This is a genomic window from Mycobacterium sp. PSTR-4-N (assembly GCF_022348085.1).
Taxonomy (GTDB): Bacteria; Actinomycetota; Actinomycetes; order Mycobacteriales; family Mycobacteriaceae; genus Mycobacterium.
Map to the genome: position 1 here is coordinate 1 of NZ_JAKRFN010000018.1, position 113,317 is coordinate 113,317.

A 113,317-nucleotide genomic window follows, 5' to 3' on the forward strand; every position below is an offset into this window, starting at 1 on the left:
ATCACGGGCATCGGTCTTCACCCGATCACCGCACGGACGCACCAACTTCGACGGAGCAGCGACCAGACACGACACCTCGTTGTCCAGCAGTGCCCGGGCCAACCCGAAACCTGTCGGGCCTGCTTCACAGGTCACCGCGACCGGGCCGGGTAACCCTTGTACCCAGTCCAGGATCTCGCGGTGATCGGTACCGAGCCGGCGCGTGAACACCTCACCGGTCTCACCGTCTAACCCACACCCGAATACCGAACGTGCATGCACGTCCAAGCCAACACTCGTACGCTGAATCTTCACTGGGGCCTCCCACAGTTGTGGCTCTACCGGCCAGGACCCAATTCCTGACGGCAACCCACGTTCACATGTGGTGAGGCCCCAGCCTCCCCATAGCGTCTATTCCGCGGGAGGTGGGGGCGCGGATGGCGGGGCGGCGGGGGCCGGATCGGGTGCCCGCAGCCGTGCGACCGCGAGCACCACCAACACTCCGGCGATCGTCGCCAGCAGCAGCGACAGCGTCAGCAGCGGCGCGTAGTACACCACCGACGTGGTCGACGGCTGCCCGTCGAGCACCGGAGCGACGACCACGGTCCGGCTCGCCGCGAGCCAGCTGGCCACGCACCCGACGGCCGCCAGCACCCCAAGCGTCAGAACGACGAGGGTCCGCCTGCGGGTCACGAGGCCTTCTCCGGCGGGATGCGCTCCTCGAGCAGGTTGGTCAATGCCGCGCGCAGCTGCTTGTCCTTGCGAGCCCACGCCTGCGCGGTCCGATCGTTCGTCAGCCGCAGCCCGATACCGGTGCGGCCCCGCGGCACGCCCGTCAGCTCGCCCAGCGCGCGGGCGTACTGCCACTTCGGCGCCTCCGCGCCGTCCGCCTCGGGGTACACCCGCACGATGTCGGCGGTCCGCGTGGTTTCGGTCCCCTGGCGCAGCGTGTCGGCGGTGAGCTCGACCGAGGTGTGGATGCGTGCCGCTTTGACCTGGATGCCGAGGAAGAACGTCACGAGGACGAAGAACGCGACGGGGACCAGCCACTGGACGTAGCCCGCCGAGATCTGGATCAACGCCATGGCGATACCGGCCCCTGGTCCGGCCAGCACCCACAGCCAGCTGGCACCCTGCTCGTAGAACAGCACCTCGCTCGCAGGCGGCGGTGCGGGAGATTCGGTCACGGCAGCTCCTTGCCCTCCGGTGCACGGTCGTACCAGGCACGAGCGTGCGGCCGCGTCATCAGGGCCGCGCCCACGAGGATCGGAAGCGCGGCCACCAGGATCAGCGGTTGCCCCACCCCGAAACCCACGGCGAGCAGCAGGACGACGCCGACCAGCGAGAACGCCAGGGCCAAGGTGGCCATCCGGAACCGGCTGTCGCCCGCGCGGGCCTTGCCCGCCAAAAACGCCAGGGCGCCGGCGGCCAGCACCGCCCCGACGCCGATCAGGCGGTACACCGTCAGGTAGTTGCGGACGCGCTCGTCACTCACTTCGGCCGGAATCGCGAGCCTCGCCGCGTCGAACGTCGCGGTCGCCGACAGCAACCCGCCGACGATCATGATGACGGCGCCGCCCATGAAGCACCAGAACGCGGCGTCGACGAGGCGGGGACGGGAAGCGGAGGTCGGCATCGGGGTCAGGGTAGCCAATCAGCGGCTGAAGAAGTCGTGGGCGTCTTTGCGGTGGAGCAGGAACACGCCGCCGCACACCAGCACAGAGCCGACGATCACCACGGCGGCGTAGATCAGGGCGGCCACCTCGGGTCGGTCGACGGTGAACAACTCGCTGACCGAGAACACCACGGCCGCGATCGCCCCGCCGGTCAGACACGTGCGCACCCACCGGTAGCCCTGCCGCAACAGCACGAGGAACGTCGCCACCACCGAGACCAGCACCGCGAGGAACACGATCGTGATGGCCAGCATCAGCCCGCCGGCCCGCTGCGGGCCAGACACCAGATCCACGACGAACCCGGCCGTCAGCAGCGGCAGCGCGACGACCCACAGCCAGAAGCCGGTGTCCACATCCGGCGGGCGGGTGGGAGGAGACCCGGGCGGGCGGGCTGGATTCGGCTCCGTCACGAGAGGCGACGTGCCACGTCGGCGGCCCAGTAGGTCAGCACGAGGTCGGCGCCTGCCCGGACGATGCCGGTCAACGACTCGAGCACCACCGTGTCGAGGTCGATCCAGCCGTTGTCGGCGGCCGCGCAGATCATCGAGTACTCCCCCGACACCTGGTATGCGGCGACGGGAACGGGTGACCGGTCCGCAGCGGCCCGGACGATGTCGAGATAGGACATCGCGGGTTTGACCATGATTATGTCGGCGCCCTCGTCGATGTCGAGGTCCACCTCGTGCAGCGCTTCGCGGGCGTTGCCCGGCTCCTGCTGATAGGTGCGGCGATCGCCCTGCAGGCTGGAGGACACCGCATCGCGGAAGGGGCCGTAGAAGCCGGAGGCGAACTTCGCGGCATAGGCCAGGATCGCGGTGTCGAGGTGGCCTGCGGCGTCGAGTCCCTCGCGGATGGCCGCCACCTGGCCGTCCATCATGCCGCTGGGTCCCACCATGTGTGCACCCGAATCCGCTTGCGCCACAGCGAGTTCGACATAGCGACGGTTGGTGGCGTCATTGTCGACCCGGCCCCGCTCGTCGACCACTCCGCAGTGTCCGTGATCGGTGAACTCGTCGAGGCACGTGTCGGCCATCAGCACCGTGGCGTCACCGAGGTCGGCGGACAGATCCCGCAGGGCGACGTTGAGGATGCCGTCGTGATCGGTACCGGCCGAGCCGCGCGCGTCCTTGTCCTCGTCGCGCGGCACGCCGAACAGCATCAGCCCGCCGACACCGGCGTCGACCGCGTCGGCGGCCGCGCGGCGCAGCGACTCCCGGGTGTGTTGGTAGACCCCGGGCATCGAGGCGATGGGCCGGGGTTCGTCGATACCGTCGGCGACGAACATCGGCAGCACGAGTTGACGTGCCTGCAGCGACGTCTCGGACACCAACCGGCGCAGCGCAGGCGTGGTCCGCAACCGCCGGGGACGATGACTCGGGTAGGGCATGACCGTCCTTGCGGTTAGCGGCGGCGGCTCTTCTTCCGCGGCGGCGGCAGCGCACCCTCGGCCCGCAGCCGGGCGGCGTGCTCGGCCAGTGCCTCGACGAGCGGTCCGACTGCGGCCACCTCCGGCTGGACGTCCACGCGCAGCCCGAATTCTGCTGCCGTCTCGGCGGTTTTCGGTCCGATGCACGCCACGATGGTGCGGGCGTGCGGCTTGCCGGCGATGCCGACCAGGTTGCGCACCGTGGAGCTCGAGGTGAAGCAGACCGCGTCGAAACCACCGGTCTTGATCATCTCGCGGGTGTGTGCCGGCGGCGGCGCGGCACGCACCGTCCGGTAGGCGGTGACGTCCTCGATCTCCCAGCCCCGCTCGCGCAGCCCTTCGGCCAGCGTCTCGGTCGCGATGTCCGCGCGCGGCAACAGGACCCGATTGACCGGGTCGAAAACGTCGTCGTAGGGCGGGAATTCGTCGAGCAACCCGAGCGAGCTCTGCTCGCCGGTGGGCACCAGCTCGGGGTTGATCCCGAAGGCGCGGACCCGGTCCGCGGTGGCCTGACCGACGCAGGCGATCTTCACGCCCGAGAACGCGCGGGCGTCGAGACCGAACTCGTTGAACTTCTCCCACACCGCGCGCACGGCGTTGGTGGAGGTGAACACGACCCACTGGAACCGGCCGTCGACCAGACCCTTGACGGCCCTTTCCATCTGGGCGGGGCTGCGCGGCGGCTCGACCGCGATGGTCGGCACCTCGATCGGCAGCGCGCCGTGCCCGACGAGCCGCTCGCTCATCTCACCGGCCTGGTCCTTGGTACGGGGTACCAGCACGGTCCAGCCGTACAGGGCGCGGCTCTCCCACCAGTTCAGCTTGGCGCGGTTGGCGACGGTGCGGCCGATCGTGACGACGAGCGTGCCGGTGAGCGGACCGGATGGCTCCACGCCGGCGGGCTTGTCCAGCACAGCCTTGTCGAGCAGGCCGGCCAGTGTGGTCTCGACGGAGCGCTGCGCGCAGGTGGTGCCGTTGGCGGTCACCACGGCGGGGGTGCCGTCGGCGAGGCCGTATTCGATCAGCGTGCGGGCGGCCTCGGGCAGGTGCGATGCGGTCGCGTGCAGGATCAGCGGCCCGGGTGCGGCGGCCAGCGCCGCCCAATCCACCTGCGGATCGCGCACGTCGGCGACGGTGTGCGACGAGCCCAGCGGCAGGCCCGCGTAGGTCGGCACGGCCGAGGTGTCGGGCAGACCCGGAACGATCTCGAACGTCAGCTGGGTGCGGGCGAGCGCGTTGACCTCGGTGATGACCGCGTCGATCGACAGCGGGTCACCGGCGACCAGCCGGACCACGTCGACACCGGTGCGCGCCTCGGTGGCCAGCATCTTGGCGACCTCGGACGGATCGCCCAGCGCGGGCCGGATGTCGGGGCCACCGGGGATGGCGGCCTCGGCCGCCTCCGCGGGCGCGTCAGCCGCGGACGCATCTTTGGGCTCTGCCGCCTCGGCCGGCAGCGGCCCTGACGGCGGAGGCAGTTCGGAGCCGACCAGCGCGAGCACCGCTTCGGGTACGTCGGGGTCGACGAACACCAAGGCCGCGTTGGCCAATACAGTGCGGGCGCGCGTCGTCAGCAGGCCCGGGTCACCGGGTCCCGAACCGACGAAGGTGATGCGGCCGGGCTTGCCCTTGCGTCCTCGCAAGGTCATCTGGCGAGTCATGTCCCTCTCCCGCGTTCGTCCAACAGTTCCCGCGCGCCCAGCTCGAACAGCTCCGCGGCCACCGAGAGCCCCAGCTCTCGTGCCCGCTCGGGTGTCCCGATACCGGACGCACGGATCACGTCGGATCCGTCCAGCGTCGCCACGCAGCCGCGCAGCGACAGCTCTTCGAAGACGCGGCCGTCCTCATCGATCGACTCGACCACCTCGGCGATCGCGCCTACCGGTGCGGTGCACCCCGCCTCCAGTTCGGCGAGCAGGGTCCGCTCTGCGATGACCGAGGCCCGGGTGTCGGCGTCGTCGAGCTCCGCCAACACCGAGACCAGGCCGGAATCACCGGCACGGCATTCGAGCGCCAATGCACCTTGGGCCGGCGCCGGCAACATCTGTACCGGCTCCAGCGTCTCGGTGACTGCGTCGAGGCGACCGATGCGGGCCAATCCCGCCCGGGCCACGACGACGGCGTCGAGATCACCGCTGCTTACCCTGTTCAACCTGGTATCTAGGTTGCCTCGTAGGGGGCGGATTTCCAAACCGAGACCCAGTGCTCTAAGCTGCGCGGTCCGCCGCGGGGAGGACGTCCCGATCACCGAGCCGACCGGCAACTCTCCGAGCACCAGCCCGTCGCGGGCCACCAGCGCGTCCCGGGAGTCTTCGCGCACCGGGATCGCAGCGATGACGAACCTGGGGTCGGCCGCGGTGGGCAGATCCTTGTAGGAGTGCACCGCCATGTCGACGGTGCCCTCAGCGATCGCCTCGCGCAGCGCGGCGGTGAACACGCCCACCCCGATATCGGCGATGGGCGCGGAGGAGCGATCCCCCTCGGTGGAGATGATCACGAGCTCGGCGGCGTGCCCGCGAGCGATCAGTGCGTCGCGGACCGCGCCGGCCTGTGTGGTGGCCAGCAGGCTGCCCCGCGTGCCGATACGGATCACTCTGTGATCACTCTGCGCTATCGAGATCGGTTGCAGGGATGCTCAACTCATCGACAGCGACAGTGCCGAGCTCGCTGCGGGCCACCGCGTCGACGGCGTGCTGGTCGAGTTCGAACAGCTCGCGCAGCGCTTCGGCGTAGCTGTCCCCGCCGGGTGCGCCGGCCAGCTGCTTGACGCGCACCGTGGGGGCGTGCAGGAGCTTGTCGACGACCCGGCGCACAGTCTTGGCGACCTCGTCGCGGTGGGCCGAGTCCAGCTCCGGCAACCGGTTGTCCAGGCGCAGGAGTTCCGCCTCGACCACGTCGGCGGCACGCTGACGCAGTGCGGTGACGGTCGGGGTGACCTCGGCCATCCGCTGACCGGTCAGGTACTCGGCCACCTCGGCGGCGACGATCGTGCGGGCCGCTTCGGCGTCGGCGTTCGCGGTGCGCGCGGTCGGTTCCCGCAGGATCCGTTCCATGTCGATGACGTCGACGCCGGGGAGCCCGGCGACTGCGGGATCGATGTCACGGGGCATGCCCAGATCGCACATCACCAGCTGTTTCGTGCCACCCAACCGCTGCGCCAGGCCGCGGTGCACGTCGGCCAGCGTGACGACGGGCCGCACCGCGCCGGTGCAGCTCACGACCACGTCGGCGTCGGTGAGCAGCGGCGGGAGATGATCGAACGGGAAGGCTTCGGCACTCAGCCCGTGGCTGCGGATGTTCTCGGCGAGGTGCTTGGCGCGCGGCAGTGAGCGATTCACCACATGGACGCGCTCGATTCCGGCACGCATCAGCTGCTTGGCCGCCAGGGCTCCCATCGAACCCGCACCCACCACCACGGCTGACCGGCCGGCGAGCGATCCGATGCGGGCTTCGGCCATTGCCAGGGCGACGGAGACCACCGATGCACCGGCCGAATCGATACCTGTCTCGGAGTGCACCCGCTTGCCGACCGACAGTGCCCGCTGGGACAACTCGTGCAGCGTACGGCCCACGGTGTGGTTGGCCTCGGCAGTGGCGTAGGCGCGGCGCACCTGGCCGAGCACCTGCGCTTCACCGACGACGGCGGAGTCGAGCCCACTCGCCACCGAGAAGAGGTGCTCGACCGCGGCTTCGGCGTAGCGCACATAGGCGTATCGGGTCAGATCCTGCAGCGACATCCCCGAGTGCTCGCTGAGCACCTGACCGATCACCGAGAGTCCGCCGTGGAACGCCTCGACCACCGCGTACACCTCGACGCGGTTGCAGGTCGACAACACCATGGCCTCGGTGACCAGCGAAGATTGCAGAATCTGCGCGATGATCTTGGCCTGATCGGCCTCGTCGGTGCTCAGTTGCTCGAGTACCGACACCGGCGCGCTCCGGTGCGAAACCCCGAAAAGCAATACGCTCACGGCTTCCTCACCACCCCACCAAGGTAGTCGCTGACCAAGTGGGCGGCCAAATTCGCTCAGCCGGCCAGATCCGCTCGCAGCCTCGCCTCGTCGAGTTCCCAGTAGCTGTGCTCGACGCCGTCGAGCAGCACGACGGGCAACCGATCCCCGTATTCGGCGCGCAGGGCCTTGTCGCCGGCCGCGGCGGCCTCGTCCACGTCCGTGACGCTGAGCATGAACCCGAGCTCGTCCCGCAACGCATCCAGCCGCTCGGCCGCCTTCTGACACAGCGAGCAACCCTGGCGGGTGAGCAGGTGCACGGCGCGATCCACCCCGCCAGTATCCCGACCCGGTGACCTAGTGTTGTACCCGTGTCCGACGGTACTGAGATCGGCATCGAATCACGGGCGCAGGAGATCGCCGGGGAGAGCAGCGCCGCGGTCGCCGCCGACGGCGTCACCGAACCGGCCATCGAGCTGGGTGACGAGCTACCGGGCCCGCCCCCGCCGCCTCCGGACCTGACCGCCGCGGCGTTCTTCGACGTGGACAACACGCTGGTGCACGGCTCGTCGCTGGTGCATTTCGCTCGTGGCCTGGCGGCCCGCGAGTACTTCACCTACAAAGACCTGGCCCGGTTCGCGATGGCGCAGGCGAAGTTCCAGCTGACCGGACGCGAGAACAGCGACGACGTCGCGGCGGGGCGACGCAAGGCGCTGGCGTTCATCGAGGGCCGCTCGACCGCCGAGCTGGTGGCGCTCGGCGAGGAGATCTACGACGAGATCATCGCCGACAAGATCTGGCCGGGCACCCGCGCGCTGGCGCAGATGCACCTCGATGCCGGTCAGCAGGTGTGGCTGGTCACCGCGACGCCGTACGAGCTGGCCGACACGATCGCGCGCAGACTCGGGCTCACCGGCGCGCTGGGCACCGTCGCCGAGTCGATCGACGGTGTGTTCACCGGGCGCCTGGTCGGCGACATCCTGCACGGCACCGGCAAGGCGCACGCCGTGCGCTCGCTGGCCATCCGCGAGGGCCTCAACCTGCGCCGATGCACCGCCTACTCCGACAGCTTCAACGACGTGCCGATGCTGTCACTGGTCGGGACGGCGGTGGCGATCAACCCCGACGCCGACCTGCGCGAGCTCGCCCGCGAGCGAGGCTGGGAGATTCGCGATTTCCGCACCGCACGCAAAGCGGCCCGCATCGGGGTGCCCTCGGCGCTCGCCCTGGGTGCCGTCGGCGGCGCGCTCGCTGCCGTGGTGTCCCGTCGCGACCCGAAATAGCTCACGGGCGCCGCTGATAGGCTCGCGCCGCAGTGACGACAGCGGAGACGAAAGCGGGTCACGCATGACCATTGCCCAGAACATCATCGGGACCCACTACCGGTACCCCGACTACTTCGAGGTCGACCGCGAGAAGATCCGGGAGTTCGCCCGCGCCGTCAAAGACGACCACCCCGCGCACTACAGCGAGGAGGCGGCCAAGGAGTGCGGCCACGACGCGCTGATCGCGTCACTGACCTTCCTCGCCGTCGCGGGCCGGCGCGTGCAGCTGGAGATCTTCAACCAGTTCGACGTGCCGATCAACATGGAGCGGGTCCTGCACCGCGATCAGAAGATCACCTTCCACCGGCCGATCCTCGCCGGGGACAAGCTGTTCTTCGACTCCTATCTGGACTCGGTGACCGAGTCGCACGGCGCCGTGGTCACCGAGGTGCGTGGCGAAGTCACCGACGAGCGCGGTGAGCCGGTGCTGACCAGCGTCGTCACGGTGATGGGCGAGGCGCAGTCGGACACCGAGGCCGACGAGATCAGCGACCGGATCGCCGCCCGACGCGACGAAGCGCTGCGCGCGATGGTGGCCAAGCAGACCGCCCAGTAACCTGCCCGGATCAGCCGAAGAACGTGTTCCTGCGGTTGGCCAGCAGCTGGTAGAGGGTCTGCTGGATGGTTTCGCGCACCTGATCGGTGATCTCGAAGGTGATCATCGGGTCGTCGGCCGCCGAATCGTCGTAATCGGCCGTGTCGATGGGCTCGCCGAACTGGATGTACCACTTCGACGGCAGCGGCACCACGCCGAGGGGGCCGGCCAGCGGGAACAGCGGGGTGACCGGGAAGTAGGGCAGACCGAGCAGCCGCGCCAGCAGCTTCACATCGGCCACCATCGGGTAGATCTCCTCGGAGCCGACGATCGAACACGGCACGATCGGCGCCTTGGTGCGCAGCGCGGCGGAGACGAAGCCGCCGCGGCCGAATCGCTGCAGCTTGTAGCGGTCTTTGAAGTGTTTGCCCAGGCCTTTGTAACCCTCGGGGAACACCGCGGTCAGCTCACCGGCAGCCAGCAGCCGGTGCGCATCGTCGGTGCATGCCATGGTGTGGCCGGCCTTACGGGCGGCCTGCCCGATGACCGGCATGTCGAAGACCATGTCCGCGGCCAGCAGGCGCAGATCGCGGTGCGCCGGATGGTTGTCGCGGACCGCGACCGATGTCATCAGCCCGTCGAACGGCAGCACGCCCGCATGATTGGCGACCACGAGGCCCGCTCCGGTCTCCGGCAGGTTCTCCACCCCGCTGACCTCGACGCGGAACCACGAGTTGAACAGCACACGCAACACCGGCAGGAAGATCGCGTTGTTGAGGTGCGGATCGAAGCCGAACTCGTCGACGGTGTAGTCCCCCACCATGCGCTTGCGGATGAAGTCGGCCACCGCGGCGATCCGGTTGGCGAGCTCACTGGGTTCGGTGTCCGGCCCCGCGCCGAAGCCACCGGCGTCACGATGGGCGTCGATGTCGCGAACGACGGCGGACAGCTCCTCGGCGGTGGCGCGGCCGTCGCCGTCACCGTAGAGAGACGGATGGCGCCGGGAGCGCTCCCCCCGCTGGGATGCCGCCCGACGGGCCGCTGCACTTCGCCCCGAATTCGAATGCAGGGGAATGACTTTCGCCTTCGACTCGCCCGCCACCGTCTTGCTTCTCACCTTCTTCGCCTCTAGATGGGGTGACCCCGCCCCCCTCGCTGAGCCCTGAGTCTAGCGCCCGAACCGCGCCGCCGCCGTCACAGCGCGGCGCTCCACAGCAGAAACCCAGCCGGGGTCCACGATGGGCTTGAGTCCCCGACCGCGCACATAGTCGTCGAAGGCTTCGGTGGTGGTCCACTTCGGTGTGTAGCCGAGTTCGCTGCGCATCCGGGTGGTGTCCATGACCCTGCCGTAGCTGAGGTAGTCCAGGCGCTCCCGGTCGAGCTCGGTCGGGCGGCCGGGGCGCCACAGCGACAGCGCTGCGCGCGGCATCGGGAGCGCGAGACGTCCGGACCGCCGGATCGCCTGGCTCATCATGATCACTCCGGACGCACCGATGTTGAACGTGCCCGCCTTGCCCGCGATCGTCGCGCGCTCCATCGCGCCCAGCGCATCCTGCTCGTGCAGCAACTGCATGCGCGCGTCGTGTCCGATGATCGTCGGCACCACCGGCCCGGCCAGGTAGCGCGACAGAGCGGTGTCCATCGCGGGACCGATCATGTTGGCCAGCCGCAGGATGGTGACCGCGATGTCGGGCCGTCGCCGGCCCAGTCCGCGGGCGTACCCCTCGATGTCGATGCTGTCTCGCGCGAACCCTTCTCCGGGCGGCCGCCGCCGGCTGCTGCTCTCGGCGAACAGCACGGGGTCACGCGAGCTCGACCCGTAGATCTCCGAGGTCGATTTGAGGATCACCCGACGCACCGACGGCGCCTTCTGACAGGCCGCGAACAACTGGATCGCGCCCATCACGTTCAACTCTTTGAGCGTGGCGCGACCGCCGGACCGCGGCGCATACGACGCCGCGGCCGCATGCACCACGGTGTCGACGTCGCCGTTTCGAATCACCTTGGCGATGAAGGGATTCCGGATGTCGGCCCGGACGAACTCCGCGCGGCCCATGCGCCGCAGCAGATCCTTGCTCGGCGCGATCGCGTCGACCGCGATGACGTGGTTGATCAAGGGATTCTGCGCGAGCCGGGCGATCAGATAACCGCCGAGGAACCGGCACGCGCCGGTGACCAGAACGACCTTGGGATAAGTCAGACCGTCCCGGGCATCGGAGCCACCCGAGTCACCCCCAGCATCCATCTCCGCAGCCTAGCGGCAGGCGCAAGCGGACTACTTGCCGAGTTTTCTGCGCTGCACCCGGGTACGACGAAGAAGCTTGCGATGCTTCTTCTTCGACATGCGCTTGCGCCGCTTCTTGATGACTGAACCCATGAACTCCGCTACCTCGGTTTTTTCGACGATCTCGACCGACGACATTACCTGGCGAGAGTCCCAGCGCCGAAATCAGCCATCTGGAGCCCGAGCTAGCCCGCGTCGAAGTAAGAGCTCTCCAGCATGTCGTGGACGGCCTTGGCGTGGACGCGGAACGAGCGGCCGACCCGAACGGCGGGCAGCTCACCGTTGTGCACCAGCCGATACACGGTCATCTTGCTGACTCGCATCAGGCTGGCCACCTCGGCCACGGTGAGAAATTGAGCTCGAGGCGGCTGACCTTCGGACTGGCCGGCGTCGCGCGCCGCCTTTCCGCTGGAATCCCGCGCCGACGGCCCGTTCATAGACGTCATCGCAACCCAATCCATCAGGCGTGGGCAGTTCCAGCGGCTTCCCCACCGCTGGCACCGACCCACGCTTACCACTGGGAGAATAGCGTGGCGGGTGGGGTTACTGCGACGGGTGTGGGCTAATCAGTGAGAAATTCCTGAACTACTCGGGTGTAATTCCGAGCTGCTCAGAGCGGTTTTTTGCGGCCTCCACGGCGTTGGCGACCGCCGCACGCAAGCCCCCACGTTCCAGTTCCCGCAGCCCAGCGGCGGTGGTGCCGCCGGGCGAGGTGACCGTGGCCCGCAGCTGGGCGGCCGAGGTGTCGGTCGGCGATGCCATCGCCCCGGCGGGACCCGACGCGGAGTCCCCGCCCGCACCTTCGGCGTCCAACCGCTCCAGCAGCATCGCTGCGGAGCCGGCCATCGTCTGCACCACCAGATCGGTGGCCACCGAGCGGGTCAAACCCGCATCGACCCCGGCGTCCACGAGCGCCTCGACCATCAGGAAGAAGTACGCGGGACCGGACCCGGAGACGGCGGTGACGGCGTCGATCTGGCTCTCCGCGACGGTCAGCACGCCGCCGACGGCGTCGAACAGCGACGACACCCCGCGGATGTGCTCGGCGGTGGCAAAACGACCGGGGGCGACCGCGCTGACCCCGCCACCGACCAGCATCGGCGCATTCGGCATCACCCGCACCACGGGAGACCCGGCGGGAAGCTTGTTCTCGAAGTAGGCCGCACTGACCCCGGCCGCCACCGTCACGAAGATCTGCTCGGCCGCGTCGCTCTCGGCGCGCGCCGCCGTGTCGGCGATGTCTCCGATCACGCTGCCCACGTCGGACGGCTTGACCGCGACGATCACGTACGTCGCGGTGTCGACCGCCTCGGCCACCGACGCGATGCGCACGCCGTATTTGTCCGCCAGATACGTGCCGCGGGACGGGTTCTTCTCCGCGACGACGAGGTCCTTGGTCTGACGCCCGGCACGCAACAGTCCCGCCAGCAACGCCTCGCCGATACTGCCGCCGCCGATGATCGCGATTCTGGCCATGCGGGACAGCATGACACGGCGAGCCCTTCGGAATCAGTCGGGAGGGGCGGGCACCATCGCGAGTTGCCGGGTCTGCACGATGATGCGACCGTCCTGGTCGACGACGATGTGGTCCTCGTCGAACCACACCTGCCCGATCTGGGTCGTCGTGCACATCACCCGCAGCCACCCGTCGGCCGGCACGGCCCGCACGAAGGCCGTCAGCTGCACCGTGGGCGCCCAGCCGAACCTGTTGAGCCCCATCGTGACCGGGGCCGACACGTCGCCGCACAGCAGGGCGAACAGGACGTCGGGCGCCGCGCCCTTGGGCCGGACCCAGTACTCGATCAGCGGTGGGCCACCGTCGCCGCGCGGGGCGAACGACGTCAACGACGGACGGATGTCGCAGCCGCGGGAGAGGTGGACGACGTCGGCCATCGGATGCCCGGGACCGATCGGTTCCAGCCCGGGCGGCGGATCGGGGGTCATCAACGGCAGCACCGGGTTGACCGACAACAGCGGCGGCACATGGTGTTCGGGGCGGCCCAGCGTGATGGCTGCCCGCAGCGCGGTCGGCGAACCCTGGTTCAGCTCGACATCGATGAGGCTGACCCGCCGCCCGCGCTTGCGCACCGTCGTGACGACCTGCATCGGGCCGGGGTCGGGAGCCCACAGGAAACTGCCCGACACCGCGATGGGTTCGGTTCCGGGTTCGGCGAGTTCGGTGCGCGCGGCGTGGGCGCACAGCGCGAGCATCGCGCCGCCGTGCACCTTGGGGCCGATGGTCCAGTGCTCGTTGAGCAGCCCGTGATAGATGCCCGCACCGTCGGGGGTCAGTGCCATCGCATCGGTGAACAGGGTCGAACTCGTCATGGATGTCCTTGCAGGGTCAGCGCAACAGGTGTGTGCGGGCGAACTGCAGCGACTCGGTCAGCAACTCTTCCCGCTCGGCCGCCGACCGCGCACCCGAGGTCGTCACCTCGAGGATGACGTGGCCCGCGAAGTCACTGGCGGCCAGCGTCTCGCAGACTTCCACGGCCGGCTGTGTGCCGCGGCCGGGGACGAGGTGCTCGTCGGTCGGGCCGCCGCTGCCGTCGCACAGGTGAAGGTGCACCAACCCCTCCCCCATCCGCCGCGCCATGTCGACGGCGTCGGAGCCGGCCGTCGCGGCGTGCGAGAGGTCCAGCGTGTAATGCGCGTGGCCGCCGTCGAGCGGATCGTAGGAGGGCGCGAAGGCCGAGATGCCCGGGCCGGGGGCACCGCCGCGCTTGCGCATCCGGTCGATCGACGTCTGCCCGGAACCGAAGAATCGGTCGGCGCGGAAGGGAAACATGTTCTCCACCGCGACCATGACGTCACTGCCCGCCTCGAGCTCGGCCACCTGGGCGGCGAACCCCTCGGCGTAGCGCCGCTGCCAGCGGAACGGCGGGTGGACCACGACGGTCTGGGCGCCCAGTTGCTCGGCGGCCCGCACGCTGCGGTCGAGCTTCGCGATCGGGTTCGCACCCCACACGCGCTGCGAGATGAGAAGGCAGGGCGCATGCACCGACAGCACGGGGACGCTGTAGCGCCTCGACAGCTCCTCGACGGCGTCGATGTCCTGGCTCACGGACTCCGCCCACACCATCAGCTCGACGCCGTCATAGCCCAGGGCGGCGGCCATCTCGAACGCGGCCTCGGTCTTCAGTGGGTAGACCGAGGCCGTCGACAGACCGACCTTGATGGCGGGACGCACCCCGATCAGCCTGATTGCAAAAGCGCGAGCGGCCCGAGGGTGACGAGCGCGCCGACCGCCACCGCGATCAGCGTGCTACCGATGTCCTCGGTCTTGCGCACCACCCGGACTCCGACCACGAGGCCGAGGATCACCAACACCGACAGCACCAGCGCGACGATGTTGTTCCACTTCCACAGCTGGTCGAACGCGACGAAGAGACCGGCGCCGAAGATGACGGCGACGACGCTCTGCCCCACCACCCACAGACCGTGGACCAGCGGCGACATCTGCCGCTGTGGCTCGAGTTCGTCGTCGTCCTCATCGTCGGCGAGGTCGTCGGCGGGGTCGGCCGACTGTTGCCGACCGCCGCGGCGCGCGACGTCGTCGGCGACGGTTTCGCCACCGAACAACGGATCCTGCGTCGACCGCAGGTACGACGGCAATTCGTCATCGTCGGTGTCGTCATCGTCGGTGTCGTCATGGTCAGCGTCGTCGAGGGCCGTGTCGTCGAGGGCCGTGTCGTCGAGGGCCGTGTCGTCGTCGTCCGCGTCGTCGAGCGCCGTGTCGTGGGCCTCGCCGGCCTCGTCCTCGAGGTCCTCGGACACCGTGTCGTCGATGTCGGCAGGGCCGACGACGCCGTCGACGGGGCCTTCGGCGTCGACATCCACCGGGTCGGGGCTCATCAGCTCCGCGTCGACGGCCGGCGCGCTCTTGCGGCCGAACCGGCCGAACGGCGAGCGGCGCGGCGCGGCGACGGCGTCCTTCGACTCCTCGGCAACAACCTCATCGTCGGTGACGTCGGTCGAGGTGGCGTCGGAGTCACCGGAATCGTCGGAGTCCTCGACCTCGACGAGCTCGTCGTCGGCCTCGGTCACCTCCGCCGCATCAGCAACATCGTCGCTCTGCTCGACGGGGGCCTCGTGGTCGACGTCGGCCTCGGCGGCTGCGGCCTGCTCCGGTTCCGGCTCGGGTTCCGGTTCCGGCTCGGGCTCGGCGGGTTCGTCGGGCCGGACGATCGGGATCTCACCGGTGAGCTCGGCGACGGTGACGGCATCGGCGTTACCGCGGCGACGGCGACGCCGGCCACCGACCGGGGGTGCGCCGATGGTGCCGTTCTTGGCCAGCAGTTCGGCGACCGAGATCGGTCGGGTGTTGGTGTAGTCGTCTGGTCCAGTCATCGCCTGCTCGCTCTCGCGGTTGCCTGCTTACCGTCCAGCATTACGCACCGACACCCGCCCGGCGGGCGAATGCCCGCCCACGAGCGCCGTACCGTCGGCTTCGCTGTCGAGTTTCCGCAGGATCAAGCCCTCCCGCAACGCCCATGGGCAAATGTCTACGCTTTCGATACCTAGGGCTTTCATGCTCGCCTCGGCCACCAGGGCGCCCGCCACGATCTGCGGCGCACGGTCGGCGCTGACTCCTTCCAGCTCGGCACGGTCGGACGCGGTCATCCTAGAGATGAAAGCTATGAGCTGGCGAAGACCCGCTGCGGTCAGCGTGCGCTTGACCCGGGGACCCGCGCCCGACGGCGCCGCACCGGTGAGCCGGGCCAGCGAACGGAACGTCTTCGACGTCGCGACCGCCAGATCGGGGGTGCCCGCCTCGGTGATCGCGGCCCCGGCCTCGGAGAGCTCATTGGCCAGCCAGTCCCGCAGCATCGCCACGCGCCGGCGGCCGGGCGGATCCTCGGGCAGCCACTCGCGGGTCAGCCGGCCGGCGCCCAGGGGTAGCGACATCGCCACATCGGGCTCTTCGTCCACCCCGCTCGACAGCTCGAGCGACCCGCCGCCGATGTCGATGTTGATGATGCGGCCGGCGCTCCAGCCGTACCAGCGCCGCACCGCCAGGAACGTCAGCCGCGACTCGTCGACACCGCTGAGCACCCGCAGATCCACGCCGGTGTCCGACTTCACCCGCGCCAGCACGTCTTCGGAGTTCTTCGCATCGCGTACCGCCGACGTCGCGAACGCCATGAGCTCCGAGCACCCCGAGCTGGTGGCGATCTTGGCGAACTCGTCGATCGTGCCGATCAGCTTGTCGGCGCCTCTGCGCGTCAACTTCCCCGACGTGTCGATGGCCTCGGCGAGCCGCAGTGAGGCCTTCGTCGAACTCATCGGCGTGGGATGCCCACCGCGGCGCGCGTCCACCACCAACAGGTGAACGGTATTGCTGCCCACGTCGAGCACGCCTAATCGCACCCGTCCAACCTAATGGGTCTACCGTGGAAAACCGTGACTGGTCCGTACCCGGGTGAGGTGGAACTCGATTTCGCCCGTGAGTGGGTGGAGTTCTACGACCCCGAAGACCCCAAACACTTGATAGCGGCGGATCTGACATGGCTGCTGTCGCGCTGGACGTGTGTGTTCGGCACCCCGGCGTGCAAGGGCACCGTCGCGGACCGCCCCGACGACGGATGTTGTTCCCACGGCGCGTTTCTCTCCGACGACGACGACCGCGCCAAGCTCGACGACGCCGTGAAACTGCTCACCGACGAGGACTGGCAGTTCCGGGACAAGGGCCTCGGCAAGAAGGGCTACCTCGAGCTCGACGAATACGACGACGAACCCACGTGGCGGACGCGAAAGTACAAGGGGGCGTGCATCTTTCTCAATCGTCCCGGCTGGCCGGGCGGCATCGGGTGCTCGCTGCACACCAAGGCGCTGCAGTTGGGCGTGGAACCGCTGACTCTGAAACCGGAGGTGTGCTGGCAGCTGCCGATCCGGCGCACGCAGGAGTGGGTCACCCGTCCCGACGGCTCCGAGATCCTCAAGTCGACGATCACTGAGTACGACCGGCGCGGTTGGGGCGAAGGCGGGCTCGACCTGACCTGGTACTGCACCGGCGACCCCAACGCCCATATCGGAGAGAAGCCGGTGTGGCAATCCTATGCACCGGAGCTGACCGAGCTGCTCGGTGAGAAGGCGTACGGCGAATTGGCGGCACTGTGCAAGCGGCGCAGCGGTTTAGGGCTGATCGCCGTTCATCCCGCCACACGGGCCGCGCAGTGAGCGATCCGCTCTACCTGTTCCGGCTCATCCCCCCGCGCGCCGATTTTGCGCAGACGATGACCGACGCCGAACAGGACGCGATGGCCGGGCACACCGAGTACTGGAAGGAACTGCTGGCCGCGGGGCGGGTGGTCGTCTACGGGCCGGTGGCCGATCCGGAAGGGGTGTGGGGACTCGGGGTGTTGCGGGCCGCCGACCGTGCCGAGGCGCTGGCCCTCGGCGAGGCGGACCCCTCGGTGATCGCCGGGGTCAACACCTTCGAGGTGCTCGAGATCATGGACGGCCGTACGGGCTAGCGAGCCGCCGCGGCGCGGCGGTGCGCCGCAGTGCGGGGGCCACCGGCCGCCCCTGCAGCAGGCCCGCCACGTCTCCCGCGTCGATCGCGAAGCGGTAGACCGGCAGGGCATCGCGAACGGCGGCGATCGTGTGGTCGACGGCGTCGTCGTCGTGAGCGGCCGACGTCACGAACGACTGTCCGAGCACGCCGCGGCGCAGCAGTTCCTGCATGAACAACGTCCGATAGGCCTGCGACGGTGCACCCTCGGCGTCGCGGGTCACGAACACCAGGCACGACGGGCGGCCAGTCACCGTGAGGTGGTCGGCCAGTCCCGCCTCGGCGATGGCCGCGTTCGCGCCCGCGGCCAGTCGACGCCCGGCCTGCTCCATCCGCGCCACCGGATCCTCGGTGCGGTACGCCGCGACAACAGCGCGGAACGCCGCCAGCGACGCCGTTTCCGGGCCATGTGTGGTCGACAGCAGGAACACCCGGTCGGCGTCGGTGCGCAGCCCGCCGCGCTCCATGTACTCGCGACGGCCCGCGAGCGCCGACAGCGGGAAGCCGTTGGCCATCGCCTTGCCCCAGCACGACAGATCCGGGGTCACCCCGTAGACCGACTGTGCGCCCCCGGCCGCCCAGCGGAAGCCGGTGATCATCTCGTCGAACACGAGCAGCGTGCCGTGCCGGTCGCACATGTCCCGCACACCCTCCAGGTATCCCGGCGCGGGTTCGGCCGTGGCGGTGGCGGCTTCCATCACGACGCAGGCGACGTCGTCCTCGGCCAGCAGCGCGGCCAGCGCGTCGAGATCGTTGTAGGGGAAGCGCTTCGTCGTGGCCGCATGGCCCGACGGGATTCCCCCGGCCATCGGGGTGGTGCCGATGAACCAGTCGTCGGTGGAGAAGAACGGTTGGTCGCAGATCGCGACCGTGCCGCGGCCGGTGACCGCTCGGGCCAGGCGGACCGCGGCGGTCGTCGCATCCGAGCCGTTCTTGGCGAACTTGACCATGTCGGCGCCGGGCACCAGATTCAGGAACTCCTCGGCGGCAACGAGTTCGGCTGCGGTCGGTCTGCTGAAGTTGACCCCACCGGCGATGGCGCGGGTCACGGCCTCGACGACCGGTGGGTAGCCGTGCCCGAGCGTGACCGAGCGCAGACCCATCCCGTACTCGATGTAATCGTTGCCGTCGACGTCCCATACGCGAGCGCCCGCGCCGTGGGTCAGCACCGGGGGCATGGACTCCGGATACTGATCGGCGCCACGGGCGTAGGTGTGGGCCCCACCGGGGACGAGATCGTGCAGACGGTCCTGCAGAAACCGGGAACGGGCGAAACTTCGTGTTTCCGAGACGAAGTCGTCGACCAGCCACCGGCCGTCGAGCTCAGGCCAGCGCAGCGACACCTCGTCCAGCAGGTCGGGCAAGGTCAGCAGCACCGTGTCGGGTGCGGAGGCTACGAGGTCCTGCGGGGAGATGATCGGGATGTCGGTGCCGGGCATGCGGCGGCCCTGCTTGGCCGGTGACGCGTCGGCGACCGCGGCGACCAGAGACGCATCGGCACCGGCGCGGCTGAACAGCGAAACTGCCCGCGACGCCGCACCGTAGGCATACACGCGGCGCCCCGCCCGACGTTCGGCTTCCAGCCGGCACCGCAACGCGACGGTCTGGGTCTCGGCGGCATCCTGGAGCGTCGCGACGGTCGCCGGGTCGGTCAGGGCGGCCTCGGCGTGCAGCAGCTCGGCCACCGCGGGACCAGGCTCGCCGCTGCCGTGCACGGCGGCCACGAGCACCGTGCCGCCGTACAGATCGAACGTCCACGCGTCGGCGGCCCGCATGCCGACCCGAGCGAGTTGCGCCACCACCGCCGGTGTCGAGTAGTACGCGAAGTGACCGTGGCGCAATGCATTCCACTGCCCACCGGCGACGATCGCGGCCAGCGTGTGGAACTGCAGGAGCAGCACCCCGCCTGGCGCGGTCGTGGCGGCGCGCCGCGCGAAGGCCGCCTGCTGATCGGGTTCGTGCATGATGCCGAAGCAGTCCAGGACGACGTCAGCGGGGCCTTCCGAGCCCTGGTAGCCGCGGTCGGTCAGCAGCGGCAGCCAGCTGCCGCCGTGCGGGCTGCCGAATTCGCGCACAGTCTTGCCCGACAGCCAACCGGCCGCCGCGACCTTCGCAACGGCCTGAGAGGCTTGGTCTTTCAATGCCTGCGGTTCGACCCCGCGCGGCTCGGCGGTCTGGGTGTCGTCCTCGGCGAGTTGCGCCAACCCGCACGCGTCGCAGAGCACCATCGCCAGCGCATGCACGGCCTCGTCCGCCACCGGCGAATCGGCAGACGGGAAGTGGTCGGCGGCGGGTACCGCCCCGAGGTCGAGCACCCGACGCAGCCGAGGGTGCCGACAGCTCCGGCACGTGCCGTCGATCAGTGGGGCGCTCATGTCACGATGGCTTCGTGCGTATCGAACCGAGCAGTCTCGACGGCGTCGTCACCTTCGTTCCTCAGCCGCACCCCGACGAGCGTGGCTGGTTCACCCGCACCTTCGACGCCGAGATCTTCGATCGGTGGCGCGGTGTCACAGGGGCGGCGGCCGGCTTCCTCCAGGATTCCCAGTCCCGCTCGGCGAGGGGAGTTCTGCGCGGCATGCACGGACGCCGCGCACCCGGCGAAGCCAAGTTGGTGCGATGCGCCCGCGGCGCGGTGCACGACGTGCTGGTCGACGCCCGGCCGGAATCGCCGACGTTCGGGCAGCACGAGGCATTCCTGCTCGACGACGTCACGTTCGCGCACCTGTACGTCCCACCCGGAATGCTGCACGGGTTCCAGGCGCTCACCGAGTGGGCGGACGTGTGCTATCGGATCGACCGCGCGCACGATCCCGCGGACGACCTCGCAGTGTCGTGGCAGGACCCCACGCTGGCGATCGAGTGGCCGCTGCACCCGCCGACGATGTCCGCACGCGACGCCTCGGCCGGCAGCTGGGAAGAGTTGCTCACACGAATTCGCTGACACGACGCATCTTCTCGTCGAGGTGACCGGCGCTCTGCAGATGGGCGAGCCGGGCAAGCCGGGTGAAACTCCGCTCGAAGTCGCCCGCGGTCAGACCGTAGCGGACGTACGCGTCGGCCAGCTCTGCCGCCCCGTCGGCGACGGGCACGACCGCTTCGAAACCGAGTTCGATACGCGCGCGGGCGAAGTCGACGCGGTAGGAGCGCGGGTCGGCACCGGTTTCTCCGGTGATGTCGACGCGCGCCCCGGGAACGGACTCGGCGACGCGGCGGGCGATCTGCTCGACGGTCACGTTGTTGGTCTCGCTGCCGATGTTGTAGGCCCGGCACGACACCAGGTCGGCCGGGGCGGTCAGGCAGAGCGCGAACGCGTCGGCGATGTCGCGGGCATGCACCAGCGGACGCCACGGTGTGCCGTCGGACAGCACGCGCACCACCCCGGTCAGCACCGCGGAGCCGACCAGGTTGTTGAGCACGATGTCGGCGCGCAACCGCGGCGAGAATCCGAAGGCCGTGGCGTTGCGCAGGAAGACGGGCGTGAACGTGGAGTCGGCAAGCGCGGTCAGATCATCCTCGACGCGCACCTTGCTCACGGCGTACGGCGTCAGCGGGCGCAGCGGCGCGGTCTCGTCGACCAATCCGTCGCCCGCCGCGCCGTACACCGAACACGTCGATGCGTAGCAGAACCGTTGCACGCCTGCCTCTTTGGCCAACCGCGCCAGCCGCACGGAGGCGTGGTGGTTGATGTCGTGGGTGATGTCGGGGTTGAGAGCCCCGAGCGGATCGTTCGACAGAGCGGCGAGATGCACCACGGCGTCGATGCCCTGCAACTGCTCGACGGTGACGTCACGCAGGTCACCGCGCAGCGCCGGCGGGTCCGCGGGCTGCGGACCCAGCACGCAGTCGGCGAAGAACCCCGTGTCGAGGCCGACCACCTCGTGGCCGGCCGCCTGCAGCACCGGCACCATCACCGTGCCCAGATACCCCTGGTGGCCCGTCACCAACACCTTCATGCTGTCTCCCCGAATCTCACGATCGTCTTCTCCATCAGGAACGCCTCGGCGTGCCCACTGCGACACTGGATCCCACGCAGTCGGGACAGACCGAGGAACGCGTCCTCGTCGAACCAGTCGCGGTCGGTCTGCGACGGATAGTGCTTGTGCAGCAGTCGCGCCTTCTCCCGCGCGATCTCCGTGCCGATCGGATGGAACACGCTGGGCGCGGGCGTATCCGACTCCCACTTGAGGATCTCGTAGCCCAGGATGAGGTGGTCCCGGAACTCGGTGGGGGTCAGCTCGGCCAGCAGCCGGTGATCCTGGTGGGCGTCCGCGCGCTGCGTGCTGAACACGATGTCGGGCTCACAGCTGTGGCGGAACGCGCGTAGCCCGTTCTTGACGTCGTTCCAGTGCGCGGGGGTGGCCCCGTCCGGGATACCCAGCAGCGTCAACTCCACCTCTGCGTCCGGACAGAACGCCGCGAGCGCACCCCGCTCCTCGGCTTCCCGCTCTGTGCCGGCGCCGCACAGCACCAGTGCGTGCACGCGAAGCCCCGGGTTGCCGCGGCTCAGCGTCAGAAGCGTGGCACCCATGCCGATCGCGATGTCGTCACAATGTGCGCCCAGAACGGCGATCTCGCGCACCGCACCCGTTTGCAGGCCGATCATGACGCCACCGTCTCGTGCCTCTTCTCGTGCTCCCACAGCGCCCACGGCCGCTCCCCGCTGCGGTACGCGGCGTCGAGCTCGGCGCGTTCCTTGAACGTGTCGGCAGGCTTCCAGAACCCGAGGTGCTTGTAGCCGTAGAGCTTTCCGCGGGTGGCCAGCCGGCCGCACACGTCCTCGACCAGATCGCAGTTCTCGGTGAGCATCTCGAGCACCGCGCCGGAGAGCACGAAGTAGCCGCCGTTCTCCCAGATCGGCAACCGGGAGACCGGGGTGATGCCGGTGACCGCGCCGGCATGCGGGCCGGATTCGACGATGTCGACGCAGTGGAACGACGACTGCGGCGGCACGATCAGCATCGACGCCATGGCGCCGGATTCCTTGACCTCGGTGATGATGTCGTTCATCGGCGCATCGGTCAGCACGTCGGCATAGTTGGCCAGGAAGTACTCTTCGCCCTCCAGGTGGGGGCGCACCCGTCGCAGTCGTTCCCCGATGGGTGATTCGGCGCCGGTGTCGACGAACGTGATGGTCCAGTCGCTGATGTCGGTCTGCAGCAGTTCGACCTTGCCGCCGCGGATGACGAAGTCGTTGGACACCGACTCCCGGTAGGACAGGAAGTAGTTCTTGATGTGCTCGGCGCCATAGCCCAGGCACAGCACGAAGTCGGTGTGGCCGAAATGCGCGTAGTAGCGCATCACATGCCAGATCAACGGTCGCGGACCGATCATCTGCATCGGCTTGGGGATCTCGTCGTCGCTTCCGTTGCGCATCCGCATGCCGTAACCCCCGCAGAACAGGACGACCTTCATTGTTGTTCTCCTTCCGCCAGATCGACGACGTGCAGGGTGGGCAACGGATACACCAGGCGCGCACCCCACGACCCCGCGTAGCGCAGCTGTTCGGTGATCTCGCGCTCCAAGTTCCACGGCAGCACGACGATCACGTCGGGCTGATCCTTGGCCAGCTGCGCCGGATCGTGGATGGGGATGCGCGTCCCGGGAGTGAAACGCCCGTGCTTGTAGGGGTTCCGGTCGACGGTGTACTCGATGAGGTCGGAACGGATGCCGCAGTAGTTGAGCAGGGTGTTGCCCTTGCCGGGCGCCCCGTAGCCGACCACGCGCTCACCGCGGGCACGGCAATCGAGGAGGTGACGCAGCAGCCCATGCCGGATGCTCTCGGTGCGCGGCCGCAGCGCGAGGTATCCGCCGACGTCGTGCAGCCCGGCGCGCTCCTCCGAGGCCAGTGCATCGGTGACCCGCTGCGACGGCGCCACCCCGAGTTCGGCCGGCCGGGCCCACAGCCGGATCGACCCGCCGTGCGTCGGCAGCATCTCGACGTCGACGACCGAGAGACCCCCGGCCGCCAGCGCCCGCATCGCCGAGAGCACGGTGTAGTACTGGAAGTGCTCGTGGTAGACGGTGTCGAATTGCCCGAGCGACACCAGATTCAACGCGTGGTGCACCTCGATGCTGCACCAGCCGTCGTCGGCGACCAGGGTCCGCAGCGATCTGGTGAACCCGTTCAGATCGGGGATGTGGGCGTAGACGTTGTTGGCGACGACCAGATCGGCGGGGCCGTGTTCGGCGCGCGTCGCGGCCGCCGTCTGCTCGTCGAGGAACGCCGACACCGTGGGCACACCCCGTCGGCGAGCGGCATCGCCGACGTTGACCGACGGCTCGATGCCCAGGCATCGGATGCCGGCGTCGACGACGTGGGTCAGCAGGTATCCGTCGTTGCTGGCGACCTCGACGACGAACGAATCCTGCTGCAGCCCCACCTTTTCGGTGGCCTCGCCGACGAAGCGACGGGCGTGGTCCACCCAGCTGTCGGAATACGACGAGAAGTAGGCGTATTCGGTGAAGGTGTCCTTCGGTGTGATCAACGCCGGGATCTGCAGCAGCAGGCAGTCCTGACAGATCCGCAGATGCAGCGGATAGGTGACCTCCGGTGCATCCAATTCACCTGCGGTGAGGAACTTCTCGCACGGCGGCGTGGCGCCGAGGTCCAGGACGCTGTGCATCCTGGCCGAACCGCACAACCGGCACGTCATCGTGAACATCCCTTCGCCTGGTAGCGGTAGACGGTGGTGGTCTCGTCCTGCAGGCGAACGCACCACTGCGGACTCCCGGCGAACTGAGCCTCGAACCGGTCGACGGCGTCTGGCGTCGCGTAGCCGAAGTAGGTGAACGCCGCCTTGGCGTCGTCGGTGAAGACGACGTACGTCTCCCCCGGGCTCGCGGCGGCCTGCGCGGTGACGTCGTCGAACTGCCGGCCGTCCGGGAAACCGTCGAGGAAGCCGGGCCACTTCTCGACGACCGGGGTGTCGAACGAGTCGTTCTGCGCGGCGAAGTCGACCCACCTGGCCGTCGCGCGGGTGGGCATCCCCGCCGAGTGCAGGCTCCACAGGGTGGCCGGTGGCCGCGCGCTGTCGACGAGGCTGTTCAGCAGCGCCAGTTCGGAGGGCCGGGCCATGTTCAGATACCAGTTGCCGTAGTACCCCTGCAGGCCGGCGGCGGCGATCGCCGCGAGCGCCGCGGCGGCGACGTAGTGCGCGAGCGGCCGGGTGAAGGCGGCGACGGCCAACGGGGCGATCAGCACGGCGGCGCCGGGAACCGCATAGAGGTAGACGCGGAAGATGGCCTCACCGCCGTAGCTGCTGAACATCAACAGCACGAACGGGCTGAACGCGAGGATCACGGGTATTGCGACGGGGCGCTTTCTGCGCCACCACACCACCGCCGCCACCACGGCCAGCAGCATGACCGTCGCCGACAGCCCCCGGCACACCAGCGACGTGGTCACCTTCGCGAGCGAGCCCGCGTACTCCGCATTCCCCGAACCATTGGCCAGGGGGTTGAGGCTCGACAGCCCGCCGTGTTCGAACACGATGTAGCGCCGCGGGTACAGGTAGCCGAAAAGTACTGCGACATAGCCGATCAGCGTCCAACGCGGGCGCAGGTGGCCGGTGACCGCCAACGCCAGCACGACCCCGAAGATCCAGTACGGCGTCAACTGGTGGGTCGGAACCAGCGCCGCGAACAGAGCGAACGCCAGCCACCCGGCGCGGCGGTCGGCCCGCGACGCCAGCAGCGCCACGACGATGCCCAGCCCCAGCACGAATCCGTATGCCTGAGGGGCGAAGTAGTCCTGGGCCACCCAGTTGGCCAGCTCGGCGATCATCACCGCGGCGAGCACCGCCCGCCGGTCCAGACCCAGCATGGCGGCCAGCGAGCCGACCACCAGCGCCAGCACGGCGTGGATGACCGGGGCGAACCAGTGCGCGACGGATGTCGGGTCCAGCGTGGTGATGTCGCTGAACCAGGCGAACGTGGTGAAGAACGCCGGCCATTCCCGGTAGACGTCGACGCCGGTGGGTGGCAGAACCCGGTGGGTCAGCAGGTAATCGACGATGCCGAGATGCTTGTAGGTCCACGCGTACATCGGCAGGTCCGTGATGAGCGTGGCGGTCAGCCGCAGCACCATGATCGTCGCGACGATGGCGGCGGCCGCGGTGAGCAGTGCGTTGCGGCGCAGCGCCGCAACGAACGTCGCGACGAGCACCGCGGCCAGCACCACCAGTGCCGGTCCGGTCCCGGTCGCCAGCAACCCGAACGGCGACGGTGCGGCGTTCGCCATACCCGGCAGCGCCACCGCCCACGCGCACAGCACCGCCACGATGACGAGGTAGGGCGCGCTCACTCGCCATGACTGCGGGAGCAGCGTGACAGGAACGCGCAGCGGCGGGTGCGGGCGACGCAGCGCGCACAGCACCGCCGAGGCGGCGACGGCGGCCACCAGGGCCACGAGCAGCGGCGCCGGTAGCCAGTCACCCAGCCACGTGACCGTGACCGTGCCGGCGGCGGCCGCCGCCATCCCGGTCGTCGGGACGATCGCCACGGCTGCCGCGACGGGTACTCGCAACCACAGCACCGCCGCCATGCCCGGTCCCGTGAGAACGAACACGGTCAGCAGAACCGCCCGCGCCGGGGCGCCGATCGGTGCCAGGGCCAGAAGGCCGGCCACCGCGGAAACCAACGTCAACCACTCCGGCCGCAACGCGTCGACCCGACGCCGCGGGGGCGCCACGGCGCGATGCCGGCCGCGCACCTGCGGGCGCGGTGATGTGGGCCGTTCCAACAGGTCAGTCACCGGTCACCCGCACCCAGTCGACCGTCATCGCGGCAGGAGACGGCGTGGAGGCATCGGCCGGTCCGGGCCAGGACCCGCCCACGGCGACGTTGAGGAGCAGATAGAACGGCTTGTCGAAGACCCATTGCTGGTCCGGCGGCAGATCCGCCTCCCGGAACACCGCGGTGGTGCGGTCGTCGACGCCCATCGTGATCACCCCGGGGTCGCGCTGCACCCAGTAGGTGTGGAAGTCGTCGACGAAGGACGGCTGGATCGGCTCGGTGCTCGCGAGCTTGTATTCGCGCCCGTCGGAGTCGGGGCCGATCGCCCCGTTGTGGATGAAGTCGGCGCCCGCGATGGTCTCCACCACGTCGAGTTCGCCGCTGCGCGGCCAGCCGACCTGGTCGATGTCGTCGCCCAGCAGCCAGAACGCCGGGTGCAGGCCCGTGCCCCGGGGCAGCTGCAGTCGTGCCTCCGCGCGCCCGTGCACGAACGACAGCTTGTCCTTGGTGGTCAGCCTGGCGGAGGTGAACCCGTCGCCGTCGCGGCGAGCCGTGATCACCAGGTGACCGTCGCCGTCGAGCGCCGCGTTCTCCACGGAGTCGGTGTAGGTCTGCGCCTCGCCGTTGCCCCAGCCGCCGCCGCCGAGGTCGTACCCCCAGCGCGCAGGATCGGGACGGCTGCCTGCAGGACCGTTGAAGTCGTCGAACATCACCACGGCTGCCGACGCGGTGGGCCGGTCGATCGTGCACAGCAGCGTCACCGGCACGACGGTGACCACAAGCAGCGTCCCGGCTCTGAGCCAGGCCCGCCCCGTCCGGCGTCGGCGGGGTTCGTCCTCACCGTCACCACTCACCCGGCGCAGCCACGCAACACAGGGTCCGATCAGGATGATCGCCGACAACGTCTCGGCGGCCAGGTACGCCCACCCGACGCCGACGATGCCCATCGAGCGGGTGGCGAACCAGGAGCCGGCGATGATCACCGCGGTCATCAGCGCCTGCACGCTCAGATAGAGGCCCAGTCGGCGGCGCACGCGGGAGAAGCCCTCGTACACCGCGGCTACCCCGGACAACGGCAAGAACGCGGCGGCCAGCCACAGCAGACCGTGCGCCTCGGCGCGGTACTCCGGTCCGGCGATGCTGAGCATCAGCGGGCCCGCCAGGACCAGGCCCGCGGACGCGGCGATCGCCACGGCCGCCAACGTGCGCACCATGCGCCAGGACAGCGCGGCGATCTGGTCCGGGTGCGCGGCCACCTCGGCGACGTAGGGGCTGACGACGAGGTGCAGCATCAGGTAGAGCGCGCTGATCATCGCCCACGCGACCGCGAAGTAGGCGTTGGCGGCCTCCCCGACCTGGGTCACGACGATCAGCGGGACCACCAGGGGTCCGATGGACCACAGCGACGCGATGCCGAACGACGATCCGAAGTAGGACCACATCTGGCGACGCGGCGGCAGATCCGGCTCGCGCTGCCAGCGGGCGTGGGTACGGCTGCGCCGATCCAGCACGACGTAGGTGCACAGCGCCGCCACGGCGGCGGTCAGCGTCCAGCTCAGCACGATGGTCGCGGCGTGGTCCCAGACCGCCAGCGCCGCCACCGCGGCCAGCTTCGCGACCGCGTGCACGAGGTTCTTCACCGCGGCCCAGCGCGCCACCCCGAGACCGGCCGACGCCTTGTCGAGCAGCGCGAAGACGGCGAGCACGAGCACCATCAGCGGGAAACCGATGATCGCCGAGGGAGTCTGGAACAAGGGGTCGCGCGGACCGAACGCCACGAGTGCGGCGCCGGTCAGCACACCCATGGCCGCGACGAGCACGAATCCGCGGCGCAGCAGGTCGGGTGCGCGCCTGCCGGCGACGGGCAGGAACCGCTCGTAGAGAACGTCGATGCCGAGGGTGGACATCGTCGACAGCAGCACCGCCGAGGTGATGAGTGCCGACGCCAGACCCACCTGGGCAGGTGGGAACAACCGCGCTGCCACCGCCCAGAAGGCAAGGCCCAGAACGCCTGTCGACGCCGTCGACAGGATCAGCGCGACGGTGTTGAGCCTCAGGTTCTGCGCGGCCGTCGGGTCATCTCCGGTGCCGTCACGTCGGTGCGTCGCGAGTGCCGGGCTCATCGTGGCACCGCCAAGGGGGCCACGGACCGCCCTTCCCGCCGCGCGGCGCGGTAGGCCCGAAAGCCGGCCAGCACCGATCGCCAGGCCGGCGTGGTGAGTCCCTCGGGCAGCAGATGAGCCAGTTCGTCAGCCGGTCTCGAGGTGGCCGCCGACGCCGCCAGGTAGGTCGCGAACTGAGGTGCTTTGACCACCGCGGTGCCGAAGGCCCGGGGAGCGATCGCGGGATCCAGCGCGATCTTGGCGATCCAGGCGCCGAGCCCCACTCCGTAGGTCCGGCTCTGCGCGGCCAGTCCCTCACTGCTGGCGCGGTGACGATGCCACACGATCGACGCCGGGTCGTACACCAGTTGGCCGCCGTCGCGCAGCAGTCGGAAGAACATGTCGAGGTCTTCGCCGCCGCCGCTCGGGGAGCCGGCTCCGAGCGCCTCGTCGAAACCACCGACCCGTATCACCGCGGCGCGATCGACGGCGAAGTTCGCCCCGGTGCCGTAGTGCCCGACGGCGAACGGGAACAGCGGGATGTCGAGCGGCGGTGCCGCCCAGTCGAAGACGCGCGCGCGCAGGCAGGTCGACCAGCCGACCCGGGCGTCGAAGTACGCCTGAGCAGGGGTCCGCAGTTCCGCGGCAGGGACAAGACCGGAGACACACGAGACGGCGTCACCGCGGGTGAACCCGCGGGCGACCGCGGTGAGCCAGTGCCTGTCGACGACGACGTCGTCGTCGGTGAACGCCACCACGTCCCCCGCGGCAGCCAGCAGACCCGTGTTGCGGGCCCGGGACAATCCCGGGCGCGGTTCGTCGATCACCCGGACCCGGGCGTCGCCGAGCCCGGCGACGTACCGGTGCGTGGCGTCGGTGGCCGCGGCGTTGTCCACGACGATGATCTCGAGGTCCGGGTAGTCCACCGCCCGGACCGAGTCGAGCGCAGTCTGCAGCATCGACACCCGGTCTCGGGTACAGATCACGACCGTGATCGCGGGAGCCGGTTGCGGCAGGGCCGGCGGTGCCGACGGGTGGGGCAGCGCGGCTGCCGCCGCGCGCAGCCGATCGGCGTCGACGGTTCCGTCGGTGACGTCGAGGGACACGAATCCGAGCGGGCCACCGTCGGCGCGTATCAGCAGGCACGCCCGAGCGAAGCCGCTCGCCTCACGCAGTCGATACCTCGGCGCGTCGCTGTCTGCGCCGAGCGCGTCGACCCACACCTCACCGATCCAGGTCGCGCCATCCCAGGTGGGGGCCTCGGCAGCCGGAAGGACCGGGGCGATCGTGGCCTCGGGCAGGGTCAGATCGGTCATGAGCCCGCACCACCCCGACGGGCCACCGCGCCGCGCAGGTAGCCCGCGGTCGTGACGACGAGGCCGGCCACGATCATGGCCGCGCGCCTCCTACCGCCACGCTGCGGCGACGTCACCTCGCGGATCACCGCGCGCGGGAGCACCCGCATGGCGTAACTCTGTTCGCTGTCCAGCGATTTCGGCGCAGCGGCCAGCCGGGTCACCACCGCTTTGGACAACCCTTCGTGATAGCAGCGGCGCAGGAAGTATCGCGGCGTGGCGCGATCGGCGCTGACGTGGTGCGACACCGCCGCCGACGGATCGAGCAGGACGCGGTCCCCCGGGCGCTGCGCGCGCAACCGCAGGAACAACTCGGTCTCCTCGCCGCCGACCGGCACCGACCCCACCCGGCCGACCTCGGAGCGGAATCCGCCGATCTCGCCGAAGACCGATCGACGCAGCGACATGTTGCAGCCCAACGGATTTCGGACGGACGTCACGTGCTGTGGCTGCCCGACGTAGCTGCAGCCCACCACCCAGTCGAATTCGGCGGGCATCCAACTCGGCCGGCCGGACGGCCAGACCGGCGCGGCGTGGCCCCCGACACCGATCACCCCGGGGTCGCCGTAGTGCGTCAGCAACGCAGCACTCCAGCCCGGTTGCGCCGCGGCGTCGTCGTCGAGAAAGGCGACGATCTCGCCATCGCTTGCCGCGACTCCGGTGTTGCGGGCGTCTGAGAGCCCGCGTTGTCCGGTGTTGCGGCACAACATGATCCGAGGATCGGCACCGAAGCACCCGGTTGCCCGGTCGTACAACTCCTCGTTGTGGTCGATGACGATGACCAGCTGATTCACCGTATCTGGTTCAGCGAGAACAGATTCCACCGCTCGGCACAGATCGACCCAGCGCTCGAGAGTGTAGGCGCAGATCACGACCGACAGGCTGGGCGCCGGTCGGCGCACCTGCGGATCATCGACGTTCTGCAAAAGCATCGCCGTGGAGGTCCTTTCCCGCTCGCCTGGCCGCCGCACACCGGCGCCGGTCGCGCAGGTTGGAAAGGGCGTACAGACCGGTGCGACGCAGCTGCATGTCGTAGGACCGCAGCCGGCCGTAGAGCACATCGCCGGTGGTGACGCGCCAGCGTGTGTCACCGGCCAAGCCGTCACTGAAACCCAGCTGCTGCCGGAGTTGCGAACGCGCCGAGGTCATGGCCGTGGTGGACCCGCTGGCGATCCGGAACGCGGCCAACGTCGAGGGGATGCCGAAGAAGTCACCACGATCGAGGAGGCGGACCCACAGGTCCAGTTCGCTGAGAAACGACGTGACGTGCCGGAAGCCGCCGCAGCGGTCGAAGTCCTCACGCCGGAACATGGCCGCGACGGGCGGTCCGATCGGATTGGTGCCGCTACGCACGATCCGCCGCACCACACGGCCGGCCGGCTGCAAGCCCACGATGCCGGGGAGCCCGCGGTCGGGCCGCATCATCGCGCCGCAGTCGTCGACGAAGTCGGTGCGGGCCGAGACCAGGGTCACCGTCGGCATCGTGTCGAGAACCGATGCCTGCACACGCAGGCAGCTCGGCTCGACGATGTCGTCGGCACACACCACCTTCACGTATCTCCCTCGACTTTCCTGCACCGCGATGTTGAAGTTGTCCATCATCGGGACGGTGACGTCGTTGCGCAGCACGCGAACTCGCGGATCGTCGATCCTCTCGAGGATCTGCGCGGTGTCATCGCTGCTGTTGTTGTCGATGACCACGACTTCGAAGTCTTCGCAGTCCTGGTCCAGTGCGCTCGCCAGCGTGGCCGCCAGGTGGCGGCCCGCCTGATAGGCCGGGATACAGATCGAGACGCGCGGGCGCGGCGCCTGCTCACGCATCTCGCGAACCGGCGCCGTCCTCGACGTGATCGCCGTCGTCGTCGTGATACCAGCCATGTCGTCTTCCCCCCGGTCGACTCTTACTTCTCGGCCGCCAGAGCCTGTAGCACCCGGCCCGAGACACCCGTGTTGTGATCGCGAAGAACGGTGCGCAGCACCCGTATGCCGTCGCGGAACGCGCGCAGATTGGACGTGCCGTAGCGGCGCGGCATCTCCATGCTCGGTACCTCGGCGACGCGCAGCCCGGCCTGCATGGCCCGCACCGTCATCTCCGCTTCGATCTCGAAACCGGTGGCCTGCAACGACATCACCTCGAGGTAGCGGCGATGGAAGGCGCAGAAGCCGTAGCAGAGATCGGTGAGTTCGGCGTCGAAGGCGGAGTTGAACACCCGCAGCAGGAACTTGTTGCCCAGCCGGCGCAGCGGGGTGATGTCCGACGACCCCCCACCGGCGATGAAGCGGGAACCCTTGACGAAGTCGTAGCCGCTGGAGAGGAAGTGCAGGAAGTGTCTGATCTCCTGCGGCGCCATGCTCCCGTCGGCGTCCATCATCACGATCACGTCGCCGGTGGCCGCGCGAAAACCGGTCCGTAGCGCGTCACCCTTACCGGAGCCCTGCTGGGACACCACGCGGATGTCGGGCCGGCAGCTCTGCGCGGTGATGACGGTGGCATCGGTCGAATTGCCGTCCACGAGCACGATCTCGTCCACATCGTCGGTGATCTGTTCGAGCACCCAGGCAACGTTGCGCGCTTCGTTGCGGACCGGAATCACGAGACTGACCGTCATCGTCGGTCGGCCGGCGGCTCGCCGGCCGACGCCAGACCCGGCGCTCAGGCCGGTGCCATGGTTGGCACTGAGCAGACTGGCCGCACGCGGCGCAGTCGCGTCATGCCCATTCTGGGCTACCACTTCAGTCACCCTGACTCCCGTTCTGTTCGACGTTGGCGACGCTCCTCGCGGTCCCTGTGCCGTCGCTCACGGAGCGGCCAGTGCAAAGAGCGCAATGTTCGCTGCGCTGACAGCGACTGGATCAGGAAACGTCCGGTTTGCACGCTAGCAGTGCCCGCGCATGCCGTCTAGGCAAAGTTTTCGAGGCCTCAGCTAACCGTTTTCGGCTAGGTGCCTGTTAATCGGCGAGCCCGTCAAACTATAGCTTTCATCTGCAGCGACAGCCCCTGCGTTGCAGCTTCTGTCATAAACCAAGTGTCACAAATCGGAAAGAACTTGCAGTGTTGTGCAGACTTGGCAAACACATCTGCACCATGGTCCGTACCACCTGTGTGACGCAATTCACAGAAGTCCAAATCATAAATTTTGGCGGACGGGGTCGCTTGTTACGTCTAAGCAAAATTTGTTGCGCCCGCTGCGTACGGTTTCACCACGCACACCCGACCAAGCCTCCACAGAGGTGGAGGCTCGGTCATCTCGCTTCGGCGGGGCGGGTCAGCCCTCGAGCTTGTATCCCAGCCCGCGCACGGTGACCAGGTGCACCGGATTGGCCGGATCGGCCTCGATCTTGCTGCGCAGCCGCTTGACGTGCACATCGAGTGTCTTGGTGTCGCCGACATAGTCCGCGCCCCACACGCGATCGATCAACTGCCCGCGGGTCAGCACTCGCCCGCTGTTGCGCATCAGGTACTCCAGCAGGTCGAACTCCTTGAGCGGCAGCGTGATCGGAGTTCCGTTGACGCTGACGACGTGGCGCTCGACATCCATGCGCACCGGTCCCGCCTCGAGCACACCGTCATCTATGCCCGCATCGTCGGTGTCGGCCCCTCGGCGCAGCACTGCCCGGATTCGGGCGATCAACTCCCGCGCCGAGTACGGCTTGGTCACGTAGTCGTCGGCGCCCAGCTCCAGGCCCACGACCTTGTCGATCTCGCTGTCGCGGGCCGTCACCATGATCACCGGCACGCTCGACCGCGACCGCAGCTGTTTGCACACGTCGGTGCCGCTCATGCCGGGCAGCATGAGGTCCAGCAGCACGATGTCGGCGCCGGACCGCTCGAATTCGGCCAACGCGGACGGCCCGTCGGCCACCACGGTGGCCTCGAAGCCCTCCTTGCGCAGGAGGAAGGCCAGGGGATCGGCCAAGGACTCTTCGTCCTCCACGATCAGCACACTGGTCATCGCAGTCCTAGTCCTCTCGGTCGTCATGCTCGTCGGGGTCGTCCTCCCGCAGATACGCGGGGATCGACAGGGTGAACGTGGAGCCCGTTCCCGGCTGACTCCACAGCCGGATCGAGCCGTTGTGATTGGCGGCGACGTGTTTGACGATCGCGAGCCCCAGCCCGGTGCCTCCGGTGGCCCGGGATCGGGCCTTGTCCACCCGGAAGAATCGTTCGAACACACGCTCCTGATCGGCGGGTGCGATGCCGATACCGCGGTCGGTGACGGCGATCTCGATGTCGTCCCCACGCCGGCGGCGACTGACGGACACCGAGGAGCCGTCCGGGGAGTACGCGATCGCGTTGGAGACCAAATTGGCGATCGCGGTCACCAGCAATGTCTCGTCGCCGAGCACCCGGAAGCCGGTGGGCGCATCGGTCGTGACCGCGATGTCGGCGTTGTCGGCGGCGACCTTGTGCCGCGACAACGCCTCGGCGACCACCGTGTCGACGTCGACCGCTTCCAGATCCGGCAGCCGCTCGCCGCCCTGCAATCGGGACAGTTCGATGAGTTCGCCGACCATGCTGGCCAGCCGGTGGGACTCGGTGACCATCTTCTCGGCGAAGTGCCGAACCGTCTCGGGGTCCTCGGCGGAGGCGAGCACGGCCTCGGCGAGCACGCCCATCGCCCCGACCGGAGTCTTCAGCTCGTGACTGACGTTGGCAACGAAATCGCGGCGCGTCGCCTCCATCCGCGCGTGCTCGGACTGATCGTCGACGTAGAGCACCGCGAACCGGCGATCGTCCTCCGTCAGCAGTCGCACGTGGCCGCGGACCGAGAGCCCGGACCGTCCCGACCGCTCGCGTTTGCGGGGCGACAGGTCGAACTCGACGTCATCGCCGCTGGCCAGTGTCCGCTGGGCGGCCCGCCACGCCCTGTCGTCGAGCAACCGGTCACGGACCAGCCCGAGTTCGGTCGCGCGTTCGTTGGTGTAGACGACGTCGCGATAGGTGTCGACGACGACGATGCCGACCGGTGACTGGGCCACGGCGTGGCGCAGCATCTGCGACACCGTGATCCCGGTCTGCTCGACCGCGCGGCGCTCACGCCGCTGACGAAGTCGCGTGGCCGCCCCCAGGCCGAAGACCACACCGATCGACACGCCGAGCAGTGCCACGACCGCTGCGAGCAGCAGCGCCGAGGAGACACTCACGCGAAAATCGTACGCACTCGGTGAACGTCATCCCAGCAGCGTGCGGCGAAAACCGGACAAGTCACACACCCAGAGACCGATGTTCGGCCGGGCGCCGACAACCGTTCACCTTCTGTTCGCCCGACGCGGGCGGGGCGTCCTACTTCGCGCCCTGGGACGCCACGGCGGCGGCGCCCGCGGCCGCCGCGTCGGGGTCCAGATACGTGCCCCCGGCGACGGTCGGCTTCAGGTCGCCGTCCAGGTCGTAGCGCAGCGGGATACCGGTCGGGATGTTGAGTCCCACGACGTCGTCGTCGGACATCCCGTCGAGGTACTTGACCAGCGCCCGCAGCGAGTTGCCGTGTGCGGCGATCATCACGGTCTTACCGCTGCGCAGGTCGGGCACGATGACGTCGGTGAAGTACGGCACGAACCGCTCGACGACGTCTTTGAGGCACTCCGTCAGTGGCGGCCCGCCGGGCACGTCGGCGTAGCGGGGATCGGCGTCCTGGCTGTACGTGCTGCCCGGCTCGATCGGCGGCGGCGGGGTGTCGTAGCTGCGCCGCCACGCCATGAACTGCTCGTCGCCGTACTTCGCTTTGGTCTCGGCTTTGTCCAGCCCCTGCAACGCGCCGTAGTGCCGCTCGTTGAGCCGCCAGTCCCGGTGCACCGGAATCCAGTGCCGATCGGCCTTGTCCAGCGCGATGTTGGCCGTCGTGATGGCCCGGCGCAGCAGTGAGGTGTAGAGCACGTCGGGCAGCCGGTCGAGCTCGGCGATCAGCTCACCCGCCCGGGCGGCCTCGGCGCGACCCTTGTCGGTCAGATCGACGTCGACCCATCCGGTGAACAGGTTCAGCGCATTCCATTCACTCTCGCCGTGGCGAACGAGGATCAGCGTCGCGGTATCTGCCATGGGCCGATCTTCTCACGGGTCAGTTCTTGTCGTGGTCCTCGATGAGATGGGAGAACGCCTCGAGGTTCTTCAGCGACTCACCCCGCGAGACCCGCCACTCCCACTCCTTCTGGATGGAGGTGCGGAAACCCAACTCCAGCAGCGTGTTGAAGTCGTTGTCGACGGCCTCGAGGACCTGGCCGAGCACCCGGTCGATCTCCTCGGGGGTGACTGACGCCAGAGACATCCGGCCGACGAGATAGATGTCGCCGACGTTGTCGAGCGTGTAGGCGACGCCGTAGAGCCGTCGGTTGCGCTTGAGCAGGAACTTGTACACGCCTTCGAAGTTCTCGTCGGGCTTGCGGCACACGAAGGCCTCGATGCGGACCGAGTGTTCGCCGACGGTCAGGATGGTGTTGGTGGTGAGCCGACGCTCACCCGGGAGCGCGACCACCAGACCGGGCAGTCCGCCCGCCGCACCCTTGTGCAGGGTGTAGGGCAGATCGTGTTCGGCCAGCGTGCGCTCGATGACGGCTTGCACGTTGTCTGTGGTCATGCCCGTACTCCTCTGCGCATCGAGAACCGTCGCCCGCCCCGGCGGGCCGCGACGAGTGGTTGGTGGCGTCCCTGGTGCTCGGCGATCGCCCGTCCGTAACTGCCGAGCAGCGCATCGACGGTGTGCCCCCAGGAGAACCGGGCGGCGTGTTCGGTGGCGGCACGCCCCAGCGAATCGGGGTCGGCCGTCAGGATCCGCGACAGTGTGGCGGCCCAGTCGGCCGGGTCGTGGCCGTCGACCAACGCACCGCTGACGCCGTCGCGCACCGCGACCGGCAGGCCCCCGACCGACGCCGCGACGACGGGGGTGCCGCACGCCTGAGCCTCGACGGCGACCAGACCGAACGATTCCGAATAGCTGGGCACGGCGACGACGTCGGCGGCGCGGTAGACCTCCACCAGGCCGGCCCGGGATTGCGGCGGCAGGAACGTCACGCGGTCGGTGACACCCAGCTGGGCGGCAAGCCGTACCAGGCCGTCGGGCTGCGCCAGACCCGATCCCGACGGCCCGCCGGCGATCACCACATGCACACCGGGGAGCAGGGCCGCTGCGCGCAGCAGCACGTCGGGCGCCTTCAACGGCTGGATGCGACCGACGAACGCCACGATCGGCACACCCTGCGGCAGGCCGAGCGCGGTTCGGGCGGACGCCGAGTCGCCGGGGGTGAACGTGGTCAGGTCGACCCCCGGATACACGACGTCGATCTGACCCGGGTCCGCATGATGCAGCGAAACCAGTTGCGCCGCCTCGTGTTCGGTGTTGACGATGAGACGGTCGGCGGCGTCGACCACCTGCTGCTCACCGATGGAGCGCAGGGGAGGTTCGGGGGTGTCACCCTCGGCGAGGGCGGAGTTCTTGACCGCGGCCAGCGTGTGCGCGGTGTGCACCAGCGGCACCGCCCACCGGTCGGCGGCCAACCAGCCCACCTGCCCGGAGAGCCAATAGTGCGAGTGCACGACGTCGTAGTAGCCGGGCTCGTGGGTGGCCTCGGCGCGCAGCACGCCGGCGGTGAACGCACACAGCTGCGTGGGCAGGTCGTTCTTCTCCAGCCCCTCGAACGGGCCGGCGGCCACGTTGCGGACCAGCACGCCCGGCGCGACCGGCACCACCGGTGCGTCCGTCGACGAGGTCGCCCTGGTGAAGATCTCCACGTCGACCCCGCGGCGCGCCATCTCCAGCGCGGTCTGCAGGACGTAGACGTTCATGCCGCCGGCATCACCGGTACCGGGCTGCGCGAGCGGCGAGGTGTGCACGGACAACACCGCCACCCGGCGCGGCACGGGCAAAGGGTCGGTCGTCGGGCGCACAACATCATGTCTACACCGCGCGACCTCACCGCCCTCTCAGGCACTCACCTCGGGGCGACGGGCCTCGGCACGGCGCATGGCTCCGACCGGGTCGGCGAAGATGCCGCCGAGCGACACGATGCCCGCGCCCGCTTCCTGCACCCTGTTGCCGAACGCGGTCATCCGGATGTCGCGGTGGCCGAGCACCGAGCGCCGCGCGAACGCCTGCTCCACGACGCCCATCGCGTCGGTGTACTCCGTGAAAGCCTGTCCCCCGACCACCAGGTCGTCGGGATTGAGCATGTCCCTCAGCAGCGCGACGGCCTCGCCGAGAACCCGGGCGCGCTCGGTGACCAGCGCGACGGCCGCGTCGTCACCCTGCCGGGCGGCGCGCAGCACCGCGGTCACCGTCGACCCGGGCCCGTCCGCCGGCACGATGCGGGCTCTGCGCGCCGCCACGAGCACCGCTTCGTCGCTGACCGTCGACTCCAGTTCTCCGGTGCCGCCGAGCAATTCGGAGTGCGCCGGCAGCGCGGCGATCGTGCCGGGACCGCTGGCCGGGGAGTGCACCTGCCCGGCGATGGCCAGCGCGTAACCGACCGTCTCGCGGGCGTAGACGTACAGGCTGGTCGTCGGCCGGCCGGAGCGCCGGCGCGGCCCCAGCAGCAACTCGGCTCCGGCCATGGCGTCGACGTGGGCGGCCAGCGACACGGGGAGGCCGAGCGCCTCGGCGAAGGCGGGCCCCACCGGCGCATCCGACCAGCCGAGCCGGGGGTGGTCGAGGTAGCCGGTGGCGCTGTCGACCACGCCGCCTGCGGCGACCCCCACCCACAGCGGGCGTCTGCGATGCCACCGGCTCAGGTAGCGCTGGGCGCTTGCCGCGATCGCCGCGATCGCCGCCGACTGCGTGCCGCGCGGTGTGGGCGTCTCCACCACATCGAGCGTGCGGCCGAGCAGGTCGGTCGCCACGATGCTGGTGGTCCGCGCGCCGATGTGTACGCCGAGTGTCAGGAACGGTTCGTGGTTGACCTCGACGGGCACGCGGGGCCTGCCGATGGCACCGGAGGCCGACAGGTCAGCGCGCTCGCGCAGCAGCCCGACGTCGAGCAGGGCGGTGACCTGCCGGTTCACCGTGGCGATCGACAGATCGGTGACACCGGCGATCGCGTCGCGCGCGATGGGACCGCGGTGGCGCGCCGCGGCGAACACCGTCGCCGCGGCCGCCTCGGGCATCCGCAGCGCCGGCGGCACGATCTGGTGCACCAGGGCCTGCGCGGGCCGGGTGCGGTGCGAACGGGCGGGAATCGAGCTGGTCATGGAATCGTCTCCGGATCGGTCTGTCGGTGGGCGGGGCCACACCTGGCGACGCGACGGGACGTGCGGGCGTCGGGTTGCAGTCAGGCGCGGCGAGGTGCGCAACAACAACACGCACGCCGCGCGGCAGCCGTGACTGCCTGACTCATACCGGACACGCGGTCAATCTAGCACGGGGCCTAGGGTTGGGATCATGACGACGCCATCAGATGCCCGCCCCGTCGCCGTGGTCACCGGCGCGAGCGCGGGAATCGGGGAAGCCACCGCCAGAACCCTTGCCGCACAGGGCTTTCACGTTGTCTGCGTGGCTCGCCGCGAGGGCCCGATCACGGCGCTGGCGGCCGAATTGGACGGTACCGCGATTGTGGCCGACGTCACCGACCCCGAGGCGGTGGCGGCGATGGCCGGCCGGCTGGACCGGGTCGATGTGCTGGTCAACAACGCCGGCGGGGCGCGTGGACTGGAGTCGGTGGCCGACGCCGACATCGAGCACTGGCGGTGGATGTGGGAGGCCAACGTGATGGGCACCCTGCACGTCACGCGGGCGCTGCTGCCCAAGCTCATCGCCTCCGGCGACGGGCTGATCGTCACCGTGACGTCGATCGCCGCGGTCGAGATCTACGACAACGGCGCCGGATACACCTCGGCCAAGCATGCCCAGGGCGTGCTGCACCGCACGCTGCGCAGCGAGCTGCTCGGGCAGCCGGTGCGGCTGACCGAGGTCGCGCCGGGCATGGTGAAGACGGAGTTCTCGCTCAACCGCTTCTCCGGTGACGACGAGCGCGCCGCGAAGGTCTACCAGGGGGTCACGCCGCTGGTGGCCGAGGACATCGCCGAGGTGATCGGGTTCGTGGCGAGCCGCCCGTCGCACGTCGACCTCGATCTGATCGTGGTGCGGCCGCGGGATCAGGTCAGCGGCGCCGCGGGTTCACGCTTCAACCGCCGGACGTGACCAGCCGCCGGTCCACTACGCCCAAAACAACGTTCGGGTGCGAAAAGGGGCCGAATCTCACGCCCGAGCGTCGGTTCGGGCGTCTGAGAACTCAGCCGCCGGGGCGGCCGCTGACCGACGTCGGCGCCCCGGGCGGGGTGGCCGGCGCGCTCGCCGGGATGTTCGACGACGGCTTCTCCGTGCTGACCGCCGACATCGCCTTCCACTCGTCCCAGGGGACCACCCAGTCCCAGATGTCGCCGTCGGCGTAGGACAGGTCGATGCGGGTGCCCGTCACCTCGACCGGGTCTCCGTACAGCGCGGTCTGGAAGTACTGCTCGGCGTCCGAGGTGGACAGGTTGATGCACCCGTTGGTGACGTTGCTGTTGCCCTGCGCACCCGAGCTGGCCGGGTTGGCGTGGATGAACTCGCCGTTGTTGGAGATCCGGACCGCGAACCGCTCGTGGGCGTTGGTGTAGCCGCCCGCGGGGTTCGACATGTAGAAGTCCTCGTACTTCTCGGTCACCACGTGGATGCCGCTGCGCGTGACGTTGCGGTCTTCGTCGCCTTCGCCGTAGCTGCATGGGAAGTCCATGATCACCGCCCCCGACTCGTCGAGCACCTGGATGCGGTGGCTGGACGCCTCGGCCTTGACCACCTGACGCCGGCCGATCGTGAAGTCCAGCGTGGAGTCGGTGGCGCCGTAGGCGTCCTGCCCGAACGACACGCCGTAGAGCTTGGCGTCGACGTGCACGGTGGTGCCCGACGGGAAGTACTCCTTGGTCCGCCAGTGCATGCGCGAGCCGCCGACCTCGTCGGGCAGCCACGCCCAACTGCCCTCGACCTGCGGGGTCGTGGTGACCTTCACGGCCTTCTCGACCTCGGCGCGGTCCTCGTCGGCGATGGCGGCATCGAATTGCAGGATGATCGGCGCGGCCACCCCGACGGTCTGACCGTCCGAGAGCTGGAACTGCCCGTTGACCTGCGTGGTCGGGTTCACCGTGGTGAACGACGCCTTCACCGGAACGGACTTGCCGTCCTGCCCGACCACCGTGCCGGCCCAGCGGTACTCGACGCCGTAGCCGAGCGGTTCGGAGGCGGTGAACTCGGTGCGATCGCGGTTGAGCGCGCCCGCCACCAGTTTGCCGTCGGCGTTGGCGAGGCTGATCTTCTGGAACCAGCCGTTCTCCACCCGGGCCGCGATGCGGGCGGTGGGCGCCACATCGTCCGCGGCGTTCTTCGGCTGGTAGCTCAGGACCGGTGCCGCCGGTGCGTCGTCGGCCGCCTGCCCGGAGGCGGCGGTACCGTTCTCGTTCCGGCAGGCCGCCAGAATTCCTGGCGCCGCGACGCCGACCGCCAGAGCGGCAAGCGCTCGCCGCCTGTTGATCGGTTTGGCAGGGCTCACGTGTTGCCAGCGTACCTAGAGAACGCAGCCGAGCAGAATCGGTTCGGGTGTGAGATCAATCCCGAACCGCGCCGCGACGCCGTCGCGAATCGTCCTGGCCAGCGCGATCACGTCCGCGCTCGTCGCGCCGCCACGGTTGGTCAGCGCCAGCGCGTGCTTGGTCGACAGCCGTGCAGGCGCATCCGGCCCGGGGTAGCCCTTGCTGAAACCGGCGTGCTCGACGAGCCAACCCGCGGCCATCTTGACCCCGCCGGGGGCCGGATAGCGGGGCACCCCGCCCCTCACCTGATCGAGAATGCGCCGGTACTGCTCCTCGGTGACGACCGGATTGGTGAAGAACGAGCCGACGCTCCAGGTGTCGTGATCGGCCGCGTCGAGCACCATGCCCTTGCCCGCCCGCAGCGCGAGCACCGTCTCGCGCACCCGCGCAGGGTCGGCGCGCTCCCCCGGCGCCACGCCCAGCGCCGCGGCCAGCTCGCCGTAGCGCAGCGGGGCGCTGCGGCCTGACGCGTCGAGCCGGAACTCCACCTCGAGCACCACCGCCACCGGAGCGCCCTTGAGAATGCTTGTGCGGTAACCGAATCGGAGATGGTCCGGGGAGACCCAGCGGTCCTCGCTGGTGTCCCAGTCCAGCAGGCGCACCCTGCTGATCGTGTCGGCCACCTCGGCGCCGTACGCCCCGACGTTCTGCACCGGCGTCGCACCTGTGGACCCGGGAATCCCGGAGAGGCACTCCAGCCCGCCCAGCCCGTGCGCGAGCGACGCCGCGACGACCTCGTCCCAGACCGCGCCCGCCTCGGCGCGCAGCAGTGGCCCGTCGACGGTGACACCACGGGTGGCGATCCGCACCACCGTCGGCGGCCGCAGGTCGTCGGCGAGAACCACGTTGGAGCCACCGGCCAGGATCAGCGCCTCCGGCCCGACCGCGCGCAGCACGTCGACCAGCTCCTCGGTCGTGGCGCACGTGACCACGCGGTCCGCGACAGGCCCGACGCGCAGCGTGGTCAGCGGCGCCAGCGGCACATTCTCGGCGACCGCCACGCCCGCGATAGACGGAGTGACCACGGGCGGTAACGGTAGCGTGGTTTGCCATGCCGCGTTCATTCGACATGGCCGCCGAGTACGGGGGCACCGTCGAACAGGTGCACCGCGCATTCGCCGACGAGGAGTACTGGCTGGTCCGGCTCGGCGACTCCGGCGCCGACCACGCCACCCTCGACGAGATGACCATCGGTGCAGACGGTGGCTTGCGCATCAAGACCACGCAGACGCTGCGCGCCGACCGGTTGCCGGCCGTCGTCACGCAGTTCCACCGGGGAGATCTCAGCTTCGTCCGCGAGGAGCGCTGGGCGCCCGTCGTCGACGGCCGAACCTCGGCCACGGTGTCCGGGTCCATTCCCGGCGCCCCCGCCGGATTGCGGGGTGACGCGGTCCTGGCGCCGACCGGGACGGGCTCGCGATTGGCGTTCACCGCGACCGTCGAGGTCCGGGTGCCGCTGGTGGGCGGCAAGATCGAGAACTTCATCGGCCACCAACTGGTCGACCTGCTGATCGCCGAACAACGGTTCACCACCGTGTGGATCGCCGAGAACAGCTGAGGGAGACGGTGACCGGTTCCCGTCCGCTCGGCGCGGTGACGCGGGGCACGACCGGGCACAACCGGCTGCGGCGCAGTGACCGGTGGCTGGTCCACTCGGCGCGGGTGCGCACCGCGCTGCAGAGCGCCGCCGACCCGCTGGTCGTCGACCTCGGATACGGCGCGCTGCCGGTGACGACGCTGGAACTCGCGGTGCGGCTGCGCCAGGTGCGCTCCGACGTGCGCGTGCTGGGTCTGGAGATCGACCCGCACCGGGTGGAGGTGGCCCGCGCGGCGGCCGGACCCGGGGTCGACTTCGCCCGTGGGGGCTTCGAGCTCGCCGGACACCGACCGGTGCTGGTGCGGGCGTTCAACGTGCTGCGCCAGTACCCGCTCGATGCGGTCGCCGACGCGTGGGCGGCGATGCGGGATGGGCTGACCCCGGGTGGGCTGATCGTCGACGGCACCTGCGACGAGCTGGGACGGCGCTGCTGCTGGGTGCTGCTCGACGCGACCTCGGCGGTGAGCCTGACGCTGGCCTGCGACCCGTTCGCGATCGACAGACCGTCGGATCTTGCCGAGCGGCTACCCAAGGTGCTGATCCACCACAACGTGCCCGGCCAGCCCATCCACACACTGCTCACCGCCTGCGACCGGGCGTGGGTCAGCAGCGCCCCTCACGGCGTGTTCGGGCCCCGGGTGCGGTGGAGAGCGATGATGGAAATCCTTGCTGCACAGGGGTTTCCGGTGACCACGCCACGGCGGCCGCTGCGCGACGGGGTGCTGACGGTGCCGTGGTCAGCGGTCGCACCGCTGGGCTGAGATGTCGGCTCTTCGAGTGGACAGGTTCTCGGGAGCGTGCTGACAATGACTCGCAGGAGTTGGTGACCCCACTCCCCGGACGAGGTGCGTCGTACCCGGTCAGCGACAAGACGACGCGTGAGGAGCACTCATGTCCGACGAATCCGACTTCCCGGGCCCCGATCCGAATCTGGCCAACGCCGAAGGCGCCTGGGCTCAGCAGGCCGAAGCCCGCCTCGGTGACCGCCGCCTGCGCGAGGAGATCGACCGCGGGCTGAGCTACGGCCTCGAGGCCGCGCCGACCATCAACGACCGGACCATCTCCACGTTCGTGCGCGGGGAGAAGCCTCACTTCGCCGGCGAGCGCGGCACCTTCCTCAAATGCCCGTTCATCGAGGACGTCAACGAGGTCGACGACGCCGAGGTCGCCGTGTTCGGCGTCCCCCTCGACGCCGGCGCGACCTACCGGCCCGGCACCCGGTTCGGCCCGCAGGGCATCCGCCGCTCGACCAACCTGTTCGGCACCTACAACTACGAGACCGGCGTGGACCTGCGCGAGCAGCTCAACATCGTCGACATCGGCGACGTCTTCACCATCCCCGGCAACCTCGAGAAGTCCTTCGACCAGATCAGCCAGGCGATGGCCCACGTCGCGAGCAAGGGCGTGATGCCGATCGTCCTCGGCGGCGATCACTCCATCGGCTTCCCGACGATCCGCGGTCTGGCGCCCTATATGGAGGGCAACATCGGGATCATCCACTTCGACCGCCACGTCGACACCCAGGAGACCGACCTCGACGAGCGGATGCACACCACGCCGTGGTTCCACGCCACCAACATCAAGAACGCCCCCGCGACCAACCTGGTGCAGGTCGGGATCGGGGGGTGGCAGGCGCCTCGCGAGGGCGTCAAGGTGGGCCGCGACCGCAAGTCGACGGTCATCACCGTCGGCGACGTCGAACGCGTCGGCATCGACAAGATCGCCGAGATCGCCCTCGAGGTCGCGTGGAAGGGCGCCAAGGCGGTGTATCTGTCCTTCGACATCGACGTGATCGACGCCGGCTTCGTCCCGGGGACCGGCTGGCCCGAGCCCGGTGGCCTGCTCCCGCGTGAGGCGCTCAACCTGGTCAAGAAGATCTCCGAGCCGGGCCTGGCCGGCATCGAGGTCGTCGAGTGCTCGCCGCCGTACGACTGGGCCGAACAGACCGCACTGCTCAGCTCGCGGGTGATCCTCGACAGCCTGGCCGCCCAGATCAACTCCGGGAAACTCGGCCGCAAGGCCGCCAAGGCGAACCGTCCCGCCTGGGGTCCGTAACTAGGCTGGCGGCATGCGTATCGCGCTGGCCCAGATCCGCAGCAGCGCCGACCCGGCCGCCAACCTCGCCCTCGTCGACGAGTACACCCGCCGCGCGGCCGACGCCGGGGCGGATCTGGTGCTGTTCCCCGAAGCCACCATGTGCCGCTTCGGGGTGCCGCTGGCCCCGATCGCCGAACCGTTCGACGGGCCGTGGGCCGAGGGCGTCCGCCGGATCGCCGAGCGGGCCGGGATCGTCGCCGTCGCCGGGATGTTCGTGCCCTCCGGGGACGGACGCGTGACCAACACGCTGATCGCCACCGGCCCGGGCGTGGACGCCCGCTACGACAAGATCCACCTGTACGACGCGTTCGGATTCACCGAGTCGCGAACCGTGGCCCCGGGCACCGAACCGGTGACGATCCTCGTCGCCGGCCTGACGGTGGGCCTGACGCTGTGTTACGACGTCCGCTTCCCCGAGCTGTACGTCGAGCTCGCCGCGCGCGGCGCCGACGTCATCACCGTGCACGCCTCGTGGGGCACCGGGCCGGGCAAGCTCGAGCAGTGGACGTTGCTGGCGCGCGCCAGGGCGATCGACACCTCCACCGTCGTCGCCGCCGTCGGTCAGGCGTATCCGGGCGACGAACTCGCCGCCCACGGACCCACCGGCGTCGGCGGAAGCCTGGTGGCTTCGGCGCTGGGTGAGATCCTGGCGTCAGCCGGCCCCGACCCTGCGCTGCTGCTCCACGACGTCGACGTCGAGGCCGCACGGGCCGCCCGCGCCGCCGTCGCGGTCATGGACAACCGCTCAGGTTCAGCTCATCTGGGTAAGGCAGAATCCCACAGATGACCGATCCCTGGGCCCGTCCGCAACCGCAGCCCGGCCCACCGCCCGTACCCCCGCAGAAAGGTTCGGCCCAGAAAGGATCAGCGTTGCCGGCGAAGCTCTCGAAGTTCTTCAGCGATCCGCTGTCCATCGTCCTGGTCGCGGTGATCGTGGTCGCTCTGGTGTTGGCCGGACTGCTGGGCGGCGAACTCTACGCGCGCAACCGGGCGGACACGGTGGTCGCCTCCACCGTCGAGTGCGTGGTGCAGGACAAGGCCACCGCGTCGTTCGGGGTGCTGCCGCCGTTCCTGATGCAGCACATGTCGGGTCACTACACGAACATCCACATCGAGACCGCGGGCAACCAGGTTCGCGACGCCAAGGGCATGAAGCTCAACCTGGACATCAACGACGTGCGCCTGCAGGACACCGCGAACTCGAGCGGAACCGTCGGCTCACTGGTCGCCACCATCGACTGGTCGGCCGATGGCATCAAGCAGACGATCCAGGGCGCCATCCCGCTGATCGGCAGCTTCGTCTCCGGGGTCAGCACGAACGCCGGCGACGGCACGATCGAACTCGAAGGCCCGCTCGGCAGCATCACCGCCAAGCCTCAGGTCGTCGACGGCGGCATCTCGCTGGCCGTGCAGAAGGTGACGGGGCTGGGCTTCACGCTGCCGCGCGAATCGGTGCAGCCGGCGCTCGACGCGTTCACCTCACGGCTGACCCAGGACTACCCGATGGACATCAAGGCCGACTCGGTGTCGGTCACCGACAGCGGTGTGCAGAGCCGGTTTTCGACGCAGAACGCCTCGATGCCCAAGCAGACCGACGACCCCTGCTTCGCCAACCTGTAGCGCGGGCCGTCACCCCAAACCGTCGAGAACGGCGCGCGTGCCTGACAATCCGAGTCGTGTCGCGCCCGCGTTCAGCATGGCCGCCGCATCCGCTGCCGACCGGATGCCGCCGCTGGCTTTGACGCCCAGCCGACCGCCGACCGCGCCGGCCATCGCCTCGACGGCGCGGACCGAGGCACCGCCGGCGGGATGAAAACCGGTGGAGGTCTTGACGAAGTCGGCACCGGCGTCTTCGGCCACCCGGCACACGTCGGTGAGCAGCGGCCACCCGCCGAACTCCACCAGCGCCGACGATTCGACGATCACCTTGAGCACCGCGCCCGGCGTCGCGTCCCGCACCGCGGCGATGTCGGCACGCACCACGTCGAGCTCACCGGCGATCGCGGCGCCCACGTCGATGACCATGTCGACCTCTGCGGCGCCGCTACCGACCGCCACGGCGGCCTCATGCGCTTTGATCACCGAAAGATGTTTGCCTGACGGGAATCCCACCACGGCCGCCACGGTCCGGCCCGCAGCCAGCGCCACCGCAGTCGGCACGAACGTCGGAGACACGCACACCGCGTACACGCCGAGTTCGACGGCCTCGGCAAGCAGCGCGACGATGTCGGCCTCTGTCGCTTCGGGTTTGAGCAGCGTGTGGTCGACGACGGCGGCGACGTCCGCGCGCGTGTAGCCCATCAGAACGGCTCTTCGGTGCCGCCGGGATTGCACCGGGCGGCCATCATCTGATCCGGGCTGACCTCCGGCCGCCACGGCTCCAGGTTCCAGCTCACCTTGCCCGGCTCGGCGATCTCGGCGAACCGCCAGTGGCAGATGAACTGCTCCTTCATACCGGCGATCGCGGCATCGGGAGACAGGGCGAGCACCTCACTCCAGGCTTCGTCGGCCTGCGCGGAGGTGCCGGGCCGTCCGGAGGTGTCGCGGCCGGCAGGGGTGGGATACACCCGCAGACTGGACAAATCACCCCACTTGGCCCAGGTGACGTGGTCGATGTAGGGCGGCGGCTGCAGCACCGGCGCGGCGACCGCGGTCGGGGCGAGGACGAGTGCCGAGGCGGCAAGACATCCGGCGGCGACCAGACTCCGTCGCACTAGCGCGATTTCCCTTGCACCTCGAGGATCTTGGGCCGTACGTCGACGAGGTACACGCCGGCGGCCACCGCGGCGATCGCGACACCGGTGATGCCCAGGACCAGGGCGAGCAGACCCGCGACACCGAGGATCACGAGCCAGACCGGCTTGGTCAGCTTGTCGGCCGCGGGGTAGGCGTCGGTTCGCTGCATCGCGGCATGGACGAACGCATACGCCGTCGTCGCCAGAATGGCGAACTGCAACGCGATGAGGACGTAACCCGTCAGGCCTTGGAGCTCCACGCTCCACAGCCTAGGCGGGTTACGTCCCCTTTTCGACTTCCCGGGTCGGGAGTCGACTTACTTCTGGGTGACCTTCTTGGCCGGGGCCTTCTTGGCCGGGGCCTTCTTCGCGGTGGCCTTGGCCGGGGCCTTCTTGGCCGGAGCCTTCGCCGGGGCCTTCTTGGCGGCGGTCTTCACCGGCTCGGCGGCCGACTCGGCGCGCTTGGGCAGCTCCACGCCGACCAGTTTGGCGGCACGCTCACCGACCGCGCGGGTCTGCGAGGCGACGTTGCCCAGTGCTTCCTGGGTCAGCTCCACGGCCTGGTCGGTGTACTCCTCGACCCGGCTGGCGGCACCCTCGAGAGCCGGCTGGCTGCGCAGACGCTCCAGAGCGGCCTCGCCGCGCTCGATCAGCTTGGTGTAGGCCGTCTGCGCGTTCTCGGCGTAGCTCTCGGCGAACTTGCGCAGCTCTTCGGAGTTCAGCTTCTCGCGGATGTCACCGAACTGCGCCGGCAGATCTTCCTGCAGCTTGGTGATGCGGGCGCGGCTCTCCTCGACGCGGGTCTCGGCGTCGGAGCGGGCGTCGCCGGCACGCTCGCGCAGCGTCGCGACGATCTCGTTGACGCGCTCGAGCGCGAGGTCCGCGGCGCCGACCGCGGCGAGCAGCGGGGCCTTCAGGTCGTCGATGTCGAGCTGGTTCTTCTCAGCCATGGTGTTTCCTTTCAGTGAGGGACAGAGGTCTCGGGTGATTCATGAGGTGATCCGGTGATCTGCAGGAGGCTGTCTTCGGATGGGGCCTGATCCGCCTGCGCGGCAGCCTCGAGCAGCGCCGCCTCGTTCTGCTGACAGAACGACGTGTAGATGTCGAGCAGCACCTGCTTCTGCCGCTCGTTGATCGCCGTGTCGGTGATGATGGCGTCGCGCACCTGATTGGTCTCACTGGGCTCGAGGATCCCTGCCCGGATGTAGAGCACCTCCGCCGACACCCTCAGCGCTTTGGCGATCTGGTTCAGCACGTCCGCCGAGGGTTTGCGCAATCCCCGCTCGATCTGGCTGAGGTAGGGATTGCTGACACCGGCTTTCTCGGCGAGCTGCCGCACAGAGACGTGCGCGGCCTCTCGCTGGGATCGGATGAAGCTGCCGATGTCCTGGGCGGCGTTGGTGACGACCGCGGCGAGGTTCTCGTCCTGTGCCATGGCTCGCCTCCTTCGCTGCCGTGGGGTATCCGAAATGACCGACGTTTCCACGGTACGGCGGAGTGCTAACTTTTGCAAGCACTCAGTTAGCGCAGGTCAGAACAGTAGCTGCGCGATCGTGTAGATCGCCAGGCCGGCGAGCGAGCCCACCACGGTGCCGTTGATGCGGATGAATTGCAGGTCACGGCCGACGTGCAACTCGATGCGCCGGCTCGCTTCGTCGGCGTCCCAGCGCTCGATGGTGTCGGTGATGATCGTGGTGATCTCCGCGCCGTACTGGCTCACCAGGTGCTGCGCTCCGCGTACCACCCAGTTGTCCACCTTGTCGCGCAGGGCGGCGTCGTCGCGCAGCGATTCCCCGATCCGGACGACGGTGTCGGCGATACGGGCCCGCAGCGCAGACGACGGATCGTCGACGGACTCCAGGATGATCCGTTTGGCCGCAGTCCAGGCGGTCTCGGCCGCCCGGGCCACCTCGTCGCGGGCCATGATCTGTTCTTTGACGTTCTCGGCCTTCTGGATCGTCGCCTCGTCGCGCTGCAGATCGTCGGCGAACTCGAACAGGAACTTCGTCGCCGAGCGACGCAGTTCGTGGTCGGGATTGCGCCGCACCTTGTCGGTGAAATCCATCAACTCCCGGTGGATGCGGTCCCCGACCACGTGGTCCACCCAGCGAGGCGACCACGTCGGCGAATCACGTTCGATGACCCGCTCGATGACCTCACCGGCGCCCAGCGACCACTGGAACGCGCGATCGGCGAGCAGCTGCAGCAGCGCCTCCTGCCGACCCTCTTCCAGCAGCGAGGACAGCACCCGACCGACCGGCGGCCCCCACTGCGGCTCGGCGATGCGCTTGACGATCATCCGGTCCAGCAGCTGCTGCACGTCCTCGTCGCGCAACATCTCCACCAGCACGCGGGCCACCGTCGACACCTCGGCGGCGACTCGCTCGGCGTTCACCGGCTCGGCGAGCCACTTGCCGGTGCGGCTGGCCACGTCCGCGTCGCGCAGCTTGGTCTCCACGTTTTCCGGCGACAGGAAGTTCTCCCGCACGAACGTGGACAGACCCTCGCCGAGCTGGTCTTTCTTGCGCTTGATGATCGCGGTGTGCGGGATCGGCAGACCCAGCGGGTGCTTGAACAGCGCCGTGACGGCGAACCAGTCGGCCAGCGCACCGACCATGCCGGCCTCCGCGGCGGCCCGCACGTAGCCCACCCACGCCGGCGCACCGTGGGTCTGCGCCCACGTACACAGCAGGAAGATCACGGATGCGCCGATCAGGAAACTCAGCGCGACGGCCTTCATGCGTCGCAGCGCGCGCCGTCGTTCTTCGTCCGCCGGCGAATCCGCTCCGGCGAGTTTCTCGGCGAAGCTCGCACGGGGGCGCTGCCCGGCGTCGGGGACGTTCACTCGATGAGCCACGCCTTCATCTTCCCTGCGCGGGCAACTGCGAATCGTCGACCACCGTATTATCGACGAGGACGAAGGAACGGATCACCGCGAACGTGGCACAACAATCCCCCCAGGTGGCGGTCAAAACCGATGGGCGCAAACGGCGCTGGCATCGGCACAAGGTCGAACGCCGCAACGAACTGGTGGATGGCACGCTGGAGGCCATCCGCCGCCTTGGCAGCAACGTCAGCATGGACGAAATCGCCGCGGACATCGGGGTTTCCAAGACGGTGCTGTACCGCTACTTCGTCGACAAGAACGATCTGACCACCGCAGTGATGATGCGGTTCGCGCAGACCACGCTGATCCCCAACATGGCCGCCGCGCTGTCCTCGAACCTGGACGGCTATGCGCTCACACGCGAGGTCATCCGCGTCTACGTCGCAACCGTTGCGGCCGAGCCGGAGCCCTACCGCTTCGTCATGGCCAACAACTCGGCGAGCAAGAGCAAGGCCGTCGCGAACTCCGAGGCGATCATCGCCCGCATGCTCGCGGTGATGCTGCGCCGACGGATGGTGTCGGTCGGCATGGACACCGGCGGTGTTGAGCCGTGGGCGTATCACATCGTCGGCGGCGTGCAGCTGGCCACACACTCGTGGATGTCGCATCCCCGGATGAGCGCCGACGAGCTGATCGACTACCTCACGATGCTGTCGTGGAGCGCACTGTGCGGCATCGTCGAAGTCGGGGGATCGCTGAAAAGATTCCGCTCCTCAGATCATCCTTCGCCGGAATTACCACCTCAGCTGCTTGACTAGAGCGGTGAGCGAGCCCCTGGATTTCCCGTCGCTGTGGTCGCACGAACCGCACTCCCTGTTGAAGTTCGAACCCGGGGACCGCGTCGCCGACATCGACCCGAATGCGACGCCCGGCTTCCGCGGCACCAAATCCGATGCGCCGACCCTGCAGGAAGAACGCAACGTACGGTTCGCCGAACTGCAGGAGATGCTCTACGCCAACAGCCGCTCGGGTGACACCAGATCCGTGCTCCTGGTACTGCAGGGCATGGACACCGCAGGCAAGGGCGGGATCGTCAAACACGTTGTGGGCGGCTGCAATCCGCAAGGCGTGCAGTACCGCAGCTTCGGCAAGCCGACCGCCGAGGAGCTCTCGCACCACTACCTGTGGCGCATCCGCAAGGCGCTGCCGACCGCCGGCCATATCGGCGTCTTCGATCGCTCACATTACGAGGACGTGCTGATCGTGCGCGTGCACAACCTGGTGCCGCAGGACGTGTGGGAGCCCCGCTACGACGAGATCAACGCCTTCGAGCGGGAATTGGTGGACAGCGGGACGTCGGTGGTGAAGGTCGCGATGTTCGTCTCTCTCGACGAGCAGAAGAAACGTCTGGCCCAACGCCTCGACCGCCCGGACAAGTACTGGAAGTACAACCCCGCCGACATCGATGAGCGGTTGAAGTGGCCGCTATACCAAGAGGCCTACCAGGCCATGCTGGAGCGGACGTCGACCGACTACGCGCCGTGGCACGTGGTGCCGTGCAACAGGAAGTGGTACAGCCGGCTGGCGATCACCGAGCTGATGATCGAGGCACTCAAGCGGCTGAACATGTCGTGGCCGCCGCCGGACTTCGACGTGGCGGCGGAGAAGAAGCGGCTGGCCAAGGCCTGAGCTGTCGTCGCCTGCCGAGTGCACGGTTTCTGATGAGTTCTCCCGCATTCTTCGTCATAGAGCGTGCGTTCAACGTCAGTGGCCGTCCCAGCCTCTGCGACGCAGCGCCTGCTCGGCCCGGTGCCAGATGGCCTGAGGCTCCTGCCGCAGATGCCGCGCGCTCACTCGGACGATGATCCAGCCCCGCTCGGCGAGGAAGTCGAGGCGGCAGATGTCTTCGGCATGCGCTGACGGGTCCGTCCAATGGTGTCCACCGTCGTATTCGACGCCCACCCGGTAGTCCCGCCAGCCCATGTCGATCCGGCGCACCACGCGACCGGACGCATTGCGGATAGGGATCTGTGTTTGGGGTGCAGGTGCACCCGCCCGGACCAGGAGCAGGCGGACACGAGTCTCCTGAGGTGACTCGGCGCCACCGTCGACGAGCTTCAGCGTTTCTCGCAGGCGGCGAATCCCGCGGGCACCGGGATGACGGGAGGCGACGGCAGCCACCTCGGCCGGGGCGACGCGGGTGGCGTTGAGCAGCGCGTCGATCCGCACGACCGCCTCGTCGCCTGGAATCCGACGTCCGATGTCGAAGGCGGTGCGCGCCACGGTCGTGCACTCGATGCTGCTCACCAGACAGACCTCGTCGTCGAGGAGGGTTTCCCGGTGGATCGCTATACCCGGCGGATTGCCGCATCGCACGCGGGTGAGCTCGGCCGGGCCTCCCGTGGGTAGCCAGCGGGAGCCGTGCAACGCGGCGGCCGACAGGCCCGCCAGGGTGGCACTACGCCGCGACCAGAGCCAGGCGGCGTAGGCGCGGTCGCGCGCGGTGAGCGCCATTCCCGTTGGCACATAGACGTTGTGGTGGAGCTTGACGTATCTGCGGCGCAGATCCTGACGCGTGACCGTGCCCGCGGCAAGCGCCTCTGAGCCCAAAATGATGTCCTGCACACCGTCTTAGGCGCGCGAAGCCCCCGATCGGTTCCCGAGCGCACGCATTCTGATGAGAATTACGGGAGAACTCATCACAAAGCGTGCACTCGGCGCACCGCCTAGTAGGTGTAGAAACCCTGACCGGTCTTCTTACCCAGCTGGCCGGCCTCCACCATCCGCTGCAGCAGCGGCGGCGGGGCGTAGTGCGCGTCCTTGTACTCGTCGTACATCGAGTCCGCGATCAGCTTCATGGTGTCCAGCCCGATCAGGTCCGAAAGTCGCAGCGGGCCCATCGGGTGCGAGAGCCCCGCGACCACCGCCGTGTCGATGTCCTCCACGGACGCCACCCCGGCCTCGGCCATCCTGATCGCCGACAGCAGGTACGGCACCAGCAACGCGTTGACGATGAAGCCCGACCGGTCGCCGCAGCGCACCACCTTCTTGCCCAGTGACTCGCCTGCGAACTTCTCGACCCGCGCGATCGCCTCGTCGGAGGTCACCAATGTGTTGATCACCTCGACCAGCGGCAGCACGGGCACCGGGTTGAAGAAGTGCAGCCCCAGCACGCGGCTCGGATTCTTGGTCGCCGCAGCGATTTTCATGATCGGGATGCTCGAGGTGTTCGAGGCGAGGACGGCGTCGGGGTCGGTGACGATCTCGTCGAGCTGGGCGAAGACCTTGGCCTTGACGGCCTCGTTCTCGACGATCGCCTCGATCACCAGCTGCCGGTCCGCCATGTCGGCGAGGTCGCTGGTGTAGGTCAGGCGGGCCTGGGTGATCTCGAAGTCGTCGGCGGCCAGCTTGCCTTTGGCCTTGGCCCGTTCGAGCGACGCGGTGATGCGCGCGCGGCCGGCCTCGACGAGCTCCTGCGCGGGTTCGTAGACCGTCACGTGGGCACCGGCTTTGGCGCACACCTCGGCGATACCGCCGCCCATCTGCCCGGCGCCCACGACGCCGACTCGTTCGATGCTCACTGGACTGAAATTCCTCCTCGCGTGCGGGACTGTCTTCGGCATAGATGCGTCAGACCCCGCCCAAGATTTCTGGGCGGGGTCTGCGCTGTCAAGCTTCGCGAGCGCGCGCTGGGTTGTACGCGCCGTGCGGCGTGTCGCTGTGCTGACACGCGCGCTCGCGGGGCAGGCCTAGTGGAACTGGCCTTCTTCGGTGGAGCCGGCGAGCGCGGTGGTCGAGCTGGTCGGGTCCACGGTGGTGGCGATCCGGTCGAAGTAGCCGGCGCCGACCTCGCGCTGGTGCTTGGTCGCGGTGTAGCCACGGCTCTCGGCGGCGAACTCGCGCTCCTGCAGGTCGACGTAGGCCTTCATCTGCTCCCGGGCGTAGCCGTAGGCCAGGTCGAACATCGAGTAGTTCAGGGCGTGGAAGCCGGCCAGGGTGATGAACTGGAACTTGAAGCCCATCGCGCCCAGCTCACGCTGGAACTTGGCGATCGTGTCGTCGTCGAGGTGCTGCTTCCAGTTGAACGACGGCGAGCAGTTGTAGGCCAGCATCTGGTCCGGGAACTCGCTCTTGACGCCCTCGGCGAACTTCTTGGCCAGCTCCAGGTCCGGCGTGCCGGTCTCCATCCAGATGAGGTCGGAGTACGGCGCGTAGGCCTTGGCGCGCGCGATGCAGGGCTCGAGGCCGTTCTTGACCCGGTAGAAGCCCTCGGCGGTGCGGTCACCGGTGATGAACGGCTGGTCGCGCTCGTCGACATCGGAGGTGATCAGCGTCGCGGCCTCGGCATCGGTACGGGCGATGACGACGGTCGGGACGTCGGCGACGTCGGCGGCCAGACGGGCCGAGGTCAGGGTGCGGATGTGCTGCTGGGTCGGGATCAGCACCTTGCCACCGAGGTGGCCGCACTTCTTCTCCGAGGCCAGCTGGTCCTCCCAGTGCGACCCGGCGACACCGGCGGCGATCATCGCCTTCTGCAGCTCGTAGACGTTCAGCGCACCACCGAAGCCGGCTTCACCGTCGGCGACGATCGGGGCGAGCCAGTTCTCGACCGAGGTGTCACCCTCGACCTTGGCGATCTCGTCGGCGCGCAGCAGCGCGTTGTTGATGCGGCGGATGACCTGCGGCACCGAGTTGGCCGGGTAGAGGCTCTGGTCGGGGTAGGTGTGGCCGGAGAGGTTGGCGTCACCGGCGACCTGCCACCCGGACAGGTAGATGGCCTTGAGTCCCGCGCGCACCTGCTGCACGGCCATGTTGCCGGTCAGGGCGCCGAGCGAGTTCACGAAGTCCATCTCGTGCAGCTGCTCCCACAGCACCTCGGCACCGCGGCGGGCCAGCGTCGCCTCTTCGACGACGGTGCCCTGCAGGGCGACGACGTCCTTGGGGGTGTAGGTGCGGGTGATGCCCTTCCAGCGGGGGTTGTGGTCCCAGTCGTGCTGGATCTGTTCGGGGGACTTCGGCGTGCCCACGGTCGACTTGGTCATGAGGTGACCCACTCCTTCAAACGGTTGTTAACGTTCCAGCGTCTTCACCGGACTGCTGAGTCGAGGATGCATCACGGCATAACTGCAGGTCCACCCGTTTCGCTTGTAAAGTTTCGCCAACACCCGAGCCGAGCTTGCGAAGATTGCGAAGGCGTACCTGTGCTGAACCGGTTCAGAAGTTACCGGCTGGTAAACGATCGTCGCAGGTCAGTACGCCCGTACTGTTTGGTGGAGCGATTCAGAGCGGGAAGATCGCCGCGACCGCTTTGACCTCGTCGCCGACCGCATATGTGAGCGTTGTAACACTCCGATCGGTGAGCTCAGGACCGAACTTCTCGGTCGATCCGGCCGGATATGTGTGCTGCAGGATCTCCAGCTTGTCGCCGAGGGCCACCGGCAGGTCGTGCTCGATGGTCACGCGCAGCGGCACGCGCATCAACTCGGGGTGCGCGTGCAGATAGTCCTCGACTACCGACCAGTACACGGAGTTGTTCATGTGGTCGAAGATGTCGATGTCGCTGACCCGCACCGGGTAATCGCGGACGAGCTCGGCGTCCTCGCGCGACCCCGCACTCAAGTACGCCTTCCACCGCAGCCGGCCCTCGCTGGTGGTGCGGCGCAGCCCCTCGATGAAGTCGTCGGCGATGCGCGCCGGCCCCTGGGTCTCCCGGTTGATGTTGATCCAGAACGCCTCGGATTCGACGAGCCCGCCCTTGCGCCCCTCGATGCGCACCCGCATCTCGCACCACCGATTGGAGGTTCCCGAGCACCAGCGGCGCAGCCGCAGGATGTCCTTGAACACGATCGGCTCGATCATGTCGATCATGGTGCGGCGGACGATCCACAGCGGGTGGGTCTCCTCGAAGCCCATCTCGCGCAGCTGATCGGTGCCGATGTCTTGGATGTGCCTGGTCGCCGCGTCGAACTTCAGCCGGCCCTCACGATCGACGTCGGCCACGCGCAGCGGCCACTCGATGTCGAATACGTCGGGGTGCCCGTCGGGCACCGGCATCAGCGTCTTGGCCAAGGTCACGGAACCTGATGATGCCACACAGGTCCGTCGTGCAAATTCTGCGAATACCGGGTTAGCAGCCCGCTACGCTGGTTCGACGTGGCCAAGACATACGTCGGAGCACGGGTGCGTCAACTGCGCAGCGAGCGGGGATTCAGTCAGGCGGCCCTGGCCCAGATGCTCGACATCTCTCCCAGCTACCTGAACCAGATAGAGCATGACGTGCGGCCTCTGACCGTCGCGGTGCTGCTGCGCATCACCGAGGTGTTCGGCGTCGACGCGACGTTCTTCGCCTCCCAGGACGACACCCGTCTGATCGCCGAGCTGCGCGAAGTGCTGATGGACCGTGACCTCGACGTCGACGTGGGCACAGCCGAGGTCGCCGAGATGGTCGGCGCCCATCCCGATCTCGCTCGCGCCATGGTGAACCTGCACCGTCGCTACCAACTGACCACGACCCAGCTGGCCGCGGCCACCGAGGGCCGGTTCAACGTCGCGAGCGTCAACCCGGGGGCCAGTGGCACGGGATCGATCTCGATGCCGCACGAAGAAGTTCGCGACTACTTCTACCAGCGGCAGAACTACCTCCACGAGCTCGACACCGCGGCCGAGGAGCTGACGGCTGGGATGCGAGTGCAACGCGGTGAGCTGGCCGGCGACCTCTCCGACAGGCTGCGCTTCGTGCACGGCGTGCGCATCATCCGCCGACAAGACCTCGGCGAAGGTGTGCTGCACCGCTTCGATCCCGCCACCAAAACACTCGAGATCACCGCCCATCTGTCGATGGGGCAGCGGGTGTTCCGGATGGCCGCCGAGCTCGCCTACCTCGAGTACGGCGCGCTGATCGACAAGCTGACCGACGAGGGCCACTTCACCAGCGACGAATCCCGCAGACTGGCCCGCCTCGGGTTGGCCAACTACTTCGCAGCCGCGACCGTGCTCCCCTATGCCCAGTTCCACGAGATCGCCGAGAGCTTCCGCTACGACGTCGAGAGGCTGTCTGCCTACTACTCGACGAGTTACGAAACGATCTGTCACCGCCTGTCGACGCTGCAGCGACCCTCGATGCGCGGCGTGCCGTTTTCGTTCGTGCGTGTCGACCGCGCGGGCAACATGTCAAAGCGTCAGTCCGCCACCGGTTTTCATTTCTCCTCCAGCGGAGGCACGTGCCCCCTGTGGAACGTCTACGAAACGTTCGCATACCCCGGCAAGATCAGTGTGCAGATCGCCGAGATGCCCGACGGCCGGGCCTACATGTGGGTGGCGCGCACGGTGGAGCGGCGCGCCTCGCGCTATGGTCAGCCGGGTAAGACGTTCGCGATCGGCCTGGGCTGCGAACTGCGGCACGCGCATCGGCTGGTCTACTCGGAAGGCCTCGACCTCAGTGGTGACCCCAAGGTTTCAGCGACGCCCATCGGGGCGGGATGCCGCGTCTGCGAGCGGGACAACTGCCCGCAGCGGGCCTTCCCCGCGCTCGGCCGCGCACTCGACATCGACGAACACCGCTCGACGGTGTCCCCGTACCTGGTGAGGCAGTCATGAGCGAACGCATCTCCCCCGGAGGGTTCAAGGAACTCGGCCCGATCAACTGGACGATCGCCAAGGTCGGCGCGCGCGGCATCCGCCGACCGCAGTTCAGCCTGATGAACGTGCTGGGCCGTCATCGCACGCTGTTCCTCGTCTGGTTGCCGCTCTCGGGGTATCTGCTGGGCGCGGGCAAGCTCTCACGGCGCGACGCCGAGTTCGTGATCCTGCGCGTGGGGCATCTGCGCGACTGCGAGTACGAGCTGCAGCAGCATCGCCGGCTGGCGCGCACCCGCGGTGTCGATGCCGCGACCCAGGCGGCGATCTTCGCCGGTCCCGACGCCGACGGCCTCACCGACCGGGAACGAACCCTGCTCACCGCCACCGACGAGTTCGTCGTCACGCGGGGCGTGTCACCCCAGACATGGCAGGCGTTGGCCCGCTACTACACACCCGCCCAGCTCATCGAATTCTGTGTGCTCACAGCGCAATACGACGGCCTGGCGGCGACCATCACCACACTGGGTGTGCCACTGGACTTCCCGGACTAGCCGCCCGGCGGCGCGAGTCCTGCGAGCAGGATGTCGATGCCGGCCAGGAACTGCTCGCGATCGTCGTGGTCACGCAGCTGTGCGGCCATCCGGTGCACCACCGGATACCGCTGCGCGTCGTAGCGCTGCCATCGCTGCGCCATGTCGTCGAGAAGCGCGGCCCGGTCGGCGCCGGGCGGCCGCTGACGGGCGTTGGCGGCGTTCTGTCCGGCCACGCCGAGAACGAAGCTGACCAGGGTCGAGCCGGCGTGGAACAGCGCCTCGTCGGCGACGCCGAGGGCGGTGAGGTGCCGGCCCACCCGCTCGTAGATCTCGACCATCGCAGGCTGCCACGGCTGCCGGACCAGGTGCGCGCCCACCCAGGGATGAGCGTCGACGGCGTCGAAGATGCCGAGCGCGACAGCGCGGATCCCGACGTCCGGGGGGTCAACGAGCCCTGAGTCGGGAAGTGCAGCGGCGATGACGCTCTCCGTCGCGGCACCGAGCAGGGCGTCTTTGTCGGCGACGTGCCAGTAGATGGCGCCGGCGCCGGTCTTCAGGCGCGCGGCGAGCGCACGGAAGGTGAGGGCGGATTCCCCGTCGTGATCGAGGATTTCCACGGCGGCGGCAACGATGCGGTCGGTCGTCAACGCCTCAGGCCGGCGGGACGTACGGGGCGACATGGCTCATCTTGACATTTCTGGAACGTCGTTCCAAGCTGGCGTTAGGTTGGAACGTCGTCCATGACGGGCGGAGTACGAGATGGACACCTCGATCACGATCATCGGCGCGGGCGTGGGCGGCCTCACCCTCGCCCGGGTGCTGCATGTTCGCGGCGTCGAGGCAACGGTGTACGAAGCCGAACCGGCGCCGCAGAGTCGCAGCCAAGGCGGACAACTCGATTTGCACCGGGGCACAGGCCAATTCGCACTCGAGGTGGCGGGGCTGACGCGGGAATTCGGGTCGATCATCCACCAGGGCGCCGAGGCGGCGCTAATCGTCGGCTGCGACGGTTCCGTGCTGTTCGAGCAGGCCGATGACGGCGCCGGCGGTCGCCCCGAAGTGCTGCGTGGCGAGCTGCGTCGGATCCTCCTCGAGTCGCTGCCCGAGCACACCGTGCAGTGGGGACACAAGGTGGACCGCATCCACCCGCGTGGTGACGGTTGCCACGACGTGCTGTTCACCAACGGAAAACGGCTCACCACAACACTTCTCGTGGGCGCTGACGGCGCATGGTCGAAGGTCCGCCCACGTCTGTCCGACGCGGTACCGACGTATTCGGGCGTCACCTTCGTCGAGACCTACCTGTACGACGCCGATACCCGCCACCCGGGCGCTGCGGCGCTGGTGGGGGCCGGCGCGATGTACGCGGTGGCGCCCGAGCGGGGCATCATCGCCCACCGCGAGGCCGGCGGAGTGCTACACGTCTACGTCGCGCTGCGGCGACCGGTCGAGTGGTTCGAGACGACGCGGTTGATCGACCGCGTCGCAGCCGAATTCGACGGGTGGGCAACACCTTTGCGGGCGTTGATCACCGAGGCCGACACCGCGCCGGTGCGCCGGCCGATCTACGCGCTCCCTGACGACCATCGCTGGCCGCCGTCGCCCGGGGTGACGCTGCTCGGTGACGCGGCGCATCTGACCGTTCCCGGCGGAGAAGGCGCGAACACCGCCATGTACGACGCCGCCGCGCTCGGTGTGGCACTTGCCGAACGACCCGGCGACATCACCGCGACCGTCGCGGCGTACGAGACCGAGATGTTCTCGCGCAGCAGGGAATCGGCGCGGGATTCGTGGGCGACGCTGGACATCCTCCTCGACGCCAGGGCACCGCAGGGGCTGGTGGAGTTCTTCGCCTCAACGGTGCAGGGCTGAGACTGCGGCCGCGATCGCGATCCGGTCACCGCCACGGGCCTTCGCCTCGTACATCGCGGCGTCCGCCGAAGAGATCACGTCGATCAGATCGGTGCCCGTGGCCCCCGAGGCCGTGGTGGCCGCGACCCCGATGCTCGCCGTCACGGTCGGTTGTGCGGGCGCCGCCACCGCCGCGCGCACCCGCTCGGCCACCGTCCCTGCCTGAGCCGCCGGTATCCGGTCGACCACGAGGAATTCTTCGCCGCCCCACCGCACGACGACCGCATCACTTCGCACGCTCTGGCGGATCCTGCGGGCGATCCGGATCAGCACTTCGTCGCCGACCGCGTGACCAAGGGTGTCGTTGACCGCCTTGAACCCGTCGACGTCGATCAGCAACGCACACAGGTCCGCGCCGGCCGGTGCGCGCTCGTTGAGTTGCTTCATCGCCACGGACAGCCCACGCCTGTTCGTCAGCTCCGTCAGCGGATCGGTCAACGATTGCTTCGAACTGCCCTGCAGCAACCAGAAACCGAACTGCAGCGCAGGCAGGATGCACGCGGTCACGACCAGCGCGATGACGGCCCGCGACACCGCGACCTGCACACCGCCGACCGCAGTGTCCGCGGCCAGCCACACCGCGACTCCACCCACGGCCAGCACACACCAGCCGATGTGCACGAGGTGCAGTCGCGGGCCGTGGAAGAACACCACGTACGCGCCGGCGCACAACAGCAGCGGCATGCCCGACATCGCCAGATTGGGGTCGCCGAACAGCAGTGTCGACAGGGTGATGAGGATGTCGACGTAGATCAACAGCGCGGTCGATTCGCGCAGCGTCGGCCAGGGCCGCATCGCCCAGCGCACCGCCCACACCAGCGAACCGAGCGAGACCACCGCCCAACCCACGCGGACGAGGGCACTGTCGGCCATCGGCGGTGCCACCGCGTTGATCGCGCTGAGAAGCCCGAGCACCGCGCCGATGCCGGCGATCAGGTACCGCAGGATCGGCAGCAGGGCACGCGTACGCAGGAAGTCGATGCGCCAGTCGTAGTCATCCCGTTGATGCCACCACTGACGCAGCAAAGCCCTGACACCGCCATCCCCCACCGGCACATCATGGCACCGAGTGGACGGCTACAAGTACGTCACGCCCAAGACAGCCAGCGAGAACAACAACGGCGACACCGGCAGCGCCCAGCAGAACACCGCCCACGCCTCGGCTGTGCGCGACTTCTTCTGCCACTGACGCCAGCCGAGGTACCCGGACACGATCGCGACGAGGAACGACACCGCCGCCACGACCAGCACCCAGGTCGGCACATCAGACGACGCGATGGCCGCCGAGATGCCCGCCAGCCACAGCATGTGGCCGATGACCAACCCGCCGATACCGGCGATCCAGATCGCCCTCAATTAGAAGTTGATCATGTGGCCGACCAGACCGTGGAAGCACTCTTGCAGCGCTTCGGACAGGGTCGGGTGGGTGTGTACGTTGCGGGCGAGCTCATTGGCGGTCAGATCCCACTTCTGCGCCAGAGTGAGCTCGGGCAGCAGTTCGGAGACGTCGGGACCGATCAGGTGGCCACCGAGCAGTTCGCCGTACTTCTTGTCCGCGATCAGCTTGACGAAGCCGGTCGGATCGGCCAGGCCGTGGGCTTTGCCGTTGGCGGTGAACGGGAACTTCGCGACCACGATGTCATGGCCCTCGTCCTTGGCCTGCTGCTCGGTCAGCCCGAAGCTGGCGACCTGCGGCTGACAGAACGTCGCGCGGGGCATCATCCGGTAGTCACCGAGCGCCAGCGTCTCCGCGCCGGCGATGGTCTCGGCGGCGACGACGCCCATCGCCTCGGCCACGTGAGCGAGCTGCAGCTTGCCGGTGACGTCACCGATCGCGTAGATGTGCGGCTTGTTGGTGCGCATGTAGTCGTCGATGCCGATGCCGCCGCGGTCGGTCAGCTCGACGCCGGCCTTCTTCAGGTCGTAGCCGTCGACGTTGGGCACGAAGCCGATGGCCTGCATGACCTTGTCGGTCTTGAGCTCGTCTTCCTTGCCGTCCTTGCTGATCTTGACCGTGACCGTCGAGCCGTCATCGTTGATCGACTCGACCTTGGTGCCGGTGAGGATCTTGACGCCCAGCTTCTTGTACTGCTTCTCGATCTCCTTGGACACCTCGGCGTCCTCGTTCGGCAGCGCGCGGGGCAGGAACTCGACGATCGTGACGTCGACGCCGTAGTTCTTCATCACGTACGCGAACTCCATGCCGATCGCGCCGGCGCCGGCGATGACGATCGAGCCGGGCAGATCGCGCTCCATGATCTGCTCTTCGTAGGTGATGACGTTCTTGCTGAGTTTCGTACCCGGGACCAGCTTGGTGTGGGCGCCGGTCGCGATGATCGCGTTGTCGAACGTGACCGTCTCGGTGTCACCCTCGTTGAGGTCGACGACGATCGTGTGGTCGTCTGTGAACTTGCCGTACCCGTGGATCTCGGTGATCTTGTTCTTCTTCATCAGGAAGTGCACGCCGGCGACCCGGCCGTCGGCGACCTTGCGGCTGCGGTCGAACGCGGCGCCGTAGTCGAAGCTGACGTCACCGCTGATGCCGAATGTCTTGGCTTCCTTGGTGAACATGTGTGCCAGCTCGGCGTTGCGCAGCAATGCCTTCGACGGGATGCACCCGACGTTCAGGCAGACGCCGCCCCAGTACTTGGGTTCGATGATGGCTGTGTTGAGTCCGAGCTGAGCAGCGCGGATGGCCGCGACGTACCCGCCGGGGCCGGCTCCGAGAACGACGACGTCATAGTGGGTCACGCCTTACCACCCTAGTGGCCGCGAAGCAGCGCAGCACCCATGGCCGCGGCCAACGGTGCCGACATGAACGCGATGGCCAGCGCGGTGACCGCGGGGCGGTCCTGCACCAGCGCCGTCAGGAGGCTTCCGACGATGCTGGCGACGAGGTAGACGAGCACCGCGAACACCGGAACGGCCTTGTCCGGGGACTGGGCCCACCAGTGATAGAGGCCCGCACCGGCCGCGCCGGCGACCGCCCACACCGTGACCGTGACCAGTGCGAATTTCCACCGGCTGAGATGTTCGGCGACGAGCTGCTCAGACACCGGCGGCCACCTGGACTGCCGTCAGCGCGCCGAGGCAACCGGGTCCGATGGCCACCACCAGCGCACCGACGGCGGTGGCCCAGCGCCGGCCGGACACCAGGATCGTCAGCGTGCCGAGGAGGCTCGGGATGCCGACCGCGAGCGCGACGACGGCAGCGGGCTTCAGGGTGGTGGAGACCTCGCCCGCGACGAACAGGGCACCGGCGACTCCGAGGGCGACGCCGATGAGCATCACCCCGGCCAGCACCGACGCGCGGGGCAGCGGGATCACGTCTGCGACGGTAACGCCGGCGCGTCGCGTTGCGGGTCAGGCGCGCGGGGGACTGTGGTGTGCACTCAGAGCGCGGATTCGCGTGCTGAAGCGACCTGGATGCACACCAGCTGCGCCCTAGCGCAGCGGCACCGGGCAGGCGTCGACCGCCTCGGCGACGACGAGGGTGCCGTGCGCCGACGGCCGCTCACCTCGTTCGTAGGACGCCCCGGTGACCACCGGCTCGTCCGCGAGTGCGGCCAGCTCGTCGTCGGTGAACGCACGGCCACGCGACAGGAACCGCATGCCTTCTGGCGCTTCGAGACTGAACCCGCCACCGCGGCCCGGCACCACGTCGATCACCAACTGCGTGTGCTTCCACGCGTCGAACTGCGGCCCGGAGATCCACACCGGGACCCCGTCGCCCACGTCGAAGATCGCCAGAAGGACATCGCGGTCGCCGACGACGAAGTCGCCGTCGGGGTAGCACATCGGCGACGACCCGTCGCAGCAGCCGCCGGACTGGTGGAACATCAACGCCCCGTGGCGGTCCTGCAGCGTGCGCAGCAGGTCGGCTGCGGCAGCGGTGATGAGGGCTCGATTCGGTGCGGGCACGTCAACCATCTTCCTCCAGTCGCGCGGCTCTGATGGCCGGTGCGATCGACGGCGGCAGCAGCATGCGCCGGTCGGCGGGATAGCAGACCGTCAGCCCCACCGACGACGCGAAACGGTAGGGCTGCGCGGCCAGCAGCCCGGAGAACTGTTTGCGCAACCGCGACATCTCGGCACGCACGGTGACCACGCGGGTGCGGTCGCCGTAGAGGTCCTCGGCGAGTTCCGGCGCGGTGCGGCCCTGCGGAGAACGGGCCAGCGCGCAGAGGATCTCGGCATGCCGCAGCGACAGGTCGTGACGCCAGCTGCCGAACTCCCCGACCATGCGCAGCCCCGGCTTGTCCGGATCGGCGAAGTCCAGCGTCACCTGCGAGACGTGCGCGGCCGCCGAGTCGTCGTCGCTGTCGGCCAGGCGCACCAGCCACCCGCCGGGCAGCGGCTCGACCGCGCACAAACCCAACGTCGCCAGCCACACCCGCCCTGGCCCCATCTGGTCCGGCAGCAGGATGCGGTTGTGCAGCGGCATCGCGTCGACCGCAGCGACCCAGCCCTCGGTGTCCACGGCCAGCGCCGGGGCGCCCATGCGGGCCAGGATCGGTGCGGCCACCGAGCGCAGCCGGTTCAACGTCCGGTCGTGCTCGGAGCGCAGGTGCGATTCGGCGAGCCTGGCGACGGCGTCGACGAGCGCGATCGTGGTCGGGTGGACGGTGGCCGCCGGACCCGAGACGTCGACGACGCCGAGCACCTGGCCGGTGCGGGGGTCGCGGATCGGCGCTCCCGCACAGGTCCAGGAGTGGTGGCTGCGCAGAAAATGCTCGGCGGAGAACACCTGGACGGCCCGCTGCGCGGCGAGCGCGGTGCCGATCGCGTTGGTGCCGACGGCACCTTCACCCCAGTGCGCGCCCTCGACGAACCCGAGCCGGTCGGCGTTGCTGAGCACCGACGGCGACCCGGAGCGCCACAGCACCCGCCCGGTTGCGTCGGCGACGACGAGGATGTTCTCGCCCTCGGCGACCAACGACTCGAGGCCGTGCGAGATCTCGTCGAGTACGTCCATCAGTCCCGACGCGCGGCGCAGCGCCTCCAGGCCGCCGGTTTCCACGACCGGGGTGTCGCTCGGTTCCACACCGCTGGCCAGCAGTCGCTGCCAGGAGTCGCCGATCACCTCGCGGGGGCGGGCCGGCGCGCGATGTCCGGCCATCGTCGCGTCGTAGACAGCCGACATCAACCGCGCGTAGCTGCGCGGATCCTCCCCGACGGCGACGGCGGGTTCAGGCACGGACTGCATCACCTGCGATTGTGCTCCCCATCTCAGCGGTAGACCAGGCCGCCGTCGATCAGCCCGGCCTGGCCGGTCATGTAGTCGGCGTCGGGGCCGGCGAGGTAGGACACGAAGCCGGCGACGTCGTCGGGTGTCTCGGCGCGCCCGAGCGCGATGCCGCCGACGAACTTCTCGTAGGTCTCGCCCTCGGCGGCGCCGGTCAGTTCGGCGAAGCGCTTGTCGATCTCCACCCACATGTCGGTGCCGACCACCCCGGGGCAGTACGCGTTGACGGTGATGCCGTCGGCGGCGTGCTCCTTGGCCGCGGCCTGGGTCAGCGCCCGGACCGCGAACTTGGTCGCGCTGTAGGGGCCGAGCATCGCGAAGCCATCGTGGCCGGCGATCGACGACGCATTGATGATCTTGCCTGGCTTGCCGTTGGCCGTGAAGTGCGCGACCGCGGCTTGGATCCCCCAGAGCACGCCGTCGACATTGATGGCCCAGAGCTTCTCGAGCTCGTCGGGCGTGACGTCCTTGATGGGTCCGACCAGCGCGATGCCGGCGTTGTTGACCATGATGTCCAGACCGCCGAGCGCGCTCGCCGTGTGGTCGACGGCCGCGAACACCTGGTCGCGATCGCTCACGTCCGCGACGAATGTGGTTGCCTTGGAGCCGATCTCGGTGATCTCGTCGGCGACGGCCGCGATACCGTCAGCCGTGACGTCGACCAGCGCCACGTCGGCGCCGTCGCGTGCCAACCGCAGCGCGATCCCCCGCCCGATGCCGCGGCCGGCACCGGTCACCAGTGCGACTTTTCCGGTGATTGCCATGTCAGTTCCCTCCGTTCGGGTCGACGAGGACCTTCATCTTGGTGCCGGCATGGAGTGCCTCGAATCCCTCGTCGACGACGTCGTCCAACGGAATACGGGTCACCCAGCCGGTGGTGTCGTAGCGACCGTCGGCCATCAGCGCGATCACCGCTTCGAAGTCCGCGCCGGTGTAGCAGAGCGAGCCCTGGATGCGTGACTCGTTCATCACGAGGTTGAGAAGCGGTGTCTCGAGCGGCTTTTCGTAGATCGCGACGCTGACCATCGGTCGCCGGGAGCCCACGCACGCCAGCGCGGTACTCACCGCGGGCGCCACCCCGGCGGCGTCGAACACGGCGTCGGCGCCCGCACCGGAGGTGTGCTCGGCGATGAACGCGGGCACGTCGGTCGTCGTCGGGTCGAGGGTCTGCGCGCCGAGCGCCTCGATGGCCGCGCGCCGTGTCGGCGAAGGCTCGACGACGAAGACGTCTTCGAGACCCTTGCCGCGCAACGCGAACCACAGACCGATGCCGATCGGCCCGGCGCCGAACACCATCGCGGAGTCACCGTCCTTGACGTCGCCGAGGGTGGCGGCGTGATAGGCCACCGACATCGGCTCGACGAGGGCGCCCAGCTCCAACGAGACGCTGTCCGGCAGCCGGTGCAACATCGACGTGGGTACGACGGTCGACTCGGCCATGCCGCCGTCGGACATCAAGCCGTGGAAGCCGATCTGCTGGCAGACGTTGTAGTTGCCGGCGCGGCAGGGTCCGCAGTGGTCGCATTTGTAGATCGGCTCGACGGCGACGCGGTCGCCCTCGGCCCATCCGGTCACGCCCTCGCCGACGGCGGTGATGGTGCCGGAGAACTCGTGGCCCATGGTCAGCGGGAGCTGCGCGCCGGTCAGCGGGTGCGGCGAGGTCGGCACGAAGATCGGGCCGGCGTAGTACTCGTGGAGGTCGGTGCCGCAGATGCCGTTGAAGCCGACCTGCAGCTTGACGGTGCCGGGGCGTACCTCGGGCTCGGCGACGTCGTCGATCTCGAGTTTGTTGGGGCCGTAGTAGACAGCTGCTTTCATGCGGCCAGTTCTATGTGACGGCGGCCACACGTCGAAAGAGTTGCAGGGGGTTGCACGACGCCCAAACGTCGGTTTGGGCGAGAAATCGCGGCGTGTCGTGACCCAAGCGTTGGTTTGGGCGTATGAAGCGGGGGCGTAGGAAGCGTGGCGGTTGCAACGCTTCGCAACTCTTGTGCCGGCCATGACATAGGTGTGGTCTGGCTCACATGACTTCCACTCTCGACCCCCGAACCACCACCCTGACCCCGCAGCAGCGCGTCGACGCCTGGCTGGCCGACTTCGAGGCCGCGCTGGCCGTCCGCGACATCGAACGCGCCGCCGGCATGTTCGCCGTCGACGGCTTCTGGCGTGACCTGGTGTCCTTCACCTGGAACCTCAAGACCCTCGAAGGCCGCGACCAGATCACCGACATGCTGACCGCCCGTCTCGCCGAGACCGACCCGTCGGGATTCGCGACGCGAGAGGAACCCACCCAGGATGGGGACGTCGTCTCCGCGTTCATCCAGTTCGAAACCGCGGCCGGACGCGGCACCGGGCATCTGCGGATCAAGGACGACGCAGGCGAAGACAAGGCCTGGACCCTGCTCACCGCGCTGCAGGAACTCAAGGGCCACGAAGAGCGCAAGGGCGCCACACGCGTCCTCGGTGCCGTGCACGGCGACGACCCCGATCCTCGCTCCTGGGCGGAGAAGAAGGCGGCCGAGGACGCTGAGCTGGGCCGCACGATCCAGCCGTACACGCTGGTGATCGGCGGCGGTCAGGGCGGCATCGCCCTCGGCGCACGGCTGCGCCAACTCGGCGTGCCGGCGATCGTCGTCGACAAGCACGAGCGACCCGGCGATCAGTGGCGCAAGCGCTACAAGTCCCTGTGCCTGCACGACCCGGTCTGGTACGACCACCTGCCCTACCTGCCGTTCCCGCAGAACTGGCCGGTGTTCGCACCCAAGGACAAGATCGGCGACTGGCTCGAGTTCTACACCCGCGTGATGGAGGTGCCGTACTGGTCGAAGACGACGTGCCTGTCCGCCACATTCGACGACGCCGAGGGCCGCTGGACCGTCGAGGTGGACCGCGACGGCGAGCGCCTCACCCTGCACCCGACCCAGCTGGTGCTCGCCACCGGGATGTCGGGCAAGCCGTATGTGCCGACACTTTCCGGCCAGGACGTCTTCCGCGGCGATCAGCACCACTCGTCGCAGCACCCCGGCCCCGACGCCTACGCCGGCAAGAAGGCCGTCGTCATCGGGTCGAACAACTCCGCCCACGACATCTGCAAGGCGCTTTACGAGAACGGCGTCGACGTGACCATGGTGCAGCGGTCGTCGACCCACATCGTCAAGTCCGACACCCTGATGGACATCGGCCTGGGCGACCTGTACTCCGAGCGGGCACTGGCCGCGGGGATGACGACCGAGAAGGCAGACCTGACGTTCGCCTCACTGCCGTACCGGATCATGCATGAGTTCCAGATCCCGCTGTACGACCAGATGCGGGAGCGCGACAAGGAGTTCTACGACCGGCTCGAAGCCGCCGGGTTCGAATTGGATTGGGGCGCCGACGGTTCCGGGCTGTTCATGAAGTATCTGCGGCGCGGCTCCGGCTACTACATCGACGTCGGCGCCTGCGACATGGTCGCCGACGGGCGAATCAAGCTGGCGCACGGCCAGGTCGACCATCTGACCGAGGACTCGGTGGTGCTCGCCGACGGCACCGAGCTGCCCGCCGACGTCGTGGTCTACGCGACGGGCTACGGCTCGATGAACGGCTGGGCGGCGGATCTGATCGGCCAGGACGTCGCCGACAAGGTCGGCAAGGTGTGGGGTCTGGGCAGTGACACCCCGAAGGATCCCGGGCCGTGGGAGGGCGAGCAGCGCAACATGTGGAAACCCACGCAGCAGCCGAACCTGTGGTTCCACGGCGGCAACCTGCATCAGTCCCGGCACTACTCGCTGTATCTGGCGCTGCAGCTCAAGGCCCGCTACGAAGGCCTGCCCACGCCGGTGTACGGCCTGCAGGAAGTGCACCACCTCAGCTAGGACGCGACGGGCTCAGGCGGCATCGGAGATGCGAATCTGGTTGCCGCCGGCCCGTTTCGCCTCGTACATCGCCATGTCGGCGGCCGCGATGACGCGCTCGATCAGCGTGCGGGCGTCGGCAGCGGTGTCGTGCGCCGCGACCCCTGACACCCGGGAGACCCCGGCGACCCCGGCGACCCCGGCGACCCCGGCGACCCCGAGGCTGGCGGTGACGTGCCACGGGTTCGACGCGATGGCCGAGCAGAGCCGCCGCGCGAGCAGGTCCATCTCGCGCGGCGGGCACGCCTGGGCGACCACGAACTCCTCCCCGCCCACCCGTGCCGCGATGGCCCCCGAGCCGCACGCGTCGCGCAGTCTGGCGGCCACGTCGACGAGCACCCGGTCGCCGATCGCATGGCCGAGGGTGTCGTTGATCCGCTTGAACCCGTCGAGGTCGATCATCACCACGCTGAAACTTCCCGAGCCGCGCCGGGCCGCGTCGGTGATCAGGGCCTGCGCCGCCCGCCGGAACCCTCGCCGGTTGGTCAACCCGGTCAGCGGGTCGGTCGAGACGGCATCGTTCCACAGCAGTCGCGTCAGGATGTGTCCACCGAACGGCACCGTCAAGAGGCCGCCCATCGACATCAGCAGGGTGGCCACGCCCAAGGGCACGTCGCCGGCCACCCCCATCCGGACCGCGCACGCGGCCGCCGTGCCGAGCGCGATGGCGACGGTGAGAGCGAGCAGACGCGGGCTGTGCGCGGAGGCGACGTAGGCCGCCAGCCCGACGAAGGCCCAGCAGGTCAGCAGCCCGGCATGCGGGTCCGACTGCGCCACGGCGACCACCGCCAGAGCAGCACAGCCGCACACCGCGAACACCGCCGAGTGCCGCCGGGTGGGCCACCGCCGGGCGTAGGCCACGGCGACACCGGCGAAACCTACCGCGATCACCGCCACCACCCCCCGCATGGCCCCGTGTGGGCCGGCGGGACTGAGCGATGTCAACGCCACCGCGACAGCGAGCACCGCCATGATCGTGGCCATCACCGCCGAGGAGATGCGCAGCAGCCGGCGGGACGCGAGGTAGCCGGCCAGCCAGTCGTAGCGGTCCGGCTGTCTCCACCACTGGCGGATGTGGTTCACCACGGCCCCCGATGCTCAGCTGGGGTGATCGTACCGACCCCACCCATTCCCACAGCCGATTCGAACACCGCCGACGGCGGTGCGCAGAATGGGGGCGTGACGAACCCCCCGCAGACGGACGATCCGTTCCTCTGGCTCGAGGAGATCACCGGCGACGACGCACTCGCGTGGGTGCGCGCGCACAACGATCCGACGATCGCCGAACTCGGCGGCGAACGGTTCGAGCAGATGCGTGCCGATGCCCTCGACGTCCTCGACACCGACACCCGCATCCCCTATGTGCGCCGGCGCGGTGAGTTCCTCTACAACTTCTGGCGCGATGCGACCAACCCGAAAGGTCTGTGGCGCCGCACGACGCTCGAGAGCTACCGGCAGGAGAAGCCGGACTGGGACGTCGTCATCGACGTCGACGAGCTCGCCCGCACCGACGGCCAGAACTGGGTCTGGGCCGGGGCAGACGTGATCGAACCCGACCACCTGCGCGCAGTGGTCAGCCTCTCCCGGGGCGGGTCGGACGCGGCGGTGGTGCGTGAGTTCGACATGACGACCCGCACCTTCGTCGACGGCGGGTTCGAGCTGGCCGAGGCGAAGTCTCAGGTCACCTGGGCCGACGAGGACACGCTGCTGGTCGGCACGGACTTCGGGCAAGGGTCACTCACCGAGTCGGGCTACCCGCGGATCGTGAAGCGCTGGACGCGCGGGACACCACTGGACGAGGCGGTGACGATCTTCGAGGGCGACCCGGCCGACGTCCTGGTCGCGGCGTCGGTGGATCGCACGCCCGGGTTCGAACGCACGCTGATCAGCCGCGCGCTGGACTTCTTCAACGAAGAGGTCTACGAGCTGCGCGGCGCCGAACTGGTCCGCATCGACACCCCGACCGACGCCAGCATCTCTGTTCACCGCACCTGGCTGTTGATCGAGCTGCGCAGCGACTGGCACTACAGCTACGGAACGGGCACCCAGCACTACCCCGCCGGTTCCCTTCTGGCCGCCGACTACGACGAATTCCTCTCCGGCAGCGCAGAATTGAGTACGGTGTTCACCCCGGACCGGCACACCAGCCTGCACCACTACGGGTGGACCCGCGACCGTCTCGTGCTCGTCACACTCGCCGATGTCGCCAGCCACGTCGAGGTGGTGACGCCGGGCTCGTGGGAGCACGAACCGGTGGCCGGACTGCCGGACAACACCACCGTGTCCCTGGTCGCCGTCGATCCCCTCGGTGACGAGATCTTCTGCGACTGCTCAGGTTTCGTCACACCGTCACAATTGATGCACGGGGCTGCCGGCGGCGCCCTCACCGAGATCAAGCGGGCGCCGTCGTTCTTCGACGCAGCCGATCTCGAGGTGCAGCAGTATTTCGCGACGTCCGACGACGGCACCGCGGTGCCGTATTTCGTCGTGGGGCATCGCCACACGCTGAGCGCCGGTCCTACGCTGCTCGGCGGATACGGCGGGTTCGAGGTGGCCCGCACCCCGTACTACGACGGTGTGATGGGCCGGCTGTGGCTCTCCCGGGGCGGCACATACGTGCTGGCCAACATCCGCGGTGGCGGTGAGTACGGCCCCACCTGGCACACCCAGGCGATGCGCGAGGGCCGACACCTGGTCGCCGAGGACTTCGCAGCCGTGGCACGGGATCTGGTCGCGCGCGGGATCACGACCGTGGACCGGCTCGGCGCACAGGGTGGCAGCAACGGCGGGCTGCTGATGGGCATCATGCTGACGCAGTATCCGGAGCTGTTCGGCGCCCTGGTGTGCAGCGTGCCGCTGCTGGACATGAAGCGGTTCCACCTGTTGCTGGCCGGCGCCTCCTGGGTCGCTGAGTACGGCGACCCGGACGATCCCGATGATTGGGATTTCATCTCGAAATACTCTCCGTACCAGAACATCTCGACCGAGCGCCGCTATCCGCCGGTGCTGATCACCACCTCGACCCGCGATGACCGCGTACATCCGGGCCACGCCAGGAAGATGACCGCGGCGCTGGAGGCGGCCGGCCACCCCGTGCGGTACTACGAGAACATGGAGGGCGGGCACGCGGGTGCGTCGGACAATCCGCAGATCGCGTTCCGCGCCGCTCTGATCTACGAGTTCCTGCTCTCGACGCTGGGAGGGCAGTGACGTGACGATCGCCCGATCGGCCGGAGCGCTGCTGCTGGCGTCCGCGATGGTGCTCACCGGCTGCGGCCGGGAGATCACCGGTACCGCGGTGACCGCCGCCGGACGCGCGCCCGCCCAGGAAGCCGGCGATGACGCGCAGTGCACCACCGTCACCGCGCCTCTGGTCGACATCCCGCAGAAGAATCCCCGCGAACCGCAGCTGCGCGTCCCGCAACCGCAGGGGTGGGAACGCAACACGATGATGGACAACCAGATCATCCGGTTCGCGATCGTCGCACAGGATCTCGTCGCCGATCAGTTCGCCCCCAACGCGGTGGTCACCCTGGAGTCGGTCCGCGGCAGCGCCGATCCCGACATCGTGTTCGAACAGAACCGATCCAACCTGACCACGATGATGGGCGCCTTCGATCTGCAGACCGAGAGCAACACCACCTGCGGACTGCCCTCGGAGACAACGACATACATCGCGCCCGCGATGGGGCCGGCACCGCAGCGGCCCATCATCATGCATGCCGTCGTGGCGCGGACACCGTCGGCCACCTACCTGTCGACGCTGACGGTGCAGACCACCGATGCGACCAACCCCACCTACGTGCGCGACTCCGCGGAGATCGTCGACGGCTTCCAGCTGCTGCTGCCATGACGCTCTCTGAGATCCTGCTGATCGTCGGCGCGGCGTTGGTGCTGGCCGGTATCGCAGCGCCCGGTTGGGACACCGCGACCATGGATCGGCGAGCGGTCAAACGGCGCATCTACTGGACGGGCACCGGTGCGGGCATCGTGGTGCTGTTCCTGTCCGGCCTTCCCGACCTGCAGAGCGCGCTGGCGCTGGCCGCCGCCGCAACGGTGCTGACCCTGGGGTGGGCCTACTTCCGGACGCCGAACATCGTGATCGGCGGCCGCATCCGGTCGGCCGATCCGACGATGCGCGACGGGAGCCGGTGACCGCCGACGTGTAACGCCGGCGGGCCCGGCGGGCACTACCGGTCGACGAAGGGAGCCGCTGTGCTTCAGGGCGCCCCGGTGTGACGTGCTGGGTTACGATCTCGCGGACATGACCGCCACTTCCGCGGACGAGGCTGCCATCGTCGCGGCGCTGCGGGCGCGTGACGAGGCGACGTTCGCCGCGCTGGTCGACAGGCACACGCCGGCGATGCTGCGGATCGCGCAGGGCTACGTGTCGTCCCGCGAGGTCGCTGAGGACGTCGTGCAGGAGGCGTGGATCGCGCTGCTCAAGGGTATCGACGGCTTCGAGGGCAGGTCCTCTCTGCGCACGTGGCTGTTCACGGTGCTGATCAACATCGCCAAGAAACGCGGCATGCGGGACCGTCGGGAGTCCGACGCCCAGATCGCCGCGTACACGAACGGAACCGTGCACCCGGCCCGGTTCCACGACCGCGACGAGCGCTGGGCGGGTCACTGGCGCGACGGGGAAGAACCGGTGCCGTTCCCCGAGTCACCGGAGGGCTCGGTGCTGAGCTCGGAGTTGCTTGCGTTGACCCGCGACGCACTCGACACCCTGCCCGAGCGGCAACGCCTCGTGGTCACCCTGCGCGACGTGCTCGACGTCGACTCCGCGGAGGTGAGCCGGCTGCTCGGCATCACGCTCGCCAACCAGCGGGTGCTGCTGCACCGCGGGCGGACGGCGATCCGGCAGGTTCTCGAGGATTACGTGAGGGACGTGACATGAGCGAGCCCGCACCGATGGACTGCTATGAGCTCGTCGCGTTGATCACCGCCTACTTCGACGGCGCGCTCGACGGCGTCACCCAGACGCGGTTCGAGCAGCACCTGGCGGGCTGCGACGGCTGCCTGACCTATCTGCAACAGTTCCGCACCACGGTGCGCACCCTGAGCGTGCTCTGCGACGACGACGTCGACCCGCCGTTTCGCGACCGGTTGCTGGACGCCTTCCGCGACTGGCGCTAGAACTGCTCAGGTGAGCCAGTTCCAGACGGTGCTCTACCGCACCGAACCGCCCGTCGCGACCATCACGCTGAACCGCCCTGAGCGGCTCAACACCATCGTGCCCCCGATGCCCGACGAGATCGAGGCCGCGATCGGCCTGGCAGAACGCGATCCGGCCGTCAAGGTGATCGTGCTCCGCGGGGCCGGACGCGCCTTCTCGGGCGGCTACGACTTCGGCGGCGGCTTCGAGCACTGGGGCGAGGCGATGAACACCGATGGGCGCTGGGACCCCGGCAAGGATTTCGCGATGGTCAGTTCCCGGGAGACCGGGCCGACGCAGAAGTTCATGGCGATCTGGCGGGCGTCCAAACCGGTGATCGCCCAGGTGCACGGCTGGTGCGTCGGCGGGGCCAGCGACTACGCCCTGTGCGCGGATCTGGTGATCGCCAGCGACGACGCGGTGATCGGGACGCCGTACGCCCGCATGTGGGGGGCCTACCTGACCGGGATGTGGCTGTATCGGCTGAGCCTGGCCAAGGTGAAGTGGCATGCGCTCACCGGTGAGCCGCTGACCGGAAAAGAAGCCGCCGCAGTCGAATTGATCAACGAGTCGGTGCCCTTCGAGCGGCTGGAGGCGCGGGTGGCCGAGATCGCGGCCTCGCTGGCGAAGATTCCGCTCTCGCAACTGCAGGCACAGAAGCTGATCGTCAATCAGGCCTACGAGAACATGGGCCTGGCGTCGACGCAGACCCTCGGCGGAATCCTCGACGGGCTGATGCGCAACACCCCTGATGCGCTGCGTTTCGTCGAGACGGCCGAACGGGACGGTGTACGCGCCGCCGTCGAGCAGCGCGACGGGCCGTGGGGCGACTACAGCCAGGCCCCGGCAGAGCGGCGGCCGGACCCGTCACACGTGATCGAACCCTGAAAAGTCAGGTAGTCCACTACGCAGGCGCAGGCACGATCTGCGAGTGATCCTCATGAGCGAGCCCGGCGACAGGACCGGGACCATCACGCCACGAGGAGTACCGACATGACGAACACACCGCTCAAAGGCCTGCTTGCCAGCGATGCCGACGGTGAGGTCCGGATCAACGTGCCCGGCGGCACCTGGGTGATCCAGCGGGCCGACATCGAAAGGCAATCGGAATGGGTGAATCCGACGGTGGCCGAGGAGGGCGGCAAACCCGTCGAGGTGGTCGTCCGTGTCGGCGCGTCGATCGGGTGGCTGCAGACCTTGACCATCGAATCACTCGAGCGGCCGATGACACTGCCGGACCGCTACCGCACCGTTGTCGGCTCCGAGGACCTCGCACGCCAGAGTGAGGAGTGGGGCCGCGCCCACGGCTTCGCCTTCAATCGTGTCGTGACGGCCGAGGCGGGCCACACATCGGTGAGCTGCTGGGACCATCCCAGCGGGTTCGGAACCGTGTGCCAGGGCGACGACTGCCAGTAACGACCACCGATCATGACCACACCGGTACTCATCGTCGCCCACGAGCTCGACGTGCACGCGGCCGCAGTGTCCTCGCACCTGCGAGAACACTTCGGCATCGCTGCGCTGCAGCTCGATCTCGCCCAGTTCCCATCGAGCACAGCCCGATTCACGTCGACGCGAGACTGCCGGGCACACTCCTGGGATGGCATCGATCTCGATTCCGTCCGTGCCGTCTGGTGGCGCCGACCGGCGCGGAGCACCGTCGGGCGCAGCGTCGACCCGGACGTCGACACCTTCCGGCAGGCCGAGTGTGACCACTTCGCCGAAGGCCTTTTGTGGTCACTCGACGCGGTGTTCGTCAACGACCCTGCCGCACAACACCGCGCCGCGCGCAAACTCGTCCAGCTGCACACCGCCCGATCGCTGGGTCTCAACGTGCCCGACACAGTCGTGACGAACGACGCGACGGTGGCCTCGGAATTCCTCGAGGGACTGCAGCGCCGCGCGATCTGCAAGCGCACGGGCACAGGCAGCACGTTCACCGAGACCAGATTGGTCACGACTGCCGATCTACCGCGCCTGACCGGAATCCGCTCCTCCCCCACCACCTTCCAGGAATTCATCGATGGTCGCTATGACCTGCGGATCGTCTGGATAGCCGGTGAGGCCTGGGCGGTGCGCATCGATTCCCAGACAGGCGCCGGGTGGGTGGATTCGAGGATGGACAACTCGGTTGCGTTCACCCCCTATGACCTCGACGACGACCTCGCCGCAGCACTGCACCAGCTGATGGGGTCACTGGGGCTCGCGTTCGGTGTGATCGACCTGAGGGTGTCGGCAACCGACGGGAGGGTCTACTTCCTTGAGGTCAACCCGCAGGGGCAGTTCGCGTACCTGGAGATCAAGACGGGCCTGCCCATCACCCGCAGCGTCGCGGGGCTGCTGGCGGATCCGGCGCGGGCGGCTCTGACGGCCGCCTAGTGCATCCGACCCGCTAATCCATCCGACCGACGTCGAGCACGCGCAGCACCGCGACACCCTCCTCGTCGCTCATCGGCAGATCGACCTCCCCGTCGATACCCCAGTCGTGGTCGCCGGCGGGGTCGTCGAGTATCTGCCGCACCCGCCACACATCGGCGCCGCGGTCGATGAGCAGCAACGCCTGACCCCGCGCGTCCGGGCCGATGCCGACGTCGGCGTGCTCGGCGTAGTACTCGTCGCCGACCGCACCCCAGCGCTGCGCCGTCCACCCGGAGCCACTGTCCAACGCGCCCAACTCATCCCAGCGCTCGCGGGCGAACAGTTCGACGCGACGGAACAGCGCGTTGCGCACCATCGCGGTGAACGCCCGCTCGTTACCCGTCACCGGTCGCGGCCGCACCGGCACCGACACCGGCGCGTCCAGCGGCTGGTCGGGGCTGGTGAGCTGCTCCCACTCGTCGAGCAGGCTCGAATCCACCTGCCGCACCAACTCGGCGAGCCACTCGGTGATGTCGGTGAGCTCCTCGGTGCGCGCCGCGGCGGGCACACCGGAGCGCAGCGCCTTGACCGCGTCGGACAGGTACCGCAGCACGGCGCCTTCGGAACGCGTCAGCCCGTAGAGACTGACGTACTCGCGGAACGTGAAAGCGCCCTCCCACATCTCGCGTACCACCGACTTCGGTGACAGCGCCCCGTCGGCGGCCCACGGATTGGTCTGCAGGTAGATCTCGAACACGCCGTGCAGCAGTTCGTCGAGGGGTTTGGGGTAGGTGACGTCGTCGAGCAGTTCGATGCGCTCGTCGTATTCGATGCCCTCGGCCTTCATCGCCGCGACCGCCTCGCCCCTGGCCTTCTTCAGCTGCGCCGCAAGGATCTGCCGCGGATCCTCCAGCGTCGCCTCGATCACCGAAACCACATCGCGGGCATAGCTTTCCGCGTCGGCATCGAGAACGTCGATGGCGGCCAGCGCGAACGTGGACAGCGGCTGGTTCAGCGCGAAGTCGCGCGGCAGGTCGACGGTCAGCCGGTAGCGGCGGCCGTCGGCGTCGGGCACCGACATCCGCTCGATCACCCCGGCCTGCAGCAGTGACCGGGCGATCCCCACCGCCTCCCGGATCAGCCGCAGCTGCCGCTTACGTGGCTCGTGGTTGTCGGTGAGGAGGCGCCGCATCGCCTCGAACGGGTTGCCGGGCCGGTCGACGACGTCGAGGATCATCGCGGTGAACACGCGCATGTTGCTGGTGAGCGGTTCTGGTGCGGCCTCCACCAGCCGCGTCATCGTCTTCTCGCTCCACGGCACCATGCCCTCGGGCACCTTGCGCCGCACCAGTTTTCGTCGCTTCTTCGGATCGTCGGCGACCTTCGCGAACTGCTTGAGGTTCTCCACCTCGTGGTCGGGCGCCTGCACCACGACGGTGCCCGCGGTGTCGTAGCCGGCCCGGCCTGCGCGCCCGGCGATCTGGTGGAACTCCCGTGCGGTGAGCAGCCGGGTGCGGGTGCCGTCGTACTTCGACAGCGCGGTGAACACGACGGTGCGGATCGGGACGTTGATGCCGACGCCGAGCGTGTCGGTGCCGCAGATGATCTTGAGCAGGCCGGCTTGGGCGAGCTGTTCGACCAGCCGTCGGTACTTGGGCAGCATGCCCGCGTGGTGCACCCCGATGCCGTGGCGCACGAGCCGCGACAGCGTGGTCCCGAACGCGGTCGAGAACCGGAACGCGCCGAGATGCTCGGCGATCGCGGCTTTTTCGTCCTTGGTGCTGACGTTGACACTCATCAGCGCCTGCGCCCGCTCCAGCGCTGAGGCCTGGGTGAAGTGCACGATGTAGATCGGCGCCTGGCGGGTGTCGAGCAGATCGCCGATGGTCTCGTGCATCGGCGTCGTCGCGTACGAATAGAACAGCGGCACCGGGCGTTCGGCGTGGGCAACCAGAGCAGTCGGCCGCCCGGTGCGCCGGGTCAGATCCTCCCGCAGGAACGTGACGTCGCCGAGCGTCGCCGACATGAGCAAAAATTGTGCCCCGGGCAATTCCAGCAGCGGCACCTGCCAGGCCCAGCCGCGGTCGGGATCGCCGTAGTAGTGGAACTCGTCCATCACGACCACGCCGATGTCGGAGCCCGAACCTTCCCGCAGCGCCGTGTTCGCCAGCACCTCGGCCGTGCACACGATGATCGGCGCGTGCGCGTTGACGGCGGCATCGCCGGTCAGCATGCCGACGTTCTCCGCACCGAACACCCCGCACAGCGCGAAGAACTTCTCGCTCACCAGCGCCTTGATCGGCGCGGTGTAGTAGCTGCGCCGCCCGGCCGCCAGCGCGGCGTACTGCGCGCCGGTCGCGACGAGCGACTTGCCCGATCCGGTCGGGGTGGCCAGCACGACGTTGGCGCCGCTGACGAACTCGATCAGCGCCTCTTCCTGGGCGGGGTACAGCGGGGTGCCGTTGTCCTCGGCCCACCCCGCGAACGAGGTGAACAGGTCGTCGGGATCGGCGTCCGCGGGGGGAACGAGCGGCGCGCTCATCGAGCGTCGGGCCGGCGCAGCGCGGCACCCGCGGTGGCGCCCAGGACACCGACCACGACGAGACCGATACCGGCGAGCAGGGTGATGTTGAGCCAGTGGTGCGCACTGTCCTCGGCGGTGCGCACCATCACCTCGGCCACGGTGCGGATGTCGCCGGTGGTTCTGTTGACCGCCGCGTCGATGAAGCGCCGGCCCATCTCGATGCCCGCCCAGCCGGCGGCGCCGACCAGCAGCGCCGACACTCCGAGGGCACACAGCGCGCGCCCCTTCGACCGGGCGGCCGCCAGGGTCAGCAGCGCCAGCAGGCCGGTGAGCACCGCGGCGCCGATGCTCGCCCACGGACCCCAGGTGGCCAGCGGTCGCAGCTTGCCGGGGCGCAGGTCGGGTGATTCGACGGTGATGGGCACCGTCAGCGTCGGGGGCACGGCGAGGTCGAGGCTGCCGAGCGTGGCGTGAAACGACGGGTCCGACAGCATGGGTGCGATGTCGATCAGCCACCGGTCCGTCGAATTGCCCTCGGGTACCGCGCCGGTGAACATCCACCGGTGGGCGATCCGGTTGGCCTGGGCGAACTGACCGGGGAAGCCGGAGTTGCTGGTGTAGGAGTCGGCGACGGTGCGGACCAGCTGCGGGTTGAGCCGGTAGCCGTTGTCGGCGCCCAGCGCGATGATCTGGGCGCTCAGTTCGCCGGCCATCGCGTCCTGCAACCGGGGGTCGCCGGCCGCGCGGGCGGCCAGGGCGGCGTACCCGTCCTCGTCGACGATGGTCTTCTGCGCCCACCCGGCGGGGACGGCGACGGCCAGCGCGAGCGTGGTCAGCAGCCACAGCATCAGCGTGGCGAGAAAACGCACCGCGTCCCTCCTGTCGGGACGCACGAGCCTTCTGTCGCCGCCGGAGCGGCTCCGGGGACCTAGTCGGCCAGCGCGCGTCCCACGATCAACGGGTCGGGCCGGCCGACCACCTCGTGGTCCTTGTTGTCGTAGTCGAATTTACTCAACACGTAGCGCATGGCGTTGATGCGGGCGCGCTTCTTGTCGTTGCTCTTGACCACCGCCCACGGGGCGATCTCGGTGTCGGTCCAGGCGAACATGTCCTCTTTGGCCGAGGTGTAGTCGTCCCATTTGTCCAACGACGCCAGATCGGTGGGCGAGAGCTTCCACTGCCGCACCGGGTCGACCTGCCGGATCGTGAAGCGGGTGCGCTGCTCGGACTGGGTCACCGAGAACCACAGCTTGATCAGGCTGATGCCGTCGTTGACGAGCATCTGCTCGAACAGCGGGGCCTGCCGGATGAACTCGGCGTGCTGCTGGGGCGAGCAGTACCCCATCACGCGTTCGACGCCGGCACGGTTGTACCAGGACCGGTCGAACAGCACGATCTCCCCGGCGGCGGGCAGGTGGGTGACGTAGCGCTGGAAGTACCACTGCGTCTGTTCCTTCTCGGTGGGCTTCTCGAGCGCGACGACGCGGGCCCCGCGCGGGTTGAGATGCTCCATGAAGCGTTTGATCGTGCCGCCCTTGCCTGCGGCGTCGCGACCCTCGAAGACGATCACGTGGCGATGGCCGTGGGCCTGGCTCCACTTCTGCAGCTTCAGCAGTTCGATCTGCAGCAGCCTCTTCTGTTCCTCGTACTCCGCGCGGGTCATGCGCTCGTCGTACGGATAGTTCTCGCGCCAGGTGTCGACGGTCTCGCCGCTGGGTTGCAGCACGAGCACGGGGTCGTCATCGTCGTCGTCGAGGACGTGGTAGCCGGAGCTGTCCAGGGTCACCGGCCGACGCTAACCAGCGTCGCCGTCGAGACGGTGACGGCGAGGTGAACAGCCGGTGGACTACTTGGCGATGCGCTTGGGCCGGATCAGCGCCAGCTTGGTCATCATCGTGTTCATCCGCTTCAGCGCGCGCTGCGAGTTGTTGTAGTAGTTGCCCCCGGCGCCGACCGCGGTGCGGGGGCTGACCACGGTCTCGATGCGGCAGTACTTGCGCAAACCCTCAGGCCCGCCGAAGCGCGCACCGATACCCGAGGTCTTCCAGCCGCCCATCGGGGCGGTGGTGCACATCAGGTTCGAGATCACGTCGTTGATGTTGACGCCACCGCAGTCCAGTTGCAGGGCAACCTCTTTGGCGCGCTCGACATCGCGGGAGAACACGGCCGCGGACAGGCCGTACGGGCTGTCGTTGGCCAGCCGGACCGCGTCGGCCACCGACGACACCTTCATGATGGGCAGCGTCGGACCGAACGTCTCCTCCGTCATCGCCGCCATCGAGTGATCGACGTCGACCAGCACGGTGGGCTCGTAGAAGCTGCCGGGACCCGGCCGACGCTTCCCGCCCGTCAACGCCCGCGCACCCTTGGCGAGTGCGTCGGCGACATGACGTTCGGTGACGGCGACCTGGCTGTCGTCGATCATCGCGCCGAAGTGATGCCCCTCGCCTGCTCCCATCTTCAGGTTCTCGACGTCACGGACCACGGCGGCGACGAACTGGTCGTACACCGGCTCGAGCACGTACACGCGCTCGACCGACACGCAGGTCTGCCCGGCGTTGAACATCGCACCCCACACCGCGGCGTGGGCGGCCAACTCGATGTCGGCATCCTCCAGGACGATCATCGGGTCCTTGCCGCCCAGCTCCAAGCTGACCGGGGTCAGCCGACGAGCGGCCCGCTCGGCCACCTTGGCACCGGTGGCGCTCGAGCCGGTGAACTGGATGTAGTCGCTCACGTCGATGACGGCCTCGGACACCTCCCGGGCGCCCTGGGCCAGCGCCAGCACGTCGGGGGCGCCGGAGTCGAGCCAGCCGCGCAGCAGCAGTTCAGCGGTCAGCGGGGTGCGCTCCGAGGGCTTGAGCAGGACGGCGCAGCCGGCAGCGAGTGCCCCGATCGCGTCCATCAGCGCGTTGGCGACGGGGTAGTTCCACGGCGCGATGATGCCGACGACGGGGCGGGGCCGATAGTGCACCTCGATCTTCTTGATCGACAGGAACGGCAGCGCCGCGGGGCGGGGGTCGGGAGCGAGCGCTTTCTCCATGGTGCGCACGTAGTAGGACAGGATCATCAGGAGCAGCGGCACCTCTTGGGCCGCGTCGGTCGCGGATTTGCCGGTCTCGGCGATCAGCAGCTCTTCGATCTCCGCGCGGTGGCGGCCCAGCCACACCCCGTACCGCGCCAGGACCTTGGCCCGGCCCGCAGCGCCGCGGGCCTCCCATTCGCGCTGGGCGTCGCGCAGGGCGGCAGCGGTGCGAGGCACGTCCGCAGCGTCGGTCCAGCGCACCTGGCCGGCCAAAGCGCCGGTCGCGGGGTTGGTGATGGTGCCGGTTCCGGTGAAGGGCGTGACGTCGGAGGTCGCAGTCATGCCCCTACTCTAACGAGCGGTGTGACGCACGTCGCACGCGGGGTTGACAGGTGTCAACTTTGCGGTGCGATGCCCCGGATGTAGGCCGCCTGCCCGAGATGCTGGGCGGCGTCGTCGATGATGCTCACCAGTCGCGAGCTCGCGGTCACCGGCGGCGCCCAGCGCTCGTCGACGACCCGGGCCAGGTCCTCGCCCGACACCGAGGCGACGTACGACAGGCACTCGCGGTGCACCGCGTGGTAGTAGCCGGCGAGGAGGTCCGCCGACGCGCGTACCTTGGCCACGTCCTGCGGGGTGTGGCCGTAGCCGTGCGCATCGCGCGGGAGGTCGAGGGCGAAGCGGTCCACCCAGCCCTCGCGGAACCAGACCTGCTCGATGCCCGCGATGTCGCACAGCTGGGCATCCTGGATGCGGGCACTGTGCCACAGCAGCCACGTGATGGTGTTGGCCTCCGGCGTCGGCCGGTAGTAGGCCACCTCGTCGGTCAGACCGTCGGTCAGATCGTCGGCGTGCTCGATCAGGCGGGTGAACGAATCACGCAGGAGCTCGCGGGCAGCGTCGATGTCGGCCATGCTGCCCAAGCTACGCCCGCCGTCGGACACGTGGTCACCACGACAGGTCAGGTTCGGCGTCTCCTTCTCTCATCCCGAATTCGTCGCCCGGGCGGTGCACCGTGGCCCCGAACTCCGTCGCGCACTGCCACCGCGCCTGCCGGTGCAGCGCCCACGACGCCCGGCACACCACGTGGGCGGCCCCCTCGCTGACATGCACCTCGGCGACGCCGGGTCGCGCACAGGCGGCGACGAGGTCGGCCACGCCCTGCACGGACAGCACGGGCCGTCCGGTCACGGCGACGACGAACCGGGTGCGACGCCGAATGTCGTCGGGCACCGGACCGACACGGATGCGGTCATCCTGCAGATGAGCTCGCGCGCACAGCGACTCCGCTCCCGCGCCCGTGATCCATACACCGACGTCGTGAGCGAGGAAGCCGGCGAGCGTCGCGACGAGGGACCCCAGTCCGTGCTCGTCGGCATCGATTTCGACTGCCACGTCGGGGATCTCGTAGCGCAGACCATGGGTGCGTGCCGCCGGATCGGTGATCAGCCTCGCCAGCGCAAGAGCCTCGGCGTTCTTGGCGGCGGCCCGGTCCGACACCTCACGACCCGCCCAGTCGGGACCGTTGTGCCACGCCACCGCCCGGCGCGCGTGGTGGAACACCGCGCCACAGACCGCGGCCCGGTGCGCGAACTCCCAGTCTTCTCCGCCGTACCGGTCGAACGACTCGTCGAAACCTCCGCAGTAATCGAACAGTTCTCTGCTGCAACACATCACCGAGCTGATCACGTAGCGGTAGGCGGTGTGGTCGGCGATGGCGAGGTCCCCGGTACGGGCATACGCGTCGGTGAGCCAGCGCGGTTCACCCAGCACCACCGGGGTGCGCTCGCCCGCCCACCATCGCGCCACGTCGGCCGCCGACCAGCCGTCGAGGCGGGCATGGCGCCGCCGACCGACCACCAACGCATCCGGTAGCAGCGACGGTAACCGCGAGATCTCCCGCAGGTAACCGGGTTCCGGCACGGTGTCGGCGTCGAGGAAACAGAGGATCTCGCCGGCGGTGGCGGCGGCACCGAGGTTGCGGGCCGCCGCGGCGCGGAATCCGCGGTCGGGTTGCCGAACCACTCTGCACCGCAACGACGTCGACGAGATGTCGGGCGGCACCGGGGAGCCGTCGTCGGCGACCGCGACCTCGACCAGGTGCAGGGGGTAGTCCTGCAGCTCCAGCGCGGCGAGCAGCCGGTCCAGATCGTCCTGCTGGTCGTAGAACGGCACCACGACGGCGATACTCGCGTCGCGTCCCGGCCTGCCGTCCAGCACGTCCCACCGGTTGCCCGCCACACAGAACCTGCCGTCCGGCAGGGGAAACAGCTCCGGTGTCATCGGTGCCACCTGTCGAAGAAGGCGCGGTAGGCACGCGCGGTGTCCGACGGTGACGGCCGCGGTACCGACTCGTCGGTCAGCCAGGTGGACAGCGGATCATCGAGCGCAGCGCGGATCGCCCCACCCAGTCCGCGCGGCGGGTACAGCGTGAGCATGCCGGGATTGCGGTCGGCGATCTCGCGGGTGTAGCGATTCGTCGCCACCAGGGGGCGGCGCGCCGCCGACAGCCACGAACCCAGTGAGCCCGACGCCGATACGTGCGTGTGCGCGACGACGGGCACCGTCACGCGTTGCAGCACGTCGATCAACTCGTCGTCGCCCACGTGCCCCGTCACGTGGAAGCACCGGCCCTGTTCGGCGGCGCGCCCCGTCAGGTCGGTCACCAGATCGTCGTGCCCGGAGGAGGGTTCGCCGATCGCGTGGACCTCGACGTCCCGCGGCAGATTTGCAGCAGCCGCGATCACCTCCTCGTGCCCCTTGCCGGGGTACAGGAAGCCGAACACGCCGATGGTGCGCACCTCCGCGGGGCGGCGACGAACCGGCGCCGGTCGTCCGATCGGTAACGGGATCACCGCGACCGACGACACGTCGACACCGATGTCCCGCAACAGCTCTCGCTCGTGCTCGCTGCTCACGGCCACACCGGCAGAGCGTGCGGCGACGTCGGCGTATGCCCTCGCACGCCGGTCGGCGTTGCGGCCGTCGGAGCGCTGCGGCAGATCGTGCAGCGTCACGGTGACGCGGGCGCGGGCAGCGATCGCCGCGACGGCGCAGGCCGCCGCTTCCGGGGTGTCCCCGAAGAGCCGGTCGGTGAACTGCAGATGCACCCCGTCCTCGCCGACGTTGCTCAGCAGGCCCTCGACGTCGGGCGACCACACATGCCGCAGGCTCAGCGCGAGCCCGAAGCGGACCACGCCGTGGTGGCGTGGTCCCACGAGGGCCTGCGTCACCTCGCTCACAGAAGTCCCAGTGAATCCATGACGTTTCCGTGACGCTGCACGGCGAGGTCGAGGAAGTCGGGGTTGCGTCCGTACCACCGCAGCTGCGCGGAGTGGACGTCCTCGGGCGCGATCGTGGTGCCGTGCTGACACCAGGCCCGCCGCGGCGTCCCGGACAGTCCCAGTGCGCCGAGCACCCGCGCCTCCAACGGCGCGGTCACCGACGACAGCAGGACGGTGTCGAGGGAGCCGACGGTCACCGTCGCTCCGAGGTGGTCCAGGATGCGGCCGGCCAGGGCGATCAACACTGCATTACCGGGGTGGTTGATCGTGTGTGCCGCGTCTACGCCCAAGCCCGCCAACAGATCCGAGACGCCGACGTCACAGTCTCTGGCTTCCCGCATCGCCAGCTCGTCGCGACTGAGGGCGGCCACCGTCCGGAGCTGTTCTGCGCTGACCTCGACGTCCCACGGGTCGTCGGGCGAGCGCCCCGCCCGCGCCGCCGCGATGGTCCGCAGGTCGTGGTACGGCACCACCGGAGGTGTCAGCGATCGGTCGGCGGGACGGCGCACGATGACCTGGAAAGGATAGAGCCCGGCGTAGCGGATCACCGGCCAACGAACCACCCGGGCACCGGCATTCAGTCGCTCGACCAGTTGGCCCGTCCCCACGGGCAGGCCCCGGTAATCGGGCCGGACCGGTTGGCTGAGCAAGACCGCAGCCTGCCCCAGCAATGCGTCGAGATGAGGCAGATCCTGTTGTGTCAGTTCATGAACCGGCGGAATCCGCACCGTCCGGTACGGCCGTGCCGGCACGCTGTCGAGCACCCGGCGCAGCGCCTCGGCCTGACAATTGCCGACGACCAACCACAGCGGCTCGTCGTGCGCTGACTGCTCGGCGGGCGAGCTGGAGAAGTCCACGCCGAGAGGTTACGTGTCACCTCGGCGTGGTATATCTTTCCCCAGAGCAATCGTCGAGACAGCGGCGAGACTGATCGCCTCTGTCGAAAGGATTGTGTGAATCTGATTCGTGTTGCCTCCGTTCCGGCTGCACACCCGTACATCACCGCCACCGTGGACACCACGCTCGTGACGCTGCTCCCCGATCCGGTTCCTCCGGATGCGAGCCAGCCGGGCCAATGGTGGCCGCCACAATGGCTCGATCCGCAGTACGTGCTCGCACATGTCGCCGAGATCGACGTCCTGCACGTGCATTTCGGGTTCGAGAGCATCGAGCACGACGATCTCGTGGCCGTCGCCGACGTACTCGCCGCCTATGGCGTCCCGCTCGTGGTCACCGTGCACGACCTCGCGAACCCGCATCTCGAGGACCAGACCGGTCACCACGCCAAGCTCGGCACCCTGCTGCACCGCGCGGATGCCGTGATCACCCTCACCGACGGCGCGGCCCGGGAGGTCCGTGATCGGTGGGGCGTCGCGGCGACGGTGCTGCCGCACCCGCACCTGCTGCCGATCGACCAGGTCGGGTCACCGCGCGAGCACCGCACCGAGCCCGTCGTCGCCATCCATGCGAAGTTCCTGCGGGCGAACATCGACCCGTGGCCGGTGATGGACACACTGCTTGCAGCGCAGCATGTTTCGCTGCGGCTGGATCTCGATGGCAACGCTCTTGACTCACCTCGGGCCGACGAGCATTTGGCCGATCGGCTGGCGGCCTACCGGGCGCGCGGTGTCGACGTCCGGGTCCATCCACCGTTCACCGACGCCGAACTCGTCGGCTTCCTCCACGACATCGACATCCTGGTGCTGCCCTACCGCTTCGGCACCCACTCCGGCTGGGTCGAGGCCTGCCACGACAGCGGTGTCGTTCCTGTGGTCCCCGACTGCGGACATCTGCACGAACAACGGCCCTGCACCACCTTCGGTTTCGGCATCGGGCGCTTCGACCGAGCCGGCCTGCTGGCGGCCGTCGCCGACGCGCTCGGACAGATCGGGGAACGAACAGACGACCTAACCCGCCGGCGCGTGCGGGCCGCAGAGCGCGACCAGGTGCGGCAGGACACCGCGCGGCTCTACCGCGGACTGTGCCGGAGTGCGAGAACCGCATGAGCGCACGCCCGTTACGCATCGCGCTTCTGGCCTCGTCCCGCTACCCGGTACGGCAACCGTTCGCCGGCGGACTGGAAGCGTTCGTGTTCGAACTCGCTCACGGCCTCACCGCTGCGGGACACCACGTCACCGTGTTCGCCGCGCCGGGCTCCGACATGGGCCTGCCATGGAACGTGGTGCCGCTGCGCACCCTGCACATGAGCGAGGAAACCCGCCGTCTCGATCCCACGACTCCTGAATGGGTGGTGCAGGAGACGCACGCCTACCTGTCGGTGATGGTGGGCCTGGGCCGGGCCGAGCTCGGTGCGTTCGACGTCATCCACAACCACAGTCCGCATTACCTGCCGCTTGCCATGGCCCACACCGTCGACGCCCCCATGCTGACCACGCTGCACACCCCTCCCCTGAAGTGGCAGGAGCAGGCGGTCGCACTCCCCGGCGGCGTGGCCAGCAGCTTCGTCGCCGTCAGTGAGTTCACCGCGCGGCAGTGGTCTCCGATCAGCGGGCCCATCCCGGTGATCCTCAACGGAGTGGACATGGCACACCGGCCGATGGGTCCTGGCGGCCATTACGCCGTGTGGACGGGGCGACTGGTGCCGGAGAAGGGCGTCACCTCGGCCATCGCCGCGGCGCGCGCTGCAGGCATCCCGTTGCGCATCGCCGGACCGATCGGCGACTCCGTGTATTTCGACGCCGCGGTGCGCCCTCTGCTGGGCGACGGCGTCGTCTACGACGGACACCTGCGGCGTGACGACCTGAACCTGCTGGTCGGCGGCGCGGCGGTCGCACTGGTGACCCCCCACTGGGACGAGCCCTACGGCCGCGTCGTCGCCGAAGCGCTCGCCGCAGGCACGCCCGTCGCGGCGTTCGCCCGCGGCGGGATCCCCGAGATCATCGACGAATCGTGCGGCCGGCTCGCGGCGCCCGGAGACATCGACGGGCTGAGCCTGGCCCTGCTCGACGCCATGAGGCTGAACCGGAGCGACGCGCGCGCCCGCGCCGAGCGCTGTTGCTCGCACGAGGTGATGGTGTCGCGGTATCTCGACCAGTATCGACAGCTGCTGTGCGCTCCGGGAATCTCGGCGATGGACGGCGTGTCGGCGTGATCGGTTACTACGTGCACCACCACGGCCGCGGGCACGCGGCCCGGGCCCGGTCCATCTGCGCCCGCCTAGACGAGCCCGTGACCTTCTTCTCCTCGCTGCCCCGCCCCGCGCAGATGCGGCCCCAGGACCGCTGGGTGCAGCTCGCCCTCGACGTCCCGCCCGACGGCGAGCTGCCCGTCGATCCGCAGAGCCGTGGTCGATTGCATTGGGCGCCAACACATGTGGCGGGTCTGGCGCGGCGCGCCGCCGATCTGCTCCAGGTCGCCGCGGACGCCGGGCTACGCCGCCTGGTCGTCGACGTATCGGTCGAGATCGCGATGCTGGGCCGGCTGGCGGGCATCCCCGTCACCGTGATGGCAATGCCCGGCGAGCGCACCGATCCGGCCCACCGGCTGGCCTACGACATCGCCGACCAGATCGTGGCGCCCTGGTCCGCCGACGTCTACCGACCGGCGTGGCTCCACGATCACGCGGACCGCACTCACTTCGTCGGATCGATCAGCCAGTTCGAGGATCGAGGGCGACGCACCCGGTCAGACACTCGGACTGGCGTGCTGCTCGGCGGTGCCGGTGGCGACGATCTGCCCGCCGACGCCCTCGACCAGCTCCGCACGGCCCTTCCGCACTACCGGTGGATCGCGCTGGGGTCATCGGGATGGGTCGACGATCCGTGGCCGGTGCTGGAGGCGGCCGACGTCATCGTCACCCACGCAGGACAGAACGCCGTCGCCGACGTGGCGCTCACCGATGCCGCGGTGATCGTGATCCCCCAGCACCGCCCCTTCGCCGAACAGCACGCCACCGCAACAGCTTTGGCGCGAGCGGGGCTGACCGTGGAGTTGACCGAGTGGCCCACCCGTGACCGGTGGCCCGCGTTGCTCACCGGAACCCTCGCGCTGGACCGGTCGGCGTGGTCGCGGCTGCATGTTCGCGGGGCCGCCGCCCGCGCCGCGCAGGTGATCGCCGCGTGAGTCCTCGCGCCGCGGTGGTGACCGTCGTGCACGGGCGGCACGCACATTTGCGGACCCAGCAGGCGGGGTTGGCGCAGTGCGTGCCCGGGCAGCATGAGCGCATCGTGGTCGCGATGGCCGATCCGACCGTCCCTGAACTCGCCGGCCCCGGCGTCCACGTCGTCCCGTGCTCCGCAGATCCCGCGGCGCTGCCGTTGGCCCGTGCCCGCAACGTCGGCGCCCAGGCCGGCCTCGATCGCGGTGCCGAGCTGCTGATCTTCCTCGACGTCGACTGCATTCCCGGTCGGGATCTGATCGGCCGGTACCTCGACGCGCACGGACGCATCGAGCGGCCGGCCCTGCTCTGCGGGCCCGTCACCTACCTGCCGCCCGCACCCGGCGGCTACCCCCTCGATCGCCTCGACGAGCTGACCGACCCCCATCCCGCGCGACCGGACCCTCCGCCGGGCGTGCTGCAGATCGAGCCGAACCACGACCTGTTCTGGTCGCTGTCTTTCGCCTGCTCGGCGGACACGTGGACCCGCCTCGGCGGGTTCTGCGAGGACTACACGGGCTACGGCGGGGAAGACACCGACTTCGCGGCTTCCGCTGCAGCGCAAGGACTTCCGCTGATCTGGGTGGGCGGCGCGCACGCCTACCACCAGCACCACCCGGTCTCGAATCCGCCTGTCGAGCACGTGGCCGCCATCGTCGGCAACGCGCGGATCTTCCACCGGCGCTGGGGGCGGTGGCCGATGACGGGGTGGCTGGACGCGTTCGAACGTGACGGCGTGATCACACGCCGGGGCGACGACATCGAGATGACCGACAGGACGGTGACCGCAGGTGCCTGATCAAGATGCCTGATCCGATGGCCGGATTCGACCAGCCGGTCCAGTCCTGGGAGGACATCCCCGGCTGGTTCCAGTGGCGCTCGGGGCAGGAGGAAGCCGTCGAGCACTTCGGTGCCGGCGACCGCATCGTCGAAGTCGGCTGCTACCTGGGCCGCAGCCTCTGCTCGCTGGCCGAACTCGCCCGCGGTCGCGACCTGGTGATCGTCGGCGTCGACACCGCCCGCGGCAGCGGGCCCGAAGGGCGCGGCGGGACCAACGCGCACGCCCCCGCGGTCAGCCACGGCGGCGGCACGCTGGCCGGGCTGCTGCACCGCAACCTCATCGCGTGCGGCGCGGCCGATCAGGTGCAGCTCCTGATCAGCGACTCGGTGGCCGCAGCGAAGCTGTTCGCCGACGAATCCCTGGCCTGGGTGCACCTCGACGCCCGGCACGACTACGACAGCGTGTGCGCCGACATCACCGCCTGGCTGCCCAAAGTCCGCCCCGGCGGCTGGCTGTCGGGCGACGACTACGACGAGTGGCAGTGGCCCGGCGTGGTGCAGGCCGTCGCGGACACCCTCGACGGCGCCACCGGATGGTCGAAAGGTCAGTGGCGCTGGCTCAAACCGGCGGACCGGTGACCGCCGGGCCGCCGCCGTGGAACACGGCCTCGACGTTGTTGCCCTCGGGGTCGCGCACGAACGCGCCGTAGTAGTTGTCGTGGTACTCGGGCCACATCCGCGGCTCGTGCAGCGGCTCGGCCCCCAGCGAGAGCGCGGTGCGGTAGAACGCCTGCACGGCTTCGGCGTCCTTGGCCACGAACGCGACGTGCATCTCGCGGTTCGGACCTGACACGTCGCCGACCGAGGCGTCCCCGATCCAGAACGAGGGATGGCCGTCGGCGCCGTAGCCGACGGCGACCTCCATGTCCATCTGCCGGGTGTAGCCGAGCACCCCGAGGACCTTGTCGTAGAACGTCTTCGACTCGTCCCAGTGCACGCAGTTGATTCCGAAGTGGTCGATCATCTCCTGACCGTACATTCGAGGCATGACACATGACCTGATCATTCGTGGCGGGACCGTGGTCGACGGCCTGGGCGGCGAACCGTTCGTCGCCGACGTGGCGGTCACCGGCGGCGTGATCACCGAGGTGAGGCCCGGCATCTCGGGCCCGGCTGCCCGCGAGATCGATGCCACCGGCCTGCTCGTCACCCCCGGGTTCGTCGATCTGCACACCCACTACGACGGTCAAGCCATCTGGTCGGACCGACTGACCCCATCCTCGGCGCACGGCGTCACCACGGCGGTGATGGGCAACTGCGGCGTCGGCTTCGCCCCGTGCCGAGCGGATGACCACGACGTGCTCGTCGACGTGATGGCCGGGGTCGAGGACATCCCCGGGGTCGTCATGGTCGACGGGCTGCCCTGGCACTGGGAGACCTTTCCCGAGTTCCTCGACGCGGTCGAGGCGCGGCCGCACGACATCGACGTGGCCGCGTTCCTGCCGCACTCCCCGCTGCGCGTGTACGTGATGGGTCGCCGCGGTGTCGACCGGGAACCGGCGACGCCCGAGGATCTCGCGATGATGCGCAAGCTCGCCGCCGAGGCGGTGCAGGCCGGGGCGCTGGGCTTCGCGTCGTCGCGGCTGACGCTGCACAAGTCCGAGAGCGGTCACCCCATCCCGAGTTACGACGCCGGCTACGCCGAGATCGAGGCGATCGCGCGAGGCGTCGACGACGCCGGCGGCGGGTTGATCCAGTTCGTGCCCGACCTGATGGCCGGGGACTACGAGCCGGCGCTGCGCACGGTGTTCGACGTGGCCGCCGACGTCGGCCTGCCCGTCACATTCACCCTCGCGATCGGCAACGCCGGTGACCCGTTCTTCCTCGACGCGCTGCGCATGGTCGAGAAGGCCAACGACAACGACGGCCGGATCAGCGCACAGATCTTCCCGCGCCCGATCGGGCTGATGCTCGGCCTCGAGTTGTCCGGCAACCCGTTCGTGATGTACCCGTCCTACCAGGCGATCGCGCACCTGCCGCTGGCCGAGCGGGTCGCCGAGATGCGTGAACCCGAAGTGCGCGAACGTATTCTGAACGATCGCCCGGCCGCCGACGGACACCCGCTGATGTTCGCCGCCCAAGCCTGGAACTACATGTTCCCGCTGGGCGATCCGCCGAATTACGAACCGGCGCCGTCGGATTCGATCGGCGCCCGCGCACAGGCACGCGGTATCAGCCCCGCTGAAGAAGCCTACGACCGCCTGCTCGACGACGATGGTCAGGCCATGCTGCTGGTGACCCTGGCCAACTTCCGGGACGGCTCACTCGACACCGTCGCCGAGCTCATTCGCCGTGACGACGTCGTCCTCGGATTGGGCGATGGCGGTGCTCACTACGGAATGATCTGCGACGCAAGCTTTCCCACGTACATGCTGACGCACTGGGTGCGAGACCGACCGACCGGCCGGCTCACGGTGGCCGACGCGGTGCGCGAACTCACCTCGGTGCCGGCGTCGGTAGCGGGCCTGGCCGACCGCGGCCGCATCGCGGTGGGCTACAAGGCCGACCTGAACGTCATCGATGCCGACGCGCTGCGGCTGCACCGGCCCGTCGTCGTCGCAGACCTCCCGGCCGGCGGCCGGCGGCTCGACCAGAGCGCCGACGGATACGTCGCCACCGTCGTCACCGGGCAGGTGATCGCCGAGAACGGCGTCCCCACCGACGCCCGGCCCGGGACCCTGATCCGCGGCCGACGGGAGGCGCCGAGCGCGTGAGTCGCGTTGCGCCACTTGCCCCGCCGTGGAGCGAGCAGGACGCCGACGGCATCAACCGCTGGGGTCACCCCGACCGGACCTACGAGCCGCTGCTGCTGGTGCGGTGCCTGCAGCGTCACCCGGCGCTGGCCGCGAAGCTGCGCGCGCTGGGTGAGGCCCTGTATGTCGATGCGACACTGCCCCCTCGATTGCGCACCATCGCGATCCTGCGCATCTGCGCACTCGTCGGATGCGCCTACGAGTGGGGTGGGCAGGCCGCGTTCTGGGGTCCTATCGCGGGAGTGTCCGAGTCCGAATGCGACGCGCTGGTCACCGGCGCCGACGTCGGATGGTCAGCTCAGGAACGCACGCTGATATCCGCGGTCGACGAGCTCGAGGCGACCGGCTCGTGGATTGAGCGGACCTGGACGGCGTTGGGAGGCACCCTCAGTGACGAGCAGCGGATGGAGTTGCTGATCGCGGTCGGCTGGTACCGCACCATCTGCACGCTGTGCAACGGGATGGACCTTCCCGTCGAAGGCTGGATGCGGCCTTGGCCCGGCTAGCTCGACCGCTTCAGCGCCGGGTGCTGGTTACGTAGCAGGGGCAACAGCAGCCGGCGCGGCATGACTTCGAAGACCCGTGCCGGAATCTCGTTCTGCCAACCCGGGATGACGCTGCGCCCGCTCTCCAGTGCCTCGATGCCCTTCCTGGCGACGGTGCGCGACGGAATCCACAGGAACTTCGGAAACGCCGCAGCGAAGGTCCGTTCGTCCATGCCTGCCGTCTCGAGGAACTCGGTGCGCACCGGCCCCGGATGCAGAGCGGCGACGGTGACGCCCGTGCCGGCCAGCTCACCGCGCAACCCGTCGGTGTAGGACCGCACGAACGCCTTCGTCGCGGCATAGCCCGACTGACCGGGGAACGGCTGGAAGCCGGCCGTCGACCCGACATTGAGGATCGCGCCACGGCCGCGCGGCACCATCTGCTGCACCGCACGGGTGGTCAGGTCGATCACCGCCTCGACGTTGACCCTCACCTGGCCGATCTCGGCTTCCGGGGTCGAGCCGAGGACCGGGCCGATGGTGCCGATGCCGGCGTTGTTGACCAGGATGTCCATCGTGAGGCCGCGGCGGCCGACTTCCTCCAGGAGATCCGCGCGGGCGGCCGCGTCGGCGACGTCGCAGGCGATGACCTCGACCCGGACCCGGCCCGACAGTTCGTCGGCCAGTTCACGCAGCCGGTTCTCGCGGCGGGCGACCAGCGTCAGGCCGTACCCGCGCCCCGCGAGTTCGCGAGCCAGGTCGGCGCCGATGCCCGACGAGGCTCCGGTGACGACGGCGGTGGTGTTCTCGGACGGGCGGGGAAGGGCCATGGTGTGGGAACCTACGCCGCCGCCCGTCAGCGGGTGAGCACGACCTTGCCCGTCATCCGGCCCGACTCCACGTCACGGTGCGCCTCGGCCAGCCCTGCCGCCGAGAAATCGGTGATGGTCTTGGTGACCGTCGTCCGCAGCACGCCCTGGTCCACCAGATCCGCCGTACGGGCCAGCAGTCGCTGCTGTTCGATCATGTCCGGCGTCTCGAACATGGCCCGCGTGAACATCAATTCCCAATGCCACGCAATGCTTTTCGCCTTCAGACCCACCAGCTCCATGCCCTCCGGTTCGTCGATCGCGGTGATGTGGCCGAAGGGTGTGACGATCGCCTCGTAGTCGTCGATGTTGCCTGCCGAATGCGGGGAGAACAGGTAGTCGACGCCGCCGGGAACCGCGGCCAGCGTCTCGTCCCGCAGATGATGGTGGTTCACGATCAGGTCGGCGCCCATCCGTCGCGCCCACTCCCGCGACTCGTCGCGGCTGGCGGTGGCGATCACCCGCACCTGCGTCAGCGCCTTCGCGAGCTGGATCATGATCGAGCCGACACCGCCGGCAGCACCGAGCACCAGCAGATCGCCGGTCGAGTCCGCGGTGAGGCCGAACCGGTCGAACAGCGACTCCCACGCGGTGATCGTCGTCAGCGGCAGCGCGGCCGCGTCGGCGAACGACAGCGATGCCGGCTTGCGGGCGACGATGCGCTCGTCGACCGCCTGCAGTTCGGCGTTACTGCCGGCGCGGGTGATGTCCCCGGCGTACCAGACCTCGTCGCCCACCGACAGCGTCGACACCTGCGGGCCGACCGCCTCGACCACACCGGCCGCGTCATAACCCAGAATCTTCGGTTCGGAGGAGGACTCCAGTGCCGCACGCTGTTTCACGTCGACCGGATTCACCGACACCGCGAGTACCCGGACCAGTACGTCGCGGGGCCTCAGCTCGGGCACCGGGACGGTGATGTCGCGCAGGCTGTCGTCGATCGAGTCGGCGGCGTACGCGCCGATCGCAGTCATCGTGTCCATGCTGACAGTGAACCTCAGCGGCGCCGAGTTTCATCCATGCCGATCGCAAACGTTGTTCGGAGCCCGGCGACGTGCGCTGATGGATCCCCGTGACTGTCATAGCCCCACCCGACACCGAGCCCGCCACACCGGCAGCGCGCACCGCGCTGTGGGCGTCCCTGGTCGGGACGACGATCGAGTGGTACGACTTCTTCCTCTACGCGACGGCCGCCAGCCTCGTGTTCAACCGGGCCTTCTTTCCTGACCAGACCACGTTCGTCGGCACGCTGCTGTCGTTCGCGACGTTCGCGGTGGGGTTCGTTGTCCGGCCCATCGGCGGGTTCGTGTTCGGCCACATCGGCGACCGCATCGGCCGCAAGAAGACGCTGGCGCTGACCATGCTGCTGATGGGGGCGGCGACCGCGTTGATGGGTGTGCTGCCCACGGCCGCGCAGATCGGCGTGCTCGCCCCGATTCTGCTGCTCCTGCTGCGCATCGTGCAGGGCTTCGCGCTCGGCGGCGAGTGGGCGGGCGCGGTACTGCTGGCGGTCGAGCACGGCCCGGCGCGCAGGCGAGGGCTCTTTGGCAGCATCCCGCAGGTCGGCCTGGCGCTCGGACTCGCCCTCGGCACAGGCGTTTTCGCCCTGCTGCAAATCGCGCTGCCCGATGATGCGTTCCTGGCCTACGGCTGGCGCATTGCGTTCCTGTTCAGCATCGTGCTGGTGATCTTCGGTGTCGCGGTGCGGCTGAAGGCCAGTGAGACACCGGCCTTCGAGAAGGTCCGCGACGAGGACGACCGGGCCGCGGTGCCGGTGCGGGAGGTGTTCCGACCGCCGGTGCTGCGCTCGACCGTGCTGGGCATGCTGTCGCGGTGGGGCGAAGGGGCCGCGTTCAACACCTGGGGCGTGTTCGCCATCGCCTACGCCACCGGCACGCTGAAGCTGGAGAAGGTGCCGGTGCTGATCTCCGTTACTGCCGCCGCCCTGCTGATGGCGGTGCTGCTGCCAGTATCGGGTCTGCTGACCGACCGCTACGGCCCGAAGCGGATCTACACGATCGGCATCGGCGCCTACGGCGTCGCGGTGTTCCCGGTGTTCGCCTTGTTCGGCACCCGCGACATCGGGCTGTACGCCGTCGGCATGCTCGTGGTGTTCGGCGTCGTGCATGCGCTGTTCTACGGCGCGCAGGGCTCGCTGTATGCGTCGCTGTTCCCGGCCCGCATCCGCTACACGGGACTCTCGACGGTCTACCAACTCTCCGGCGTGTTCGCCTCGGGGCTGACACCGCTGATCCTGACCGCCCTGATCGGAGCGGTGGGCGGTTCGCCCTGGCTGGCGTGCGGCTACCTGGTGCTGACCGCGGTGATCAGCGTGACCGCGACGCTGGCTCTGAAGCCGACGCCGCTGCGGGAGCTTTAGGGGCTAGGCCGAACGTGGGCCTCGTGCACGGCATCCGCCGAGAAGTTGTGCACAGGCCCCACGTTCGAGCAGCTTGGCGCGCACACGTTCGACGATGACGTCGGGACGCCGCAGCATCTCAGCGCTCACCCTGATTACTGCCCACCCGGCCTCGTCCAACAGCGCCAGCCGGTCGATGTCCCATGTGCGCTGCCGCCGGTCACTCCAGTGCTGAACACCGTCGTACTCGACGGCGACCTTCCACTGCCGCCAGCCCATGTCGACACGGACACGCAGATCCTTGAACGCGATCTGCGTCTCGGGCCGCGGGAGTCCGGCACGGACCAGGATGAGCCTCACCCGGGTTTCCTGCGGCGACTCCGCACCCCCGTCGACCAACTTCAATAACCCGGGGATACGCCGAACACCGCGAACGCCGGGGTGCGCTGCTGCGACGGCTGCGATCTCAGCCGCGGACAAGCGGGTTGCGTTCATCAGCGCGTCGATGACGGGGACCGCCTCGTCGAAAGGTCGGGTGCGGCCGAGATCGAACGCAGTGCGCGCCGGCGTGGTCGCATCGACCCCCGCGACGAGACACGTCTCTCCGGCTGCGAGGGTCCATGAGTGCGCGATCATGCCGGGTGCCGCATGCCGGTCCGCGCGGACGATCTCCGCGGGCGCGTGAGGGTCGATCCACTTGGTGCCGAAGACCGCGGCGGCCGAGGTCCCGCCCAGAACTGCGCCGGTTGCGAGCCATGCGGCATGCGCTGTGATGCGGGCCGTCAACTCGACGTCCTTCGCGAGATAGACGTCGCGGAACACCGGGCGGTGGTGACGGGCCAGGGCGCGGCGGGTGAGGTGGCCGTCGCGGACCGCGACGCTGCCGATGAAAGGTTCCATACGGGCACCGTCACCGCGGCATCCGACGAGAGTGGGCCTCCCGCACGCTTTTCGGGCCGAACCTGTGCACAGGGCCCACGTTGGGGATAAACAAGAAGGCCCGGCCCCGCGAACGGGACCGGGCCTCTCGAAGGCGACTTCTTAGAAGTCCATGCCGCCCATGCCACCGGTCGGGTCGCCCGCAGGTGCGGCGGCCTTCTCCGGCTTGTCGGCGACGACGGCCTCGGTGGTGAGGAACAGCGCCGCGATCGAGGCTGCATTCTGCAGCGCCGAGCGGGTCACCTTCACCGGGTCGGCGACGCCGGCCTTGAGCAGGTCCTCGTACTCGCCGGTCGCGGCGTTGAGGCCGTGACCCGCGGGCAGGTTGGACACCTTCTCGGCGACGACACCGGGCTCGAGACCACCGTTGAAGGCGATCTGCTTCAGCGGGGCCGACAGCGCGACGCGCACGATGTTGGCACCGGTGGCCTCGTCACCGGAGAGGCCGAGGCCGTCCAGCGTCGGGGCCGACTGCAGCAGGGCGACGCCGCCACCGGCGACGATGCCCTCTTCGACGGCAGCCTTGGCGTTGCGGACGGCGTCCTCGATGCGGTGCTTGCGCTCCTTGAGCTCCACCTCGGTGGCAGCTCCGGCCTTGATCACCGCAACACCGCCGGCCAGCTTGGCCAGGCGCTCCTGCAGCTTCTCGCGGTCGTAGTCGGAGTCGCTGTTCTCGATCTCGGCGCGGATCTGGGCCACGCGGCCGGCGATGGCGTCGGAGTCACCGGCGCCCTCGACGATGGTGGTCTCGTCCTTGGTCACGACGACCTTGCGGGCTTTGCCGAGCAGCGCGACGTCGGCGGTCTCCAGGGACAGGCCGACCTCTTCGCTGATGACCTGGCCACCGGTGAGGATCGCCATGTCCTGCAGCATCGCCTTGCGGCGGTCACCGAAGCCCGGGGCCTTGACGGCGACGGACTTGAAGGTGCCGCGGATCTTGTTGACCACCAGGGTCGACAGGGCTTCGCCCTCGACGTCCTCGGCGATGATCAGCAGCGGCTTGCCGGACTGGATGACCTTCTCCAGCAGCGGGAGCAGGTCCTTGACGGTCGAGACCTTGGAGCTGACCAGGAGGATGTAGGGATCCTCGAGGACGGCTTCCTGGCGCTCGGCGTCGGTCACGAAGTAGCCCGAGATGTAGCCCTTGTCGAAGCGCATGCCCTCGGTGAGCTCGAGCTGCAGGCCGAAGGTGTTGCTCTCCTCGACGGTGATGACACCCTCGTTGCCGACCTTGTCCATGGCCTCGGCGATGAGCTCGCCGATCTGGACGTCGCCGGCGGAGATCGCGGCGGTGGCAGCGATCTGCTCCTTGGTCTCGACCTCCTTGGCCGACTTGAGCAGACCCTCGGTCACGGCCTCGACGGCCTTCTCGATGCCACGCTTGAGGCCGAGCGGGTTGGCGCCGGCGGCGACGTTGCGCAGACCCTCGCGCACGAGCGCCTGGGCCAGCACGGTGGCGGTGGTGGTGCCGTCACCCGCGACGTCGTCGGTCTTCTTGGCGACTTCCTTGACCAGCTCGGCGCCGATCTTCTCGTACGGATCCTCGAGCTCGATCTCCTTGGCGATGGACACGCCATCGTTGGTGATCGTGGGGGCACCCCACTTCTTCTCGAGGACGACGTTGCGACCCTTGGGGCCCAGCGTCACCTTTACCGCGTCGGCGAGGCTGTTGAGGCCCCGCTCGAGGCCGCGACGGGCCTCTTCGTCATACGCAATTGTCTTGGCCATTGCGAAGTGTTTCCTCCGGGATTGGGGATGCACGTCTTGCTGGTCGGGCGCAGTGCCCGCGACGGACGGCTGGGGATGTGCTCGCGGAAATGCGGCCCCGGCCTCACCGTCCCGACCTAGCACTCACCGGTCGCGAGTGCCAACTGCATTCTTAGCACTCGACCTGGGAGAGTGCAAGGCTGTTCATCGAGCGCGTAGGCCGTCCAGCACGACGTCGATGACCCTGGTCGCAGCCTCCCCGTTGTAGCCCTGCATCGCCTGGAGCCCGACCAGCAGAGCCTTGACCTCCGCCACGCCGATCTCGCCGCGCACGGTGCCTGCCTCCTGCCCGGCGCGCAGCAACTCTCCGAGCATTGCGAGGAACTCGTCTTCGACCTCAGGGATCGCCACGTCCACCGAGACACCGGCACCGGCGAGCGCCTCGCTGAGACCCCGGTCGGTGGCCCCCCATTGCAGGACCAGGGTGCGTAGAAAGGCGAACAGCGCCTCCCCTGGCGCAACCTCCTGGAGCAGGGCGCTGCCCCACGCGATGATGCTGCGAATTCGGTCGTCGACGACGGCGCGGAACAGGTCTTCCTTCGTCGGAAAGTGTCGATAGACCGTGCCGGCACCGACCCCGGCCCTGCGGGCGATCTCGTCGATCGGCACCGCCAGCCCCTCGTCGGCGAAGGTCTCGTAGGCGACCTCGAGCACCCGGGCGCGGTTGCGTGCCGCGTCTGCGCGCAGGGGCCGATTCATGACGAGCTCCTCAGGAATAGATAAACGGGGCGTGCGTTCCGTATAGTGATCAACAACCGGAGCGGACGCCCCGCTTCCATTCATTCTAGGAGAACGACATGACGACATGGACTGAAGCCGACATTCCCGACAGGACCGGCCGCACGGCCGTGATCACCGGCGCCAACACCGGCCTCGGCTTCGAGACCGCCAAGGCGTTGGCGGCGAAGGGAGCGACGGTCGTCGTCGCGGTCCGCAACACCGACAAGGGGAAGGACGCGGTCCGCCGCATCCAGCAGACGGCACCTGGGTCGACCGTCGTGCTGCAGCATCTCGACCTCAGCTCACTGGCCTCGGTACGCGCTGCCGCGGACCGACTCAAGAGCGATCACCCCACGATCGACCTACTGATCAACAACGCCGGCGTCATGTACACGCCCCGCCAAGAGACCGCAGACGGCTTCGAGCTGCAGTTCGGCACCAACCACCTCGGCCACTTCGCGCTGACCGGGCTGCTTCTCGATCGTGTCACGGCAGCGCCGGCGGGGCGCATCGTCACCGTCAGCAGCATCGGGCACCGAATCCGCGCGAGCATCCACTTCGACGACCTCCAACTCGAGCGCGGCTACAACCGCGTCGTGGCCTACGGCCAGTCCAAACTCGCCAACCTGCTGTTCACCTACGAGCTGCAGCGGCGGTTGGCCGCCGCCGGATCGCCGGCCTCCGCACTGGCGGCACACCCGGGCGGGTCGAACACCGACCTCGGCCGACACCTGCCGCTGCTCGATCCGGTGTTCCGCGCGGTGTCGCAGAGCGCGGCGATGGGAGCCTTGCCGACATTGCGGGCCGCGACCGATCCGGCCGCCCGCGGGGGCCAGTACTACGGCCCGTCAGGACCCTTCGAGCTGCGCGGGTACCCCGAGGTGGTGGACTCGAGCAAGCAGTCCAAAGACGTCGAGCTGCAGCGACGCCTCTGGACCGTGTCCGAAGAACTCACCGGAATCACCGTCGCCGTCTAGCGATCCCCTCCCACGAAAGGACACCCATGAGCGACTGGACCACAGCCGACATCCCCGACCAGACCGGCCGCGTCGCCGTCATCACCGGCGCCAACACCGGCCTCGGGTTCGAGACCGCCAAGGCGCTGGCGGACAAGGGCGCGACCGTCGTCATCGCGGTGCGCAACGTCGAGAAGGGCAAGCAGGCGGCGGACAGGATCAGCGGGACCGTCGAGGTCCAGGAGCTGGACCTGACGTCCCTGGTCTCCATCCGCGCCGCCGCCGACGCGCTCAAGAGCCGGTTCGAGCGCATCGATCTGCTGATCAACAACGCCGGCGTGATGACGACCCCCAAGGGCACCACGAAGGACGGCTTCGAGCTGCAGTTCGGCACCAACCACCTCGGCCACTTCGCGTTCACCGGGCTGCTGCTCCCCCACATCGTCGACGTGCCCGGCTCCCGCGTGGTGACCGTGAGCAGCAACGGCCACAAGATGGGCGGTGCGATCCACTGGGACGACCTGCAGTGGGAGCGCAGCTACAGCCGGATGGGCGCCTACACACAGTCCAAGCTGGCCAACCTGATGTTCACCTACGAGCTGGAGCGCCGCCTGGCCCCGCGCGGGAAGACGATCGCCGTCGCGGCCCACCCCGGGACGGCCACCACCGAGTTGGCGCGCAGCTTCCCACGCCCGGTCGAACGCGCCTTCCTGGCGGCTGCTCCGCTGCTGTTCGCCCAGAAGCCCGATGGCGGTGCGCTGCCATCGCTGCGCGCCGCCACCGACCCCGGTGTGCTCGGCGGGCAGTATTACGGCCCCGACGGCATCGGCCAACAGCGCGGCGCGCCCGTCGTCGTGGCGTCCAACGCGCTGTCCTACGACGTGGCCCAGCAGCAGCGGTTGTGGACGGTCTCCGAAGAACTCACCGGAGTCACCTTCCCCGTTTAGCGTGGGCGCATGTCGCTGCTGGTGCCGCCCTATCCCCCGCCCCGCTACACCGCCGACGAGCCCGAGGTCAGCGCGTGGCTCAAGCGTGGCGACGCACCGCCGGACTACGACTCCTTCGGCCTGGTCCAGTACCACTATCTGGCCGGCCAGGGCGACACCGGCGGCGACTACGGCCTGTACCGGGTGACGATCGCCCCGCGCGGGGGCGGGCCGGGCCCGCACTACCACCGCGGCATGAGCGAGGCGTTCTACATCCTGTCGGGCACCGTGGCGCTGTACGACGGCAGCGAGTGGACCGACGGCGGGGCGGGAGACTTCCTCTACGTCCCGCCGGGCGGCATCCACGGCTTCGGCAACCGGGCCGACGCACCCGCGACGATGCTGATGCTGTTCGCCCCGGGTGCGCCGCGCGAGCACTATTTCGAGGGGTTGGCCCAGCTCGGGGAGCTGACCGACGAGGAACGCCGCGAGTGGTTCGCCAAGAACGACAACCACTTCGTCGAGTAGGTACCAGACACGCCGGGGGTGGACACGCCGCGTCGGATGCGATCGCGGAAGCGCCTGCCCTAGACTGCGATTCGGTCGAAAGGAGTCGTGGGTGCGGGCTGATGCAGCGCCCAGCACCCCGACGCTTCGCGGTTGGCAGCGACGGGCGCTGGTCAAATACTTGTCGGCGCAACCTCGCGATTTCCTGGCCGTCGCCACCCCCGGTTCCGGGAAGACCACGTTCGCGCTGCGCATCGTCGCCGAACTGCTGGCCCAGCGCACCGTCGAGGCGGTGACGATCGTGGTGCCGACCGAGCACCTGAAGATCCAGTGGGCGCAGGCCGCAGCGCGCCAGGGCATCGTGCTGGACCCGAAGTTCTCGAACTCGAACTCGCAGACGTCCTCGGAGTATCACGGCGTCGTCGTCACCTATGCCCAGGTTGCGAGCCATCCGTCGCGGCACCGGGTGCGCACCGAGAACCGCAAGACGCTCGTCGTGTTCGACGAGATCCACCACGGCGGTGACGCCAAGAGCTGGGGTGACGCGATCCGGGAGGCCTTCGACGACGCCACCCGGCGCCTCGCGCTGACCGGGACGCCGTTCCGCAGCGACGACAGCGCGATCCCGTTCGTCACCTATGAGACCGGCCCGGACGGTTTCCAGAGGTCCAAGGCCGACCACACCTACGGCTACTCGGACGCTCTCGCCGACGGTGTGGTCCGCCCGGTCATGTTCATGGCGTATTCGGGTGAGGCCCGCTGGCGCGACAGTGCCGGCGAGGAGCACGCGGCCCGGCTCGGCGAGCCGTTGACCGCCGAGCAGACCGCGCGGGCCTGGAAGACGGCGCTGAACCCGGCCGGGCAGTGGATGCCCGCGGTGATCGCCGCCGCCGACACCCGGCTGCGGGGCCTGCGTCAGCACGTTCCCGACGCCGGCGGCATGATCATCGCCTCCGACCAGACCGCCGCCCGCGCCTATGCCGACCTGCTGCTCAAGATCACCGGCGAGGCGCCGACCGTGGTGCTCTCCGACGACAAGGGCGCCTCGGACCGCATCTCGCAGTACGCCGCGGACACGTCACGCTGGCTGGTGGCGGTGCGCATGGTGTCCGAAGGTGTGGACGTGCCGCGCCTCGCCGTCGGCGTGTACGCGACGAGCGCGTCGACGCCGCTGTTCTTCGCCCAGGCGATCGGGCGCTTCGTGCGGTCGCGCCGGCCCGGCGAGACGGCCAGCATCTTCCTGCCCTCGGTGCCGAACCTGCTGATGCTCGCCAGCGAGATGGAAGCCCAGCGCAACCACGTGCTGGGCAAGCCGCACCGGGAGACCGAGGACGATCCGCTCGATGCCGAGCTGGCCGAGCAGAAGCGCGACGAGCCCGACGACAACGAGGGCAAGATCGAATACCTCGGTGCCGACGCCGAATTGGATCAGGTGATCTTCGACGGCGCCTCGTTCGGCACGGCCACCCCCGCAGGCAGCGACGAGGAAGCCGACTACCTCGGCATCCCCGGTCTGCTCGACGCGAAAGCGATGCGCGACCTGCTGCGCCGACGCCAAGACGAACAACTGCAGAAGCGCACCGAGTCGGGTGCCGTGGTGCCGGCGACGACGCACGGACAGCTGCGTGAGCTGCGTCGTGAACTCAACACGCTGGTTTCGCTGGCGCACCACCGCACGGGCCGGCCGCACGGCTGGATCCACAACGAGCTGCGCCGCCGGTGCGGGGGTCCGCCGGTCGCTGCCGCCACCCGCGATCAGCTCAAGGAACGCATCGAGGCGATCCGTGTGCTGCAGCGGGAGTTAACGGCCTGACGCCAGCGCCGACAGGTTGGCCAGCGAGCCGTCCAGATAGCTCGTCGGGAACGGCGGGAACGTGATGTGCTCGCGCAGGTCGGCGGGAACGGCCGACCAGTCGTAGGTCAGACGCACCCGGGTCTGGCCGGGCCCGGTGGCTGCGAGATCGTAACGCCATGTCCAGCCCCCGAATTCGAGCTCGCCACTCTCGCCCGCTTGTCCGGGCTCCCAGGCGATCGTCCGATCGGGGTCGAAGGCGATGACCTTGTTGGCCATCTCGTAGTACCCGTCCGGGTGGTTGTCGTGGAACATCCGGATGCGGAAGATCTGGCCGTTCTCGGTCACGACACCGGGGTCGAGTGAGTCACGCAGCCACCCCGTGCCGTCGATGGCGGGGTGGTTGGCGGGGTCGGCGAGCACCGCGAAAACCGCGGCGGGCTCGGCATCGACGACGGTCTCGACTATCAGCGTTTCGGTCATGCAGTTCCGACTCCGCGCCGGCGCGGAACTCATCGCTACAGGTCGAGCAGCGTCGACAGATCAGCCACCGAATCGATCACGTGGTTGGGCTGCATCGCGAATTCGTCTGCAGCCCAACGGTCCAACGTGTCCTGGCGGAACTTGCCGGTGCGCACGAGGACACCCGTCATCCCGACGACCTGTGCGGCCAACACGTCGTTGTTGAGGTCGTCGCCGATCATGTACATCTCGTCGGGGTCGACGCCGAGCCGGCCCGCCGCGGACAGGAAGCCCTCGGGCGCCGGCTTTCCCACCGCGGTCGCCTTGCGGCCGGAGGTCTCCTCCATGCCGATCAGGTACATGCCGGTGTCGACGCGCAGCCCGTCGGTGGTGGTCCATGCGGTGCTGCGGTGCATCGCGACCACCGGAACGCCCTGGGCCATCCAGTCGTAGACCCACGACAGCGTCTCGTGGGTGTACTCGGGCCCAGCTCCTCCGAGGAGCACCACATCCGGCGCCTCCGGCGCCTCCGGGCCGGTGAAGTCGGTCGAGTAGACGAGGTCGATGCCCGGCATGTCCTCGCCGATCTGCCCGCTGTTGACCAGGAAGCAGCGGGCATCCGGATACCGGTCGCGGACGTAGTCGGCGGTCAGCGCGGCCGCGGTGATCACCTCGTCGGCGCGCACGTCCATCCCGGCGTCGGTCAGCAGAGCGGCGATCTGGGCTCGCGTCCTGGTGGTGGTGTTGGTCAGATACGCGCAGGCCACCTGGCGTTCGTTGAGCGTGCGCAACGTCTCGGCCGCACCATCGATCGGCTGCCAGGAGGTGACCAGCACGCCGTCGATGTCGAACAGCACTCCACCGATCGCCATGGTGCGACAGTAAACGGCGCGGGTCTCAGCGCAACTCGGCCCCGGCCCATGCGACGGCGGCCAGCCACGGCGACGTCGCGGCCGCGATCGACCATGCCGCCGCGACGGGAACGTCGACTATCTCGTAGCGCTTCTCGCCGGCCGCCGTCGCCGCGATCACGGTCGCCACCCCGGCGCGGCGCTGCGGCAGCGTCTGCCGCACGGTCCACGCGACGACACCCGCGGCGGCCACGCAGTCACGGTGGCGCAGCACGCTGCCGGCCTGCGACACCAGCCAGCCGTCACCCACCCGATGCCCGAGCGCGCTGGATCGGTCCGCGGCCAGCCATGCGCAGGCCGCGGTCGCCGCGGCCAGCACGGGCCAGGTCCACAGCGGGACACCCCAGCCGGCCGCGGTCACGGTCAGCGCCAACGCCAGCGCAGCCGGTGCGGCGAGCGCACGCGTCCACCGCCGCCGGGTCGCCGCCGGCCCGTGTCGGGTGAGCGGGCCGCGCACCGCTTCGGGCGCGTCGATGAGCTGCGTCAGCACCGACTCGGCGGTGGCCCGCGGACACGGTGGCAACAGCTGCGACGCCTCGCCCGCCCCGCCGACACCCGTCATCACGGCGTCCAGCCGCGCGCCGCCTAACCACCGCACCAGCAGCGGCTGGCGCAGCGTGCCGCCGCGCAGCCTGCGCATGTCGAAGGTGTGCTCGCGGACGCGCAGGAGACCGTGCGACAGGTGCAGCACGTCGGCGTCGCGTCTCAGCTCGAGATTGCCGAAGGTGAGCAGCGACCGCGTCACCGCGACGACCACCGAAGCGACGAGAAGGAGCAACGCCACGGCCGCCACCGTGCCCACCGTTCCCAACGTCTGCGCCGCCCCCTCGCCGGCCCTCGCGACAGCGCTGTCCGACAGGGCGGCAAGGGCGCCCGTCTGGGCGAGCAGACCGAGGCCCGCAGCGATCATCACGACCCCGGTCGCCGTGAGCGGGCTGTAGCGCAGCCATGACGGCTGCCAGCGCGCCAGCACCTGGCCGGATCCGCCGTCCCCCTGGCGCTCGGACGGCACCGACGAGCCGGCCAGCAGCATCGCGCGCAGTCGCGGCACGTCGTCGGCCGGGAGCGCGTCGAGCGCGAACGTCGTGTCTCCGCCGGCCTGCCTGCCGGTGCTGACCTGCACCACGGTGAGTCCGAGGAGCCGGTGCAGCGGGCGCGCATCCGTGGACACCGACCGTATGCGGTTGCGGGGCAGCGAGAGCACCGTGCGCCGCAGCACTCCGCTGCGGAGCCGGATGTCATCGGCACCGATGCGATAGGTCGTGGTGAACCACCGGGCCGCGCCGTAGCCGACGACCAGCAGCACGCCGCCGAGCGTCCATCCGGGGTTGCCGGTCGTCGAACCCAGAACCAGGGACGCGATCAGCACCGGCAGTTGGCGCAGTACCTCGTGGATCGGGTGCACGAGCAGCATCCGCGGGCTCAGCCGCAGCCAGCCGTCCTCGGTCACGTCGCGTCCTCGGCACCCAGCGCCGCGATGTCGGTCACCCGTGCCACCACCCGGTCCGCCACGTCGGCGTCGAGCGCCACGATGCGCACCGCGCCGGCGGACGACGCCGTCGTCACGGTCACGTTCGACAATCCGAAGAGCCGGTCCAGCGGACCCCGGTGCGTGTCGACGGTCTGGACCCGCGAGATGGGAGCGATGCGACGCTCCTGCACCCACCAGCCCGACCGCACGTAGACGGCGGTGGCATCCATGTCCCACCGGTGCACCCGGTAGCGCCACAGCGGGGCGACGACCACCGACGTAACGATCCCCACGACGGTGCCCGCAGCGACCAGCAGATGCAGCCAGCCCACCCGAGGGTCGACGACGATCCACACCACCTGCGCCGCGACCGCCACCATCCACGGGATCGCCGCGGACAGCGCCCACACCCGTGGTGCCTTCCGACTCGGCGGATGGGCGGGGTCGAGGAGATCCATGGTCGCGACCATCGTCTCAGTATCGTGATCGCATGAGCGTGAAATGGACCGCTGCTGACGTCCCCGACCAGTCCGACCGCGTCGCCGTGATCACCGGCGCGAACTCCGGCATCGGTTACGAGGCCGCCCTCGTTCTCGCCGGCCGCGGCGCGCGGGTGGTGCTCGCCGTGCGTGACCTGACGAAAGGCAACCAAGCCGCCGACCGGATCCGCCAGGCGCACGCCGGGGCACAGGTCGAGGTCCAGGAGCTTGACCTCACATCGCTGGCGAATGTGCGGTCCGCGGCGGAGGCGCTGCGGACGGCCTACCCGACGATCGATCTGCTCATCGACAACGCGGGGGTGATGTATCCGCCCAAGCAGGTCACCGCCGACGGCTTCGAATTGCAGTTCGGCACGAACCACCTCGGACACTTCGCGCTCACCGGGCTGCTGCTCGACCACCTGCTCTCCGTCGAGGGTTCCCGGGTCGTCGTGGTCGCGAGCATCGCGCACAACATCCAGGCCGACATCCACTTCGACGATCTGCAGTGGGAGCGCGGCTACAACCGGGTCGCCGCCTACGGCCAGTCCAAGCTGGCAAATCTGATGTTCACCTACGAGCTGCAGCGCCGGCTCGCCGCCGCAAGCGCCAAGACGATCGCCGTCGCCGCACACCCGGGCATCTCGAACACCGAGCTGATGCGCCACGTCCCGGGTTCCAACCTGCCCGGCTTCTCCGCGCTGGCCGGCCTGGTGACCAACAGCCGCGCCGTCGGTGCGCTGGCCACGCTGCGCGCGGCAACCGATCCGCAGGTGCGTGGCGGCCAGTACTACGGCCCCTCCGGTTTCCGGGAGCTCGTCGGGCACCCCGTGCTCGTGCAGTCGAACCGCAAGTCCCACGATGTCGCAGTGCAGCAGCGGTTGTGGGCGGTGTCCGAGGAGCTGACCGGCGTGAGCTATCCCGTCTGATGGGCAGCGTCTCCCTGCGCAGCGTCGATGAGCACCGCCGGCTGGTCGGCTCGCTGATCACGGCGCGCGCCCCTGTGGCGCTCCCGCTGGCCGACGCGCTCGGCCTCGTCCTCGCCGAGGATGTCGTCGCGCCGCTGTCGTTGCCCGGGTTCGACAACTCGGCGATGGACGGGTACGCGGTGCTCGCCGCCGACGTCGCGACGGCCACGGACGACGCGCCGGTGCGGCTGCCGGTCGCCGAGGACATCCCCGCCGGACGCACCGACATCCCGACGCTGCAGCCCGGCACCGCCCACCGCATCATGACCGGCGCGCCGCTGCCCCACGGTGCGACGGGCGTGGTCCCGGTCGAGGCCACCGACGGCGCCATCGACACGGTGACGATCCGCGCCGCGGCGCGCGACGGCCAGCACATCCGGCACGCGGGCGAAGACGTCACCGCCGGGACCACGGTGCTGAAGGCCGGCCACGTGCTGACGCCGGCTGCGCTCGGCCTGGCGGCCGCACTGGGCCTGCAGACGCTGACCGTGACGCCGCGCCAACGGGTGCTGGTCGTCTCGACGGGTACCGAGCTGGTGCCCGCGGGCGCCGAACTCGCCCCGGGGCAGATCTACGAATCCAACGGTGTGATGCTGGCCGCCGCGGTCCGCGACGCCGGCGCCGACGTGGTCGCCTCCCCCACCACCGGCGACGACGTCGACGCCTTCCGCGCCATGCTGCGCACCCACGCCGGTCAGGCGGACCTGATCCTGACCACGGGCGGGGTCAGCGCCGGCGCCTACGAGGTGGTGAAGGACGCGCTGGGCGGCCCGTCCGGTGCTGTGGAGTTCGTCAAAGTCGCGATGCAGCCCGGAATGCCGCAGGGCGCCGGATCGATCGACGGCACTCCCGCGGTCACGCTGCCGGGTAACCCGGTCAGCGCGCTGGTGTCGTTCGAGGTGTTCGTCCGGCCCGCCCTGCGCCAAGCGATGGGGTTACCCCAGCCCGAGCGGCCCCGGCGCACCGCGATGCTCACCGAAGACCTGGCCTCCCCGCGCGGCAAGCGGCAGTTCCGGCGCGGGGTGCTCGACCCCGTCACCGACACCGTCACCAGTTACGGGCCGCCGGCGTCGCATCATCTGCGCTGGCTGGCGTCGGCGAACTGCCTGCTGGAGATCGACGAGGACACCTCGGAGGTGGCCTCGGGTAGCCGCGTGCAGGTGTGGGACCTCCGCTAGAGGGGGCCACCGTACTATTGGCCCCACGATGGCCAGACGCCCCGACCTCAAGACAGGCCCCGCGCGGCTGGCGGCGCTGATCCGCACGTCCGTTCCCCCCATGCACCCCGCAGGCCTGCCGTTCGTCGGCGCCAGCCTGGCGGTGGCGCTGGCCGGACGCCGGAACCGCTTCGTCCGTCGCGCCGGCCTCACCTCCGCCGCCGCCAACGCCGCCTTCTTCCGGCATCCGCCGCGCACGCCACCGACACGGCCCGGTGTCGTCGTCGCCCCCGCCGACGGGCTGATCTGCCTGGTCGAGGAGGAGGTGCCGCCGGCCGAGCTCGGATTGCCCGCCGAGCCGCTGCCGCGGATCAGCATCTTCTTGTCGCTGCTGGACGCGCACGTGCAGCGGGCACCCGTCGGGGGCGAGGTGGTGACCGTGGCGCACCGCCCCGGCCTGTTCGTGTCGGCCGAACTAGCCGCCGCGAGCGCCGACAACGAGCGCAACAGCGTGGTGATCCGCACCCCGGAAGGCGCGCAGGTGATCGCCGTACAGATCGCCGGGTTGTTGGCCCGCCGCATCGTGTGTGATGTGCGGGCCGGCGATTCGATCGGCATCGGCGACACCTACGGGCTGATCCGGTACGGCTCTCGCCTGGACACCTATCTGCCGGCCGGGTCCCGGGTGCTGGTCTCGGTGGGCCAGCGCACCCTGGCCGGCGAGACCGTGCTGGCAGAACTGCGATGAAACCCCGCAAGCCGCGGTTGAAGGCGCCGGTGGTCAGCGCCCGCATCCTGCCGAGCGCGATGACGGTCGCGGCCATCTGCCTGGGCTTGAGTTCGGTCAAGTTCGCACTCGACGACCGGCCCACCGAGGCGATGGCGTTCCTGGCCATCGCCGCGATCCTGGACGCCCTCGACGGCCGCACCGCACGTGCGCTGAACGCCACGTCACGCATGGGCGAGGAGATCGACTCGCTGGCCGACGCGGTGAATTTCGGGGTGGCGCCGGCGTTCATCGTCTACGGCACGCTGCTGTCGCACTCCCGGGTGGGCTGGATCGTGGTGCTGCTGTACGCGGTGTGCATCGTGCTGAGACTGGCCCGCTACAACGCGATGCTGGACCTGGATCAGCCCGACTACGAGAAGAAGTACTTCGTCGGCATGCCGGCCCCGGCGGGCGCGATCGGCGCCATCGGCCCGCTGGCGGCCAAGATGCAGTTCGGTGACGGCTGGTGGACGTCCGAACCGGCCGTGGTGATCTGGATGATCGCGGTCTCGCTGCTGGTGGTGAGCACGCTGCCGATGCGGAAGGTGCACACGTTCTCGGTGCCGCCCAACATGGTCGCCCCGCTGCTGGCGCTGCTCGCCATCGGTGTCGCCGCGTCGATCCTGTACGGCTACCTAGTGATCCTGCTGATCATCATCGGCTACATCCTGCACATCCCGTTCGCGATCCGGACCCGGCGCTTCCTGGCCGCTCACCCCGAGGTGTGGGAGGACAAGCCGAGGCAACAGCGGGCCGCGCGACGGGCGATCCGGCGGGCGCAGCCGCACCGCCGATCGATGATGCGACTGGGCCTGCGCCGACCGCCCCGGAGCTGACATGGCCCAGCTGACGCTCACCGCGCGGTTGAACACCTCGGCGCTGGACTCCCGCCGCGGCGTGGTCCGGCTGCATCCCGAAGCAATTGCTGCATTGGGCATCCGCGAGTGGGATGCGGTGTCGCTGACCGGGTCACGCACCACGGCCGCGGTGGTCGGCAAAGCGCCCGACGGGGTACCCGCCGGAACCGCCCTGCTCGACGACGTCACGCTCAGCAACGCCGGCCTGCGCGAGGACACGGCGGTGCTCGTCGCCGCTGCGACCGTGTACGGCGCCCGGTCGGTGACGCTGACGGGGTCCAACCTGGCGAGCCGGTCGATCACCCCGGCCACCTTGCGACAGGCACTGCTGGGCAAGGTAATGACGGTGGGCGACACCGTGTCGCTGCTGCCGCGCGACCTGGGTCCGGGCACGTCGACGTCCGCGGCGACGGCTGCGCTCGCGGCGTCGGTCGGCATCGTGTGGACCTCCGAGCTGCTGACCGTCACCGAGGTCGACCCCGCCGGACCCGTGAGCGTGCAACCGAATTCGCTGGTGTGCTGGGGGGACACGGACGGCGCGGCGGACACCGGGCCGTCCGCTCCCGCGTCGGAGACGCACGTGATCACCGAGCAAGCGGCGCCGACATCCAGCATTGATGACCTCAAAGGTGCTCACACGCAGGCGGGCCGGCTGGCCGAATGGCTCAAGCTGGCCCTGGACCAGCCCGAGTTGCTCCACACACTCGGCGCCACGGCGAATCTCGGCGTCCTGGTGTCGGGGCCCGCGGGGGTCGGCAAGACCAGGTTGGTCCGGACGGTGTGCAGTGGCCGGCGCCTGGTGGAGCTCGACGGCCCCGAAGTGGGGTCGCTGCGGGCCGACGATCGACTCAAGAACGTGGCCGCCGCGGTGGCGTCGGTACGCGACGGCGGCGGCGTGCTGCTGATCACCGACATCGACACCTTGCTGCCGGTTCCCCCGGACCCGGTGGCGGCGTTGATCCTGGCCGAATTGCGTTCGGCGGTGGCGACATCCGGGGTGGCGTTCATCGCGACGACG

Annotated in this window: 118 protein-coding genes, 2 pseudogenes and 1 riboswitch (1 of these 121 cut by a window edge); of the genes and pseudogenes, 42 read left to right on the plus strand and 78 right to left on the minus strand. The window is 69.1% G+C overall.

Annotation, left to right across the window (positions count from 1 at the left end; genetic code table 11):
- From MHN84_RS21185 to MHN84_RS21230, 10 genes and pseudogenes are all read right to left on the minus strand, one after another.
- A pseudogene (locus MHN84_RS21185) lies at positions 1-309 on the minus strand (IS110 family transposase); the annotation flags it as partial.
- Between the two features lie 81 nt (positions 310-390).
- Positions 391-672 carry a hypothetical protein gene (locus MHN84_RS21190; protein WP_241206484.1) on the minus strand — a complete coding sequence of 94 codons (282 nt, stop codon included), beginning with the start codon at positions 670-672 and terminating at the stop codon, positions 391-393.
- A complete protein-coding gene (locus MHN84_RS21195; RefSeq protein ID WP_241206485.1) occupies positions 669-1,166 on the minus strand; it encodes a DUF3093 domain-containing protein in 498 nt (165 codons plus the stop codon). The genes MHN84_RS21190 and MHN84_RS21195 overlap by 4 nt, the downstream gene beginning before the upstream one ends.
- Entirely contained in the window at positions 1,163-1,615 is a 453-nt protein-coding gene (locus tag MHN84_RS21200; protein WP_241206486.1) for a hypothetical protein, read from the minus strand. The genes MHN84_RS21195 and MHN84_RS21200 overlap by 4 nt, the downstream gene beginning before the upstream one ends.
- Positions 1,616-1,633: 18 nt before the next feature.
- Positions 1,634-2,065, minus strand: a complete 432-nt coding sequence (locus tag MHN84_RS21205; RefSeq protein ID WP_241206487.1) for a hypothetical protein — start codon at positions 2,063-2,065, stop codon at positions 1,634-1,636.
- Positions 2,062-3,042 (minus strand): porphobilinogen synthase, encoded by a 981-nt coding sequence (gene hemB / locus MHN84_RS21210; RefSeq protein WP_241206488.1) that lies wholly within the window; start codon positions 3,040-3,042, stop codon positions 2,062-2,064. Before hemB ends, MHN84_RS21205 begins: the two co-directional genes overlap by 4 nt.
- Before the next feature lie 14 nt (positions 3,043-3,056).
- On the minus strand, positions 3,057-4,730 hold the full coding sequence (locus MHN84_RS21215; protein WP_241206607.1) for a bifunctional uroporphyrinogen-III C-methyltransferase/uroporphyrinogen-III synthase: 1,674 nt from the start codon (positions 4,728-4,730) through the stop codon (positions 3,057-3,059).
- Between the two features lie 8 nt (positions 4,731-4,738).
- A complete protein-coding gene (gene hemC, locus MHN84_RS21220; RefSeq protein WP_241206489.1) occupies positions 4,739-5,674 on the minus strand; it encodes a hydroxymethylbilane synthase in 936 nt (311 codons plus the stop codon).
- 7 nt (positions 5,675-5,681) lie between these two features.
- Entirely contained in the window at positions 5,682-7,052 is a 1,371-nt protein-coding gene (locus tag MHN84_RS21225) for a glutamyl-tRNA reductase (protein ID WP_241206490.1), read from the minus strand.
- A gap of 56 nt (positions 7,053-7,108) precedes the next feature.
- Entirely contained in the window at positions 7,109-7,363 is a 255-nt protein-coding gene (locus tag MHN84_RS21230; RefSeq protein WP_241206491.1) for a glutaredoxin family protein, read from the minus strand.
- Positions 7,364-7,402: 39 nt separating this feature from the next.
- Between MHN84_RS21230 and MHN84_RS21235 the strand changes: the two genes are divergently transcribed.
- Together MHN84_RS21235 and MHN84_RS21240 are read left to right on the plus strand one after the other, a co-directional pair.
- Positions 7,403-8,314, plus strand: a complete 912-nt coding sequence (locus tag MHN84_RS21235) for an HAD family phosphatase (protein WP_241206492.1) — start codon at positions 7,403-7,405, stop codon at positions 8,312-8,314.
- 64 nt (positions 8,315-8,378) lie between these two features.
- On the plus strand, positions 8,379-8,912 hold the full coding sequence (locus MHN84_RS21240; protein ID WP_241206493.1) for a MaoC family dehydratase N-terminal domain-containing protein: 534 nt from the start codon (positions 8,379-8,381) through the stop codon (positions 8,910-8,912).
- 10 nt (positions 8,913-8,922) lie between these two features.
- Here the strand turns inward: MHN84_RS21240 and MHN84_RS21245 are convergent, their stop codons facing one another.
- From MHN84_RS21245 to MHN84_RS21285, 9 genes are all read right to left on the minus strand, one after another.
- On the minus strand, positions 8,923-9,993 hold the full coding sequence (locus tag MHN84_RS21245; protein WP_241206608.1) for a lysophospholipid acyltransferase family protein: 1,071 nt from the start codon (positions 9,991-9,993) through the stop codon (positions 8,923-8,925).
- Between the two features lie 66 nt (positions 9,994-10,059).
- The gene (locus MHN84_RS21250) at positions 10,060-11,136 is read right to left on the minus strand and encodes an SDR family oxidoreductase (protein WP_241206494.1); all 1,077 of its coding nucleotides are present in this window, start codon (positions 11,134-11,136) and stop codon (positions 10,060-10,062) included.
- 30 nt (positions 11,137-11,166) lie between these two features.
- On the minus strand, positions 11,167-11,268 hold the full coding sequence (locus tag MHN84_RS21255; RefSeq protein WP_003402602.1) for a 30S ribosomal protein bS22: 102 nt from the start codon (positions 11,266-11,268) through the stop codon (positions 11,167-11,169).
- 92 nt (positions 11,269-11,360) lie between these two features.
- On the minus strand, positions 11,361-11,621 hold the full coding sequence (locus MHN84_RS21260) for a helix-turn-helix domain-containing protein (protein WP_241206495.1): 261 nt from the start codon (positions 11,619-11,621) through the stop codon (positions 11,361-11,363).
- Positions 11,622-11,760: 139 nt separating this feature from the next.
- Positions 11,761-12,651, minus strand: coding sequence for a pyrroline-5-carboxylate reductase (gene proC / locus MHN84_RS21265; RefSeq protein WP_241206496.1), 891 nt, complete (start codon positions 12,649-12,651; stop codon positions 11,761-11,763).
- A 33-nt stretch (positions 12,652-12,684) separates the two neighbouring features.
- Positions 12,685-13,503, minus strand: coding sequence for a thioesterase family protein (locus MHN84_RS21270; protein WP_241206497.1), 819 nt, complete (start codon positions 13,501-13,503; stop codon positions 12,685-12,687).
- A gap of 16 nt (positions 13,504-13,519) precedes the next feature.
- The gene (locus MHN84_RS21275; RefSeq protein ID WP_241206498.1) at positions 13,520-14,365 is read right to left on the minus strand and encodes a sugar phosphate isomerase/epimerase; all 846 of its coding nucleotides are present in this window, start codon (positions 14,363-14,365) and stop codon (positions 13,520-13,522) included.
- Between the two features lie 5 nt (positions 14,366-14,370).
- Entirely contained in the window at positions 14,371-15,525 is a 1,155-nt protein-coding gene (locus MHN84_RS21280; protein WP_241206499.1) for a hypothetical protein, read from the minus strand.
- A 27-nt stretch (positions 15,526-15,552) separates the two neighbouring features.
- Complete coding sequence (locus MHN84_RS21285; protein WP_241206500.1) at positions 15,553-16,545, minus strand: Ppx/GppA phosphatase family protein; 993 nt, start codon at positions 16,543-16,545, stop codon at positions 15,553-15,555.
- A 12-nt stretch (positions 16,546-16,557) separates the two neighbouring features.
- On the opposite strand from MHN84_RS21285, the gene MHN84_RS21290 reads away from it, so the two are divergent.
- Together MHN84_RS21290 and MHN84_RS21295 are read left to right on the plus strand one after the other, a co-directional pair.
- Positions 16,558-17,355, plus strand: coding sequence for a hypothetical protein (locus MHN84_RS21290; protein WP_241206501.1), 798 nt, complete (start codon positions 16,558-16,560; stop codon positions 17,353-17,355).
- Between the two features lie 56 nt (positions 17,356-17,411).
- Entirely contained in the window at positions 17,412-17,651 is a 240-nt protein-coding gene (locus tag MHN84_RS21295; RefSeq protein ID WP_241206609.1) for a YciI family protein, read from the plus strand.
- Here MHN84_RS21295 and MHN84_RS21300 read toward each other — a convergent pair.
- Complete coding sequence (locus MHN84_RS21300) at positions 17,629-18,996, minus strand: glutamate-1-semialdehyde 2,1-aminomutase (RefSeq protein WP_241206610.1); 1,368 nt, start codon at positions 18,994-18,996, stop codon at positions 17,629-17,631. The two genes, MHN84_RS21295 and MHN84_RS21300, sit on opposite strands and share 23 nt — an antisense overlap.
- 45 nt (positions 18,997-19,041) lie before the next feature.
- A pseudogene (locus MHN84_RS21305) lies at positions 19,042-20,064 on the minus strand (methyltransferase domain-containing protein); the annotation flags it as partial.
- 14 nt (positions 20,065-20,078) lie between these two features.
- On the opposite strand from MHN84_RS21305, the gene MHN84_RS21310 reads away from it, so the two are divergent.
- Entirely contained in the window at positions 20,079-20,633 is a 555-nt protein-coding gene (locus tag MHN84_RS21310; protein ID WP_241206502.1) for a dTDP-4-dehydrorhamnose 3,5-epimerase family protein, read from the plus strand.
- Here MHN84_RS21310 and MHN84_RS21315 read toward each other — a convergent pair.
- The 16 genes from MHN84_RS21315 to MHN84_RS21390 all read right to left on the minus strand — a co-directional run bounded on the left by MHN84_RS21315 (position 20,617) and on the right by MHN84_RS21390 (position 39,057).
- Positions 20,617-21,645: an NAD(P)-dependent oxidoreductase gene (locus MHN84_RS21315; protein ID WP_241206503.1), complete on the minus strand. Its 1,029-nt coding sequence runs from the start codon at positions 21,643-21,645 to the stop codon at positions 20,617-20,619. The genes MHN84_RS21310 and MHN84_RS21315 overlap by 17 nt on opposite strands.
- The gene (locus tag MHN84_RS21320) at positions 21,642-22,295 is read right to left on the minus strand and encodes a PIG-L deacetylase family protein (RefSeq protein WP_241206504.1); all 654 of its coding nucleotides are present in this window, start codon (positions 22,293-22,295) and stop codon (positions 21,642-21,644) included. Before MHN84_RS21320 ends, MHN84_RS21315 begins: the two co-directional genes overlap by 4 nt.
- Positions 22,292-23,104, minus strand: a complete 813-nt coding sequence (locus MHN84_RS21325) for a glucose-1-phosphate cytidylyltransferase (protein ID WP_241206505.1) — start codon at positions 23,102-23,104, stop codon at positions 22,292-22,294. Before MHN84_RS21325 ends, MHN84_RS21320 begins: the two co-directional genes overlap by 4 nt.
- On the minus strand, positions 23,101-24,345 hold the full coding sequence (locus MHN84_RS21330; protein ID WP_241206611.1) for a class I SAM-dependent methyltransferase: 1,245 nt from the start codon (positions 24,343-24,345) through the stop codon (positions 23,101-23,103). The genes MHN84_RS21325 and MHN84_RS21330 overlap by 4 nt, the downstream gene beginning before the upstream one ends.
- Positions 24,342-26,444 carry a hypothetical protein gene (locus tag MHN84_RS21335; RefSeq protein WP_241206506.1) on the minus strand — a complete coding sequence of 701 codons (2,103 nt, stop codon included), beginning with the start codon at positions 26,442-26,444 and terminating at the stop codon, positions 24,342-24,344. The genes MHN84_RS21330 and MHN84_RS21335 overlap by 4 nt, the downstream gene beginning before the upstream one ends.
- The gene (locus MHN84_RS21340) at positions 26,437-28,548 is read right to left on the minus strand and encodes a family 16 glycosylhydrolase (RefSeq protein ID WP_241206507.1); all 2,112 of its coding nucleotides are present in this window, start codon (positions 28,546-28,548) and stop codon (positions 26,437-26,439) included. The genes MHN84_RS21335 and MHN84_RS21340 overlap by 8 nt, the downstream gene beginning before the upstream one ends.
- Positions 28,545-29,843 carry a glycosyltransferase family 2 protein gene (locus MHN84_RS21345; protein ID WP_241206508.1) on the minus strand — a complete coding sequence of 433 codons (1,299 nt, stop codon included), beginning with the start codon at positions 29,841-29,843 and terminating at the stop codon, positions 28,545-28,547. Before MHN84_RS21345 ends, MHN84_RS21340 begins: the two co-directional genes overlap by 4 nt.
- Positions 29,840-30,814, minus strand: coding sequence for a glycosyltransferase family 2 protein (locus tag MHN84_RS21350; RefSeq protein ID WP_241206509.1), 975 nt, complete (start codon positions 30,812-30,814; stop codon positions 29,840-29,842). The genes MHN84_RS21345 and MHN84_RS21350 overlap by 4 nt, the downstream gene beginning before the upstream one ends.
- Positions 30,792-31,760 carry a glycosyltransferase family 2 protein gene (locus MHN84_RS21355; protein ID WP_241206510.1) on the minus strand — a complete coding sequence of 323 codons (969 nt, stop codon included), beginning with the start codon at positions 31,758-31,760 and terminating at the stop codon, positions 30,792-30,794. Before MHN84_RS21355 ends, MHN84_RS21350 begins: the two co-directional genes overlap by 23 nt.
- A gap of 23 nt (positions 31,761-31,783) precedes the next feature.
- On the minus strand, positions 31,784-32,539 hold the full coding sequence (locus MHN84_RS21360) for a glycosyltransferase family 2 protein (protein ID WP_241206612.1): 756 nt from the start codon (positions 32,537-32,539) through the stop codon (positions 31,784-31,786).
- A gap of 609 nt (positions 32,540-33,148) precedes the next feature.
- Complete coding sequence (gene regX, locus MHN84_RS21365) at positions 33,149-33,835, minus strand: two-component sensory transduction protein RegX (RefSeq protein WP_241206511.1); 687 nt, start codon at positions 33,833-33,835, stop codon at positions 33,149-33,151.
- Positions 33,836-33,842: 7 nt separating this feature from the next.
- A complete protein-coding gene (locus MHN84_RS21370; RefSeq protein ID WP_241206512.1) occupies positions 33,843-35,027 on the minus strand; it encodes a cell wall metabolism sensor histidine kinase WalK in 1,185 nt (394 codons plus the stop codon).
- Positions 35,028-35,166: 139 nt separating this feature from the next.
- Positions 35,167-35,919 carry a phosphoglyceromutase gene (locus tag MHN84_RS21375; RefSeq protein ID WP_241206513.1) on the minus strand — a complete coding sequence of 251 codons (753 nt, stop codon included), beginning with the start codon at positions 35,917-35,919 and terminating at the stop codon, positions 35,167-35,169.
- 19 nt (positions 35,920-35,938) lie between these two features.
- Positions 35,939-36,454 (minus strand): YbjN domain-containing protein, encoded by a 516-nt coding sequence (locus MHN84_RS21380; RefSeq protein ID WP_241206514.1) that lies wholly within the window; start codon positions 36,452-36,454, stop codon positions 35,939-35,941.
- A complete protein-coding gene (mshA, locus tag MHN84_RS21385) occupies positions 36,451-37,761 on the minus strand; it encodes a D-inositol-3-phosphate glycosyltransferase (RefSeq protein ID WP_241206515.1) in 1,311 nt (436 codons plus the stop codon). The genes MHN84_RS21380 and mshA overlap by 4 nt, the downstream gene beginning before the upstream one ends.
- Before the next feature lie 36 nt (positions 37,762-37,797).
- Complete coding sequence (locus MHN84_RS21390) at positions 37,798-39,057, minus strand: ROK family protein (RefSeq protein ID WP_241206516.1); 1,260 nt, start codon at positions 39,055-39,057, stop codon at positions 37,798-37,800.
- 190 nt (positions 39,058-39,247) lie between these two features.
- Here MHN84_RS21390 and MHN84_RS21395 point away from each other — a divergent pair, with 190 nt between their 5' ends.
- The gene (locus MHN84_RS21395) at positions 39,248-40,006 is read left to right on the plus strand and encodes an SDR family oxidoreductase (RefSeq protein WP_241206517.1); all 759 of its coding nucleotides are present in this window, start codon (positions 39,248-39,250) and stop codon (positions 40,004-40,006) included.
- A gap of 91 nt (positions 40,007-40,097) precedes the next feature.
- On the opposite strand, the gene MHN84_RS21400 is transcribed toward MHN84_RS21395, so the two are convergent.
- Complete coding sequence (locus tag MHN84_RS21400; protein ID WP_241206518.1) at positions 40,098-41,390, minus strand: Ig-like domain-containing protein; 1,293 nt, start codon at positions 41,388-41,390, stop codon at positions 40,098-40,100.
- A gap of 15 nt (positions 41,391-41,405) precedes the next feature.
- The gene (locus MHN84_RS21405) at positions 41,406-42,455 is read right to left on the minus strand and encodes a UDP-N-acetylmuramate dehydrogenase (protein WP_241206519.1); all 1,050 of its coding nucleotides are present in this window, start codon (positions 42,453-42,455) and stop codon (positions 41,406-41,408) included.
- 26 nt (positions 42,456-42,481) lie between these two features.
- Between MHN84_RS21405 and MHN84_RS21410 the strand changes: the two genes are divergently transcribed.
- The 5 genes from MHN84_RS21410 (at position 42,482) to MHN84_RS21430 (ending at position 46,744) form a co-directional block, all read left to right on the plus strand.
- Positions 42,482-42,988: a DUF2505 domain-containing protein gene (locus MHN84_RS21410; RefSeq protein ID WP_241206520.1), complete on the plus strand. Its 507-nt coding sequence runs from the start codon at positions 42,482-42,484 to the stop codon at positions 42,986-42,988.
- 8 nt (positions 42,989-42,996) lie between these two features.
- Positions 42,997-43,788: a class I SAM-dependent methyltransferase gene (locus MHN84_RS21415; protein ID WP_241206521.1), complete on the plus strand. Its 792-nt coding sequence runs from the start codon at positions 42,997-42,999 to the stop codon at positions 43,786-43,788.
- Positions 43,789-43,841: 53 nt separating this feature from the next.
- Positions 43,842-43,908, plus strand: a riboswitch (guanidine-III (ykkC-III) riboswitch).
- Between the two features lie 10 nt (positions 43,909-43,918).
- Positions 43,919-45,082, plus strand: a complete 1,164-nt coding sequence (locus MHN84_RS21420) for an agmatinase family protein (RefSeq protein ID WP_241206522.1) — start codon at positions 43,919-43,921, stop codon at positions 45,080-45,082.
- A 13-nt stretch (positions 45,083-45,095) separates the two neighbouring features.
- Positions 45,096-45,911 (plus strand): carbon-nitrogen hydrolase family protein, encoded by an 816-nt coding sequence (locus MHN84_RS21425; RefSeq protein ID WP_241206523.1) that lies wholly within the window; start codon positions 45,096-45,098, stop codon positions 45,909-45,911.
- Positions 45,908-46,744: a DUF2993 domain-containing protein gene (locus MHN84_RS21430; RefSeq protein WP_241206524.1), complete on the plus strand. Its 837-nt coding sequence runs from the start codon at positions 45,908-45,910 to the stop codon at positions 46,742-46,744. The genes MHN84_RS21425 and MHN84_RS21430 overlap by 4 nt, the downstream gene beginning before the upstream one ends.
- A gap of 9 nt (positions 46,745-46,753) precedes the next feature.
- Here MHN84_RS21430 and deoC read toward each other — a convergent pair whose 3' ends face one another.
- From deoC to MHN84_RS21460, 6 genes are all read right to left on the minus strand, one after another.
- Positions 46,754-47,425 (minus strand): deoxyribose-phosphate aldolase, encoded by a 672-nt coding sequence (gene deoC / locus MHN84_RS21435; protein WP_241206525.1) that lies wholly within the window; start codon positions 47,423-47,425, stop codon positions 46,754-46,756.
- Positions 47,425-47,838 (minus strand): DUF2599 domain-containing protein, encoded by a 414-nt coding sequence (locus MHN84_RS21440; RefSeq protein ID WP_241206526.1) that lies wholly within the window; start codon positions 47,836-47,838, stop codon positions 47,425-47,427. The genes deoC and MHN84_RS21440 overlap by 1 nt, the downstream gene beginning before the upstream one ends.
- Positions 47,838-48,119 carry a DUF2516 family protein gene (locus MHN84_RS21445; protein WP_241206527.1) on the minus strand — a complete coding sequence of 94 codons (282 nt, stop codon included), beginning with the start codon at positions 48,117-48,119 and terminating at the stop codon, positions 47,838-47,840. The genes MHN84_RS21440 and MHN84_RS21445 overlap by 1 nt, the downstream gene beginning before the upstream one ends.
- A gap of 57 nt (positions 48,120-48,176) precedes the next feature.
- Entirely contained in the window at positions 48,177-48,809 is a 633-nt protein-coding gene (locus tag MHN84_RS21450; protein WP_241206528.1) for a heparin-binding hemagglutinin, read from the minus strand.
- A gap of 11 nt (positions 48,810-48,820) precedes the next feature.
- Positions 48,821-49,294 carry a helix-turn-helix domain-containing protein gene (locus MHN84_RS21455; RefSeq protein ID WP_221361511.1) on the minus strand — a complete coding sequence of 158 codons (474 nt, stop codon included), beginning with the start codon at positions 49,292-49,294 and terminating at the stop codon, positions 48,821-48,823.
- Positions 49,295-49,390: 96 nt separating this feature from the next.
- Positions 49,391-50,716, minus strand: a complete 1,326-nt coding sequence (locus MHN84_RS21460) for a DUF445 domain-containing protein (protein ID WP_241206529.1) — start codon at positions 50,714-50,716, stop codon at positions 49,391-49,393.
- Between the two features lie 83 nt (positions 50,717-50,799).
- Between MHN84_RS21460 and MHN84_RS21465 the strand changes: the two genes are divergently transcribed.
- Both MHN84_RS21465 and MHN84_RS21470 read left to right on the plus strand, forming a co-directional pair.
- Positions 50,800-51,504, plus strand: coding sequence for a TetR/AcrR family transcriptional regulator (locus MHN84_RS21465; RefSeq protein WP_241206530.1), 705 nt, complete (start codon positions 50,800-50,802; stop codon positions 51,502-51,504).
- A gap of 4 nt (positions 51,505-51,508) precedes the next feature.
- Positions 51,509-52,375 (plus strand): polyphosphate kinase 2 family protein, encoded by an 867-nt coding sequence (locus MHN84_RS21470; protein WP_241206531.1) that lies wholly within the window; start codon positions 51,509-51,511, stop codon positions 52,373-52,375.
- A gap of 75 nt (positions 52,376-52,450) precedes the next feature.
- Here MHN84_RS21470 and MHN84_RS21475 read toward each other — a convergent pair whose 3' ends face one another.
- From MHN84_RS21475 to MHN84_RS21490, 4 genes are all read right to left on the minus strand, one after another.
- The gene (locus MHN84_RS21475) at positions 52,451-53,311 is read right to left on the minus strand and encodes an endonuclease domain-containing protein (RefSeq protein WP_241206532.1); all 861 of its coding nucleotides are present in this window, start codon (positions 53,309-53,311) and stop codon (positions 52,451-52,453) included.
- A gap of 101 nt (positions 53,312-53,412) precedes the next feature.
- A complete protein-coding gene (locus MHN84_RS21480) occupies positions 53,413-54,309 on the minus strand; it encodes a 3-hydroxybutyryl-CoA dehydrogenase (protein ID WP_374238401.1) in 897 nt (298 codons plus the stop codon).
- A gap of 126 nt (positions 54,310-54,435) precedes the next feature.
- Positions 54,436-55,728, minus strand: coding sequence for an isocitrate lyase (gene aceA / locus MHN84_RS21485; protein ID WP_241206533.1), 1,293 nt, complete (start codon positions 55,726-55,728; stop codon positions 54,436-54,438).
- A 238-nt stretch (positions 55,729-55,966) separates the two neighbouring features.
- Positions 55,967-56,761: an acyl-[acyl-carrier-protein] thioesterase gene (locus MHN84_RS21490; protein WP_241206534.1), complete on the minus strand. Its 795-nt coding sequence runs from the start codon at positions 56,759-56,761 to the stop codon at positions 55,967-55,969.
- Between the two features lie 78 nt (positions 56,762-56,839).
- Here MHN84_RS21490 and ramB point away from each other — a divergent pair, with 78 nt between their 5' ends.
- Both ramB and MHN84_RS21500 read left to right on the plus strand, forming a co-directional pair.
- Positions 56,840-58,282 (plus strand): acetate metabolism transcriptional regulator RamB, encoded by a 1,443-nt coding sequence (gene ramB, locus MHN84_RS21495; protein WP_241206535.1) that lies wholly within the window; start codon positions 56,840-56,842, stop codon positions 58,280-58,282.
- Positions 58,279-58,815 carry a carboxymuconolactone decarboxylase family protein gene (locus tag MHN84_RS21500; protein WP_241206536.1) on the plus strand — a complete coding sequence of 179 codons (537 nt, stop codon included), beginning with the start codon at positions 58,279-58,281 and terminating at the stop codon, positions 58,813-58,815. The genes ramB and MHN84_RS21500 overlap by 4 nt, the downstream gene beginning before the upstream one ends.
- Here the strand turns inward: MHN84_RS21500 and MHN84_RS21505 are convergent.
- Positions 58,812-59,477 (minus strand): TetR/AcrR family transcriptional regulator, encoded by a 666-nt coding sequence (locus tag MHN84_RS21505; protein WP_241206537.1) that lies wholly within the window; start codon positions 59,475-59,477, stop codon positions 58,812-58,814. The two genes, MHN84_RS21500 and MHN84_RS21505, sit on opposite strands and share 4 nt — an antisense overlap.
- Before the next feature lie 79 nt (positions 59,478-59,556).
- On the opposite strand from MHN84_RS21505, the gene MHN84_RS21510 reads away from it, so the two are divergent.
- Positions 59,557-60,669: an NAD(P)/FAD-dependent oxidoreductase gene (locus MHN84_RS21510; protein ID WP_241206538.1), complete on the plus strand. Its 1,113-nt coding sequence runs from the start codon at positions 59,557-59,559 to the stop codon at positions 60,667-60,669.
- Here the strand turns inward: MHN84_RS21510 and MHN84_RS21515 are convergent.
- The 9 genes from MHN84_RS21515 to MHN84_RS21555 form a co-directional block, all read right to left on the minus strand.
- Positions 60,652-61,758: a diguanylate cyclase gene (locus MHN84_RS21515; protein ID WP_241206539.1), complete on the minus strand. Its 1,107-nt coding sequence runs from the start codon at positions 61,756-61,758 to the stop codon at positions 60,652-60,654. The two genes, MHN84_RS21510 and MHN84_RS21515, sit on opposite strands and share 18 nt — an antisense overlap.
- A 27-nt stretch (positions 61,759-61,785) precedes the next feature.
- The gene (locus MHN84_RS21520) at positions 61,786-62,064 is read right to left on the minus strand and encodes a hypothetical protein (protein ID WP_241206540.1); all 279 of its coding nucleotides are present in this window, start codon (positions 62,062-62,064) and stop codon (positions 61,786-61,788) included.
- Positions 62,065-63,459 (minus strand): dihydrolipoyl dehydrogenase, encoded by a 1,395-nt coding sequence (lpdA, locus tag MHN84_RS21525; protein WP_241206541.1) that lies wholly within the window; start codon positions 63,457-63,459, stop codon positions 62,065-62,067.
- A gap of 11 nt (positions 63,460-63,470) precedes the next feature.
- Entirely contained in the window at positions 63,471-63,764 is a 294-nt protein-coding gene (locus MHN84_RS21530) for a hypothetical protein (RefSeq protein ID WP_241206542.1), read from the minus strand.
- Complete coding sequence (locus tag MHN84_RS21535) at positions 63,757-64,035, minus strand: putative holin (protein ID WP_241206543.1); 279 nt, start codon at positions 64,033-64,035, stop codon at positions 63,757-63,759. Before MHN84_RS21535 ends, MHN84_RS21530 begins: the two co-directional genes overlap by 8 nt.
- A 117-nt stretch (positions 64,036-64,152) precedes the next feature.
- Positions 64,153-64,629: a DUF779 domain-containing protein gene (locus tag MHN84_RS21540; RefSeq protein ID WP_241206544.1), complete on the minus strand. Its 477-nt coding sequence runs from the start codon at positions 64,627-64,629 to the stop codon at positions 64,153-64,155.
- A 1-nt stretch (position 64,630) separates the two neighbouring features.
- On the minus strand, positions 64,631-65,914 hold the full coding sequence (locus tag MHN84_RS21545; protein ID WP_241206545.1) for a helix-turn-helix domain-containing protein: 1,284 nt from the start codon (positions 65,912-65,914) through the stop codon (positions 64,631-64,633).
- A gap of 23 nt (positions 65,915-65,937) precedes the next feature.
- Positions 65,938-66,717 carry an acetoin reductase gene (locus tag MHN84_RS21550; protein ID WP_241206546.1) on the minus strand — a complete coding sequence of 260 codons (780 nt, stop codon included), beginning with the start codon at positions 66,715-66,717 and terminating at the stop codon, positions 65,938-65,940.
- A gap of 1 nt (position 66,718) precedes the next feature.
- Complete coding sequence (locus tag MHN84_RS21555) at positions 66,719-67,771, minus strand: 2,3-butanediol dehydrogenase (protein WP_241206547.1); 1,053 nt, start codon at positions 67,769-67,771, stop codon at positions 66,719-66,721.
- Positions 67,772-67,977: 206 nt separating this feature from the next.
- Between MHN84_RS21555 and MHN84_RS21560 the strand changes: the two genes are divergently transcribed.
- Positions 67,978-69,807 (plus strand): NAD(P)/FAD-dependent oxidoreductase, encoded by a 1,830-nt coding sequence (locus tag MHN84_RS21560; RefSeq protein ID WP_241206548.1) that lies wholly within the window; start codon positions 67,978-67,980, stop codon positions 69,805-69,807.
- A 12-nt stretch (positions 69,808-69,819) separates the two neighbouring features.
- Here the strand turns inward: MHN84_RS21560 and MHN84_RS29900 are convergent, their stop codons facing one another.
- Positions 69,820-70,932, minus strand: a complete 1,113-nt coding sequence (locus MHN84_RS29900; RefSeq protein ID WP_241206549.1) for a diguanylate cyclase — start codon at positions 70,930-70,932, stop codon at positions 69,820-69,822.
- 93 nt (positions 70,933-71,025) lie between these two features.
- Here MHN84_RS29900 and MHN84_RS21570 point away from each other — a divergent pair, with 93 nt between their 5' ends.
- From MHN84_RS21570 to MHN84_RS21605, 8 genes are all read left to right on the plus strand, one after another.
- Positions 71,026-73,056 carry a prolyl oligopeptidase family protein gene (locus MHN84_RS21570; protein ID WP_241206550.1) on the plus strand — a complete coding sequence of 677 codons (2,031 nt, stop codon included), beginning with the start codon at positions 71,026-71,028 and terminating at the stop codon, positions 73,054-73,056.
- Between the two features lies 1 nt (position 73,057).
- A complete protein-coding gene (locus tag MHN84_RS21575; RefSeq protein ID WP_241206551.1) occupies positions 73,058-73,699 on the plus strand; it encodes an LpqN/LpqT family lipoprotein in 642 nt (213 codons plus the stop codon).
- The gene (locus tag MHN84_RS21580) at positions 73,696-74,001 is read left to right on the plus strand and encodes a hypothetical protein (RefSeq protein ID WP_241206552.1); all 306 of its coding nucleotides are present in this window, start codon (positions 73,696-73,698) and stop codon (positions 73,999-74,001) included. The genes MHN84_RS21575 and MHN84_RS21580 overlap by 4 nt, the downstream gene beginning before the upstream one ends.
- 109 nt (positions 74,002-74,110) lie before the next feature.
- Complete coding sequence (locus MHN84_RS21585) at positions 74,111-74,746, plus strand: RNA polymerase sigma factor (RefSeq protein WP_241206553.1); 636 nt, start codon at positions 74,111-74,113, stop codon at positions 74,744-74,746.
- The gene (locus tag MHN84_RS21590) at positions 74,743-74,985 is read left to right on the plus strand and encodes an anti-sigma factor (RefSeq protein ID WP_241206554.1); all 243 of its coding nucleotides are present in this window, start codon (positions 74,743-74,745) and stop codon (positions 74,983-74,985) included. The genes MHN84_RS21585 and MHN84_RS21590 overlap by 4 nt, the downstream gene beginning before the upstream one ends.
- Positions 74,986-74,995: 10 nt before the next feature.
- A complete protein-coding gene (locus MHN84_RS21595) occupies positions 74,996-75,892 on the plus strand; it encodes a crotonase/enoyl-CoA hydratase family protein (protein ID WP_241206555.1) in 897 nt (298 codons plus the stop codon).
- 105 nt (positions 75,893-75,997) lie between these two features.
- Positions 75,998-76,420 carry a hypothetical protein gene (locus MHN84_RS21600; RefSeq protein WP_241206556.1) on the plus strand — a complete coding sequence of 141 codons (423 nt, stop codon included), beginning with the start codon at positions 75,998-76,000 and terminating at the stop codon, positions 76,418-76,420.
- Positions 76,421-76,432: 12 nt separating this feature from the next.
- Complete coding sequence (locus tag MHN84_RS21605) at positions 76,433-77,383, plus strand: MvdC/MvdD family ATP grasp protein (protein WP_241206557.1); 951 nt, start codon at positions 76,433-76,435, stop codon at positions 77,381-77,383.
- Between the two features lie 13 nt (positions 77,384-77,396).
- On the opposite strand, the gene MHN84_RS21610 is transcribed toward MHN84_RS21605, so the two are convergent.
- Genes MHN84_RS21610 through MHN84_RS21645 form a run of 8 tightly spaced genes read right to left on the minus strand, consistent with a single transcriptional unit; the run spans position 77,397 to position 87,052 of the window.
- On the minus strand, positions 77,397-79,904 hold the full coding sequence (locus tag MHN84_RS21610) for an RNA helicase (protein WP_241206558.1): 2,508 nt from the start codon (positions 79,902-79,904) through the stop codon (positions 77,397-77,399).
- Entirely contained in the window at positions 79,901-80,755 is an 855-nt protein-coding gene (locus MHN84_RS21615) for a hypothetical protein (protein ID WP_241206559.1), read from the minus strand. The genes MHN84_RS21610 and MHN84_RS21615 overlap by 4 nt, the downstream gene beginning before the upstream one ends.
- 59 nt (positions 80,756-80,814) lie before the next feature.
- Positions 80,815-81,672, minus strand: coding sequence for a polyphosphate kinase 2 (gene ppk2, locus MHN84_RS21620; RefSeq protein ID WP_241206560.1), 858 nt, complete (start codon positions 81,670-81,672; stop codon positions 80,815-80,817).
- A gap of 60 nt (positions 81,673-81,732) precedes the next feature.
- A complete protein-coding gene (locus tag MHN84_RS21625; protein WP_241206561.1) occupies positions 81,733-83,253 on the minus strand; it encodes an aldehyde dehydrogenase family protein in 1,521 nt (506 codons plus the stop codon).
- Between the two features lie 53 nt (positions 83,254-83,306).
- Positions 83,307-83,825 carry a mycothiol transferase gene (locus MHN84_RS21630; RefSeq protein ID WP_241206562.1) on the minus strand — a complete coding sequence of 173 codons (519 nt, stop codon included), beginning with the start codon at positions 83,823-83,825 and terminating at the stop codon, positions 83,307-83,309.
- Positions 83,826-83,859: 34 nt separating this feature from the next.
- A complete protein-coding gene (locus tag MHN84_RS21635) occupies positions 83,860-85,194 on the minus strand; it encodes a glycosyltransferase family 2 protein (RefSeq protein ID WP_241206563.1) in 1,335 nt (444 codons plus the stop codon).
- Complete coding sequence (locus tag MHN84_RS21640; RefSeq protein WP_241206564.1) at positions 85,191-86,144, minus strand: glycosyltransferase; 954 nt, start codon at positions 86,142-86,144, stop codon at positions 85,191-85,193. The genes MHN84_RS21635 and MHN84_RS21640 overlap by 4 nt, the downstream gene beginning before the upstream one ends.
- A 5-nt stretch (positions 86,145-86,149) precedes the next feature.
- Positions 86,150-87,052 carry a WcbI family polysaccharide biosynthesis putative acetyltransferase gene (locus MHN84_RS21645; RefSeq protein ID WP_241206565.1) on the minus strand — a complete coding sequence of 301 codons (903 nt, stop codon included), beginning with the start codon at positions 87,050-87,052 and terminating at the stop codon, positions 86,150-86,152.
- Between the two features lie 153 nt (positions 87,053-87,205).
- On the opposite strand from MHN84_RS21645, the gene MHN84_RS21650 reads away from it, so the two are divergent.
- The 5 genes from MHN84_RS21650 to MHN84_RS21670 are packed head-to-tail and all read left to right on the plus strand — an operon-like array spanning position 87,206 to position 91,731.
- On the plus strand, positions 87,206-88,201 hold the full coding sequence (locus MHN84_RS21650; RefSeq protein WP_241206566.1) for a glycosyltransferase: 996 nt from the start codon (positions 87,206-87,208) through the stop codon (positions 88,199-88,201).
- On the plus strand, positions 88,198-89,307 hold the full coding sequence (locus MHN84_RS21655) for a glycosyltransferase (RefSeq protein ID WP_241206567.1): 1,110 nt from the start codon (positions 88,198-88,200) through the stop codon (positions 89,305-89,307). The genes MHN84_RS21650 and MHN84_RS21655 overlap by 4 nt, the downstream gene beginning before the upstream one ends.
- Positions 89,304-90,278: a glycosyltransferase gene (locus tag MHN84_RS29905; protein ID WP_241206568.1), complete on the plus strand. Its 975-nt coding sequence runs from the start codon at positions 89,304-89,306 to the stop codon at positions 90,276-90,278. The genes MHN84_RS21655 and MHN84_RS29905 overlap by 4 nt, the downstream gene beginning before the upstream one ends.
- Positions 90,275-91,111, plus strand: coding sequence for a glycosyltransferase family 2 protein (locus MHN84_RS21665; RefSeq protein WP_241206569.1), 837 nt, complete (start codon positions 90,275-90,277; stop codon positions 91,109-91,111). The genes MHN84_RS29905 and MHN84_RS21665 overlap by 4 nt, the downstream gene beginning before the upstream one ends.
- 5 nt (positions 91,112-91,116) lie before the next feature.
- Entirely contained in the window at positions 91,117-91,731 is a 615-nt protein-coding gene (locus MHN84_RS21670; protein WP_241206570.1) for a class I SAM-dependent methyltransferase, read from the plus strand.
- Here MHN84_RS21670 and MHN84_RS21675 read toward each other — a convergent pair.
- Positions 91,712-92,116 (minus strand): VOC family protein, encoded by a 405-nt coding sequence (locus MHN84_RS21675; RefSeq protein ID WP_241206571.1) that lies wholly within the window; start codon positions 92,114-92,116, stop codon positions 91,712-91,714. The genes MHN84_RS21670 and MHN84_RS21675 overlap by 20 nt on opposite strands.
- Before the next feature lie 22 nt (positions 92,117-92,138).
- Between MHN84_RS21675 and MHN84_RS21680 the strand changes: the two genes are divergently transcribed.
- A complete protein-coding gene (locus MHN84_RS21680) occupies positions 92,139-93,866 on the plus strand; it encodes an amidohydrolase family protein (protein WP_241206572.1) in 1,728 nt (575 codons plus the stop codon).
- A complete protein-coding gene (locus MHN84_RS21685; RefSeq protein WP_241206573.1) occupies positions 93,863-94,411 on the plus strand; it encodes a carboxymuconolactone decarboxylase family protein in 549 nt (182 codons plus the stop codon). Before MHN84_RS21680 ends, MHN84_RS21685 begins: the two co-directional genes overlap by 4 nt.
- Here the strand turns inward: MHN84_RS21685 and MHN84_RS21690 are convergent.
- Positions 94,408-95,220, minus strand: a complete 813-nt coding sequence (locus tag MHN84_RS21690) for an SDR family oxidoreductase (protein WP_241206574.1) — start codon at positions 95,218-95,220, stop codon at positions 94,408-94,410. The two genes, MHN84_RS21685 and MHN84_RS21690, sit on opposite strands and share 4 nt — an antisense overlap.
- Positions 95,221-95,246: 26 nt before the next feature.
- Complete coding sequence (locus MHN84_RS21695; RefSeq protein WP_241206575.1) at positions 95,247-96,242, minus strand: zinc-binding alcohol dehydrogenase family protein; 996 nt, start codon at positions 96,240-96,242, stop codon at positions 95,247-95,249.
- Positions 96,243-96,331: 89 nt separating this feature from the next.
- Between MHN84_RS21695 and MHN84_RS21700 the strand changes: the two genes are divergently transcribed.
- Positions 96,332-97,639 carry an MFS transporter gene (locus MHN84_RS21700; RefSeq protein ID WP_241206576.1) on the plus strand — a complete coding sequence of 436 codons (1,308 nt, stop codon included), beginning with the start codon at positions 96,332-96,334 and terminating at the stop codon, positions 97,637-97,639.
- Positions 97,640-97,642: 3 nt separating this feature from the next.
- Here MHN84_RS21700 and MHN84_RS21705 read toward each other — a convergent pair whose 3' ends face one another.
- From MHN84_RS21705 to MHN84_RS21715, 3 genes are all read right to left on the minus strand, one after another.
- Positions 97,643-98,518, minus strand: a complete 876-nt coding sequence (locus MHN84_RS21705; protein WP_241206577.1) for an endonuclease domain-containing protein — start codon at positions 98,516-98,518, stop codon at positions 97,643-97,645.
- A gap of 141 nt (positions 98,519-98,659) precedes the next feature.
- A complete protein-coding gene (gene groL / locus MHN84_RS21710; RefSeq protein WP_221361569.1) occupies positions 98,660-100,285 on the minus strand; it encodes a chaperonin GroEL in 1,626 nt (541 codons plus the stop codon).
- Positions 100,286-100,468: 183 nt separating this feature from the next.
- Entirely contained in the window at positions 100,469-101,023 is a 555-nt protein-coding gene (locus MHN84_RS21715) for a TetR/AcrR family transcriptional regulator (RefSeq protein WP_241206578.1), read from the minus strand.
- A 98-nt stretch (positions 101,024-101,121) separates the two neighbouring features.
- Here MHN84_RS21715 and MHN84_RS21720 point away from each other — a divergent pair, with 98 nt between their 5' ends.
- From MHN84_RS21720 to MHN84_RS21735, 4 genes are all read left to right on the plus strand, one after another.
- A complete protein-coding gene (locus tag MHN84_RS21720; RefSeq protein ID WP_241206579.1) occupies positions 101,122-102,021 on the plus strand; it encodes an SDR family NAD(P)-dependent oxidoreductase in 900 nt (299 codons plus the stop codon).
- A 26-nt stretch (positions 102,022-102,047) separates the two neighbouring features.
- On the plus strand, positions 102,048-102,947 hold the full coding sequence (locus MHN84_RS21725; RefSeq protein WP_241206580.1) for an SDR family NAD(P)-dependent oxidoreductase: 900 nt from the start codon (positions 102,048-102,050) through the stop codon (positions 102,945-102,947).
- A 9-nt stretch (positions 102,948-102,956) separates the two neighbouring features.
- Positions 102,957-103,454, plus strand: a complete 498-nt coding sequence (locus MHN84_RS21730) for a cupin domain-containing protein (RefSeq protein WP_241206581.1) — start codon at positions 102,957-102,959, stop codon at positions 103,452-103,454.
- A 91-nt stretch (positions 103,455-103,545) separates the two neighbouring features.
- Complete coding sequence (locus MHN84_RS21735) at positions 103,546-105,246, plus strand: DEAD/DEAH box helicase (RefSeq protein WP_241206582.1); 1,701 nt, start codon at positions 103,546-103,548, stop codon at positions 105,244-105,246.
- Here the strand turns inward: MHN84_RS21735 and MHN84_RS21740 are convergent.
- The 4 genes from MHN84_RS21740 to MHN84_RS21755 are packed head-to-tail and all read right to left on the minus strand — an operon-like array spanning position 105,235 to position 108,527.
- Positions 105,235-105,708 (minus strand): SRPBCC family protein, encoded by a 474-nt coding sequence (locus MHN84_RS21740; RefSeq protein WP_241206583.1) that lies wholly within the window; start codon positions 105,706-105,708, stop codon positions 105,235-105,237. The genes MHN84_RS21735 and MHN84_RS21740 overlap by 12 nt on opposite strands.
- A 35-nt stretch (positions 105,709-105,743) precedes the next feature.
- Complete coding sequence (locus tag MHN84_RS21745) at positions 105,744-106,559, minus strand: HAD-IIA family hydrolase (RefSeq protein WP_241206584.1); 816 nt, start codon at positions 106,557-106,559, stop codon at positions 105,744-105,746.
- Between the two features lie 25 nt (positions 106,560-106,584).
- Positions 106,585-108,012: a PH domain-containing protein gene (locus MHN84_RS21750; RefSeq protein WP_241206614.1), complete on the minus strand. Its 1,428-nt coding sequence runs from the start codon at positions 108,010-108,012 to the stop codon at positions 106,585-106,587.
- A 32-nt stretch (positions 108,013-108,044) separates the two neighbouring features.
- A complete protein-coding gene (locus tag MHN84_RS21755) occupies positions 108,045-108,527 on the minus strand; it encodes a PH domain-containing protein (protein WP_241206615.1) in 483 nt (160 codons plus the stop codon).
- 32 nt (positions 108,528-108,559) lie between these two features.
- Between MHN84_RS21755 and MHN84_RS21760 the strand changes: the two genes are divergently transcribed.
- The 5 genes in view from MHN84_RS21760 to MHN84_RS21780 are tightly spaced (at most 28 nt apart) and all read left to right on the plus strand, a layout consistent with a single transcriptional unit that may run on beyond the window.
- Entirely contained in the window at positions 108,560-109,477 is a 918-nt protein-coding gene (locus MHN84_RS21760; RefSeq protein ID WP_241206585.1) for an SDR family NAD(P)-dependent oxidoreductase, read from the plus strand.
- A gap of 14 nt (positions 109,478-109,491) precedes the next feature.
- Positions 109,492-110,694 carry a gephyrin-like molybdotransferase Glp gene (gene glp / locus MHN84_RS21765; protein WP_241206616.1) on the plus strand — a complete coding sequence of 401 codons (1,203 nt, stop codon included), beginning with the start codon at positions 109,492-109,494 and terminating at the stop codon, positions 110,692-110,694.
- Positions 110,695-110,722: 28 nt separating this feature from the next.
- A complete protein-coding gene (locus MHN84_RS21770) occupies positions 110,723-111,421 on the plus strand; it encodes a phosphatidylserine decarboxylase (protein ID WP_241206586.1) in 699 nt (232 codons plus the stop codon).
- A complete protein-coding gene (locus MHN84_RS21775) occupies positions 111,418-112,278 on the plus strand; it encodes a phosphatidylcholine/phosphatidylserine synthase (RefSeq protein ID WP_241206587.1) in 861 nt (286 codons plus the stop codon). Before MHN84_RS21770 ends, MHN84_RS21775 begins: the two co-directional genes overlap by 4 nt.
- Position 112,279: 1 nt before the next feature.
- Positions 112,280-113,317: the beginning of an AAA family ATPase gene (locus MHN84_RS21780; RefSeq protein ID WP_241206588.1), read on the plus strand. It continues 1,149 nt past the right edge of the window; the window shows 1,038 of its 2,187 coding nt (coding positions 1-1,038); its start codon is at positions 112,280-112,282; the stop codon falls past the right edge of the window.

What these genes read in the sequence shown, in the direction of transcription:
- MHN84_RS21200 (WP_241206486.1), bottom strand. Translation starts at nt 1,615, where the DNA reads ATGCCGACCTCCGCTTCCCGTCCCCGCCTCGTCGACGCCGCGTTCTGG.
- hemB (WP_241206488.1), bottom strand. Translation starts at nt 3,042, where the DNA reads ATGCCCTACCCGAGTCATCGTCCCCGGCGGTTGCGGACCACGCCTGCG.
- MHN84_RS21215 (WP_241206607.1), bottom strand. Translation starts at nt 4,730, where the DNA reads ATGACCTTGCGAGGACGCAAGGGCAAGCCCGGCCGCATCACCTTCGTC.
- MHN84_RS21240 (WP_241206493.1), top strand. Translation starts at nt 8,379, where the DNA reads ATGACCATTGCCCAGAACATCATCGGGACCCACTACCGGTACCCCGAC.
- MHN84_RS21250 (WP_241206494.1), bottom strand. Translation starts at nt 11,136, where the DNA reads ATGGATGCTGGGGGTGACTCGGGTGGCTCCGATGCCCGGGACGGTCTG.
- MHN84_RS21255 (WP_003402602.1), bottom strand. Translation starts at nt 11,268, where the DNA reads ATGGGTTCAGTCATCAAGAAGCGGCGCAAGCGCATGTCGAAGAAGAAG.
- MHN84_RS21260 (WP_241206495.1), bottom strand. Translation starts at nt 11,621, where the DNA reads ATGACGTCTATGAACGGGCCGTCGGCGCGGGATTCCAGCGGAAAGGCG.
- proC (WP_241206496.1), bottom strand. Translation starts at nt 12,651, where the DNA reads ATGGCCAGAATCGCGATCATCGGCGGCGGCAGTATCGGCGAGGCGTTG.
- MHN84_RS21270 (WP_241206497.1), bottom strand. Translation starts at nt 13,503, where the DNA reads ATGACGAGTTCGACCCTGTTCACCGATGCGATGGCACTGACCCCCGAC.
- MHN84_RS21280 (WP_241206499.1), bottom strand. Translation starts at nt 15,525, where the DNA reads ATGACTGGACCAGACGACTACACCAACACCCGACCGATCTCGGTCGCC.
- MHN84_RS21290 (WP_241206501.1), top strand. Translation starts at nt 16,558, where the DNA reads ATGGGTCTACCGTGGAAAACCGTGACTGGTCCGTACCCGGGTGAGGTG.
- MHN84_RS21295 (WP_241206609.1), top strand. Translation starts at nt 17,412, where the DNA reads ATGACCGACGCCGAACAGGACGCGATGGCCGGGCACACCGAGTACTGG.
- MHN84_RS21315 (WP_241206503.1), bottom strand. Translation starts at nt 21,645, where the DNA reads ATGAAGGTGTTGGTGACGGGCCACCAGGGGTATCTGGGCACGGTGATG.
- MHN84_RS21320 (WP_241206504.1), bottom strand. Translation starts at nt 22,295, where the DNA reads ATGATCGGCCTGCAAACGGGTGCGGTGCGCGAGATCGCCGTTCTGGGC.
- MHN84_RS21325 (WP_241206505.1), bottom strand. Translation starts at nt 23,104, where the DNA reads ATGAAGGTCGTCCTGTTCTGCGGGGGTTACGGCATGCGGATGCGCAAC.
- MHN84_RS21330 (WP_241206611.1), bottom strand. Translation starts at nt 24,345, where the DNA reads ATGACGTGCCGGTTGTGCGGTTCGGCCAGGATGCACAGCGTCCTGGAC.
- MHN84_RS21340 (WP_241206507.1), bottom strand. Translation starts at nt 28,548, where the DNA reads ATGAGCCCGGCACTCGCGACGCACCGACGTGACGGCACCGGAGATGAC.
- MHN84_RS21345 (WP_241206508.1), bottom strand. Translation starts at nt 29,843, where the DNA reads ATGACCGATCTGACCCTGCCCGAGGCCACGATCGCCCCGGTCCTTCCG.
- MHN84_RS21350 (WP_241206509.1), bottom strand. Translation starts at nt 30,814, where the DNA reads ATGCTTTTGCAGAACGTCGATGATCCGCAGGTGCGCCGACCGGCGCCC.
- MHN84_RS21355 (WP_241206510.1), bottom strand. Translation starts at nt 31,760, where the DNA reads ATGGCTGGTATCACGACGACGACGGCGATCACGTCGAGGACGGCGCCG.
- regX (WP_241206511.1), bottom strand. Translation starts at nt 33,835, where the DNA reads ATGACCAGTGTGCTGATCGTGGAGGACGAAGAGTCCTTGGCCGATCCC.
- MHN84_RS21375 (WP_241206513.1), bottom strand. Translation starts at nt 35,919, where the DNA reads ATGGCAGATACCGCGACGCTGATCCTCGTTCGCCACGGCGAGAGTGAA.
- MHN84_RS21380 (WP_241206514.1), bottom strand. Translation starts at nt 36,454, where the DNA reads ATGACCACAGACAACGTGCAAGCCGTCATCGAGCGCACGCTGGCCGAA.
- MHN84_RS21390 (WP_241206516.1), bottom strand. Translation starts at nt 39,057, where the DNA reads ATGACCAGCTCGATTCCCGCCCGTTCGCACCGCACCCGGCCCGCGCAG.
- MHN84_RS21395 (WP_241206517.1), top strand. Translation starts at nt 39,248, where the DNA reads ATGACGACGCCATCAGATGCCCGCCCCGTCGCCGTGGTCACCGGCGCG.
- MHN84_RS21410 (WP_241206520.1), top strand. Translation starts at nt 42,482, where the DNA reads ATGCCGCGTTCATTCGACATGGCCGCCGAGTACGGGGGCACCGTCGAA.
- MHN84_RS21420 (WP_241206522.1), top strand. Translation starts at nt 43,919, where the DNA reads ATGTCCGACGAATCCGACTTCCCGGGCCCCGATCCGAATCTGGCCAAC.
- MHN84_RS21425 (WP_241206523.1), top strand. Translation starts at nt 45,096, where the DNA reads ATGCGTATCGCGCTGGCCCAGATCCGCAGCAGCGCCGACCCGGCCGCC.
- MHN84_RS21430 (WP_241206524.1), top strand. Translation starts at nt 45,908, where the DNA reads ATGACCGATCCCTGGGCCCGTCCGCAACCGCAGCCCGGCCCACCGCCC.
- deoC (WP_241206525.1), bottom strand. Translation starts at nt 47,425, where the DNA reads ATGGGCTACACGCGCGCGGACGTCGCCGCCGTCGTCGACCACACGCTG.
- MHN84_RS21450 (WP_241206528.1), bottom strand. Translation starts at nt 48,809, where the DNA reads ATGGCTGAGAAGAACCAGCTCGACATCGACGACCTGAAGGCCCCGCTG.
- MHN84_RS21455 (WP_221361511.1), bottom strand. Translation starts at nt 49,294, where the DNA reads ATGGCACAGGACGAGAACCTCGCCGCGGTCGTCACCAACGCCGCCCAG.
- MHN84_RS21480 (WP_374238401.1), bottom strand. Translation starts at nt 54,309, where the DNA reads ATGCCGAAGACAGTCCCGCACGCGAGGAGGAATTTCAGTCCAGTGAGC.
- aceA (WP_241206533.1), bottom strand. Translation starts at nt 55,728, where the DNA reads ATGACCAAGTCGACCGTGGGCACGCCGAAGTCCCCCGAACAGATCCAG.
- MHN84_RS21500 (WP_241206536.1), top strand. Translation starts at nt 58,279, where the DNA reads ATGAGCGAACGCATCTCCCCCGGAGGGTTCAAGGAACTCGGCCCGATC.
- MHN84_RS21505 (WP_241206537.1), bottom strand. Translation starts at nt 59,477, where the DNA reads ATGTCGCCCCGTACGTCCCGCCGGCCTGAGGCGTTGACGACCGACCGC.
- MHN84_RS21510 (WP_241206538.1), top strand. Translation starts at nt 59,557, where the DNA reads ATGGACACCTCGATCACGATCATCGGCGCGGGCGTGGGCGGCCTCACC.
- MHN84_RS21545 (WP_241206545.1), bottom strand. Translation starts at nt 65,914, where the DNA reads ATGCAGTCCGTGCCTGAACCCGCCGTCGCCGTCGGGGAGGATCCGCGC.
- MHN84_RS21550 (WP_241206546.1), bottom strand. Translation starts at nt 66,717, where the DNA reads ATGGCAATCACCGGAAAAGTCGCACTGGTGACCGGTGCCGGCCGCGGC.
- MHN84_RS21555 (WP_241206547.1), bottom strand. Translation starts at nt 67,771, where the DNA reads ATGAAAGCAGCTGTCTACTACGGCCCCAACAAACTCGAGATCGACGAC.
- MHN84_RS21560 (WP_241206548.1), top strand. Translation starts at nt 67,978, where the DNA reads ATGACTTCCACTCTCGACCCCCGAACCACCACCCTGACCCCGCAGCAG.
- MHN84_RS21580 (WP_241206552.1), top strand. Translation starts at nt 73,696, where the DNA reads ATGACGCTCTCTGAGATCCTGCTGATCGTCGGCGCGGCGTTGGTGCTG.
- MHN84_RS21585 (WP_241206553.1), top strand. Translation starts at nt 74,111, where the DNA reads ATGACCGCCACTTCCGCGGACGAGGCTGCCATCGTCGCGGCGCTGCGG.
- MHN84_RS21590 (WP_241206554.1), top strand. Translation starts at nt 74,743, where the DNA reads ATGAGCGAGCCCGCACCGATGGACTGCTATGAGCTCGTCGCGTTGATC.
- MHN84_RS21600 (WP_241206556.1), top strand. Translation starts at nt 75,998, where the DNA reads ATGACGAACACACCGCTCAAAGGCCTGCTTGCCAGCGATGCCGACGGT.
- MHN84_RS21605 (WP_241206557.1), top strand. Translation starts at nt 76,433, where the DNA reads ATGACCACACCGGTACTCATCGTCGCCCACGAGCTCGACGTGCACGCG.
- MHN84_RS21610 (WP_241206558.1), bottom strand. Translation starts at nt 79,904, where the DNA reads ATGAGCGCGCCGCTCGTTCCCCCCGCGGACGCCGATCCCGACGACCTG.
- MHN84_RS21625 (WP_241206561.1), bottom strand. Translation starts at nt 83,253, where the DNA reads ATGACTGCGACCTCCGACGTCACGCCCTTCACCGGAACCGGCACCATC.
- MHN84_RS21630 (WP_241206562.1), bottom strand. Translation starts at nt 83,825, where the DNA reads ATGGCCGACATCGACGCTGCCCGCGAGCTCCTGCGTGATTCGTTCACC.
- MHN84_RS21635 (WP_241206563.1), bottom strand. Translation starts at nt 85,194, where the DNA reads ATGACACCGGAGCTGTTTCCCCTGCCGGACGGCAGGTTCTGTGTGGCG.
- MHN84_RS21655 (WP_241206567.1), top strand. Translation starts at nt 88,198, where the DNA reads ATGAGCGCACGCCCGTTACGCATCGCGCTTCTGGCCTCGTCCCGCTAC.
- MHN84_RS21670 (WP_241206570.1), top strand. Translation starts at nt 91,117, where the DNA reads ATGCCTGATCCGATGGCCGGATTCGACCAGCCGGTCCAGTCCTGGGAG.
- MHN84_RS21675 (WP_241206571.1), bottom strand. Translation starts at nt 92,116, where the DNA reads ATGATCGACCACTTCGGAATCAACTGCGTGCACTGGGACGAGTCGAAG.
- MHN84_RS21680 (WP_241206572.1), top strand. Translation starts at nt 92,139, where the DNA reads ATGACACATGACCTGATCATTCGTGGCGGGACCGTGGTCGACGGCCTG.
- MHN84_RS21690 (WP_241206574.1), bottom strand. Translation starts at nt 95,220, where the DNA reads ATGGCCCTTCCCCGCCCGTCCGAGAACACCACCGCCGTCGTCACCGGA.
- MHN84_RS21695 (WP_241206575.1), bottom strand. Translation starts at nt 96,242, where the DNA reads ATGGACACGATGACTGCGATCGGCGCGTACGCCGCCGACTCGATCGAC.
- MHN84_RS21705 (WP_241206577.1), bottom strand. Translation starts at nt 98,518, where the DNA reads ATGGAACCTTTCATCGGCAGCGTCGCGGTCCGCGACGGCCACCTCACC.
- groL (WP_221361569.1), bottom strand. Translation starts at nt 100,285, where the DNA reads ATGGCCAAGACAATTGCGTATGACGAAGAGGCCCGTCGCGGCCTCGAG.
- MHN84_RS21715 (WP_241206578.1), bottom strand. Translation starts at nt 101,023, where the DNA reads ATGAATCGGCCCCTGCGCGCAGACGCGGCACGCAACCGCGCCCGGGTG.
- MHN84_RS21720 (WP_241206579.1), top strand. Translation starts at nt 101,122, where the DNA reads ATGACGACATGGACTGAAGCCGACATTCCCGACAGGACCGGCCGCACG.
- MHN84_RS21725 (WP_241206580.1), top strand. Translation starts at nt 102,048, where the DNA reads ATGAGCGACTGGACCACAGCCGACATCCCCGACCAGACCGGCCGCGTC.
- MHN84_RS21730 (WP_241206581.1), top strand. Translation starts at nt 102,957, where the DNA reads ATGTCGCTGCTGGTGCCGCCCTATCCCCCGCCCCGCTACACCGCCGAC.
- MHN84_RS21740 (WP_241206583.1), bottom strand. Translation starts at nt 105,708, where the DNA reads ATGACCGAAACGCTGATAGTCGAGACCGTCGTCGATGCCGAGCCCGCC.
- MHN84_RS21745 (WP_241206584.1), bottom strand. Translation starts at nt 106,559, where the DNA reads ATGGCGATCGGTGGAGTGCTGTTCGACATCGACGGCGTGCTGGTCACC.
- MHN84_RS21750 (WP_241206614.1), bottom strand. Translation starts at nt 108,012, where the DNA reads ATGCTGCTCGTGCACCCGATCCACGAGGTACTGCGCCAACTGCCGGTG.
- MHN84_RS21755 (WP_241206615.1), bottom strand. Translation starts at nt 108,527, where the DNA reads ATGGATCTCCTCGACCCCGCCCATCCGCCGAGTCGGAAGGCACCACGG.
- MHN84_RS21760 (WP_241206585.1), top strand. Translation starts at nt 108,560, where the DNA reads ATGAGCGTGAAATGGACCGCTGCTGACGTCCCCGACCAGTCCGACCGC.
- MHN84_RS21770 (WP_241206586.1), top strand. Translation starts at nt 110,723, where the DNA reads ATGGCCAGACGCCCCGACCTCAAGACAGGCCCCGCGCGGCTGGCGGCG.
- MHN84_RS21775 (WP_241206587.1), top strand. Translation starts at nt 111,418, where the DNA reads ATGAAACCCCGCAAGCCGCGGTTGAAGGCGCCGGTGGTCAGCGCCCGC.